At 64.4% G+C, this 115,343-nt stretch carries 94 protein-coding genes, 2 tRNA genes, 1 pseudogene and 2 riboswitches (2 of these 99 only partly in view); of the genes and pseudogenes, 49 read left to right on the top strand and 48 right to left on the bottom strand.

All coding sequences use genetic code 11. The features are described from left to right. Window positions 1-68 carry the end of a taurine dioxygenase gene (tauD, locus tag H9K76_RS18105; RefSeq protein ID WP_187596702.1) on the top strand. It extends 808 nt beyond the left edge of the window, so only the last 68 of its 876 coding nucleotides appear in the window; its start codon lies beyond the left edge, outside the window; its stop codon occupies window positions 66-68. Here tauD and H9K76_RS23510 read toward each other — a convergent pair. Both H9K76_RS23510 and H9K76_RS18095 read right to left on the bottom strand, forming a co-directional pair. Then, window positions 39-659: a helix-turn-helix transcriptional regulator gene (locus H9K76_RS23510; RefSeq protein WP_246475116.1), complete on the bottom strand. Its 621-nt coding sequence runs from the start codon at window positions 657-659 to the stop codon at window positions 39-41. The genes tauD and H9K76_RS23510 overlap by 30 nt on opposite strands. 387 nt (window positions 660-1,046) lie before the next feature. Then, complete coding sequence (locus H9K76_RS18095; RefSeq protein ID WP_187596701.1) at window positions 1,047-1,712, bottom strand: uracil-DNA glycosylase family protein; 666 nt, start codon at window positions 1,710-1,712, stop codon at window positions 1,047-1,049. A gap of 183 nt (window positions 1,713-1,895) precedes the next feature. Between H9K76_RS18095 and H9K76_RS18090 the strand changes: the two genes are divergently transcribed. Beyond that, window positions 1,896-3,395, top strand: coding sequence for a nitronate monooxygenase (locus H9K76_RS18090; RefSeq protein WP_187596700.1), 1,500 nt, complete (start codon window positions 1,896-1,898; stop codon window positions 3,393-3,395). A gap of 24 nt (window positions 3,396-3,419) precedes the next feature. Here H9K76_RS18090 and H9K76_RS18085 read toward each other — a convergent pair whose 3' ends face one another. Beyond that, complete coding sequence (locus tag H9K76_RS18085) at window positions 3,420-4,340, bottom strand: LysR family transcriptional regulator (RefSeq protein ID WP_187596699.1); 921 nt, start codon at window positions 4,338-4,340, stop codon at window positions 3,420-3,422. Window positions 4,341-4,458: 118 nt separating this feature from the next. Here H9K76_RS18085 and H9K76_RS18080 point away from each other — a divergent pair, with 118 nt between their 5' ends. After that, window positions 4,459-5,247 carry an SDR family oxidoreductase gene (locus H9K76_RS18080; protein ID WP_187596698.1) on the top strand — a complete coding sequence of 263 codons (789 nt, stop codon included), beginning with the start codon at window positions 4,459-4,461 and terminating at the stop codon, window positions 5,245-5,247. A 62-nt stretch (window positions 5,248-5,309) separates the two neighbouring features. Here the strand turns inward: H9K76_RS18080 and H9K76_RS18075 are convergent. Further along, a pseudogene (locus H9K76_RS18075) lies at window positions 5,310-6,073 on the bottom strand (YoaK family protein). A 155-nt stretch (window positions 6,074-6,228) separates the two neighbouring features. Then, window positions 6,229-7,959: an IPTL-CTERM sorting domain-containing protein gene (locus H9K76_RS18070; protein WP_187596697.1), complete on the bottom strand. Its 1,731-nt coding sequence runs from the start codon at window positions 7,957-7,959 to the stop codon at window positions 6,229-6,231. A 317-nt stretch (window positions 7,960-8,276) separates the two neighbouring features. Between H9K76_RS18070 and H9K76_RS23505 the strand changes: the two genes are divergently transcribed. Beyond that, on the top strand, window positions 8,277-9,365 hold the full coding sequence (locus H9K76_RS23505) for an IPTL-CTERM sorting domain-containing protein (RefSeq protein ID WP_246475115.1): 1,089 nt from the start codon (window positions 8,277-8,279) through the stop codon (window positions 9,363-9,365). Window positions 9,366-9,482: 117 nt separating this feature from the next. Here the strand turns inward: H9K76_RS23505 and H9K76_RS18060 are convergent, their stop codons facing one another. Then, window positions 9,483-9,827 carry an antibiotic biosynthesis monooxygenase family protein gene (locus H9K76_RS18060; RefSeq protein ID WP_187596696.1) on the bottom strand — a complete coding sequence of 115 codons (345 nt, stop codon included), beginning with the start codon at window positions 9,825-9,827 and terminating at the stop codon, window positions 9,483-9,485. Window positions 9,828-10,077: 250 nt separating this feature from the next. Here H9K76_RS18060 and H9K76_RS18055 point away from each other — a divergent pair, with 250 nt between their 5' ends. Genes H9K76_RS18055 through arsB form a run of 3 tightly spaced genes read left to right on the top strand, consistent with a single transcriptional unit; the run spans window position 10,078 to window position 12,017 of the window. Then, the gene (locus tag H9K76_RS18055) at window positions 10,078-10,401 is read left to right on the top strand and encodes an ArsR/SmtB family transcription factor (protein WP_187596695.1); all 324 of its coding nucleotides are present in this window, start codon (window positions 10,078-10,080) and stop codon (window positions 10,399-10,401) included. Window positions 10,402-10,438: 37 nt separating this feature from the next. After that, the gene (locus H9K76_RS18050) at window positions 10,439-10,945 is read left to right on the top strand and encodes an arsenate reductase ArsC (RefSeq protein ID WP_187596694.1); all 507 of its coding nucleotides are present in this window, start codon (window positions 10,439-10,441) and stop codon (window positions 10,943-10,945) included. Window positions 10,946-10,949: 4 nt separating this feature from the next. Then, window positions 10,950-12,017, top strand: a complete 1,068-nt coding sequence (gene arsB / locus H9K76_RS18045) for an ACR3 family arsenite efflux transporter (protein ID WP_187596693.1) — start codon at window positions 10,950-10,952, stop codon at window positions 12,015-12,017. Between the two features lie 36 nt (window positions 12,018-12,053). Here the strand turns inward: arsB and H9K76_RS18040 are convergent, their stop codons facing one another. Beyond that, on the bottom strand, window positions 12,054-13,445 hold the full coding sequence (locus H9K76_RS18040) for a GH1 family beta-glucosidase (protein ID WP_223196258.1): 1,392 nt from the start codon (window positions 13,443-13,445) through the stop codon (window positions 12,054-12,056). 148 nt (window positions 13,446-13,593) lie between these two features. After that, a complete protein-coding gene (locus H9K76_RS18035; protein WP_187596691.1) occupies window positions 13,594-15,012 on the bottom strand; it encodes a midcut-by-XrtH protein in 1,419 nt (472 codons plus the stop codon). A gap of 259 nt (window positions 15,013-15,271) precedes the next feature. Between H9K76_RS18035 and H9K76_RS18030 the strand changes: the two genes are divergently transcribed. From H9K76_RS18030 to H9K76_RS18020, 3 genes are all read left to right on the top strand, one after another. Next, window positions 15,272-17,371, top strand: a complete 2,100-nt coding sequence (locus H9K76_RS18030) for a DUF7933 domain-containing protein (RefSeq protein WP_187596690.1) — start codon at window positions 15,272-15,274, stop codon at window positions 17,369-17,371. Between the two features lie 26 nt (window positions 17,372-17,397). Beyond that, entirely contained in the window at window positions 17,398-18,219 is an 822-nt protein-coding gene (locus H9K76_RS18025; protein WP_187596689.1) for a hypothetical protein, read from the top strand. 106 nt (window positions 18,220-18,325) lie between these two features. Further along, a complete protein-coding gene (locus tag H9K76_RS18020) occupies window positions 18,326-19,672 on the top strand; it encodes a hypothetical protein (RefSeq protein ID WP_187596688.1) in 1,347 nt (448 codons plus the stop codon). Window positions 19,673-19,720: 48 nt separating this feature from the next. Here the strand turns inward: H9K76_RS18020 and H9K76_RS18015 are convergent, their stop codons facing one another. Next, complete coding sequence (locus H9K76_RS18015) at window positions 19,721-20,008, bottom strand: GNAT family N-acetyltransferase (protein WP_187596687.1); 288 nt, start codon at window positions 20,006-20,008, stop codon at window positions 19,721-19,723. A gap of 249 nt (window positions 20,009-20,257) precedes the next feature. Beyond that, window positions 20,258-20,366: riboswitch (glycine riboswitch) on the top strand. Then, window positions 20,367-20,484, top strand: a riboswitch (glycine riboswitch). A 57-nt stretch (window positions 20,485-20,541) separates the two neighbouring features. Here H9K76_RS18015 and H9K76_RS18010 point away from each other — a divergent pair. The 7 genes from H9K76_RS18010 to H9K76_RS17980 all read left to right on the top strand — a co-directional run bounded on the left by H9K76_RS18010 (window position 20,542) and on the right by H9K76_RS17980 (window position 31,770). After that, window positions 20,542-21,810: a D-amino acid dehydrogenase gene (locus H9K76_RS18010; protein ID WP_187596686.1), complete on the top strand. Its 1,269-nt coding sequence runs from the start codon at window positions 20,542-20,544 to the stop codon at window positions 21,808-21,810. A gap of 104 nt (window positions 21,811-21,914) precedes the next feature. Then, a complete protein-coding gene (locus H9K76_RS18005) occupies window positions 21,915-23,345 on the top strand; it encodes an amino acid permease (protein WP_187596685.1) in 1,431 nt (476 codons plus the stop codon). A gap of 178 nt (window positions 23,346-23,523) precedes the next feature. After that, the gene (locus tag H9K76_RS18000) at window positions 23,524-24,333 is read left to right on the top strand and encodes a HipA family kinase (RefSeq protein ID WP_187596684.1); all 810 of its coding nucleotides are present in this window, start codon (window positions 23,524-23,526) and stop codon (window positions 24,331-24,333) included. Beyond that, complete coding sequence (locus H9K76_RS17995) at window positions 24,320-24,727, top strand: DUF3037 domain-containing protein (RefSeq protein ID WP_187596683.1); 408 nt, start codon at window positions 24,320-24,322, stop codon at window positions 24,725-24,727. Before H9K76_RS18000 ends, H9K76_RS17995 begins: the two co-directional genes overlap by 14 nt. 234 nt (window positions 24,728-24,961) lie before the next feature. After that, the gene (locus H9K76_RS17990; protein ID WP_187596682.1) at window positions 24,962-27,772 is read left to right on the top strand and encodes a putative Ig domain-containing protein; all 2,811 of its coding nucleotides are present in this window, start codon (window positions 24,962-24,964) and stop codon (window positions 27,770-27,772) included. Window positions 27,773-28,020: 248 nt separating this feature from the next. After that, on the top strand, window positions 28,021-29,907 hold the full coding sequence (locus H9K76_RS17985; protein WP_187596681.1) for an IPTL-CTERM sorting domain-containing protein: 1,887 nt from the start codon (window positions 28,021-28,023) through the stop codon (window positions 29,905-29,907). A gap of 357 nt (window positions 29,908-30,264) precedes the next feature. After that, entirely contained in the window at window positions 30,265-31,770 is a 1,506-nt protein-coding gene (locus tag H9K76_RS17980) for an IPTL-CTERM sorting domain-containing protein (protein WP_187596680.1), read from the top strand. A 199-nt stretch (window positions 31,771-31,969) separates the two neighbouring features. On the opposite strand, the gene H9K76_RS17975 is transcribed toward H9K76_RS17980, so the two are convergent. Both H9K76_RS17975 and H9K76_RS17970 read right to left on the bottom strand, forming a co-directional pair. Further along, window positions 31,970-32,662 carry a class I SAM-dependent methyltransferase gene (locus H9K76_RS17975; RefSeq protein WP_187596679.1) on the bottom strand — a complete coding sequence of 231 codons (693 nt, stop codon included), beginning with the start codon at window positions 32,660-32,662 and terminating at the stop codon, window positions 31,970-31,972. Window positions 32,663-32,827: 165 nt separating this feature from the next. Continuing rightward, window positions 32,828-33,421 carry a DUF6630 family protein gene (locus H9K76_RS17970; protein WP_187596678.1) on the bottom strand — a complete coding sequence of 198 codons (594 nt, stop codon included), beginning with the start codon at window positions 33,419-33,421 and terminating at the stop codon, window positions 32,828-32,830. 128 nt (window positions 33,422-33,549) lie between these two features. Between H9K76_RS17970 and H9K76_RS17965 the strand changes: the two genes are divergently transcribed. Next, window positions 33,550-33,639 (top strand) — tRNA-Ser (locus H9K76_RS17965). Window positions 33,640-33,798: 159 nt separating this feature from the next. On the opposite strand, the gene H9K76_RS17960 is transcribed toward H9K76_RS17965, so the two are convergent. Then, the gene (locus H9K76_RS17960; protein WP_187596677.1) at window positions 33,799-34,734 is read right to left on the bottom strand and encodes a LysR family transcriptional regulator; all 936 of its coding nucleotides are present in this window, start codon (window positions 34,732-34,734) and stop codon (window positions 33,799-33,801) included. Between the two features lie 94 nt (window positions 34,735-34,828). Between H9K76_RS17960 and pcp the strand changes: the two genes are divergently transcribed. Beyond that, on the top strand, window positions 34,829-35,476 hold the full coding sequence (pcp, locus tag H9K76_RS17955) for a pyroglutamyl-peptidase I (RefSeq protein ID WP_187596676.1): 648 nt from the start codon (window positions 34,829-34,831) through the stop codon (window positions 35,474-35,476). 84 nt (window positions 35,477-35,560) lie between these two features. Here the strand turns inward: pcp and H9K76_RS17950 are convergent, their stop codons facing one another. Then, window positions 35,561-36,499 (bottom strand): LysR family transcriptional regulator, encoded by a 939-nt coding sequence (locus H9K76_RS17950; RefSeq protein ID WP_187596675.1) that lies wholly within the window; start codon window positions 36,497-36,499, stop codon window positions 35,561-35,563. Between the two features lie 133 nt (window positions 36,500-36,632). On the opposite strand from H9K76_RS17950, the gene H9K76_RS17945 reads away from it, so the two are divergent. The 5 genes from H9K76_RS17945 (at window position 36,633) to H9K76_RS17925 (ending at window position 41,861) form a co-directional block, all read left to right on the top strand. Further along, on the top strand, window positions 36,633-36,848 hold the full coding sequence (locus H9K76_RS17945) for a DUF3311 domain-containing protein (protein WP_187596674.1): 216 nt from the start codon (window positions 36,633-36,635) through the stop codon (window positions 36,846-36,848). A gap of 18 nt (window positions 36,849-36,866) precedes the next feature. Further along, window positions 36,867-38,261: a sodium:solute symporter family protein gene (locus tag H9K76_RS17940; RefSeq protein ID WP_187600715.1), complete on the top strand. Its 1,395-nt coding sequence runs from the start codon at window positions 36,867-36,869 to the stop codon at window positions 38,259-38,261. Window positions 38,262-38,306: 45 nt separating this feature from the next. Further along, a complete protein-coding gene (locus H9K76_RS17935; RefSeq protein ID WP_187596673.1) occupies window positions 38,307-39,977 on the top strand; it encodes an amidohydrolase in 1,671 nt (556 codons plus the stop codon). 17 nt (window positions 39,978-39,994) lie between these two features. After that, a complete protein-coding gene (locus H9K76_RS17930) occupies window positions 39,995-40,981 on the top strand; it encodes a CobW family GTP-binding protein (RefSeq protein WP_246475113.1) in 987 nt (328 codons plus the stop codon). Between the two features lie 184 nt (window positions 40,982-41,165). Then, the gene (locus tag H9K76_RS17925; protein WP_187596672.1) at window positions 41,166-41,861 is read left to right on the top strand and encodes an SDR family NAD(P)-dependent oxidoreductase; all 696 of its coding nucleotides are present in this window, start codon (window positions 41,166-41,168) and stop codon (window positions 41,859-41,861) included. Between the two features lie 172 nt (window positions 41,862-42,033). Here H9K76_RS17925 and H9K76_RS17920 read toward each other — a convergent pair whose 3' ends face one another. Together H9K76_RS17920 and xsc are read right to left on the bottom strand one after the other, a co-directional pair. Next, window positions 42,034-42,990, bottom strand: coding sequence for a bifunctional enoyl-CoA hydratase/phosphate acetyltransferase (locus H9K76_RS17920; RefSeq protein WP_187596671.1), 957 nt, complete (start codon window positions 42,988-42,990; stop codon window positions 42,034-42,036). 263 nt (window positions 42,991-43,253) lie between these two features. Further along, window positions 43,254-45,071, bottom strand: a complete 1,818-nt coding sequence (gene xsc, locus H9K76_RS17915; protein WP_187596670.1) for a sulfoacetaldehyde acetyltransferase — start codon at window positions 45,069-45,071, stop codon at window positions 43,254-43,256. A 143-nt stretch (window positions 45,072-45,214) separates the two neighbouring features. Between xsc and H9K76_RS17910 the strand changes: the two genes are divergently transcribed. From H9K76_RS17910 to H9K76_RS17900, 3 genes are read left to right on the top strand one after another with little or no spacing between them, the layout of a single operon-like run. Next, the gene (locus tag H9K76_RS17910) at window positions 45,215-46,036 is read left to right on the top strand and encodes an IclR family transcriptional regulator (protein ID WP_187596669.1); all 822 of its coding nucleotides are present in this window, start codon (window positions 45,215-45,217) and stop codon (window positions 46,034-46,036) included. After that, window positions 46,029-47,018, top strand: a complete 990-nt coding sequence (locus H9K76_RS17905) for an AAA family ATPase (protein ID WP_187596668.1) — start codon at window positions 46,029-46,031, stop codon at window positions 47,016-47,018. Before H9K76_RS17910 ends, H9K76_RS17905 begins: the two co-directional genes overlap by 8 nt. Continuing rightward, window positions 47,008-48,720, top strand: coding sequence for a cobaltochelatase CobT-related protein (locus H9K76_RS17900; protein ID WP_187596667.1), 1,713 nt, complete (start codon window positions 47,008-47,010; stop codon window positions 48,718-48,720). The genes H9K76_RS17905 and H9K76_RS17900 overlap by 11 nt, the downstream gene beginning before the upstream one ends. A 58-nt stretch (window positions 48,721-48,778) precedes the next feature. Here H9K76_RS17900 and H9K76_RS17895 read toward each other — a convergent pair whose 3' ends face one another. From H9K76_RS17895 to H9K76_RS17870, 6 genes are all read right to left on the bottom strand, one after another. Beyond that, window positions 48,779-50,719: a trypsin-like serine protease gene (locus H9K76_RS17895; protein WP_187596666.1), complete on the bottom strand. Its 1,941-nt coding sequence runs from the start codon at window positions 50,717-50,719 to the stop codon at window positions 48,779-48,781. Window positions 50,720-50,962: 243 nt separating this feature from the next. After that, on the bottom strand, window positions 50,963-51,163 hold the full coding sequence (locus tag H9K76_RS17890; RefSeq protein WP_187596665.1) for a hypothetical protein: 201 nt from the start codon (window positions 51,161-51,163) through the stop codon (window positions 50,963-50,965). Window positions 51,164-51,210: 47 nt separating this feature from the next. Further along, window positions 51,211-52,110: an ABC transporter permease subunit gene (locus tag H9K76_RS17885; RefSeq protein ID WP_187596664.1), complete on the bottom strand. Its 900-nt coding sequence runs from the start codon at window positions 52,108-52,110 to the stop codon at window positions 51,211-51,213. Further along, on the bottom strand, window positions 52,103-52,891 hold the full coding sequence (locus H9K76_RS17880) for a taurine ABC transporter ATP-binding protein (protein ID WP_187596663.1): 789 nt from the start codon (window positions 52,889-52,891) through the stop codon (window positions 52,103-52,105). The genes H9K76_RS17885 and H9K76_RS17880 overlap by 8 nt, the downstream gene beginning before the upstream one ends. Window positions 52,892-52,983: 92 nt before the next feature. Beyond that, a complete protein-coding gene (gene tauA / locus H9K76_RS17875; RefSeq protein ID WP_187596662.1) occupies window positions 52,984-54,000 on the bottom strand; it encodes a taurine ABC transporter substrate-binding protein in 1,017 nt (338 codons plus the stop codon). Between the two features lie 658 nt (window positions 54,001-54,658). Next, window positions 54,659-56,080 carry an NAD(P)/FAD-dependent oxidoreductase gene (locus H9K76_RS17870; RefSeq protein WP_187596661.1) on the bottom strand — a complete coding sequence of 474 codons (1,422 nt, stop codon included), beginning with the start codon at window positions 56,078-56,080 and terminating at the stop codon, window positions 54,659-54,661. A 429-nt stretch (window positions 56,081-56,509) separates the two neighbouring features. On the opposite strand from H9K76_RS17870, the gene H9K76_RS17865 reads away from it, so the two are divergent. Then, window positions 56,510-56,911 (top strand): nuclear transport factor 2 family protein, encoded by a 402-nt coding sequence (locus H9K76_RS17865; protein ID WP_187596660.1) that lies wholly within the window; start codon window positions 56,510-56,512, stop codon window positions 56,909-56,911. Window positions 56,912-57,139: 228 nt separating this feature from the next. Then, complete coding sequence (locus H9K76_RS17860) at window positions 57,140-58,522, top strand: amino acid permease (protein ID WP_425489712.1); 1,383 nt, start codon at window positions 57,140-57,142, stop codon at window positions 58,520-58,522. A 119-nt stretch (window positions 58,523-58,641) separates the two neighbouring features. Here H9K76_RS17860 and H9K76_RS17855 read toward each other — a convergent pair whose 3' ends face one another. Further along, window positions 58,642-59,349, bottom strand: a complete 708-nt coding sequence (locus tag H9K76_RS17855) for a phytanoyl-CoA dioxygenase family protein (protein WP_223196257.1) — start codon at window positions 59,347-59,349, stop codon at window positions 58,642-58,644. Window positions 59,350-59,359: 10 nt separating this feature from the next. Beyond that, a complete protein-coding gene (gene pdxR / locus H9K76_RS17850; RefSeq protein WP_187596658.1) occupies window positions 59,360-60,895 on the bottom strand; it encodes a MocR-like pyridoxine biosynthesis transcription factor PdxR in 1,536 nt (511 codons plus the stop codon). A gap of 357 nt (window positions 60,896-61,252) precedes the next feature. Between pdxR and H9K76_RS17845 the strand changes: the two genes are divergently transcribed. Beyond that, window positions 61,253-61,329 (top strand) — tRNA-Arg (locus H9K76_RS17845). 84 nt (window positions 61,330-61,413) lie between these two features. Here the strand turns inward: H9K76_RS17845 and H9K76_RS17840 are convergent. The 9 genes from H9K76_RS17840 to H9K76_RS17800 form a co-directional block, all read right to left on the bottom strand. Continuing rightward, window positions 61,414-63,747, bottom strand: coding sequence for a CHASE2 domain-containing protein (locus H9K76_RS17840; RefSeq protein ID WP_187596657.1), 2,334 nt, complete (start codon window positions 63,745-63,747; stop codon window positions 61,414-61,416). Between the two features lie 18 nt (window positions 63,748-63,765). Beyond that, window positions 63,766-65,490 carry a FecR family protein gene (locus H9K76_RS17835; RefSeq protein WP_187596656.1) on the bottom strand — a complete coding sequence of 575 codons (1,725 nt, stop codon included), beginning with the start codon at window positions 65,488-65,490 and terminating at the stop codon, window positions 63,766-63,768. A 109-nt stretch (window positions 65,491-65,599) separates the two neighbouring features. Then, entirely contained in the window at window positions 65,600-66,313 is a 714-nt protein-coding gene (locus H9K76_RS17830) for a response regulator transcription factor (protein WP_187596655.1), read from the bottom strand. Between the two features lie 230 nt (window positions 66,314-66,543). After that, window positions 66,544-67,842, bottom strand: a complete 1,299-nt coding sequence (locus H9K76_RS17825) for a tryptophan--tRNA ligase (RefSeq protein ID WP_187596654.1) — start codon at window positions 67,840-67,842, stop codon at window positions 66,544-66,546. Between the two features lie 62 nt (window positions 67,843-67,904). Next, window positions 67,905-68,576, bottom strand: a complete 672-nt coding sequence (locus H9K76_RS17820; protein ID WP_187596653.1) for a site-2 protease family protein — start codon at window positions 68,574-68,576, stop codon at window positions 67,905-67,907. An 82-nt stretch (window positions 68,577-68,658) separates the two neighbouring features. Further along, the gene (locus H9K76_RS17815) at window positions 68,659-69,294 is read right to left on the bottom strand and encodes an L-threonylcarbamoyladenylate synthase (RefSeq protein ID WP_187596652.1); all 636 of its coding nucleotides are present in this window, start codon (window positions 69,292-69,294) and stop codon (window positions 68,659-68,661) included. Between the two features lie 41 nt (window positions 69,295-69,335). Next, window positions 69,336-70,232: a 3',5'-nucleoside bisphosphate phosphatase gene (locus H9K76_RS17810; RefSeq protein ID WP_187596651.1), complete on the bottom strand. Its 897-nt coding sequence runs from the start codon at window positions 70,230-70,232 to the stop codon at window positions 69,336-69,338. A 99-nt stretch (window positions 70,233-70,331) separates the two neighbouring features. Then, window positions 70,332-72,047: a single-stranded-DNA-specific exonuclease RecJ gene (gene recJ, locus H9K76_RS17805; protein WP_187596650.1), complete on the bottom strand. Its 1,716-nt coding sequence runs from the start codon at window positions 72,045-72,047 to the stop codon at window positions 70,332-70,334. Next, entirely contained in the window at window positions 72,044-73,018 is a 975-nt protein-coding gene (locus H9K76_RS17800; protein WP_187596649.1) for a phosphoglycerate mutase, read from the bottom strand. The genes recJ and H9K76_RS17800 overlap by 4 nt, the downstream gene beginning before the upstream one ends. Before the next feature lie 97 nt (window positions 73,019-73,115). Here H9K76_RS17800 and H9K76_RS17795 point away from each other — a divergent pair, with 97 nt between their 5' ends. Both H9K76_RS17795 and lolD read left to right on the top strand, forming a co-directional pair. Further along, window positions 73,116-74,369, top strand: a complete 1,254-nt coding sequence (locus H9K76_RS17795) for a lipoprotein-releasing ABC transporter permease subunit (RefSeq protein WP_187596648.1) — start codon at window positions 73,116-73,118, stop codon at window positions 74,367-74,369. Continuing rightward, the gene (gene lolD, locus H9K76_RS17790) at window positions 74,362-75,054 is read left to right on the top strand and encodes a lipoprotein-releasing ABC transporter ATP-binding protein LolD (protein WP_187596647.1); all 693 of its coding nucleotides are present in this window, start codon (window positions 74,362-74,364) and stop codon (window positions 75,052-75,054) included. Before H9K76_RS17795 ends, lolD begins: the two co-directional genes overlap by 8 nt. Window positions 75,055-75,086: 32 nt before the next feature. Here the strand turns inward: lolD and H9K76_RS17785 are convergent, their stop codons facing one another. From H9K76_RS17785 to H9K76_RS17770, 4 genes are read right to left on the bottom strand one after another with little or no spacing between them, the layout of a single operon-like run. Then, window positions 75,087-76,139 carry a VWA domain-containing protein gene (locus H9K76_RS17785; RefSeq protein ID WP_187596646.1) on the bottom strand — a complete coding sequence of 351 codons (1,053 nt, stop codon included), beginning with the start codon at window positions 76,137-76,139 and terminating at the stop codon, window positions 75,087-75,089. Between the two features lie 23 nt (window positions 76,140-76,162). Continuing rightward, window positions 76,163-77,203 (bottom strand): DUF58 domain-containing protein, encoded by a 1,041-nt coding sequence (locus H9K76_RS17780; protein ID WP_187596645.1) that lies wholly within the window; start codon window positions 77,201-77,203, stop codon window positions 76,163-76,165. After that, window positions 77,196-78,200 (bottom strand): AAA family ATPase, encoded by a 1,005-nt coding sequence (locus H9K76_RS17775; RefSeq protein WP_187596644.1) that lies wholly within the window; start codon window positions 78,198-78,200, stop codon window positions 77,196-77,198. The genes H9K76_RS17780 and H9K76_RS17775 overlap by 8 nt, the downstream gene beginning before the upstream one ends. 25 nt (window positions 78,201-78,225) lie before the next feature. After that, window positions 78,226-79,143, bottom strand: a complete 918-nt coding sequence (locus H9K76_RS17770; RefSeq protein ID WP_187596643.1) for a S1C family serine protease — start codon at window positions 79,141-79,143, stop codon at window positions 78,226-78,228. A 246-nt stretch (window positions 79,144-79,389) separates the two neighbouring features. On the opposite strand from H9K76_RS17770, the gene H9K76_RS17765 reads away from it, so the two are divergent. From H9K76_RS17765 to H9K76_RS17730, 8 genes are all read left to right on the top strand, one after another. Continuing rightward, window positions 79,390-80,274, top strand: coding sequence for a TatD family hydrolase (locus tag H9K76_RS17765; protein WP_187596642.1), 885 nt, complete (start codon window positions 79,390-79,392; stop codon window positions 80,272-80,274). Window positions 80,275-80,308: 34 nt separating this feature from the next. Further along, window positions 80,309-80,842, top strand: coding sequence for a DNA-deoxyinosine glycosylase (locus H9K76_RS17760; protein WP_187600712.1), 534 nt, complete (start codon window positions 80,309-80,311; stop codon window positions 80,840-80,842). Continuing rightward, window positions 80,829-81,629 carry a class I SAM-dependent methyltransferase gene (locus H9K76_RS17755; protein WP_425489711.1) on the top strand — a complete coding sequence of 267 codons (801 nt, stop codon included), beginning with the start codon at window positions 80,829-80,831 and terminating at the stop codon, window positions 81,627-81,629. Before H9K76_RS17760 ends, H9K76_RS17755 begins: the two co-directional genes overlap by 14 nt. Before the next feature lie 43 nt (window positions 81,630-81,672). After that, window positions 81,673-83,496, top strand: a complete 1,824-nt coding sequence (tfpB, locus tag H9K76_RS17750; RefSeq protein WP_187596640.1) for a type IV pilus assembly ATPase TfpB — start codon at window positions 81,673-81,675, stop codon at window positions 83,494-83,496. Window positions 83,497-83,761: 265 nt separating this feature from the next. Beyond that, entirely contained in the window at window positions 83,762-84,250 is a 489-nt protein-coding gene (locus H9K76_RS17745; RefSeq protein WP_187596639.1) for a tripartite tricarboxylate transporter TctB family protein, read from the top strand. Window positions 84,251-84,266: 16 nt separating this feature from the next. Then, the gene (locus H9K76_RS17740; RefSeq protein WP_187596638.1) at window positions 84,267-85,778 is read left to right on the top strand and encodes a tripartite tricarboxylate transporter permease; all 1,512 of its coding nucleotides are present in this window, start codon (window positions 84,267-84,269) and stop codon (window positions 85,776-85,778) included. Window positions 85,779-86,212: 434 nt separating this feature from the next. Further along, complete coding sequence (locus H9K76_RS17735) at window positions 86,213-87,157, top strand: DMT family transporter (RefSeq protein ID WP_187596637.1); 945 nt, start codon at window positions 86,213-86,215, stop codon at window positions 87,155-87,157. A 66-nt stretch (window positions 87,158-87,223) separates the two neighbouring features. Then, the gene (locus H9K76_RS17730; protein ID WP_187596636.1) at window positions 87,224-88,024 is read left to right on the top strand and encodes an SDR family oxidoreductase; all 801 of its coding nucleotides are present in this window, start codon (window positions 87,224-87,226) and stop codon (window positions 88,022-88,024) included. Window positions 88,025-88,113: 89 nt separating this feature from the next. On the opposite strand, the gene H9K76_RS17725 is transcribed toward H9K76_RS17730, so the two are convergent. The 3 genes from H9K76_RS17725 to H9K76_RS17715 all read right to left on the bottom strand — a co-directional run bounded on the left by H9K76_RS17725 (window position 88,114) and on the right by H9K76_RS17715 (window position 90,497). Further along, the gene (locus tag H9K76_RS17725; RefSeq protein WP_187596635.1) at window positions 88,114-88,926 is read right to left on the bottom strand and encodes a BPSS1780 family membrane protein; all 813 of its coding nucleotides are present in this window, start codon (window positions 88,924-88,926) and stop codon (window positions 88,114-88,116) included. 120 nt (window positions 88,927-89,046) lie between these two features. Further along, window positions 89,047-89,997: a homoserine kinase gene (locus H9K76_RS17720; RefSeq protein WP_187596634.1), complete on the bottom strand. Its 951-nt coding sequence runs from the start codon at window positions 89,995-89,997 to the stop codon at window positions 89,047-89,049. 119 nt (window positions 89,998-90,116) lie between these two features. Further along, window positions 90,117-90,497, bottom strand: a complete 381-nt coding sequence (locus tag H9K76_RS17715) for a hypothetical protein (RefSeq protein ID WP_187596633.1) — start codon at window positions 90,495-90,497, stop codon at window positions 90,117-90,119. Window positions 90,498-90,608: 111 nt separating this feature from the next. On the opposite strand from H9K76_RS17715, the gene polA reads away from it, so the two are divergent. After that, on the top strand, window positions 90,609-93,410 hold the full coding sequence (polA, locus tag H9K76_RS17710; RefSeq protein WP_187596632.1) for a DNA polymerase I: 2,802 nt from the start codon (window positions 90,609-90,611) through the stop codon (window positions 93,408-93,410). A 62-nt stretch (window positions 93,411-93,472) separates the two neighbouring features. Here the strand turns inward: polA and H9K76_RS17705 are convergent, their stop codons facing one another. After that, window positions 93,473-94,405: a LysR family transcriptional regulator gene (locus H9K76_RS17705; protein ID WP_187596631.1), complete on the bottom strand. Its 933-nt coding sequence runs from the start codon at window positions 94,403-94,405 to the stop codon at window positions 93,473-93,475. Between the two features lie 93 nt (window positions 94,406-94,498). Between H9K76_RS17705 and H9K76_RS17700 the strand changes: the two genes are divergently transcribed. The 5 genes from H9K76_RS17700 to H9K76_RS17680 all read left to right on the top strand — a co-directional run bounded on the left by H9K76_RS17700 (window position 94,499) and on the right by H9K76_RS17680 (window position 98,983). Beyond that, the gene (locus tag H9K76_RS17700; RefSeq protein ID WP_246475112.1) at window positions 94,499-95,293 is read left to right on the top strand and encodes an SDR family NAD(P)-dependent oxidoreductase; all 795 of its coding nucleotides are present in this window, start codon (window positions 94,499-94,501) and stop codon (window positions 95,291-95,293) included. An 80-nt stretch (window positions 95,294-95,373) separates the two neighbouring features. Then, window positions 95,374-96,354 (top strand): Bug family tripartite tricarboxylate transporter substrate binding protein, encoded by a 981-nt coding sequence (locus H9K76_RS17695; protein ID WP_187596630.1) that lies wholly within the window; start codon window positions 95,374-95,376, stop codon window positions 96,352-96,354. 58 nt (window positions 96,355-96,412) lie between these two features. Further along, a complete protein-coding gene (locus H9K76_RS17690; RefSeq protein WP_187596629.1) occupies window positions 96,413-96,937 on the top strand; it encodes a carboxymuconolactone decarboxylase family protein in 525 nt (174 codons plus the stop codon). Between the two features lie 124 nt (window positions 96,938-97,061). Then, window positions 97,062-97,958 carry a dienelactone hydrolase family protein gene (locus tag H9K76_RS17685; RefSeq protein WP_187596628.1) on the top strand — a complete coding sequence of 299 codons (897 nt, stop codon included), beginning with the start codon at window positions 97,062-97,064 and terminating at the stop codon, window positions 97,956-97,958. Window positions 97,959-98,131: 173 nt separating this feature from the next. Further along, window positions 98,132-98,983, top strand: coding sequence for a ZIP family metal transporter (locus H9K76_RS17680; protein WP_187596627.1), 852 nt, complete (start codon window positions 98,132-98,134; stop codon window positions 98,981-98,983). 288 nt (window positions 98,984-99,271) lie between these two features. On the opposite strand, the gene H9K76_RS17675 is transcribed toward H9K76_RS17680, so the two are convergent. The 5 genes from H9K76_RS17675 to H9K76_RS17655 all read right to left on the bottom strand — a co-directional run bounded on the left by H9K76_RS17675 (window position 99,272) and on the right by H9K76_RS17655 (window position 103,868). Next, entirely contained in the window at window positions 99,272-99,955 is a 684-nt protein-coding gene (locus tag H9K76_RS17675; RefSeq protein WP_187596626.1) for an amino acid ABC transporter permease, read from the bottom strand. Next, on the bottom strand, window positions 99,952-100,707 hold the full coding sequence (locus tag H9K76_RS17670) for an amino acid ABC transporter permease (RefSeq protein WP_187596625.1): 756 nt from the start codon (window positions 100,705-100,707) through the stop codon (window positions 99,952-99,954). The genes H9K76_RS17675 and H9K76_RS17670 overlap by 4 nt, the downstream gene beginning before the upstream one ends. Before the next feature lie 224 nt (window positions 100,708-100,931). Continuing rightward, complete coding sequence (locus H9K76_RS17665; protein ID WP_187596624.1) at window positions 100,932-101,759, bottom strand: ABC transporter substrate-binding protein; 828 nt, start codon at window positions 101,757-101,759, stop codon at window positions 100,932-100,934. A 237-nt stretch (window positions 101,760-101,996) separates the two neighbouring features. Further along, on the bottom strand, window positions 101,997-102,764 hold the full coding sequence (locus tag H9K76_RS17660; RefSeq protein ID WP_187596623.1) for a LytR/AlgR family response regulator transcription factor: 768 nt from the start codon (window positions 102,762-102,764) through the stop codon (window positions 101,997-101,999). A gap of 24 nt (window positions 102,765-102,788) precedes the next feature. After that, complete coding sequence (locus H9K76_RS17655; protein WP_187596622.1) at window positions 102,789-103,868, bottom strand: sensor histidine kinase; 1,080 nt, start codon at window positions 103,866-103,868, stop codon at window positions 102,789-102,791. Window positions 103,869-103,917: 49 nt separating this feature from the next. Here H9K76_RS17655 and argH point away from each other — a divergent pair, with 49 nt between their 5' ends. The 3 genes from argH (at window position 103,918) to H9K76_RS17640 (ending at window position 112,692) form a co-directional block, all read left to right on the top strand. Further along, complete coding sequence (gene argH, locus H9K76_RS17650) at window positions 103,918-105,375, top strand: argininosuccinate lyase (RefSeq protein ID WP_187596621.1); 1,458 nt, start codon at window positions 103,918-103,920, stop codon at window positions 105,373-105,375. A gap of 35 nt (window positions 105,376-105,410) precedes the next feature. Continuing rightward, entirely contained in the window at window positions 105,411-106,400 is a 990-nt protein-coding gene (locus tag H9K76_RS17645; protein ID WP_187596620.1) for a Bug family tripartite tricarboxylate transporter substrate binding protein, read from the top strand. Window positions 106,401-106,692: 292 nt separating this feature from the next. Next, on the top strand, window positions 106,693-112,692 hold the full coding sequence (locus H9K76_RS17640; protein ID WP_187596619.1) for an alpha-2-macroglobulin family protein: 6,000 nt from the start codon (window positions 106,693-106,695) through the stop codon (window positions 112,690-112,692). A 303-nt stretch (window positions 112,693-112,995) separates the two neighbouring features. On the opposite strand, the gene H9K76_RS17635 is transcribed toward H9K76_RS17640, so the two are convergent. The 3 genes in view from H9K76_RS17635 to H9K76_RS17625 are tightly spaced (at most 41 nt apart) and all read right to left on the bottom strand, a layout consistent with a single transcriptional unit that may run on beyond the window. After that, the gene (locus tag H9K76_RS17635; RefSeq protein WP_246475111.1) at window positions 112,996-113,661 is read right to left on the bottom strand and encodes a GntR family transcriptional regulator; all 666 of its coding nucleotides are present in this window, start codon (window positions 113,659-113,661) and stop codon (window positions 112,996-112,998) included. 17 nt (window positions 113,662-113,678) lie between these two features. Further along, entirely contained in the window at window positions 113,679-115,280 is a 1,602-nt protein-coding gene (locus H9K76_RS17630; protein WP_187596618.1) for a gamma-glutamyltransferase family protein, read from the bottom strand. A gap of 41 nt (window positions 115,281-115,321) precedes the next feature. After that, a protein-coding gene (locus H9K76_RS17625; RefSeq protein ID WP_187596617.1) for a Bug family tripartite tricarboxylate transporter substrate binding protein crosses the window boundary here: on the bottom strand, window positions 115,322-115,343 show its 3' portion. 1,022 nt of this gene lie beyond the right edge of the window; only the last 22 of its 1,044 coding nucleotides appear in the window; its start codon lies beyond the right edge, outside the window — the gene reads right to left on this strand; the stop codon is at window positions 115,322-115,324.

Genomic DNA, 115,343 nt, shown 5'->3' with positions numbered 1-115,343 from the left:
TGGGCGACCGGCCGTTCCATCGGGCCGGTAGTGGCCAGTCAGGCGACAGCGGCCGCTTGCACGCGTGACAGGGCGTCCTGCCGGTTGACCGCGCCCAGCTTGCGGTAGATGTTTTCCAGGTGCCGCTTGACGGTGCCCGGACTCACCTCCAGCAGGGCGGCGATCTGCGCGTTGGTGTTGCCGTTGGCAACCCATTGCAGCACCTCACGTTCGCGCGCGCTCAGCACGTCGGCGGCGTCATGGACGGAGAGCGCGCGCTGTGCCGCCGCGCTGCTGCGCTGCTGCAGGCACAGGCGTCGCCATTGCGCCTGCACATGCGGCCCGAGCAGGGTCATCCCCATGCGCTCCGCAGCGGTATACCCGCGCGAGGCGCGCGTGACATTGAGGGTCAGCATGCCTCCGCGGCCCAGGTCGATGTCGAGCGCGAGCCCGTCCTGCTGGTTGACCTGCGAATAAGCCTCGCCATACAGAGAGGTCCGTTCCCATTGGCGGCGCGTCAGCAGATCGGAAATGCTGGTGGCCTGTGCATTGCGCCGGCGGTAGAGCGGGTTGTCGGCAAGATGCCGGTGCACGGCGGCGTGGACTTCCGTGGAGATCGCGCGCGCCGGATCGTAAGCGGTGTATTCGCGGATCTCCGCAATCCCGGAGAAATCCGCCACCCGGATGTCCCCGGCACCACCAGCCGCAAGGCGTGCAGCAGGTGGGACCCCAGCGCATGCAGGCTGGATGCCCCGTGCACCGTGAGGATGGCCTGGTTGAGCTGTTGCAGATGGCGCGTGGACAGAGTCATGTCGGTGGTAGCCGCTGGCTGGAAAAGGCTGTCGTGAACCGATGCCTGCACGATGTGCCGTCGGCACATTTCCACGACTTCCGCGAAACGTTAACCTTGATCAAGTGATCACACGGTTCGTAATGTAACGCGCACGCCGTGGAAATGGCATGGCAATGGCATGGGCATGCAGGGAATTTCACGGTCCGGTTTACCGTCGACGACAAGAGGGGGTGGGAGGGGCGCCTGCCTGGCATCTGCAGGGCGTCGTCGCGGTTCAGGCGGGTGCATGGAGCAATCCATGCACCGCCCGCCGCAACTCCGCCAGCAGCTCGGCCTCGAACCATGGGTTGCGATTCAGCCATCCGCTGTTGCGCCAGGAGGGATGGGGCAGCACGATGCAGCGCGGCACGAGGGCCGGGTTGTCGTGGATCTCGCGCCAGTGCATGACGGTGTCGTTGACGCCCAGCCGCGCGAGCTCCGGGGGTGCCTGCATGCGCTTCAGGTGCCAGCGCTGCGCGTAGCCGCCCACGAGCAGCAGCAGTTGCAGATCGGGCAGTTCGGCCATCAGCCTGGTCTGCCAGGTGCGCGCGCATTCGGGGCGTGGCGGGAGGTCGCCACCATGCGCATCGAAGCCGGGAAAGCAGAAGCCCATCGGCAGGATGGCAATGCGGCTCGCGTCATAGAACGTGGGCTCGTCGATGCCCATCCATTGCCGCAGGCGAACACCCGAAGGGTCGGAGAACGGAATGCCGCTCTCGTGCGCGCGGATGCCCGGTGCCTGGCCTGCGATGCAGATGCGCGCCGTGCGCGAGACCTGGAGCACCGGGCGCGGTTCGTGGTCCAGCGGGCGCCCCTTGTCGGGGTGCTCGACGCAGATCCTGCACTGGCGTATGGCGGCCGCGAGCGGGTGATCTGCAGGCGACGCGGGGGCTGTGGTCATGGTGTGGTGTTTCTGGAGGCAAGGACGAACAGGGAGTGATTCTGCGCCGGACACGGCCCCGGCCTACCCATCTCACCTCGGAGCGTGTTGGCGATTCCGGGGCATGGCGGCGGCATGGGTTTGCATCTTCCCCTCCTGCGGTCCATGATCGATGGTTCCTCAGCACAGCAAAGAAAACAGCCCATGATTCAGTCCGCAGACGATGCATCCGATATGGCCTCCACATTTCCGCATACACCGCTGTGCGATCTGCTGGGGTGCGAGCACCCGCTGATTCTTGCGGGCATGGGAGGCGTGGCGCGCTCGGAACTGGTGGCCGCCGTCACGCTGGCGGGTGGGTTCGGTTTTCTCGGCATGGTGCGCGAGCCGCTGGCGCTCATCGAGGCGGAAGTGCGCAAGGTGCGCGAGCGCGTGGGAGGCCGGCGATGGGGTGTCAACCTCATTCCCGCAGGCACGGAACCGGGCCTGCTGCAGCAGCAACTGCAGTTGTGCATCGATCTGGAGGTGCCTGTGGTCGGGCTGTTCTGGGATGTGCGCCGCGACGTGATCGCGCGGCTTCGCGACGCTGGCGCCACGGTTGTCCATCAGGTGGGCAGCATGGCGCAGGCGCTCGAGGCTCAGGAGGCCGGCGCCCACGCGCTCATCGTGCAGGGCGTGGAGGCGGGCGGGCATGTGTACGGCCGCCAGCCTCTCGGAAAGATACTGGCCGACGTGCTGGCCGTGGTGGACATTCCCGTGGCGGCGGCAGGCGGAATCGCCACCGGCGAGGCGGTGGCCCGATGGCTCTCGCAGGGCGCGCAGGCTGCCATGCTCGGCACCGCGCTGCTGGCCACCCGGGAGTCGTTCGCACACGCGTATCACAAGCAGCGCATCGTCGAGGCGCGCGCGCAGGACACGGTGCTGACCGAGGACTTCCATGTCAACTGGCCGTCACATGCGGCGGTCCGCGTGTTGAGGAACAGCGTGACGCAGGGCGAGCATGGTGATCCGCACACGCAGGGCGCGCGCAAGGTGATCGGAGAAGAGGAAGGCCGCCCCATCCACCTGTTCAGCACGGACTCGCCGCTGCGCTCCATGACCGGCGATTTCGAGGCCATGGCGTTGTATGCGGGGCTGGGCGTGGAACATATCGACAGCATTCCCACGGCGGCGGAGCGCATCGGGGACCTCATGCGGCAGGCCCGGGCCGAGTGGCGCAGGCTGCATGCGCCGCGGGTCGAGATGAGCTCGCCCGTCTGCTATGCGCCCGAATTCGAGCGTGCGCGCAATGCCGAGCTGATAGCGCGGCTCAACGAGCTGCTCGAGGCCGAGCGCGCCGGAGTTCGCGTGACGGTGCAGACACTGGCGGATATTCCCGCGCAGGATGCCGCCACGCGCGCGCTGGTTGAATCCGTGCACCACGACGAGGTGGAGTGGTGCGTGATGCTGTTGCATGCGATCCGCGATCTCGATGGAAAGTCGAGCACCCGCACGGGCGAGTTTTTCGAGAAGGCCATGGCGATTGCGGATGTGCGCGAGCGCCTCGCCTTCCTGAACCGGGGGCAGGGCTGGGTTGCGAAGAAGCTGAGGGAGTTGCTGCCCATGGCGGACGATCCTGTGCTTGCCAGCAACCTGACACGCATGCTGGATTCGCATGTGGAGAACCTGGACAGGGTGAACGCGTGGATGGCGTCGCGCGCCTGAGCCGTGGTGCTGGAGCGAGCGTTCTCAGCTCCCCATTGCGTCGTCCAGCGCCCCGGCCTGCCGCAGCAGCACTTCGATCCAGTCGATGAACACCCGCACCCTGGCAGACAGGTGAGCGCGGTGCGGGTACAGCACATGCACGTCCATGGGTGCGGGCCGATAGGCCGGCATCACCTCCGCCAGCTCGCCTGCCTGCAGATGCGCCTGCACGTCGTAGCGTGGAATCTGGATCAGGCCCAGGCCCGCGAGTGCGCAGGCGATGTAGCTCTCCGCATTGTTGACGCCCACGGCACCGCCCAGCATGCAGGTGCGTTCACTGCCATCCTCCATCCATTCCCAGGACGCCGCGCGGCCCGTGGTCGGTGAGTTGTAGTGCACCGCCTGGTGCCGTCCCAGGTCATCGGGGCCATGGGGAACGCCATGCCGGGCCAGGTAATCGGGGCTTGCGCAGTTGATCAGGGGCATGGAGCCGAGCCGCCGGGCGATCAGGCTGCTGTCGGGCAGCGGTCCCACGCGCAACGCGCAGTCGACCTGCTCCAGCACCAGATCGACCGCGCGGTCGCTGGAGCCCAGGTCGATCCGGAGAGCGGGATGGCGCGCCAGCAGACCGGGCAGGGCCGGCGCGATCACGATGCGTGCGATGCGGCTCGGAACATCGATGCGCAGGCGTCCCGCAATCGCCTGGGGCGGGGTGCGAAAGCGCTGCTCAAGCTCGAGCATGTCGTCGACCAGCGGGCTGGCCCGCTCGACCAGTGCCTGGCCGTCGGGAGTCAGGCTCACCTTGCGGGTGGTCCGGTGCAGCAGGCGGGCACCCAGGCGCGCCTCCAGCTGCTGCACGGCCAGCGAGACGGTGGGCCGGGGCATGGACAGCTGGTCCGCGGCCTGCGAGAAGCTGCCCGTGGCCGCCACGCGCAGGAAGATCCGAAGCAGATCGACACGATCCATGGTGAGTTATTGGTAATGAATTCTGAATAGATATGCAATAAATTCTATATTTATCTTTGTTTTCTGATTAATTACGCTAAGCAACTTCATTCATTTGTTCAATGAACAGGAGTTGTCCATGTCTTCCACTTCGCCCTCCAGGCACAGCATCCAAGGCAAGACCGTATTGATCGCAGGCGGCGCCAAGAACCTGGGTGGCCTGCTGGCCACCGACCTCGCGCGCCACGGCGCGAAGGCCGTTGCCATTCACTACAACAGTGCGGCCAGCAAGGCCGAGGCCGACAAGACCGTGGCTGCCGTGCAGCAACTGGGCGCGCAGGCCGTGGCCCTGCAGGGCGACCTGACCACGGCCGTCGCCATGGAAAAGATGTTCGCGGATGCCGTGGCCGCGGTGGGCCGTCCCGACATTGCCATCAATACCGTCGGCAAGGTGCTGAAGAAGCCGATGGGCGAGATCAGCGAAGCCGAATTCGACGAGATGGACGCCGTCAACAACAAGGCCGCCTTCTTCTTCCTGAAGGAAGCGGGCAGGCATGTGAACGACGGCGGCAAGGTTTGCACGCTGGTCACGTCGCTGCTGGGCGCGTTCACGCCGTTCTATTCGTCCTATGCGGGCACCAAGGCACCGGTCGAGCACTACACGCGTGCGGCGGCCAAGGAACTGGGCGTGCGCGGCATCTCGGTCACCGCCGTCGGCCCCGGCCCCATGGACACGCCCTTCTTCTACGGCCAGGAAAGCGCCGACGCGCAGGCCTATCACAAGAGCGCCGCGGCACTCTCTTCCTTCAGCCAGACCGGGCTCACCGACATCGAGGATGTGGTTCCCTTCATTCGCCACCTGGTGAGCGACGGCTGGTGGGTCACCGGCCAGACCATCCTGATCAACGGCGGCTACACGACCAAGTAAGCCTGGAGACCACCGCACGACCTTGCGGACAGGCGTGATGGCGAGCCCAGGGCCTGCGCGCCCTACCTGCCGCTCCACTTCAACATGCCCTTGAGCTGGGCCGCATCGCGCCACAGGGGCGGCACCGACAGCATCAGCAGCAGCGCGGCGAGCGGGACGACGCAGATGAAGCCGAAGTACTTGAAACCGAGTGCCCCCGCAACGCCGCCCAGCACGAACATGCCGAGCAGGCCTGCCGAGAGCCGGAGACGCCGCCAGTTGTGCTGAACCGGCGGCTCGTCGGGGCGTGCGGCGCGGGCCAGGAAGAGCATCTTGCCAAGCTCCATGCCCAGGTCGGTGATGTTGCCGGTCATGTGGGTCGTGCGCGTGCTGCCTCCCGACGTCTTGGAGCCGACGGCATTCTGCAGTCCCATCATGAAGGACAGCAAGAGCACCGTCAGCGGCACCGCGAAAGGCGTGTTCCAGGTGAGCGTGGCCGCGCCCACGAGCCCGAAGGGCAGCATCATCAAGGCCTCCAGCATCAGCGGCATGGCATAGACGCTGTGAAGCCGGTGCTGGCGTGCCCAGTTCACCAGGATGGAGCATGCGGCCGCGCCAACCGTGAAGGCGATGATGGCGCCGCATGCATTGAGCAGCAGCTTCCCGTTTCCGAGCACCGCTCCGTCCGCCAGTTGCGACGCGAATCCGGTCATGTGCGAGGTGTACATGCGCAGCACGAGAAATCCCCCGCGTTGACGGCGCCGGCATTGAAGGCGAGGAACAGGCCCAGCGCCATGTTGGTGGAGGGGGCTCGATGCCGGTCGGTGAGATGGCGGATCCTGCGCATGTCTGGAAGTCGTGTTGGGTCAGGTCAGATCGTTGGTGATGAACCTGCCCAGTATCGGCTATTGGGCATTCTTGGCCCGTATCGACATGCCGCAACGCATTCCAGGATGGGGGCTGGCGGCAAGCTTGAGGACCCCGCCAGCGCTCCCTCGCCGATCATCGACCCACATGCGGACGGCGCAAGCCGGCGGCGGCCAACCCCGCCAGGAGGGCGGACAGCAGCATCAGCGCCCATTGACCCAAGGTCGGCACGGGCGTGGGCGTTCCGGCAGGGAAGGGTGTTGGCGTCGGTGCGTTGGCAACGGCGAATGATTGTGTGACCTGCTCGGCAGCCAGATAGGTGCTGTCGCCCGGCTGGTCGGCCGCCAGGACACAGGTCCCTGCCCCCACAAACGTCACCACGCGGCCCTGGACGGTGCAGACCTGAGGGGTGGTACTGGTCAGGGTGACTGGCAGACCCGAGTCGGCGTTGGCGCCCGCTTGATAGGCAGCTCCGCCCACCGCGGCGGCCGTGGGGGCCTGGCTGGTGAAGGTGATGGTCTGCGGCAGCAGCTTCTTTGTCGCGAGCCACACCTCCCCCGGTACCGAGACGTCGATCTGCGCGGTCAGGCCTTGCGCCCGCATCTCGCGGATGTCCAGGCTTGCGCCGTTGGTCAAAGCTCCGGTGTAGCTGAAGATCCTGTATGCGCCCGGGGCCATGCCCGGCAGCGCCTTCACCTGGAGGGTGCCGTTCATCTGGAGATCACCATTGACCACGACCAGATCACCGGCCGTCACGGCGGCGCCGGCGGTGGGTTCCGCGGCCGTGGGAGCGCCCAGTTCGAACTGCGCGACGGAGGTGGCCTGCAGGTCGGCAGAACCCTGCACGGTCAGCGTGCCCACGCTGTTGGGGACCAGTGAATTGCCCGGTGCCAGCGTACCCGCGCCTTGCACGGTGACTGCACTCACCCAACCGCTTCCGCTCAGGGTAGCGCCGCGCTCGACCGTGGTGCTGGCCGAGCTCGCATTGCTGCCGTTGACTACGAGCGCGCCTTCCTTGACAACGGTCGGCCCGGTGTAGTCGATACCATAGATGACCGTGGTGCCGGAGGAGGTCTTCTGGTACTCCCCGGCCCCCACGAAGCGCGCATTACCGGCAAACCCGGTATGGGTTCCCAATGATTGAACGGTGCCTGCAGCGGGATCGAAGCGCACCACGCTGCCGCTGCTGTTTTCAAAACGCCCCAGGATGACTCCATGGTCGTCGGTGGCCTGCACAACCAGAGTACCGGGCGAAGAGCCCGCAGCACCGTTGACGAAGTGATATGGATCGATTGATCCGGCATACAGGACTCCGCCGGGTGACAGGATGAACGTGCCGTTGTTGTCGATGCGAACCCATTCCATCGAATAGCCGAGATGTCGGGCTTCAAGATGGCCCATGTTGGTCATGGTGCCCGTGTTGACGGCACGACGTCCGGCTGTGGATGCGGATCCCAATAACACACTACTGCCGGGGGTGTTGATGAACGCACCGGTGTTATCCATCACGAGCGCGCTGTCGTCTATGCCTCCGAGCGAGTAGGCGACTTCGAACCTCCCGTTGTTGGTCAGCACGCCATGGTTGGTGGCAGTGACATACGTTCTGTGGACGCCGTCTGTCGCAATGTTCTCCGTGCCGCCGCTGTTGATGGTTGCTGCACCGTTGAACTCCGCCACGACAGCGCCTGCCGCCTGCGTTCCATCTCCCACGTTGAGGACGCCGTCGACCGTGCTCGCATCGTTGTAAGAACTGCTGGAGGTCAGGGTTTGGGTGGAGTTGGCAGGAACGCTCAGTGACTGTCCCCATACCGCAGCGCCAGCGGAGAGCCCCAGCGCGCACAGGCTGATGTGCAGCGGGCGGCCCATGGCCGGGCGCGGCCGGATGCCGGCGCGGAGGAGGGACAGGAGAGGTGATTTGTTTTTCATAGTCTAACTATATTAATTTATTGTCATTGTTTTCATTTGACTAATGTTGTGAGAGTGATACAGCCATAGCTTGCGATGGGCGTCCAGGGATTCGGTATGCAGGCAGGTTTTTTCCTTTCGGTTTCTGATTCCCTGTGAGATTGAAAATAATCATTAACATAAAACTTTGTTAGTGTTTTCCCTCCATTGATTAATTAATCAAGTGCTTATGCTTTTGTTTCAATAGTTTTGATAAATTGAAATGAAAAGGTGATGAAATGAGAGGAATCTGGAACACATCCCCGGCACGCCTGGGGTTGCCGGGCATCGTGGCAGGCGTACTGGGCTCGCTGATGGCCTCAAGCGCCTGTGCGACGACCTATCTCTATGTGGGGCAGCCGTATACCTCGGTGGGTTACTACGACGGCACAGCGACACCCGTGAGCGGGCCTGCACCAGCCCCCTATGGTCCCGCCATGCGGGTGACCGGAAGTTTCACGACGAATGCGCGCCTGCCGGCCAACCTGGGGACGCTCAAGAACATCGGCCCCACGGGGCTGAACCTGATGAATGGCTGGAAGTTCAATGACGGCCTGCTGAGCTACGCGGACGGCAATAGCGCCCTTGTGCCGACGATATCGGGGGGCGATCCGGCGCTCGGCGAAACCAGCGGGGCTTCCGTCAGCACCGACAGTCTCGGAAACATCGTCGACTACATGTTCTGGCCCTGGGCGCCCAAGCCGCCTCATGCCGTGGGACAGAAGATGGATTCGCTCTTCCTTCTTGGCTCCCAGGGGCAGGCGGGAGAGGGCATTACGAATCAGATCCCTTGCACCCAGGTGGTCGCTGCCATGGGTGATTTCTGTGGCAATGCATCGGCGGCACCGGGTACGCAGGTGACCGCATTTTTCCTGAACGTGAACCCCGGTAAGTGGTCCAATTTCGATCCGCTGCCGGACAGCGGCCAGTCCATTGCGGGCACCGCATCCGCGGCGATCGGCAATGTGGCGGCCAACGATGGCGTCAATGGGGTTCCCGGTACCGTCGGTTCGGGCGGCAATGCGGTGGTGTCCCCTGTGGGTAATTGGCCCAATGGTATCTCGCTTGACTCGGCAACCGGTGCGGTGATGGTTGCCGCCTCCGTGCCTGCGGGTTCGTACTCGATGGCCTATCAGCTTTGCGACAGCCAGTCTCCACTGGCCTGTGTGGAGGTGGGTGCGCAGGTCGTCGTCAAGCCCGGAACGCCTCCTGGCCCGGGCGGCGCGACACCGGTGCCGACGCTGGGGGAGTGGGGGGGCATTGCGCTGTCTTCCCTGCTTGCCCTGCTGGGAGGGGCGCGCCTGCGCAGGCGCGGAGTCAATACCTGATGCGCACGGAGGCCAGGCTTCGCCCGGTCTCTCCGTTGAACAAGGCGCTGATAGGGTCGCCGCCAGGACCTGGCACGACGGCTGCGTAGTCGGCAGGTGGTGATGCCCAGGGGCGGTTCACCCGTGAATGCGTCGGCTGTCATCCGGTGCTTGCTCGCGCTCCGTGAGGCCATAGTCCCGCATCACGGCGGCGATGCGCAGACGGTAGTCGCGAAAGACGCCACTTCGCCCCGCACCCTGTGCAGCGCGGTGCTCCTCTGTGTTTCTCCATTGCGCCACGGCCGCTTCGTCGCGCCAGAAGGACAGCGACAGCAGCTTGGACGGATCGCTCAGGCTTTGGAACCGTTCGATGGAGATGAAGCCGTCGATGTGGTCCAGCCGGGGCCGAAGAGCTGCTGCGATATCCAGGTAAGTCTGCGTATGGCCGGATTGCGGCGTCACTTCGAAGATCACGGCGATCATGGCGTTGTCTCCTGTTCATGGTGGTTTGTATGAAAGACCGGCAGCGGCTGCTGGTCATGGCGCGGCTGGGCCCACGCAGCCCGCCTTCACAGGTGGGATTTTGCGCTTCAAGATGACCGTACAAAGCCTCCAGGCTGCCGTCAATCCCTCCTCCCACTGCTATGCAGTGCTGCGACGGCAGCCGCCATTTCGGTACTTGCGCAACACGGATTTTGATCTTATATTTCAATAAACGTTGAAATATTGAAGCATGCAAGAAACACAAGTCATCCGTTCCCTGGCGGCACTTGCCCAGGAGGCTCGCTTGAGAGCCTTTCGTGCGCTGGTGGTGGCAGGATCCGAAGGCCTGACGCCCGGCGCCTTGTCGGAGCAATTGGGCATTGCGGCCAATACCTTGTCGTTTCACCTCAAGGAACTGACCCATGCGGAACTGATCACGCAGGAGCGCCAGGGCCGCAACCTGGTCTATCGCGCGTCGTTCGACGCCATGAATTCGCTGCTGGGCTATCTCACCGAAAACTGCTGCCAGGGCGCGCCCTGCAGCCCCGCCTCTTCCATCTCCTGTAGTTGCTGAGCGCGTGCGCGGTGCAACTCCTTCACGCTCACCCCCTATGACCGACACCTCACAAACACTGAACGTGCTGTTCCTGTGCACCCACAATTCGGCACGCAGCATCCTGGCCGAGGCCCTGCTCAATCACATGGGGCAAGGCCGCTTCAGGGCCTATTCCGCGGGCAGCAGCCCGCGCGGCAACCAGCAACCCAACCCGTTGGGCCTGGAGGTATTGCAGCATGCAGGCGTGCCGATCGACGGCCTGCGCAGCAAGAGCTGGGATGAGTTTGCGGGCCCGCAAGCGCCGCGCATGGATCTGGTGATTACCGTGTGCGACAACGCCAAGGGCGAGATGTGCCCCATCTGGCCGGGCCATCCGGTCACGGCCCATTGGGGGTATGCCGATCCATCGGAAGGTGATGCGCCGCAGGACGTGAAGCTCGAAGCCTTCCGGCAGACCATGCTCCAGATGCGCCGCCGCCTGGCGTTGCTGGTGAACCTGCCCGCGGACAAGCTCCGTCCGTCCGTCCTGCAAAGCACCGCACGCGAACTCTCCATACCCTGACGCCATGACCGCCACCTGCAATGCCGCCTTGCCAGACACTGGCAGTTCTTCCATGAGCCTTTTCGAGCGCTATCTCACGGTCTGGGTGTTCCTGTGCATCATCGCGGGTATTGCCTTGGGCCATTGGTTCCCCAGCCTGTTCCAGGCCGTCGGTGCCATGGAGATCGCACAGGTCAATCTACCGGTGGGCCTGCTGATCTGGGTGATGATCATCCCCATGCTGATCAAGGTGGACTTTGGTGCGCTCGGCGAGGTGCGCCAGCACATGAAGGGCATCGGCATCACGCTGTTCGTGAACTGGCTGGTGAAGCCGTTCTCCATGGCCCTCTTGGGCTGGCTGTTCATTCGCCAGTGGTTCGCTCCCTGGTTGCCGGCCGAGCAGATCGACAGCTACATCGCGGGGCTGATTCTCCTGGCGGCTGCGCCCTGCACGGCCATGGTGTTTGTCTGGAGCCGTCTCACGGGTGGAGACCCCTTGTTCACGCTCTCGCAGGTGGCGCTCAACGACGCCATCATGATCGTGGCGTTCGCGCCGCTGGTCGGCCTGCTGTTGGGCCTGTCGGCCATCACGGTGCCATGGGCGACGCTGCTGGTGTCGGTGCTGCTCTACATCGTGGTGCCGGTGATATTGGCGCAGTGGCTGCGCCGCAGATGGTTGGCCAGAGGCCCCGCAGCCTTTGACCGGGCACTTGCGATGATCGGCCCCTGGTCCATGGTGGCGTTGCTGGCGACCCTGGTTCTGCTGTTTGCCTTTCAGGGCCATGCCATCCTTGAACAGCCGCTCGTGATCGCGCTGCTGGCTGTCCCGATCCTGATCCAGGTGTTCTTCAATTCGGCCCTTGCCTACTGGCTCAACCGCGCGGTGGGCGAGAAACATAGCGTGGCCTGCCCGTCGGCGCTGATCGGTGCTTCCAATTTCTTCGAGCTGGCGGTGGCCGCCGCCATCAGCCTGTTCGGCCTGCAGTCCGGAGCCGCATTGGCAACCGTTGTGGGCGTCTTGATCGAAGTCCCGGTCATGCTGCTGGTAGTGCGGGTGGTGAATCGAACGCGGGGCTGGTACGAGCAGCAGTGACTGCTGCTGGCGGCAGTCCCGCCAGGGTATCGCGGCTTACGCCACGCCATTCATCTCTGCTGCCCTGCGGTACCAATCGGCGCTCAGCTTGGGCGTGCGCCTTTGCGTTGCGAAGTCGACGTGTACCAGCCCGAAGCGAACCCCGTACCCTCCCGTCCATTCCAGGTTGTCGAAAGCGCTCCAGGCAAAGTTGCCTCGGACTGGCGCGCCTTCGGCGATGGCACGGTGCAGGTTGGTCATGACTGCGCGCAGGTACATGAGCCGATCGGTGTCGAGGACTCTGCCCTCCGGTGTCATGGCATCGTCGGCCGCGCAGCCATTCTCGGTGACATAGATTGCCTTGGGCTTCCAGATGGAGTTGACCAGCCTGGGCCCCCAGTACATGACCTCGGGGGAGAAACTGTGCCAGCGCGATCCCATGCGGGGATGCGACAGCGAGGTGGGAATTTCCCGGAAGCCTGACGCGTTGTCGGCCGCCTCGACGTAGTTCTTGGGAACGTAGATATTCACGCCGACGAAGTCGAGCGGGCTGCCGATGGCACGCATGTCCTCATCGGTGAAGCGGGGCGCGTCCGGACCCGCCTTGGCCAGGTAGGCATCGTCGTACCGGCCCGTGAGCATGACGTCCAGAAACCGGTCGTTGTAGGTTCTTGTCGCGCGCTCCGCCGCGCGCACGTTGGCAGGCGTGTCGCTGACGGGCACCGCCGCGAACAATACATCCGCGGGTCCGATCTGCAGATTCCCGGGCCCGGCTGCACGCATGGCCTGCACGCTCAGGCCATGGGCCAGGACAGCGTGGTGGGCTACCTGGTTGAGATCGCGCGTGGAGAGCTTGAGGCCCGGTGCAAGCTCGATGCGCTGCTCTCGTCCCTGCACGACGATGGACGTGCCCTGATGGCCCATGTCCACGAAGTTCTGCAGTTCATTGAGCGTGAAGAAATGCTTGACCCGATCCCCCAGGCGAACGGCCACGGCCGCGGCATAGTCGGCAAAGGCTCTGGCGGTATCGCGCGACTGCCACCCGCCCTTGTCCTGGAGGGCTTGCGGCAGATCCCAGTGGTAGAGCGTGACGAACGGCTCGATGCCTGCTTCGAGCTGGGCGTCGACAAGGCGCGAGTAGAAGTCCATTCCCGCCTCATTCACCTTGCCTGTGCCGTTCGGGAAGATGCGAGGCCAGGAGATCGAAAAGCGGTAGGCATTCGCACCCAGCCCGCGAATGGTCTGGATGTCTTCCCGGTAGCGGTGGTAGTGGTCGATGGCGACATCACCCGTGTCTCCGTTGGCCATCTTGCCTGGCGTGTGGGCGTAGACATCCCAGATGGATGGGCCCTTTCCGTCCGCGTTGGCTGCGCCCTCTATCTGGTAGGCGGCTGTGGCTACGCCCCAACGAAAGCCTTTGGGAAACGACAGGGCATGGGTGTTCTGCATGGCGGCGCTTGCTGCTTGCCCGGGCGCGGGAGTGGGAGTCTGTGATCTGGCAGCTTCAGCCACGCCGGCTCCGGCCATCAAGGCAAACTGACGTCTATCCAGGATCATGCCGTTCCTTTTTGCTTGCTTTGTTTGAAATCGCTCGAGCTCAGGGCTGGGGCAGCAACTGAATGCGTGGGCGCGGGATTGGCCGTGCAAACAAGGATGCCGACGCTGCTGCAGGGAGGCGGAGCGCGCTGGTTTCCACCGTGCAGGCGGCGCTGCAGCCATCGCCCGGGGACGTATTGCCATCATCGCATTGTTCGCCAGCGTCGAGGATTCCGTTACCGCAGACCGGCACGCCGACGACGGGATGCACGGTCACGGTGACCTTGGCGGTGGCGGATAGCGTGCCGTCGCTCACTGTGTAGTCAAAGCTGTCATTGCCGGTATAACCGGCGTTCGGGGTATAGATCAGTTGGTCCGTGCCGTTCATGACGACGCTGCCACTCTGGCCCTGCGTGTGGTTCGCGATGTGCAGCGCGTCGTTGTCCGGATCGGTGTCGTTGCCCAGCACCGCGATACTCACGGCGGTGCTCTCGTCCGTGGGCATCGCGTCATTCATGGCCACGGGAGCGCGGTTGACTTGGATGGTCAGCACGGCCACCGCGCCGGTGTGCGTGGCGTAGGTGATGGCCGTGCTGGCGGCTGGAAATGGTGTCGCTGCATGAAACTGGTAGTCGCCATTGGCTTGCAGCGACATCTCGCCCAGGCTGGCGATGGTCGCACTCTGGCCGGCCGGGTAGCGTGCACCGCCAAACACATAGCTTGCCACGAGCAGAGGGCCGTCGGCGTCTGCATCATTGGTGAGCACATTGCCGGTGGCGGTCGTGCCTTCATTGATGGTGGCGGCATCCGCAGCCAGCTCCGAAGGAAAAGCCCCTTGCAGCTCCGCAGCCGTGGCCATGCACAGGGCGGCGGTATCGACCCAGCAGGCCTGGCCCGCGGCAAGCTCGCGGCCTACGGCGCAAGGCGTGCTGGAGGGCGTTGCCACGGAGGTGGCCGGCGAGCTCGGTATGCCAGCGGGGAAACAGACCGACCATGTGGGCATGGTGATGTCCTTGATGCGCATCGGCAGTGCGGTCGCATTGGTGAATTCCACGGGCACGAACCCAGTGATCACGCCCTCCGTCTCCACTGGTTGCACGGGGATGCCTAGCGTTTCTCCGCCGGGCTGGGTGAATTGCCGTTCAACCCATTGCAGTTGCGCGAGGACGGCATTGCCCCAGAACACGGTGCCCACCAACGCGAGCGCGCATCCACCGAGCGCAATCTGCCGTAGCGTGCCCATCGACACGTTCATGCGTTTGAGCAGCCACACCGCTCCCGCGCACAGTGCCAGCGTCAGGAGCCACCACGTCAGCGGCTGGCCGAATGGCACGGGAGTCGCCGCCATGGGCAGGGTGGTGATAGGCGATGTGGTGATGGTCTGGGCCTGCGAGGCACCTGTCCAGAGGGACGCTGCAGCCAACGTGACAGGCAGCCTGTCCCGCGAAAACCGGGCGGAAAATGAACGAACCAGTGACATCGATATTCCTTGGTTGGATGGGATGCCGGTGTCGTGAAGCCGGGCAGGGCGTGCCTGTGCAAGCAAATTACAGGCAGATCTATTTGGAAACAATTGGTAGTGTATAGGGGCGTTGCGGATGCGCGCGGTAGCGGCAGTGGCAGGATGAGCTGCGCTGGCTTGCGACGTTATGATTCCCAAAGAGCAAGATGACCGTTCAAGGAGCGCAACGCTCGATGGACGCATGGTCTGCGATGACATGCCCTGCCAGGAGAAACGCATGCCGATTCATACCTTTGCCCGCATGGTGGGCGTGTACCAGCCAACGAAGCAGCGCCGTCGGGTGGGAATGGGCTTGATTGCAGCGGCCTTGCTGGCGGCATCGGCCGCTGTGCAGAGCGCGCCCGCCGTCTTCCCGGTCAGAACGGTGCCAGTGACCCTCGATGGTGTTCCGCTGGGCACAAAGACCCCCGGCAGCGGGTTGCGCAATACCGTGGTGCGCGCCTCGGATGGTCTCTACCACATGTGGCTTTTCGGCGGCGCCAACGTCGGCCTCAGCCAGGTGGTCCATGCCACCTCCACGGACGGCATCGCCTTCGTGAGACAAGGCACGGTGCAGCCGCCGGCCAATTACTGGAACCTGGCGTGTGGGGTGAGCAGCGTGCCTGCCACAGAACCCATCGCCACCTTCGTGCGGGTGTCGCAGGTGGACGGCCAATGGCTGATGGCCGTCTGGCACCAGCAACAGGCCGGGCAGAACTGGTTCAGCTACAACACCAGCCTCTGGCGTATCGGCACCGATCCGAACAATTTGTCGGTGACTCCGATCGGGCCGCTGCCTTCCACGTTGTGCGGAACCAGCACGGCGCCGGGCCGCTTCCATGTGGGTGTTTTCGGCATGGAGGACTCCTTCATCTACCTGCGGCATGTGCCGCAGGCGGGCGCCTTGCCGGGGGCCCGTGGCGGGAATCTGGGGCGCTATGGAGTCAACCTGACTGCCTCTCCCGTGACGACGACCCCCCGTCCGGCAGCCGACACCGGCACCCCCAAGCAAACGCTGGAGGCGGACCTCTTTGCCGGCACCGGGTTCGCGGAAACCACGCCACTGCCGGCGGGGACCACCCGCGCCTTGGTGAACAACGCAGGCCGCACGTTGCGCAGGGGAGGCGTGCTGGGCACCTACTACAACTTTGCGGACTACAACACCACGGCGGCCATGGAGAAGGACCTGTGGTACGTGGAGTCCTCCGATGGGGGCGCCAGCTGGGCTGCACCGGTACGCATCTATGGACCCCAGGGCAGCAATGTTCTGGTCAACGGCCTGCCCAACAATGGCAATTTCAGTGCTCCGGAGGTGACTTCGGACGGGCGCAGCTACTTCACGACGCGCGATGCCTGCAACAACAACGTCATGGTCACGGCACCGAATGCCGGTGTGGATCCGGGCATGGGCATCAGCATGCAATTCAGTCCTTCGAGCGTGGTTGCGGGGCAGACCACGCAATGGTCCATTACGTTGCAAGGGCCGCAGGGCTGCGACCCCACAGCGGCCATACCGGTGGTCACCGATCTGGCCTATGCCCACCCGCTGCCGTCCAGCCTGCAACTCACGGGCACGGTGGTGAGCAACAGCTGTGCAGGCACGTTGGCCGCGCCTGCAGGCGGCTCGCTGAGCCTGTCGGGCGTGGCATTGGCCGCGGGGCAGAGTTGCACTACGGTCGTGGAGGTCCGGGGTGTCGAGCCCGGCAGTTACAGCGAACGCATTGCGGCAGCGGCGTTAACGAACGCGCAGAATCTGACACCGGCGCGGGATGCCGAGGCCACGCTGGCCGTGTCGGCGGCTCCCGTGGTGGTGCCGCAGGTCTCGGTCGCCAAGAGCCGGTCCGGCGGCACGCTGGCCGCGGGCGATACGGCCATCTATACGGTGACGGTGGCCAACACAGGCGAGGCGCCCGCCGGCGGCACAGTGCTCCATGATGCAGTGCCCGCAGGCATTGAAACCTGGGACTGGACATGCACGGCCTCGGGCGGTGCAGTGTGCCCTGCCGCCAGCGGTGCCGTGGCCCTGAGCGAGCCTATTGCGGACTTTCCTGCGGGCTCACAACTGGCGTACACGGTGACGGCCAAGCTGTCAGCGTCGGCCAGCGGCACCCTTACCAACGTGGCGGTGGTGACGCCGCCCACGGGAGGAAGCTGCGCAAGTGCATGCGAGGCGCAGGTGAGTGACATGATTGCCCATCGGGGAGATGCTGCGCCCGTTCCCGCATTGGCGCAGTGGGCGCTGATGCTGCTCTCCATTGCGCTGGCGGGAGTCGCTGCAGCGGGTTGGCGTCGTGTCGCATGCATTGATGATTCCCCTAAGCAAGGCAAGGGCCGGTGAGAAACACTGAAGCAGAAGCACACACCATGAAAACAGGACTCTTCTCTCCATCGGGGCGCGACACCGATGAGCAGCCTTATCGCCGCGGCAACTTCGATTTCGCCTGCGAGTGGATGGAAGGCGTCACAAATCTTGACGAGCTGCTGGCGCATCTGGATGCATTGGGGGCCACCGACCCCGGCCATCGCTACCTGAGCACGCTGGACGATATCAACCAGTGCAGCTACACCTGCGGCCACGCCGGGCAGGATGAGCGTCTGTATCTGGACCCTCCGGACGAACTGAACTGGGATGCACCCGAGCAGGTGGCAGCGTGGAAGCTGGCGGGCCTGCAACATGTGGTGCAGCAGTTGTCCAACCCCGACGTGGCACAGGGCTGGGCCGATGTATGCGGCACGCTGGCTGTCTGTGGCGAAGATGTGCAGGCGCTGGTGGCCATCAATCGGGCACCCGATCAGTTGCTGGACGATGTCGTCTATGTCCAGCGACTGCCTGTCGCCACCGATGACCTGATGATCGCAGGCCAGCCCAATGGCTACTTCAGCGTCGACTGGGACACGTTCCAGAACCACGCCATCATCCGCCACCTGGCCACACACCATGGTTATCGTTTCTTTGCGATGGGGGCATCATGCATGGGCTTCGTGCGTCCGGCCCCACCTTCCGCCAACCAGGCCGGCAGCCTGGTGGCCGCATTGCGTGAACTCTATGGTCAAGGCCAGGGCAGTGACGTGCTGGAGCACGAGGGCTGGGCGGAGTTGGCGCAGCTGCTGTCAACGAGGCGCACTCTGGTACTGGGCTATACCGAAGGGTTTGCCGAGAGCATGGGGTTGGATGGTGATGAATGAGCCTTGCGGCAAAGGAACAGGATCATGTTGAGGGCTTTGAATCGTCCCGATGGACTGTCCTGTAAGCAAGTTCATGACGATGGATGGAAACGAGGGAAAGAAGCGCATGAGCTCGAACGGTATGGATGTATTTTTATCGCAGTTTCGATCGGCGCGTTCGTCCCCGTCTCCTGAGCACGCCAGTGTCAAGGTGCAGGACTGGTTTTTCTGGGTAGAGCAAGCAAAGGAAGCCGATCTGCAACGCGCCCTTTCCTGTGCCATGGCGCAGCGTCTGTCACCGCAAATCTGGTTTGAACTGGCCCTGGCGAAGCTGCCGGATGCGGCATGGGGTGAGTTGGTGAATGAGGCACTTCCTGAGGCGCTTGCCGCCCTGCGCGATGGCGCTTCGCTGGACAAGGCGCTCCCGCTGCATGAAACCCTTTTGATGCAGGCAAGCTGGCAGCAGCCGCAAACGTTGCGTCCCCACGTTCTCGACCTGGTGAGTCCGGTGCTGGATGGTTCGCTGCAATTGCATTGGCGAGTCTGGCAGGAGCTGGATGAGGGGACTGCGGATGCGGTTCGCAGGCTGCTCGATGAGTGCTTCGAGAAGAGTCATCACAACGCCTGCATGGTCGGCATGGCCATCCTGCTTTCGCTGGGCGATGCCGTATCGCTGAAGCAAGCAAGTCAACTGCTTGCGCGATGGGAGACTGAAGATCGGGTCTACAAGGGTTGCCAGCTGCATGAATTTGAAGCGCCGCAGCCGCATCTGCATTCCACGGCGCCGTTGCACATGGTGTTCCCGGCAGGCTATGAACTTAAGGAAGATTGGGTTCCCAGGCATTGGCATCCTACTGCGCGGGGTGTGCCGCAGGGACCATCATGGCCCGTGGGCGGCGAGGGACGAGGGCAATGCGGCTGTTGTGGTGGTCCGCTGTGCCATCTGCTCAGTCTTCCGGAGTCATTGGTATTCAACAGTTCCAATGGGCTGAACCGTACGGTGAAGACAGATGAATGGATGAGCAAGGCGCAACCGGCTGTCAGCCTGTCCTTGTGCATGTCCTGCCTTGAGAGCGGTGCGGGTGAACTGCACTACGGGCATGATGCCGGAGGGGGCGCAACCTGCCTTCATCCCAATACGGTATCGGAGCCGGAAATACCGGACTACGTTGTCGACGGCCCGTTGCTTCCAGGTACCATGCGGCTGGCCCGAACCGCCGAGCGATGGTCGGCCCAGCCCTGGGAAGTGGGACAGTATCTGTATCGCGTCGGAGGGGCGCCGACCTGGGTGCAATCGCCCTGGTATCCGGTGTGCCGCCACTGTGGCGATGCAATGCACTTCGTGTTGCAGCTTGATTCCGGTTTACCTGAGGCCCGTCGCAAGGTGGAGCGTCTGTGGGGCAGTGGCGGACTGCTTTACGCATTTGCGTGCACGCCCTGCAGGCGCAGTGCATTCCTGATTCAGCATACCTAGGGAGTTTTGCAGAGGCTCCCTACGGACCCACGGTACGATTCAGTTTGATCAGACCAGCACGTCGCGTATCGACGCATCCTTGCCGAACTGCGCCTTGGCAAAGGGACACAGCGGCAGCACCTTGGTGCCGCTCGAGCGGGCCCAGGCGACCAGTGCGTCGAGCAGTTGGCGGCCTACGCCTTCGCCACGCAGCGACTCGTCGACATCGGTGTGGTCGATGATGATCATGGAGGCATTCGTGCGGCTGTATGTCATCTCGGCAATACGTTGGCCGAGCTTTTCGACATAGAACGCGCCTTTGGAATCTTCTTCCTGATGGTGGATCGGGTATGGCATGGTCAGACTTCGGGATAAGGTCGTTGGGTGTTGGTCCGGATTCGGGACGTTATGTCGTCTCCGAGTCATGGTCAAGTCTCGTTGATTGTTCAGTGGCCTTGCGACAATGGGGACTTAGGGCTTGAAGTGTTTGTGGTCCTGGTGGATGTTTGCAGCGCAAGGGAGAACGGGCTCACTGACACAGCCCTGTAGAAACCCGTATATCCAAGACGTGGCGATGTCCCTATAGTCGCCCTTCAGGCTTTCAGCCCAGTGATGTCGAGAGAGACTGCAGCGCACGATCTACGTATGTGCCGCATGCAGCGCCGAAGGAGCAACCGCCCCGGAAACTCTCAGGCAAAAGGATCGGCATCACTTGTTTCACCACTCTGAAGAATGTCCGGCGCCATCGTCCGCCAGGCATACCGAAGGAGCAAGCGAGTACCGCTTCGTGCGATACCTCGTGAATCTCTCAGGTCCAGAACAGAGGGGGCGTCCGATGCGCATGGTGCGCACGGGCTCCATCCCTTTGACGTATCTGGAGCTGGATCATCATGAAGACAATCGCCGTTATCGGAGGCGGCATCACGGGCGTGACCACGGCCTATGCCCTGGCCAGGCGCGGGTTTTCCGTCACCTTGTTCGAGAAGCAGCGCTACGCCGCCATGGAGACATCGTTTGCCAACGGCGGACAACTCTCGGCATCGAACGCCGAGGTATGGACCCATTGGTCCACCATCCTCAAGGGCCTCAAGTGGATGCTCAAGAGCGATGCACCGCTGTTGCTCAACCCCAAGCCGAGCTGGCACAAGCTCACGTGGTTTGTCGAGTTTCTCTCGGCCATTCCGCACTACCAGAAGAACACCGTGGAGACGGCCAGGCTGGCCATTGCAGCGCGTGAGCACCTCTTTTCCTGGGCTGAACAGGAAGGCATCGGTTTCGACCTGAAGAAAGAGGGCATTCTTCATATCTACCGCGACCAGGCGGGCTTCGAGCATGCCGGCAAGGTCTCGAAGCTGCTGGCTCAGGGCGGACTGGAGCGGCGTGCAGTGACCCCGCAGGAAATGCGGTCCATCGAGCCGACCCTGTCCGGCACCTTCTATGGCGGTTACTTCACGGAGAGTGATTCGACCGGCGACATCCACAAGTTCACCAGCGGCCTGGCTGCCGCGTGTGATCGCCTGGGCGTGAGCTGCCTGTACGGGCAGGAGATTCTTTCCGTGGCAAGCAACGGCAGGCAGGCCAGCGTGACCGTGCGCCATGGAAAGGAAACCGCCACGACCTCTTTCGACGGCATCGTGGTATGCGCCGGTACGGCGAGCCGCGAGCTGGCCGCCAGTCTGGGCGACCATGTCAATATCTATCCGGTCAAGGGCTACTCGATCACGGTCAACTTGCTCGACGAAACCAGCCGGGCATCCGCGCCGGTCGTGAGCCTCCTGGACGACGAGACCAAGCTAGTCACCAGCCGCCTGGGCGATGATCGCTTCCGCGTGGCCGGCACGGCCGAGTTCAACGGCTACAACAAGGACATCCGTGCCGACCGCATCCGCCCGCTCATCGATTGGGTGCAGGCCTGCTTTCCGGGCGTCAGCACCCGCAGCGTCGTGCCCTGGGCCGGCCTGCGTCCCATGATGCCGGACATGCTGCCGCGCGTTGGGCGGGGCAGCAAGCCCTGCGTCTTCTACAACACCGGCCACGGCCACCTGGGCTGGACCCTGTCTGCAGTCACCGCAGACATGATCGGCGACATCGTCCAGCAGTCCATGGGCGGCACCACCGCGAGGCCGCGGCCCGCACCCCTCGCGCACGCCAGCGCATAAGTTCAGGGTACTGGCTTTTTCCATCATCAACCGATCGCGGCAGCCATTGCGCCCCGTGCGGGGTGACTGTTGCCGCGTGCATCACAAAAACGGAGACAACCAACATGGATCGCACAGACTGCACGGCAGCCGGAGGGCTGCCTCACACCCAAGGAGAACTTGAGCGCGGGCTCAAGGACAGGCATATCCAGCTGATTGCCCTCGGGGGCGCCATCGGCGTGGGCCTGTTCCTTGGTTCCGCCAAGGCCATTCACAAGGCGGGGCCGCTGCTGCTGGTCAGCTATGCCATCGCCGGACTGGCCATCTTCTTCATCATGCGTGCCTTGGGCGAGTTGCTGGTGCACCGCCCTGTGGCGGGCTCCTTTGCCACGTATGCCGAGACCTATGTGAGCCCCTGGGCGGGCTTTGTCACTGGCTGGACCTACTGGTTCACCTGGGTGGTCACGGGCATGGCGGAACTGACGGCCATCGGCATCTATGCTCACTACTGGTTTCCCGCGATACCGCAATGGGTTCCGGCACTTGCCACGCTGGCCGTGCTGCTGGGAGTGAACCTTATCGCAGTCAAGGTCTTCGGTGAGCTGGAGTTCTGGTTCGCCCTGATCAAGGTCGTCACCATCGTCGCGACCCTGGTGCTGGGAGTGGCCATCATCATGACCGGCTGGGGGCCTCTGGGTCAGACCGCCAGTTTCTCCAACCTCTGGTCGCATGGCGGCTTTGCGCCCATGGGCATGGTCGGCGTGGTGTTCACCTTGCAGATAGCCTGCTTTGCCTACACCGGTGTCGAGCTGATCGGCGTCACTGCCGGGGAGGCCGAGGCACCCGAGAAAGTGCTGCCCCGCGCCACCAACAGCATCGTCTATCGCATCCTTATCTTCTACGTCGGCGCCCTGATCGTCATCATGTCGCTGGTGCCATGGAATGAACTCAGCCCGGACATGAGTCCCTTCGTCCATGTCTTCGAGAAGCTGGGTGTTCCCGCTGCGGCCGGCATCATCAATTTCGTGGTCATCACGGCGGCCGCGTCGTCATGCAACAGCGGCATTTTCAGCACGGGGCGCATGCTCTACACGCTGGCCCAGTTCAAGCAGGCGCCGGCGCGTCTCGGCAGAGTCAACTCACGCCATGTACCGGCTGCCGGCATCGTGCTCTCGGCTGCGTTCATGCTGGTGGGTGTGGTGCTCAACTACCTGGTGCCGGAGGAGGCGTTCATCTACGTGACCAGCATTGCCACCATTGGTGCGGTATGGACCTGGGGCATCATCGTCTATGCCCATCTGCGCTACCGCCGTGCCGTCCGGCAAGGCCAAGCCGCAGCCGTCTCGTACCGCATGCCCGGAGCGCCGTTCACGAACTGGTTTGTGCTGGCGTTTCTGCTGGTGGTCCTGGGGTGCCTCGCGCTGGACGCGAGCACCCGCATCGCGTTGTATGTGGCCCCCATCTGGTTCGGGCTTCTGACAGTGGGCTACCGCATGTACGCAGCCCGGACGGCCTCCGGCCCGCACCTGGCCCGGCAAAAGCAGCGACTCGCCTGACAGAGCCCCCTTTGGCGCTGTTGGCCGGCAGGGCCATCGAGCCGCTTTCATAATGCGAGGCATTGAGTGCGCCCTGCGGCTTTCGGAGGTGCTCCGGAACAGGCAAGGGCGTACGGCTATGGCAGCAAAGGGAATCAACATGTCGATATTCGAGATCCCGCGTCAACCTCCAGCGCCCATGACCGACTTGAGCACCAATGCACTACGCACCGTGGTGGTTGAGCGTTATGTGACGCCGTTACGCGAAGGCGGCTCCATGCCCGCCATCGTGGAGGCGGACGATTGGGGCATGTACGTGCTCAAGTTTCGTGGGGCAGGCCAGGGTGTGCGGGCTTTGATGGCGGAGTTGATCTCCGGCGGCATTGCACGCGCATTGGAATTGCCCGTTCCGGAGCTGGTTCTGGCAAGCCTGTCCGCCCGGTTGGCGCAGACCGAGCCGGATCCGGAAATTCAGGATCTGATCCGCGCCAGCGAAGGCGTGAACGTGGGGTTGGACTACCTGCCTGGCTCGGTGAACTTCGACCCTGCAGTGGACAGCGTGAGCGAGGAGTTTGCCTCGCGCACCGTGTGGTTCGATACGCTGGTCAGCAATGTCGACAGAACGGCACGCAACACCAACATGCTGATGTGGATGCGAGCCCCCTGGCTGATTGACCATGGCGCTACCTTGACATTTCACCATGCATGGGACGGGCATGTCGCGGATCCCGGCAAGCCTTTTGCCCCCAGCCTGGAACATGTGCTGCTGCACCGTGCAACGCAGCTGGCCCGGGTCGATGCGGGCATGGCTTCACGCCTGACATTGCCCGTGCTGACGGCCATCCTGCAGACCGTACCGGACTGCTTTCTGCAACAGGCCGCGCAGGACCTGCAGAGCGCGGCGCTGGCCGATCCCGAGGCGCATCGCGCCGCCTATGTGAATTATTTTCTGGCCCGGTTGAATGATCGCAGCCGCTGGTTGCAAGGAGTCATCAATGGACGGGTATGACCTGTACGACTACGCCATCGTGCGCGTGGTGCCGCGCGTGGAGCGAGAGGAGTTTGTGAACGCGGGCGTCATCCTCTCCTGCCAGAAGTCCGGCTACCTGCAGGCTGCCATCGCGCTTCCCGAGGCGCGCCTGCTGGCGCTCGATCCTGACGTGGACCTGGACATGATTCACCGCCATCTCGGGAGCATCGTGGCGATTTGCGCGGGGCACCCCGCCGGCGGCCCGATCGCGCAGTTGCCGATGCGCGCACGCTTTCATTGGCTGACCGCCAAGCGCAGCAGCGTGATTCAAATGTCGCCTGTCCATACAGGCTTGAGTACCCACACCGACGATGCACTGAAGCGCATCATGGCGCGCATGGTCCTGCCCCTGGCTCCGAACGTGCCGGTGTAGCCCGGGCCCGGCATCGCCGCTCGGGATGCTGGCTCGCAGGGAGCCTATGGCTTGCGCTGGCGTGAGTCCCGTGGCGATGCTGCAGTCGCGGCGGAAATTCACCAATTTACGGGATGGGCAGGCCAACTGTTAACGGGTGTAATGCCGGGTGGCGAGTTGTGCGTCGGTTTCACGTTTGGCCGGGCGGCTCGTCATCTTGAAAATTTCTCCTCTATATGGCGCAGGAGGATCGGCATGGACTCCATGAAAACAACCCCTCCAGACGGCGCGGACACCGTGCGCCGTATCGTGCATTGGCTGGCGATGATGGCCGGCGTGGTCCTGTTGCAGGCGTGCGGCAACGCCGTCAAGCCGTCGTGGATCGAGACCCCCCTGGTGGCGGATGCCTATCGCACCGCTTCCAACTCCAACTCCCACTACGCTCCGCGCGAATCCCGGTTGCTGGTGAATCGCGACGCCAGCACGCAGCTCAAGTTCAGCTACGCGACGTTGCCCGGCGGCTCCATGTTCAAGTTGCTGGTCGACAGTACCAAGAATGAGGCCAGCGTGACGCCGGAAAGCTATACCTTGAACAGCAGCAAGGTGGCCAGCGCGCGCCTGGTGCTGTATGTGGACAAAGTGACGACGCCCGGCTACCTGAAGATTGCCAGCGCCCACAAGGTGGGTGCAGACTGCTTTGCGCGCGAGGATGAGGAGCCCGCCGGCTGTGACCAGGTGGTGCAAAACACAGCTGGAGGAGGCGCTTCCGGTGGGGCCGCTACCGACGCAGACCATCCTGCGGAGCCCCTTTGCATCACCGAGCGAGGCTTCTACAGCTTCGATGTCACCTCACTGGTCAAGGACCGAATGGACAAGAACGTCGAATCGATGTTCACCGTGAGCGCTATTCCTGGTGCCTGTCCCGGCGCTGCCACACCTGCATCTACACCGACACCTGATGCCGAGTACAGCAGTTTTGAGTTTGCAAGCAAGGAGCAGGAGGTGGGTGCGGCACATGTGATGCACCAACCGCAGTTGCTGATTTCGCTCACCGACGCGGCGGGATATACCCAGCGCGCCACCAGCACCACCAGCGTGCGCCAATCTTCCACCGATCCGGCGGTCGCCTCGCAAAATTTCAGTCAGGACGAAAACCTGTCGATGAGCGGAGCCCCAGGAAATCGGGCCTATGCGCTCGTTGACGGCTCAACGCTGAACCTGGGTGGAGATTCTTTGCGCAATTCGCTCATCTTTGCGGGCCCCGTGAAGGGCAAGCAGTCGCTCATTCTTTTCGTGAACACGCCGGTACAGGACGCTTCAGGCATCTCGCCAGAGGTCAGCTTTTTCCACCGAGCCTCGATCGATCAGACCAACCCGGTGCGTTCCTGGAACGACGGCTGGAGTGAGCCGCCGCCGCAGGATCGGATGGCCGTCCTTGCACTGGACCGTGATGTGCCCAACCAGCAGCTATTGCTCGACACCAGCAAGCCCTATCTGGACAGTCTGGCGAATGCCTTTGTCCGCGATGCCAGTGCGCCGAACATTGCCTACGCGGGGACCACCAACCTGCAGCAGCCGCTGTCGATGGACAGCGACAACAACACGCGCACCGCGCATGGGCCACGACTTGTCACCGTCCTCGTGGACGAGTCGGAACCGGAGCAGTCATTGTTCAGCGTCCAGGCGATGTTTGACCAGCACGACAGCCGCTATTCTCTGAGCTACGACGTCTCCGTCTCGTCGGTGCGCGCACGCCTCGGGCAACTCTTCGTACGCCAGGACGCCCCCACGCTCAAGATCAGTCCATGGGCACGCTGGAAGAAAATATCCCGACCCTACATCACGCCCATCAACATCATTGTGCCCACGGCGGGTGCCAGCGCGGTGATGGCGACGGATCCCAATCCGGCGGATCAAGACCCTCCAGATTCAAAGGAGTCCATGGGCTATCAACTCAAAAATGCGCGAGCCAACCGCAGCGTGGGTCGCTATCAGGGCATTGTCAGCATGCCGGGCCACAACCTGCGCACCGTCATCGAGTTTGAAAACCTGCCCTTGCCCGTTCCCATGCTCAGCGGGCCTGCCACGGTGGACACGCCGCCTGGCAGTACGGTCCTCACGATGGAGGCCAATGCACCCGTGCCGTTGCGGCTGAATGTGGTGGATCCTGTGGGCGAGCACATCGATGACACCACCCAATGGCTCATCACCAGCAGCCATCCCGCCGACACGATGCCCGGCGTCATCCGGCAAACCGATGGCAGCGTGGCCTTCGCCGCCACGTTCTCGGGGCTGGGCACCCGCACGCTCACGGTGACCAGTCAAGGCGACAGCAGCATCACCGCCACGCTGGATGTCACCGTCAACCAGGGCACGCTGGCCGGTCAGATCATCACCTTCACCACCTCGCCACCGGCAGAGGCTGTGGTGGGCGGACGCTACACCGTGGCGGCCAAGGGCGGGGCATCGGGCAACCCGGTTGTTTTCACGGTGGAGGGGACTTGCACCATGGCGGACAACGTGGTGAATTTCGTGGGTGCGGGAACCTGCACCATCAACGCCGATCAGGCGGGCAATGCGAGCTACGCCCCTGCCGCGCGGGTGCAGCAGACATTCACCATCGTGCTTCCCCGTTTGGCGATCACAACAACCAGCCTCGGCAGCCTTGAGGTGGGCAAGGCTTACCGACTGGCGCTGACCGCATCGGGCGGCGTGCCGCCTTATACATGGACGGCAACGGACGGCGGTAAGCCCTTGCCTGCGGGGCTGAGCCTGTCGGCGGATGGTGTGCTCAGCGGCACACCGTCCACCGCAGGGGACTACACCAGCCTGGTGACCGTGACCGACAGCAGTGCAGCACCGCAGGTCGCCACCCAGCGCGTGGGTGTCACGCAGGCCAAGGCTGCGGCCGTTACCGTCTCGCAGGTTTTCAGCGGCACGGTGGCAGCTGTCGGTGCGGTGACCGTGACGCCTGTCCCCACATTGAGGCAGTGGGCGCTGGCGTTGCTGTCGATGGTCTTGGCGGGATGCGCTGCAGTGGGGGTACGCCGCGTCCGGGGGCGCTGATCGGGGCCGCATGTGTTCAGCCGAATCCGGTGCCTCCTGGGCATGCACAGACAGTTCTCTGCCTTCAGGTACGAACTGTTCGGCGCATGGTTCCAGGCGAGGTAGGAATAAGCTAGTTCCGCGTTGGCTGAAATTTCAAAAAATGAAATGGGGAGATTGACTCAATGTGCCGCACCTTACTTTTTAAGGCAAGAATGGCGTGCGAGATAGCCAAGGCCCGGTCATGGTCTCGCGCGTTGCGCTTTTGCTTGAGCGCACTTATTGCCGCATTGACTTTCATGTTGCAAACCGCGGCGGCAGGAGCGCTGTCTCATGTCAGCGTTGTACCAGACGATGCCGCGCCAGGTGCCGCCACCAATTACACGTTCACCTACACACTCGAACAAGATGTCAATGCGGATGAAGCCTTGTTCTATGTGAACTTTCCCCCGGGGTTTGATGTGGCGACGGGGGCATGTGACAGGATTGCCAGCATCACACTGAACCCTGTCCCCATGGGCGGAACGGCCATCTGCCGTGGTTCCTATGGAAGTGGCAATACGGTTGGGTTTGCTGTGAATACCAGCATCGGCGGAGGCGTTTCAGTCTCCGGTGGCACGGAAGTGGAAGTGGTGGTGAGCGGTGTTACCAACCCGCTTGTTTCTCAGAACTACGAGTTTGGGCAGGCAAGTGGCACGGCCATAATGACCACTCAAATGATGGATCCGATGTTTCCGATGGTCATGGAAAAAGACATCGCACCAGTCCAAACCGTCTTCATCGGCAACGCGACAGTGAATGGTGCGTGTGGAACGGCTTCAGGCGGCGTGTTTGCAAGTGCTCCCACGGGGCAGCTTTGTAGTGCGGGTGTTGCTTCGGTGATCAACACCTCGGCAAGTACCTATGGCTGGACCTGCAGCGGGACGGGGGGCGGTAGCACTGCAAGCTGCTCTGCAACTGTGGGGTATCCGTTGATTTTGAGCGTCTCACCCATTTCCACGGGAGCAGTGACATGCTCGCAGAACCCGGTTCCGTTTGGGGGAAGCGCCACGTGCACGGCCACTTCTGTTTCAGGCTATTCGTTTTCCCATTGGTCTGGTGATTGCGCCGGTGTCGGCAACACATGCCAGCTCGACAACGTTTCTTCAGCAAAAAATCCTCAAGCCAATTTCGTCGCATTTGCGCTCACAGACAATCTGGCGGCGGGAACTTATGGTGCGACATACAACCAATCACTGGCCACCCTGACCAGCGGAGGCCAGGGCGCCATCAGCTACAGTCTTGAAAGTCCGGTGCCTGGTGTTTCGTTAAGTCATTCAGGCGTGGTGACAACCCTTCCCAGTCTGGCTGCTGGCACTTATGCCATCAACGTTCAGGCAACGGATGCGAACGGCGGGACCACCACAATCACCCCGTTGTCGCTTTCTATTGCACCTGCTCCATTGACCATCGCTGCGACGAACGTGAGTATCCCCGAAGGCTCACCCATTCCAGCGCTGACGGGTACTTACAGTGGCTTCGTCAATGGCGAGACGACAGCATTCTTGATGGCGCAGCCAGTGTTCACCACAGCGGCGACTTCTTCATCACCTGCAGGAACCTATTCCATTGTGGCCAGTGGCGCAGTCAGCAACAACTACGCCATTACGCATGTAGCAGGGGTGTTGACGATCACGGCGCCGGAGTTGCTTATCGCGACGACCAGCCTCGGCAGCCTCCAGGCGGGCAAGGCCTACAACCTGGCGTTGACTGCATCGGGTGGCGTGCCCCCGTACACATGGACGGCAACGGACCCCGGCAAGCCACTGCCTGCGGGGCTGGGCCTGTCGACGGACGGCGTGCTCAGTGGCACACCGACCACCGCGGGGAACTACACCAGCCTGGTGACCGTGACTGACAGCAGTGCCGTGCCGCAGACGGTGGCGCTGGTCAAAGCCTCGGGTGCTCCCGTCTCGCAGGTGTTCAGCGGTACGGTGGCAACGGCCGGCGCGATGGCAGTGACGCCCGTGCCCACACTGGGGCAGTGGGCGCTGATCTTGCTGTCAATGGCCTTGGCCGGTTTTGCCAGAAGAGACCTGCGCCGCGTTCTGACGAAGGGACGGAGCACGCTATCCGCGAAATTACCCAATTCACGGTATTGTCAAACAGATTGTTAATGTGTGTAATGTTTGGTGTCTGAATATACCGCCGGTGGCGTCAATGTGCCAGGGCTAGCGTACCGGACGATCTGGCATGTAACTGTTTGACGATGCCGGGAGGAAGAACCGATGGGAGATACATCAGTGCACGGCATCCGTGAACCCCAACTTTTAGTCCCGTTCTTGAGCCATGGCGCCAGCCATAGGCAGGTGGGGGGCCAGACCTGGATAGGCAGGTTGCGCCGAGCATTGGCGTTGCTGACTTTGGTACTCGTCGTACCGGCGGCTTTGGCCACTCCTCGGCTCTCAGTCAATCCCCATCCGGTGGAAGTAGGGCATCCGGCGGCCAAGCCCGCCAGGGCTGTGGCGGGGCCGTTGGGCACACTGTCCAGCCCGGATCCGATGTGGTCGTTGACACAAAGCGGTTCGTTGGAGATCCAGACCGCCAATTCAATCTCGTGCAACTCGGAAGGGAAGCACACCGACAACAGCTATTACCGCCGGTTTGATCTGAGCGGCAGCATTGGAATGGCTCGTGTGGCGGTGAGCAGCGTGGACATAGGCATCGAGCAGGCGAGCGGTGGCCCGCAACCCGTTGTCGTCAGGCTGTATTCCATTCCCAACGAGGCCAGCTTGAATGTGGCCAACCTTGGCACACCGATTGGCATGGCCGAAGTCTCCGTTGCGAACCAAAGCAAGACCATCTTGAGCGTCCCCATCACTGCCGTGCTTGATGGCAACAGCCACGATCTAGTGGTCGAGGTATTTACACCCAACGGGCAGGCAGCGGGCTACAAGTTCTTCATCGGCTCCAACAACACGGCTCCTATCAACCCTGCAGGTGCCCCGTCCTATATCCGTGCGCCTAATTGCGGTGTCGTGGACATTGTCACTGTCGGGAGTCTCGGCTTCCCGAACATGCATGTCGTCATGGTCGTCCATGGAATGACCAGTCTGTCGGTCGGAGGGCAGGTGAGCGGCTTGACAGGCAGTGGGTTGCAATTGCAATTGCAAACAGCAGAGAATGAGAGCCTCGATATCACGGGCAACGGCCCCTACGAGTTTCTCTCCAGCCTGGAATGGGGCGGCAGCTATAGCGTAGCCATTGCCCGGCAGCCGGTTGGGCAGGTCTGTGAAGTGAGCAACCCTGCCGGCAGTGATATGCAGGCGAATGTCGGCAATGTGGATGTACGGTGTATGGGTCTGCAATCGATTGTGTTTACTTCGGAGGTGCCTACCGATGCGCGCACGGGCGGTAGTTATACGGTGGGGGCCACAGGAGGTGGCTCCGACAATGAGGTTACCTTTGCCGTAGATGCCGCCAGCGCGAGCCATTGCTCCATCTCGGGCCATTTAGTGAGCTTTACCAGTACAGGGACCTGCACCGTCCATGCCGATCAGGCAGGCAATGCCAGTTACATCGCTGCCCCGCGGGTGCAGCAGACGTTTTTCATTGCGCCTCCAGATCTTGCGGTGACCACGACGGATCTTGGCACCTTGCAGGCAGGCAAGCACTACAGCCTGACACTGGCCGCGTCAGGTGGCATTCCGCCCTACACATGGGCAGCGACGGACAGCAGCCAGCCGCTGCCTGCGGGGCTGAGCCTGTCGGCGGACGGCGTGCTCAGCGGCACGCCGACCAATGCGGGGGACTACACCAGCCTGGTGACCGTGACCGACAGCAGTGCAGTGCCGCAGACGGTGGCGCTGGTCAAAGCTTCGGGTGCTCCCGTCTCGCAGGTTTTCAGCGGTACGGTGGCAACAGCCGGCGCGATGGCAGTGACGCCCGTGCCCACATTGGGGCAATGGGCGCTGGTCTTGCTGTCGATGATCTTGGCTGGATTCGCCGCAGTGGGGGGGCGCCGCGTCAGGGAGAGCTGACCGGCCACAGGGGTTCGATCGAATTCATCGAAATCTGTGCTTCTGCGTTCTCGTTGATAAGAATTCATGAAAGACGGTCCCATGTGGACCGTTTTCCATTTCTACCTTCCAACATGTCTGTTTTACCCGCATTCTTGATCGCATAGCCATCTGCGAGCTGTCACTGCTTATCGGCCTTGGGTACGAAATACGGCTGGGCCTACGCTAAAAGCCCGTAGCCGAGTTGCATCTTGCGTCTGCGTGCAGGATCGTTGTTCACGGTATAGCGACCAAAGTAGCGGTCTCCCCACGTCTTGTCTGTGACGAGGTCGAAGGCGCAATCCTTCGCCATGTCGCGAATGCAGGCAGCGTTGGGAGACCAGAAGTTGGTGATGTCGCCAGCCAGGGTGTCCTGCTCGTAATAACGGGCGAGCGCAATGTGCTGGGGCAGTTCGTTCGCAGCATTGCTTTCGATGTACATCGCTCCATGGCGCAGCGAGCGGACGATTGCAAGGGCCTTCATCATGTCAGGCAGGTGGTATAGCACACCGAGAAAGAGTACATGGTCGAAGGTTCCGAGTTTCGATGCATCCAGGTCGAAAATGTTCGCGCAGTGGTACTCGAACGAGCGGCCCGTGATCCGCTCCATGGCACCGAACCCGTGGGCATCCTTGGCCCGGTAGTCGACGGCCACGACATGGGCTCCGAGCTTCTGGGCGGCCAGCGAAAAGAATCCATCGGAAGGGCCGATGTCCAACACGCGCTGACCTGTCAGATCAGCGGGAAACCCGATCTCGTCCAGCAGGAACCCAGGGTCGTAGGAACCGGGAGTGATGACTTCCGGATAGATCTCGAAGCGGTGATGCCAATGGGTGACGGAAGCGACCAATTGCCGGGCGGCTTCGAAATTCATCTGATCCTCTTTTCCTGAGTCTTCGGTTCTTTAGGTGCGAAGCCACGATGCTGGATTCTGACTTCGCGGCTCATCAGGCTCAGGAAATGAATTTGCACTTCTGCGCAAACTTAGTCAATGGGGCCAGGCACTTCTCAAGTCTGTGGGCGGTTTGACGTTGTTGTTCTAAAGTGCAATCAACTTCCGTCCCACGCGTTTTGCCAGTTCCTCAAGAGGCTCCGTGTCCTCCTGCGCCAACAGGCTCAGCGGGTAGCTGTCGCTGTCGATATCGAATGTGACCAGCGCAACGCCCTGTGAGCGGAGATGGGCCCCGGCCTCCGTCAACGCATCATGACCCATGGCTTTGCTGCCTGCGAGTGCATCCAGCGAAATCTCACGTTGCCGCGAGAATTGAAGTTGCTGAAGACCCCAGATCAGCTCCCCCATGTCCAGCTTCCAATCCATTTCATGGACCTGCTCCCGGCGCTGCAAGCCATCGACCAGCGCCAACCAGGGAGATACAGCGTCTGGACTTTCGATGCCCCGCTGGGCAAGATCATCGGCAAAGCGGCTGAAGTAGTGCTCAGGCTCGTTGAGCGCCTGTTCCACTTCGCTCCATAGCGCGTCCGCATCATCCGGAACCAGCGCCCTCCCGGCAGCCGTGCATAAGGCCCGCCAATGCTCGCCATTCGCCAGCGACACATCGGGAGAAGGTGACTGTGGACCCGTGGCGGCAGGGGTGCTGCTGATCAGTTTCCGAAGCCATGTGAACATGCTCATGTGAAAGTCATCCTCAACTTTGTATGCGCGTGCCGCGGCACGTCTCGACAGAACGGTGCTGTACGGGAAAATATCCAAGTTTGCCAAAACACCAAAAATTCAATGCTATAATCTCAGCTTCGAGTCGCGGAGAGGTGGCAGAGTGGTCGAATGTACCTGACTCGAAATCAGGCGTAGCAGCAATGCTACCGTGGGTTCGAATCCCACCCTCTCCGCCAATGATTGCATGTAAATCATTGAATTCAAACGAAGAAGCTACCTGAAAGGGTGGCTTTTTTGCTTTCTGGCCGCAGCTAGCCCATCGTCAGGCTTTTGCTTACAGAGCCGATGTCCATCCTCTGTATTTGGCACTCGGCGGATGACCCCATGACGGCAGCTCAAGCCCGCCGAAGGCCTTCCGATGCTTCGCGCAGGCAATCCCGGAGCCAGATCGCCGCGGCTTCGTTGCGGGTGCGCGGGCTGTAGACCATGTCCACATCGAAGCGCAGGGGGCCCAGCTCCTTCGGCAGCGGCCAGATGCCCAGCTGCTCCATCGGGAACTGCCTTGCGACCTTTTCGGCCATGGTGGCGACGAGGTCGGTGCCGCGCACCGCAAAGGGCAGCGCCACCACATGCGCGAAGGTGGCGGCCACGCGTCGGCGCAGGCCCGTGCCCAATCCGTCGAGCCGGGAATCGACGACGCCTCTGCGGGAGCCGTCATTGCTGGGAACGAAGAGCGCGTGCGGCAGTTCCAGGTAACGCTTGAGCGTCATGCGCTTGCCAGCGAGCCGTGGGTTGGAGCGATCGGCGATGCAGACAAATTCTTCGCTGAACAGCAATTCCTGCAGCATGCGCTTGGGCGGTTGGAGGTGGCCGCCGATGGCGACATCGACCTCGCCATCGTCGAGCTGGTGGTAGATGGCGCCGCGCTCCAGCGCCACCACGCGCAGATCGACGCCGGGTGCCTGTCGGCGCATGAGGGCCAGCAAGTGCGGCACGAGAACGATGTCGGCATAGTCGCTGGCGGCGATGGTCATGCATCGGTCGCCGGCCGTCGCCGGGTCGAATGGCACGCCGAGCGTCAGCGCATGGCGCACCTGCTCCAGCACCTGTGTGACGAGCGGTGCGAGGTCGCGCGCGAGCTCCGTGGGCTGCATGCCGCCCACGCTGCGCACGAACAGCTCATCGCCGAACAGCGAACGCAGGCGCGAAAGTGCGTTGCTCACGGACGGTTGCGCACGATGCAGGCGCTGCGCCGCGGCCGTGACGTTGCGTGTGGCGTGGAGCGCGTCGAAGACGACGAGCAGGTTCAGGTCGACGGCAGACAGATTCATTTCATGAATTCCATGAATACACATTATCCATTTCCCGGATGATGGTTCGCATGCCTACCATGCAGCGCTTCATCGCGAAAATTTCCAGTCCACCATGCAGAACATCCTGGTCACCGGCATCGAGCCCTTCGAGGGCGAAACCATCAATCCCTCGTGGGAGGCCGCCAGGCGGGTCCATGGTGAGCGCATCGGCGATGCCTCGCTCGTGGCGCGCCAGCTGCCCTGCGTGATCGGAGCGGTGCGGCAGGCACTCATCGAGGCCATCGAGGAGACGCAGCCACAAGTGGTGCTCTGCCTGGGGCAGGCCAGCGGGCGGCCCGATATCTCCATCGAACGCGTCGCCATCAATATGGTGGATGCGCGCATTCCCGACAACGCGGGCAACCAGCCCATCGACGAGCCGGTGATTGCCGGCGGTCCTGCCGCGTATTTCTCCACGCTGCCCATCAAGGCGATGCTGCGCGCGTTGCGCACCGCAGGCATCCCGGCGTCGGTTTCGCAGACGGCGGGAACCTACAACTGCAACGCCATCTTCTACGTTCTCGCGCACTACATTGCCACCGAGCGCCCGGACCTGCGCGGCGGCTTCATCCACGTGCCCTACCTGCCGCAGATTGCCGCGCGGCATCCCGGTGCGCCGAGTCTTTCCCTGGAGATGCAGGCCGAAGCCATCCGCGTGATGGCAAGCACGGCGCTCGCTTTTCCCGAGGACATCAAGATGGGAGCCGGGGCGGTGTATTGAACAACCTATTTCCCCTATTCCGCAAGATGACCATGGCCCCTGCTGCACGGGTGAGGCGTGCGGCCGTATCCACAGGGTGACTGTTCATTGCGGCCTGCTCGCCGGGCCCGGCGGCTCCTCCTGCATTTCACGCCAGCGTGTGCGGGTGAACGCGTACAGCAGCTGGAGTGCGGGCGAGAGCGTTCTGCCCGTGATGCGCGCGATGCCGTAGTGGCCATAGCGCCCCGGATCGACCGGCAGCGCCACCTCCACCATCTCGCCGCGCGCTCTTTCTTCCTTGGTGAGGGCGAGGATGCCGAACAGCAACGTGTCGCTGGCCAGGGTGACCTTGCGCAGGGTCTCCAGGTCGTTGCAGTGCAGGGTGAAGAGTTTGTCCTGCTCTGCCTCGGGGCCCCACAGGTCGACCAGGCGGCGGGTGATGGCCGTGCTGAGGGTTGTCGTCGCCAGGGGATATTGGCGCAGCGTATCGAAGTCGATGCGCCGGTTCTTCAATATCGGGTGGCCCGCGCGGCAGACCATGCCGGCCTCCAGGTCGCCGAGCGGCTCGATGTCCACGCCGCCCGCGCTGCGCAGGATGTAGCCGTCGCCGACGATGGCGTCGATGTCTTCGGCGTTCAGGCTCTCCAGCAGGGCCGTGGTTGATGTCATCTCCGTGCGTACCTTGATGCGAGGGTGGCGCTGTGCCATGTGGATCAGGAACGGGGTGAGCAGCAGCGCTGCGGGCCCTGGTGCAAAGCCCACGTTGAGCTGTCCTTCTTCCGCGCCGCGCAGCAGTTCCATGTCTCGCTGCAGCTGCGTCATCTCGAGTCGCATGCGCCGCGCGCGCTCCGCCACCAGCTCGCCGAAGACCGTCAGGCGCGCACGCCGTGCGCCGCGGTCGAAGAGCTGCACCTTCAGTTCATCTTCCAGCGCGCGGATGCTCCGGCTGAGCGCAGGCTGCGTGAGATGCACCGCGCGGGCGGCATCGGAGAAGGTGCCGTGCTCGACGATGGCGAGCAGATGCCTCAGTTTCTGTGAATCCATGAGTTTGCCTCATGCTTTCTTCCAAAAAATTGCATTTGAATTATATGAACGAAGTTTCTACCATTGATTTCAAAGGCGGCGCGAGGCTCGAAACGCGTGACCGCATGTATTTCAAAGCGACAGGAGACAAGCAATGCTCAAGGTTCTGATCGGGCTCGGGATACCGTACATGGCGGTGATCGGGCTGCTTCCGTGGGTGGCGTCGGTGGACATGTTCGTCCTTGGCGTTCCATTCATCTACATGTGGATCTTCATCTGGTTCGTGCTGACTTCGGCCTGCATGTACCTGTGCTGGATTCTTTTCGATCGCGACGGGCCGGACGCAGATGCGGCCGCCGAGCAGCATTGAGACAGGGAGAAGGACATGATGGCATCGATCGTTTTCGTGGGCTTCATCCTCTACTCGCTGTACCTGGCCATCCGCTCGCGCAAGGGCGGTGGCGAATCACAGAGCGTGCATGACTTCTTCGTGGCGTCGCGCCAGTTCGGCGCGTGGCTGGTGTTCTTCCTGGCGGCCGGCGAGGTCTACAGCATCGGCACGATGGTGGGCTTTCCGGGCGGCATCTATGCCAAGGGGCCGACGTACGGGGTCTGGTTCCTCGGCTACATCCTGCTGGCCTATCCGTTGGGATATTTCCTCGGGCCGAAGATCTGGGAGGCCGGTGCGCGCCACAACGCGATCACGCTGCCCGACCTGTTCAAGGGCCACTACCGCAGCCGCGCCCTGGAGCTGATCGTCGCAGGCTCGGCCATCCTGTTCCTCCTGCCGTGGGGGCAGTTGCAATTCACGGGACTGGTCGCCGCACTCAAGGGCCTGGGCTGGAACTTCACGCCGCTGCACCTGGTGCTGATCTCGGCGGCGCTGGCCTTCACCTATATCGCCATCTCTGGCGTTCGCGCCACCTCGTACATCGCCATCCTCAAGGACGTGGTGATGCTGGTGGCGATCATCGTCACGGGCACCGCGGTGGCCATGCACGCCGGCGTGGCCGACGTGTTCCTGGCGGCAAGCGCCAAGGTGAGCAACCACATGAACACGACCGAGCTGCGCTTCTCGATGAGCACCATCTTCTTCCAGGCGATGGGCTTCTACATGATGCCGTTCGCGATCCAGAACTTCTTCACGGCCAAGAGCGCCAACACCATCCGCCGCACGCAGATCGTGATGCCGCTGTACATGCTGATGTATCCGTTCCTGGTGCTGGCCTCGTACTATGCGATCAGCCAGAACCTGCAGCTCGCCTCGCCCAACGAAGCCTTCTTCGCGGCGGCGATCCGCCTGCTCCCGGGGTGGCTGCTGGGACTCGTGGCCGCCGGTGCGGCGCTGTCGGGCCTGCTCGTCCTGGCCGGCATCTGCCTTGCCATCGGGCCGATCGTCACGCGCAACCTGATCCCGTCGATGCCCGAGCAGAAGCAGAAGTTCGCATCCAAGATCGTGATCGTGGGCTACCTGCTGCTGTCGATCGTGATGACACTGTTCACGCCGAACCTGATGCTCACGCTGATCAACACGGCGTACTACGGCGTCACGCAGTTCTTCCCGGGGGTGGTGGTGATCCTGTTCCGCCTGGGCGTACGACCCGCGGCCGTGGCGCTGGGCATCCTGGTGGGCCAGGTGTCGGCGATCACCATGTACCTGGTGCAGCCGGACTTTGGCGGGTTCAACCTGGGCCTCATCAGCCTGGCCGCGAATCTGCTGGTGATGCTGGGTGTCCACCTGCTGATGCCGCGTCCGGTGGCTCGCGTGGAAGTCGCGCGCTGAACGGGATCAACGGCAAGCACAACGGTAACCGCAATGACAATGGAAATGACAGCAGTCGACAACCACCCCGGGGCACAGGCAAAGGTGCAGGTGTTCACCGCACGCAGGGTTCTCACGATGAACCCCGCACAACCCGACGCCACGCATGTGGCGGTGCAGAACGGGAGGATCCTGGCCGTGGGCGGCGCGGCCGACATGGCGGCATGGCCCGATGCCGTGCAGGTGGACTCCCTGCGCGACAAGGTGCTGATGCCCGGGCTCATCGAGGCGCACTGCCACCTGATGGAGGGCGCGATGTGGGACGCGGTCTACCTGGGCTATTTCGACCGGCGCGATCCCGACGGGCGCCTGTGGACGGGCCTGCGCACGCTCGACGCCGTGCTGGCGCGCCTGAAGGAGGCGCAGGACAGGCTCGCGGATCCGGACGCGCCGCTGCTGGGCTGGGGGTTCGACCCGATCCTGTTCGGCACGGAGCGCCTGTCGGTCAACGAGCTCGATACGGTCTCGGCCACGCGGCCCATCGTCATCATGCATGCGAGCGTGCACCTGATGAACGTGAACTCCGCCATGCTGGTTCTCGCAGGCATCGACGAGGACACCGATATCGACGGCGTGCACAAGGACGCGGATGGTCAGCCCACGGGAGAGCTGCAGGAGTTCGCCGCCATGTTCCCGGTGCAGAAGCTGCTGGGCCAGTCCATGTCGCTCGCAGCGGCGGAGCAGAGCCAGGCCATCTGGAAATTCGGCCGCGTGGCGCAGCTCGCGGGCGTGACGACCGCCACCGACCTGGTGAGCGATCTTTCGGAGAAGGGTCTTGCAACCCTGCACGAGGTCACTGCCGACGCCGACTACCCGATGCGCGTCGTTCCTGCCTTTGCGCCGCAGCGCAATCCGCAGGGTGGTGCCGCCCGCGTGCTCGAGGCCGCTGCAGCGCAGACCGACAAGCTGCGCTTCGGCCCGGTGAAGTTCATCGTCGATGGATCGATCCAGGGCTTCACGGCGCGGTTGCGCTCGCCCGGATACGCCGGTGGGCAGCCGAACGGGCTGTGGCTGATTCCTCCGTCGCAGTTGCTGGAACTGTTCACGCCGTTTCATGCGGCGGGTTTGCAGCTGCATATCCATACCAATGGGGATGAGGCCACCGAGGTGGTGCTCGATGTGATCGAGCAGATGCTTCAGGCGCACCCGCGTGAAGACCATCGCCACACGCTGCAGCATTGCCAGCTGGCCGATCGCGCGCAGCTCGAGCGCGCGGCCAGGCTGGGCATGTGCATCAACTTCTTCTCCAACCACCTGTATTACTGGGGCGATGCGCATGTCGCGCAGACCGTGGGGTTGTCCTGGGCGCAGCGCATGAATCCGGCGAAGACGGCGCGTGACTTGGGGCTCACGTTCTCGCTGCACTCCGACGCCCCGATCACGCCGCTCAACCCGCTGTTCACCGCATGGTGCGCGGCGCATCGGGCCACCGCATCGGGCAGGATCCTCGGCGAGGCGGAGCGCCTCAGCGTGGCGGATGCGCTCGAGGCCGTCACCATGGGCGCCGCCAGGACGCTGAAGCTGGAGCGACTGATCGGAAGCATCGAGGCAGGCAAGCTGGCGGACTTCGCCGTGCTCGAGGATGACCCCTCCGCCGTGCCCGCAGAATCCCTCAAGGACGTACGCGTGTGGGGCACGGTGCTGGGCGGCAAGGTGTTCCCGGCGCCGCAGCCGTGATGGAACCCGTCCCGGTCATGCAGTCCGCGCGTACGCCGATTCCGATGGTCGTGGTGGGCGGGTACCTGGGGGCGGGAAAGACGACGCTGCTCAACCGCCTGCTGGGCAATGCCGCCGGCCTGCGCATCGCGGTGCTGGTCAACGACTTCGGCGAAATCAACATCGATGCGGCGTTGATCCGAACGCGCAGCGACGATGTGATCCAGCTCGAGAATGGCTGCGTGTGCTGCTCGATCGGCGACAGGCTGGTGCAGGCGCTGGCGGAGGTGTCCGACCGCGAGGAGCGTCCCGATCTGCTCGTGATCGAGGCGAGCGGCGTGTCCGACCCGATGCGCATCGCGCAGGTGGGAATGCTCGATGCCGCGTTCCGCCTGAATGCGGTGGTGGTGGCGGTCGACGTGCCGCAGCTGCAGGCCCACCTGGAGCACCCGCTGGTCGGTGACATGGTGCGCCAGCAGATCGGTGCGGCCACCGCGCTGGTGCTCACCAAGTGCGATCTGGCACAGGCGCCGGACGTGCAGCACGCGCTGCAGGCATTGCGCGGCCTTGCACCGCGCGCGGCGGTGTTTCGTGCGCTGCAGGGTGCGATCCCGATGTCGGTGTTTCTCGACGAGGCCGATCATTCCGGCCGGTCAGCGCCGGCATGGTTGCGCGGCCCGCGCGGGAGCGGCCGCTGGCAGAGCATGGCCGGTGGCGCACCGCTGCACGAGGCGATCGGAAGCTTCTCATTTCGCTCAGCGACGGGCTTTCACAAGCAGCGGCTCAAGCAGGTGCTGCGCAACATGCCCGGCGGGCTGCTGCGGGCCAAGGGCATCGTGCATGTGCAAGGGGAGGCGGATGCGCAGGAGTTCCATGTGGTCGGCGGCCGCGTGCGGGTGGCGCGCATGCCTGCGGTGACGCTGAGCGCGCCGGACCAGGAGTCGGTGCTGGTGTTCATCGGCTGCATGAGTCCGGACGATCGCGCGCAGATCACGCGGCAGCTGGAGTCGGCACTGGCAGCCTGATGCCGATGCCTGTGTGACTGGGGCTCCGGCGGGTCTTCATCGCCCGCTGCGCAGTGTGGAAAATCTCGATGGACTGGCGGGAAACTGGTGCGATGATTCCGGCATCGTCATCGCTGCCCGCCGCATGTCGTTCTCGACGTCGGGGCAGCTCTTCATCAGTACACACGCGAAAGGTCCTCTTTTCATGGCAAGCGACATCAAGACCGCCATCGTCACCGGCGCAGGCGGATCCCTCGGCTACGCAACCGTGCACCAGCTTCTCGAACAGGGCTTCCAGGTGGCCGTGCTCGAACGCAACATGGAGCACCTGCGCCTGCGCTTTGGAGATGCGACCAACGCCAGGCTGCTGCCCGTGGCGGCGGACGTCACCGATCTGGCCAACTGCCAGAACGCGGTCGATCAGGTGCGCCAGCGCTGGGGGCGCATCGATGCGCTGTGCAACATCGCGGGTGGGTTCAGCATGGGCTCTTCGGTTGCCGAGAACGCCGTCCAGCAATACGAGCACCTGATGGCGCTGAACGCGGCTGCCGTGTTCAAGATGGTGCACTGCGTGGCGCCGGTCATGCTGGCGCAGGGCGCGGGCAGCATCGTGAACATCGGGGCGCAGTCGGCATTGTCCGGGGCGGCGAACATGGCGGCCTATTGTGCTTCCAAGAGCGCGGTGATCCGGATGACGGAGTCGTTCTCGGCGGAGTTCAAGAAGTCCGATGTACGGGTCAACTCCATTCTGCCGAGCATCATCGATACGCCGCAGAATCGCAAGGACATGCCGGATGCGGATTTCTCGCAGTGGACTTCGCCGGAGAAGATTGCGCAGGTGATCGGGTTCTTGGTTTCCGATGCTTCGGCGGCGGTTACGGGGGCGGGGATCGCTGTTTGATTTGCCTGTCTGTTGGGGCGGGTTCGGATTCTGCTTCTGCTTCTGGTTCCGCCCTCAAACAAGCAAGCAAACCTTGCCAACAAAAAAAATGCCGGAGCACCTCGCAGCACTCCGGCAACTACAAGACCCTTGCAGCGTCGACTTCGAAAGCAACTTGAGATTCTGACGACGATCAGCTTGCCAGCACAGCCAGTGCGCAGGAGGCGATGCGTGCCTCGACGGAGTCCGAGCGGCTCGTCAGGACGATCGGCACGCGCATGCCCAGTACCAGGCCGGCACATTCCGCATCGGCCATGTAGACCAGCTGCTTGTAGATCATGTTGCCCGCTTCGAGGCTGGGGACCAGCAGCACATCGGGGCGGCCGGCGACTTCGGAGGCGATGCCCTTGTTCTGGGCGGAGCGCAGCGAGATCGCGTTGTCGTACGCGAGAGGGCCGTCGACGATACCGCCGGTGATCTGGCCGCGGTCGGCCATCTTGGCGAGGGCGGCTGCGTCGATCGTGCCGGGAATCGCGGGGTTCACGGTCTCCACGGCGGAGAGCACCGCCACGCGGGGCGTTTCGATGCCGATGGCCTTGGCGAGTTCGATGGCGTTCTGGGCGATGTCGCGCTTGGCCATCAGGTCGGGGAAGATGTTCACCACGCAGTCGGTCATGAGCAGCGGACGCTCCATGCCGGGCATGTCCATCACGAAGACGTGGCTGGCGCGGCGGCCGCCGCGCAGGCCGGCTTCCTTGGCAACCGCGGCGCCCAGCAGTTCGTCGCTGTGCAGGCTGCCCTTCATGAGCGCCCTGGCAGCGCCGTCCCTGCAGAGGGCTGCGGCAGCAGCAGCGGCCGTGCGGGCGTCGTCCGCGGTGTGGTGGATTTCGGCACGGGAGAGATCGAGGCCTGCCTGTGCGGCTGCTGCTTCGATGCGTTCCTTCGGGCCGACGAGCAATGGCTTGATGAGGCCGGCGTCGGCGGCCTGCATGGCGGCCTGCAGGCTGCCCGCGTCACAGGGATAGGCGACGGCGACCGGAATGGCTCCCTTGGCACGCGCCTGCTCGAGCAGGGCATTCAGATGGGGGCGCTGTGGTGGCTGCTTGGTGGTGTTGTCCACAGCGACGGAAATATGGGGATTGGATGCCATGGCGCGTGTCTCCGGTGCTTGTGTCTTGTGAGAGCTTTCTGATGGGGGCGGGCGGGATGAAGGTCGTTTTCATCGCCGCCGTCATCCTCACCTCAGCCTTCTCCACCTGAACGGAAACAGGAAAGGAGAGGGCTGGGGTGAGGACACATTCCAGCGGGCCGGAATGTGATCCGAAGGGGCAGAGCTGCGCGCGCGGCACAGGGCCTGCCCCGTGGCGCTGGCGGTGTCCTCCCAAGGGGAGGGCGCGCAGCGCCTCGAGGGGATTACACGTAATCCTTGTACTTCTCCAGGAAGCGCACGGGCTTGGCGAGGGCGTCGCGGCGGAACGGGTCGCCCAGTTCGCGTGTGCACATGATTTCGATGACGCAGGTCTTGCCTTCGTTCATCTGCATGTCGATGGCCTTCTTGAGGGCCGGGCCCACGTCTTCCAGCTTGTCGACGACGATGCCTTCGGCGCCCATGGCCTTGGCGATCTCGGAGAAGCTTTCGCTTTCGAGTTCGCCGGCAACGAAGCGGCGGTTGTAGAAGTCCACCTGGTTCTTCTTTTCCGCGCCCCATTGGCGGTTGTGGAACACCACGGCGGTCACGGGGATGTCGTGGCGCACTGCGGTCATGATTTCCATCATCGACATGCCCCATGCGCCGTCACCGGCGTAGGCGATGGCGGGACGGTCCATGGCTGCGCACTTGGCACCGATGATGGTGGGCAGTGCGTAGCCGCAGTTGCCGAACGACATCGGAGCGAAGAACGAACGTGGCTCGTCAAAACGCAGGTAGCTGTTGGCGACGGAGTTGATGTTGCCGATGTCGGTGGAGACCATGACGCGGGCAGGCATCGCCTTTTCCAGTTCGCGCAGAACCTGGCGTGGGTGCAGGTATTCGCCGCCGGTCGGAGTCTTCTCCTTCTTGGCTTCCTCGATCATGTCCAGGCTGTACGGATCGCGCTCGTGCGTCCACTCGTCGAGTTCCTTCTCCCAGGCGGCCTTCTCGGTGGCCACGGTGTCAGCGCGTGCGGCCTTGGTGGCATCGCATGCGAGCGTGACGTTGGACAGGCGCTTGACCAGCTCTTCGGCAACGGCCTTGGCGTCGCCGTTGATGCCCACGGAGATCTTCTTGACCAGGCCCAGGTTGGTGTGATCGGCTTCGACCTGGATGATCTTGGCCGTCTTGGGCCAGTAGTCCATGCCGTGTTGCGGAAGCGTGCCGAATGGGCCCATGCGGGAGCCCAGTGCGATCACCACGTCGGCTTGCGCGATCAGCTTCATGGCGGCCTTGGAGCCCTGGTAGCCCAGAGGGCCTGCCCACAGCGGGTGCTTGGCGGGGAATGCGTCGTTGCGCAGGTAGCCTGTGGCCACGGGCGCGCCCAGGCGTTCGGCCAGGGCCTGTGCGGCAGGAACCGCGTCGCCCATCACCACGCCGCCGCCGGCCAGGATGACCGGGAACTTGGCGGTCTTCAGCAGTTCGACGGCAGCATTCAGGCTGGTCTCGCCGCCATGGCCGCGGTCAACGCGCATGGGCTTCGGAATTTCGCACTCGATCTCGCCGTAGAAATAGTCGCGCGGGATGTTCAGCTGTGTAGGGCCCATTTCGGACATCGCGCGGTCGAAGCAGCGGCCGGTGAATTCAGCCATGCGCTTGGGGTTCACGACGTGGCCCTGGTACTTGGTGAATTCCTGGAACATCGGCAGCTGGTTGGCCTCCTGGAAGCCGCCCAGGCCCATGCCCATGGTGCCGGTTTCTGGCGTCACGATCACGACGGGGCTGTGGGCCCAGAAGGCGGCGGCGATGCCGGTCACGCAGTTGGAGATGCCGGGGCCGTTCTGGCCGATCACCAGGCCGTGGCGGCCGGAGACGCGGGCGTAGCCATCGGCCATGTGGGCCGCGCCTTGCTCGTGCACCACGGGGATCAGGCGGATGCCTGCCGGTGCGAAGATGTCCATGGCATCCATGAAGGCCGAGCCCATGATGCCGAACATTTCGGTCACGCCGTTGGCAACGCAGGTTTCCACGAATGCCTCGGAAGGGGTCATCTTGGTGACGCCTTCAACGACCTTACGATTGTCGACTTTAGCTTTAGTCATCTTTGTCTCCTAGCGAGAGATGGAAAAACGAAACTTTTAGTTCCGAAAAAAGAAATCACGGACGCAAGTCTACGAGAACTTTTTGTGATTTGGCAAGAAATTTCTTTTTTCGGAATAAATTGACTCAAAAAACGGAACTCAATATGATCGATGACGTTATGAAGAACACCGACAACAGCACGACCAAACTGGATGGGGACACGCCCAACCTGCGTCTGTTTGCGCTTCTTGAAGTCATTGCGCAGAAGGACGCGCCTTTTACGCTGCAATCCATCGTGGAGGAAACGGGGCTGCCCAAGCCCTCCATGCACCGCATGCTCACGCAGCTGGAGAGCGCAGGCATCCTGCAGCGCGAGGGCAACGGGCGCCACTACGCCACGGGCCGGCGCCTGATGCGCATGGCGGAGAACGTGCTGCTCAACAACACCACGCATGGCGCGCGCCATGCCGTGCTTTCCCATCTGGTGAACGACCTGGGCGAGAGCTGCAACATCACCGCGTTCTCGGGCGGCGAAGTGCTCTATCTGGATCGCGTCGAGACGCCCGCGCCCCTGCGCTTTTACCTGCAGCCGGGCTCGCGCGTGCCGGCGCACTGCTCGGCCACCGGCAAGCTGTTCCTGAGCCAGATGGCGCCCGCGCAGCGCCGTCGCCTGCTGTCGGCCGCGCCGCTGCAGGGCTTCACCAACAACTCGTTGACCACCTTCGAGGCCGTGGACGCCGAGCTCGACGCGGTGCGCGAGCAGGGCTATGCGTTCGATAACGAGGAATTCCTGCCGGGCCTGCTGTGCCTGGGCGTGCTGGTGCCCTCGCGCAGCGGCAATTCCAACATGGGCCTTGCGGTGCAGGCGCCCATCATGCGTTTCTCGAAAGAGAAGGCGCTGTCCTATCTTCCCAAGTTGCAGGCCGCAGCGGAAGCGATCGCCTGCATCAACGACGATGTTCCGCCCGGAGCAGATGATGACTGACCTGACCCTGTTGCAGCCCACCACCACCATCAGCGTGCGCGAGGTGTTCGGCATCGACACCGACATGCGCGTGCCGGCGTTCGCCGAGCGCAACGAGCATGTGCCGGTCGTCGATGCGGCCTACCGCTTCAACCCGCAGGTGACGCTTGCGATCCTTGCAGGCTTCGCGCACAACCGCCGCGTGGTGATCCAGGGGCTGCACGGGACGGGCAAGTCCACCCATATCGAGCAGGTCGCCGCGCGCCTGAACTGGCCGTGCGTGCGTGTGAATCTCGACGGCCACATCAGCCGCCTCGACCTGGTGGGCAAGGACGTCATCACGCTGCAGGAGGGCAAGCAGGTCACGCAGTTCCAGGAGGGCATCCTGCCGTGGTCGCTGCAGCGGCCGGTGGCCATCGTGTTCGACGAATACGATGCGGGCCGACCCGACGTGATGTTCGTGATCCAGCGTGTGCTCGAGCGCGAAGGCAGCTTCACGCTGCTCGACCAGAAGCGCGTGATCCAGCCGCATGCGCACTTCCGCCTTTTCGCCACGATGAACACGCTGGGCCAGGGCAATCTCTCGGGGCTCTACCACGGCACGCAGATGCTCAACCACGCGCAGCTCGACCGCTGGAACCTGGTGACCACGCTGAACTACCTGGCGCCCTCCGAGGAGGCGGCGATCGTCGTGGCACGCGTGCCGGAACTGAACACGCCGCAGGGCCGGCACCAGATCGACGCGATGGTGGCGCTTGCCAATCTCACCCGCAAGGGGTTTGCCGTGGGCGACCTGTCGATCCTAATGTCGCCGCGCACCGTGATCACCTGGGCCGAGAACACGCAGATCTTCCATGACGTGAAGCTGGCGTTCGAACTCTCGTTCCTCAACAAGTGCGAGCCTGCCGAGCGCACCATCGTCGCCGAGTATTTCCAGCGCTGCTTCGCTCAGGAACTGAACGTGCGCGCGGAAGATCCGGCACTGCACGTACATGTCGGCTGACACAGGCAACGCTTCGGCGAGACCGGCCCCCACCCTGGCCGAGATGGAGGCCTGGGGCGGGGCCATGCTGCGCGCCATCACGGGCGATGCATCGCTGCAGTGGAGCGGCCAGACGCTGTATGCCGGCACCATGCCACAGGCGCTGCCTGCGGCGCACCACACCAACGTTCCCGCGGAGCTGGCAGACCAGCGTGGCATGCTCGACAGCGTGGGGCTGAGGCTGTGCTCGAGCGACGCCAGCCTGCACCGCGCGCACCTGCCCGCCGATCCGGTCGAGCGGCTGGTGTTCGAGCTGCTCGAACAGCTGCGGGTCGAGAGCCTGGTGCCGCAGGCGTGGCCCGGCGCGCGCGAGAACATGCGCCAGCGCTTTCTGCAATGGGCGCAGGCTTTCGGCGATTCCGGACTGACCGAAAGCAGCCTGGGCATCCTGCTGTTCGCCGTGGCATTGACGGCATGGAGTCGCCTGACCGATCAGGAGATGCCCGACCGGATGTCCGACGCGATCGAATCCACGCGCATGGCCATGTCGCCGCACCTCGGCCGCTTCTGGGTGCAACTGCGCCGCACGCGCGAAGACCAGTCCGCTTTCATTGAGCCCGCGCTGGCCGTGGCGCGCTGGGTGGGCGAGGCGGTTCGCGCCGCGCAGGAAGATGCGCCGCGCGGCAACGGCAATCCCAAGCGCCGCAGCAGCTTTGCGCTGCCGCTGCATTTCGAATCGCAGAACCTGGACGAACTGCCCGTGGCGCAGACCGGCGACAGCCGCGCATGGGCCAGCTCGTCGCAGACCTACCGCGTCTTCTCGCGCCAGTACGATCGCGAGGAGCAGGCCACCGAGCTCATCCGAGCATCGCAGCTTGCGGAGTTCCGTGCCAGCATGGACGACGAGATCGCGCGCTCCGGGCTGCACGTGGGGCGGCTTGCACGGCACTTCCAGATGCGCCTTGCCAAGCACCAGCGCGATGGCTGGAACTTCGGCCTGGAGGAGGGCCACCTCGACGCAGGGCGGCTCACGCAGCTGGTGAGCGACCCGCAGCAGCGCGCGATCTTCAAGGACGAGGCCGACAGGCCCGTCAACGAGACGGCGGTGACCTTCCTGCTGGACTGCTCGGGATCGATGAAGGGGCATTCCCGGCACATGTCCATCCTGGTCGACGTGTTGGGGCGGGCCCTCGACATGGCGGGTGCCAGTGTCGAGGTGCTGGGCTTTTCGACCGGTGCCTGGAACGGCGGCCGCGTGCGCCGCGAATGGCAGCGTGCGGGCCAGCCGCAGTTTCCCGGTCGCTTGAACGAGCGCCTGCACATCGTCTTCAAGGACGGGGGCAAGCGCTGGCGCCATGGCCGCGCCGGCATTGCCGCTTTGCGCAAGGCCGACCTGTTTCGCGAAGGCATCGATGGCGAGGGGGTGGAGTGGGCGTGCCAGCGCCTGCTTGGGAGGTCCGCGAAGCGGCGCATCCTGATGGTGATCTCCGACGGCTGCCCGATGGATACCGCGACGCATCAGGTGAACGACGAGCACTATCTCGACCAGCATTTGCGGCAGGTGCTGGCAGCGCGGGAGCGGGCCGGAGATGTGAAGGTGTGCGCGCTGGGGGTGGGGCTGGATCTTGGCGTTTTCTACCGCCAGCGGCTGGCTGTCGATCTGCAGCAGAACCTGGATGAGGGGTTGCTGCTGGCGGTGGCGGATCTGCTGTGCAAGAGGTGATGCGGCGGCGCGAGCGCGACGCTGCTCCGCCCAGCTTCCTCTCCCCGGGCACGTCAGCTCATGGCTGCGGCCAGACGTGGAAGCTCACGCCGTCCAGTTGGTAGCCGCCACGGGCGATGATGGCGTCGCGCTCCGTTGTGCTCGATGTGTACAGGTGGGTGTTCTTCCCCGCGCTGTAGAAGCGGTATTCGGCCACCGCGCCGTTGTCGGCGTTGACGGGCGAGTACCAGCCGATGCCGTCGTACTGGTAGGTGCCTGCCAGGTTCAGCAGCAGGTCGCGCTCTGCGGTCTTGTCGGTGTAGAAATGGGCGCCGGATGCCGTGTTGTAGAAGCGGAAGACCGGGGTCAGGCCCGCGCCGGCCGCAGCGCTCGCATAGAACGCGGTGTTTTCATACTGGTACTCGGACTTCAGGCTGATCAGGTAGTCGCGTTCTTCGGCACTCGCGGTATAGAAGCGGGCGCCGGTCAGCGGGTTGTAGAAGCTGTAGACCGCTGCGCGCGCGTAGGTGCCCTGGGTGGTGCTTGCGGACGAGGAAGAGCCAGCATAGATCCATCGCTTGATCAGGGGGAAGATGCGGTCGAAGCGCGAGTAGTTGTTGATGCCGCCCTGGTTGCTGCAGTTGGCGTTGCTGGTGGAGAGAACACCGGTCAGCAGGCCGTTGACGAAATAGCCGGAGCCACTCGAGCCGCCCTGAGCCGCGCCGCTGGACCACTCCACACGGTAGAAGTTTTCCGTCATGTCGTCGGTGTACTGGCAGTTGTATGCGCCCACCTCGGGCGTGCAGGCGGCCGTGCCGACGATCCTGCCGATGCTGATCTTCTGCAGGTCGCCCGCGGGATGGTGGATGCCCGCACCGGAGGTGCCGGCGGTCTGTGCGGTGGCGTCCCAGCCTGCGAACATGGCGCCGGCCGGTGGGGTGTCGTTCAGCCTGAGGAGCGTGACATCGGGCACCTGTGCGCTGAACAGCAGCGTGGCGCCGTTCGTCAGTGCCTTGCTGTCGGCCGAGAGGGTGCGGGCGCCGCAGGTGGGTGAGCGGTAGAACCAGAAGGTCTGCAGCGTCGAGGCCACGGCCTGCGAGGAGATGCAGTGGTTGGCGGTCAGGAAGAAGGGCGTGCCGCTGCCGGTCTTGTCATTGAGCAGGGTGCCGGTGCAGAGATAGGCGCCGTCGTCACGGACGAACAGCATGCGGGCCACGGCGTCGCGCTGTGCGCTGTAGCGGTCGTAGCAGGTGGAGTCCTGCATGCAGTCGCCGGAATTGCCGATCTTGAGTTGTACGTCGTCTTCCTGCGCGACACGCACGGTGAGGTTGTCGAACAGGTGGACGATCCTGGGCACGGCAATGCGAAGGCCGTCGGCCGAAGTGCCCGGGGGCAGCTCGATTTCCAGGGTGACTTCCTCGCCATCGAAGCCCGGCGTCCACCATGTGCGACCGGCATCGGTGCGGTCGCCTGCCTTCAGGTTGTTCTCGATGATCTGGTTCACGCGCTGGCCGGAAATCTCGAACGCCTCGCCGCGGTAGCCGGCCTGGTAGACGCGCAGCAGGGCGCTTGCGGGCAGGGCCTCGATCAGCACGCCCAGGCGCATGCCGAAGGCTTCTTCGGATGCGAAGGTGAGCGCGGACACCAGGCCCCCGCGTGAAGAGGTCTGCCAGCGGAGCAGCGCATTCGTGCCCTGCACGGTGGCTGAGGTGGTGCTGGTGCGGGTGGCGCCGATCTTCACGACGTTGCCGGCCGCCTCCGATGCACTCTTGGTGCCGGTCCATGCGCCGAGATCCACCCGGGCCGCCGCCACGGTGGCTGCGGCAGCGCTGCGCTTCATGGGCACGAACTCCTCGGCGGTAGACAGGGGCTGCATGCGTTCGGGCACACGCGCCGCAGTGTTGTCGGCCGCTGCGTGGGCGGGGTTGGAAGCCATCCATCCGGCTGCGGCAACGACCAGCGACAGCGCGGTGATGCGGGAGAAGGAGGTGACACTGTTTTTCTTGAAAATGCTAACCATATCGATCATCTGATAGCTAATGCCTTGGATGAATCGAATCGTAGCAATCAATAGCTGTTATTAATTAATAATGTTGACGCAATTATTTTTTGTTAACGCTTTGGGTTGAATGTAATGAAAACTTCAATAGTTTTTTTATTGCTACGGTATGAGTAGCTGCCCGATATTTATCTGCAAGAGTGCAGGAACGATTGGAATGATTCGTTGGTTGATCGAGAGCTGGGAGTATGTCGTCCAAAGGTGTCACGGCCGATGTTTTTCTGGCTGATCCAATTCATAACGTCTATCGATAATCGGGGCGAGAATCTGCTTTCGTTTGTCAATGAAATCATTTTCTGACGACATGAATGGAGGCGGGCGAGCAACAAAAAAGGGCGACCCTTTCGAGTCGCCCCAAGCAGGCAATGCCGGATTGCTGTGATGCAGGCGGGTTGCAGCCGCCATCCGGCAGAGTGTCCCGCCCTTTGGCCGGGCGGGAATTCCGGTGGTGGTTACATGCGTCCCTTCCACGGTACCAGGCGCTTTTCGATCCAGCGCATGAAGAGGTCGAAGATGTACGCCACCACGCCGATCACGATGATGCCCATGATCACGATGTCGGTGCGCAGGAAGTTCGACGCATTCAGCACCATCTGGCCCAGACCCACGTTCGCCGCCACCATTTCGGCGGCCACCAGCGTGGTCCAGCCGAAGCCGATGGCGATGCGCATGCCGACCAGGATGTCCGGCAGGGCTGCGGGAATGATCACGTAGCGGATCACCTGCCAGTAGCTGGCTCCCATGGAGTACGCTGCGTTGATCTGCTCCTGGGCTGCGCTGCGCATGCCCGATCGGGCGGCAAGCGCCAGCGGCGCAAAGCAGCTCAGGAAGATCAGCAGGATCTTGGGCGTTTCGTCGATGCCGAACCAGATGATGATCAGCGGCAGGTAGGCCAGGGGAGGCAGGGGACGGTAGAACTCGATCGGTGGATCGAAGACCCCACGCGCGACACGCGACATGCCCATGGCAATGCCCAGGGGAACGGCCACGATGAACGCCAGCCAGAAGGCCACCGTCACGCGCAGCAGGCTGGCCGAGAAGTGCTGCCACAGCGGCTTGTCGTTGGCCTGGCCGGTCAGGTACTCGTAGAACTGCTGAAACACTGCCTGGGGACTTGGCAGGAACAGTGGTTTCACCCAGCCCAGGTTGGTGGCGGCAAACCACAGCGCCAGCAACACGATCACGGTGGCGATGCTGATGCCGACGCTCGAGCCTTCACCCGGCGTCTTGAAGCGGCTGGTCTTCACCGGACCCTGGGGGGGTGTCGATTGCGGTGATTTGGGAAGGCTCTTGCGCACGATCGTGCTCGGCGCGGAGGTGGAGATATCGTTCATGGGTAGGGCCTCAGACATTGGCGGGCTCCCGGTGGTGAATCAGGCTCAGAACCTCTTCACGCAGCTTGATGAAGTCGGGACGGGATTTCACGGCGCGCGCATCGCCCGTGCGCAGGAACTCGTGGCAGAAAGGCATGTCGTCGTAGACGTGCGAGATGCGCCCGGGGCTCGGGCTCATCACGATGAGGCGGCTGGCCAGGAACAGCGCTTCCTCCACCGAGTGGGTGATGAAGAACACCATCTTGTTGGTGGCCTTCCAGACCTTGAGCAGGATTTCCTGCACCTGCTCGCGCGTGAACGCATCGAGTGCGCCCATGGGTTCGTCCATGAGCAGGAGCGCCGGGTCGTTGGCCAGCGCGCGCGCAATGCCCACGCGCTGCTGCATGCCGCCCGAGAGCTCATAGACCGCGCGCTTCGTGTAGTTCTGCAGGCCCACGAGGCCGAGCTTCTCTTCGGCGATCTGCGTGCGCGTCTTCAGGTCGACGCCGCGCATGCGCAGGCCGAGCGCCACGTTGTCCACCACGTTCAGCCATGGCATCAGGGCATGTTTCTGAAACACCACGCCCTGGTTCGCTCCGGGGCCGTCGATGGGTTTGCCGTCGAGCAGGATCTCGCCGCTCGATGGTGCCAGGAAGCCTGCCATGCAGTTGAGTAAAGTGGTCTTGCCGCAGCCTGATGCACCGAGCGCCACCACGAAGTCTCCATCGTGCATGGTCAAGTTGACGGGGGCCAGGGCTTGCAAATGTCCGCCCTTGACTTCGTAATTGACAGTCAGGTCGCGTATATCCAGAGTAGGCATGACACCGCCCTCCAAGAAGAAATGAAGTGATCCAAGAACTGCGGGGCGGCCGTTGGAGGACGCACCCCGCAGAAGTTCGCGATGCCGGCGGCTTACTTGCCGAGTGCCTTCTTCACATACGCGTCGGTCACGAACGCGGAGTAATCGGGCTTGACCTCCTGAATGCGGCCCTGCGATTTCAGGAAGGTGGCCGTGTTGGCCATGGCCTTGGCCGCGCCGCCACCCAGCCACTGGGCGTTGAGCTGGTCCTGGGCGCTGGGGAACTGGTAGAGCGACATGGCCGCCGGCACGTCCTTGGGGTCGGCCTTGCACCACTTGGCGATGGCCTTGACCTCGGCCGACTCGGGGGTCCACTTCGCGAGGTTGTCCCGCACCTGCGCGCTCGCACGGTTCAGTGCCTTCACGAAGGCGACCATGAACTCCGGGTTCTCCTGTGCGAACTTGGAGGTGACCACCACGCCTTCGAAGGTCGGGAAGCCCATCTGCGCGATGGAGCCGGAGGTCGCGAGGACCTTGCCCTTTTGCTTGACCTTGGCGAGCACGGGGTCCCACACGAACGTGCCGTCGATGTCGCCGCGCTCCCATGCGGCGGCGATTTCCGGTGGACGCATGTTCATGATGTTGACCTTGCGCGCGTCCACACCTTCCTTGCCCAGTGCGGCGATCAGCTGGTAGTGCGCGGTGGACACGAAGGGCACGCCGATGCGCTTGCCTTCCATGCTCTTGAAGCTGGTGACGCCGCTGCCGTCGCGCGCCACCAGCGCCTCGGCGCTGGCGATGTCGGCGGAGATCCAGAACAGCTTGATGTCCTGGCCCTGGCTGGCCGCCGCGGTGAGCGGGCTGGAGCCCAGTTCGCCCATCTGCACATCGCCCGATGCCATGGCGCGGATCACGTCGCCGCCGCCCGAGAACATGCGCCAGTTGATCTTGTAGCCGGTTTCCTTCTCGACCTCACCGGACTCCATGATCAGGCGCAGCGGAACCAGCATGTCCTGGTTCGCGAACGTCACTGTCTTTTGCTGCGCGGCCGCGATGCCCGATACACCCGAGAGTGCGAGCGCTGCTGCCGCGATGCCTGCTTTCAGCACAAACCGTTTTTGCATTGTCATTTTCATTGTCTCCATTGCTTTAAAACGAAATCGGTTGAACTTCAAAACCAGAAAAACACTTTGTTGTTGCTGACACTCCAGATGTATTGCCTGCCGACTCCTTCTCCGGTCCGAACCGATTCCGAGCTCGCTCCACGTTGAAGGCCTGCAAGGCAGTCTGCGCGGTGGGGCGTCCTTTGAAAGTCCACGCTTCATCGGTGAAAGAGGGCTTTCGAAGCGGATCGTAGTGAGCAACGGGATGGAGCCAGTAGAACCAGCCGAGGTCTATCGTTAGGTCCAGTGGCATGGGAACCTGCGGGACGTGCGAAAAATGTGCTTTGCATCCGGTCGATGCATATAAGGTTTGAATAGCGCGATTCGTTGCCTGGCATGGCTTTGCGCGGTGTTGCCTGCGCGGTGCCGGGTAAGTGCGTGCGGGCGTTGGTGTGGGTGTAGGTGCTTTCACTGATCTGTGCCGTAGAGTGGATAAGGACGCTCTTTTCAGGCATCGAAAATGCCGATCAAGCTCCTGGTGCACAGCAGGATGCATGCCAGAAAAGTTTGGCAAGTGGTTGAAAATAAAAAGAAAAAAAGAGATCCTTCCTTGCGGAATGGATCTCTGTAAGCGCAGCCGGAGCTGCGTTTTGGGGGTTCTGCGGCGCCTTGCGGCGTCAGGGCATCAGCCCTGTTCGTCCTGGGCGTGATACCAGTGGTAGAGGAAGCGTTGGCCCATGCGTCGGAATGGTGCAAAGGCTTCGGAGCGCACCGTGTTGAACACGTTGGGATACTCGAGCTCGGAGTTGTAGATCGGGAGCTCGAAGGCCTTCAGGTGCTTGCCAGCGATGCGTTGCGCCATGCGGCGCCCGGCATGTGCCGAGAACGATACGCCGTTGCCGCCGTAGCCGACCGCGTAGAAGATGGTTTCCTTCGGATCGGGTTGTGTGATGCGCGGCATCATGTCGTGGCTCACATCCACCCAGCCCCACCAGGAATAGTCGATCTTGATGCCCTTGAGTGCCGGGAACTTGAGGTGCAGACCGTCGACCAGCTTGGCCATGTGCACGGGATTGGGCGCATCGGCACCGGTGATGGAGCTGCGGCTGCCGATCTGCACGCGGTTGTCGGGCAGGCGGCGGTAGTAGAAGCGCAGCGTGCGCGTGTCGGTGATCACCTGCGTGGTCTTGAAATTGGTGGCCGCTAGCTCTTCCTGCGTGAGAGGGCGCGTGACCAGCGAGTTCGACAGGATCGGCATGATCTTGTTGCGCAGGCGCGAGTGCAGCTTGTTGCTGGTGTAGCCGCCGGTGGCGAAGCCCACCGACCGGGCCTTGACCGTGCCGCCCGGCGTGCGCAGGTAGTGCACGCCATTGCGGGTCTCCACATCCAGGACGGGGCTGGCGGGATGGATCTTCACACCCAGCTCGCGGGCCTTGCGCATGTAGGCGAAGGCCAGCTTGAGCGGGTGCACGCCGATGCCGTCGGGCTCGTGCATGGCACCAAAGCTGTCGGCGTCGTTCACCCAGTCGCGCTGGACCTCTTCCTTGCTCAGCATCTTCGCGTCGTAGCCGAACACGTCGCGCATGAGCTTGGTCTCGCTGCGCAGGAAATCCATCTTCTTCTCGCGGTGGGCGATATAGAGGTGGCCGCCGGGCTGCGGTTCGCATTCAGGGAACTCGGCCACCAGGTCCTTGAAGGTCTGGAAGCCTTCGCGGATCTCGGCATCGAGCTTGAGCGCGGTTTCCTTGCCGTAGCGCTCGATCCAGCCGGAGCGGTACAGGCGTCCGCTGGCGTTCTGCCCCTGGCCGCCGTTGCGGCTGGTGCAGCCCCAGGCGGTCTGGTTGGCTTCGAGCACGATGGCCTTGATGCCATGCTCACGTGCAAGGTGCAGCGCGGTGGACAGGCCGGTGAAGCCCGAGCCGACGATCACCACGTCGGCTTCGATGTCGCCTGCGATGGGGCCGTCATCCTCCGGAGGGAGGCCTGCGGTGCCGACCCAGTAGGTGGGTGCATAGCCGGTGCCGCGGCCGGGGGTCGCATCGACCAGCGGGTCGTATTGCGGGTCGTAGGGGCGCATGTAGCTGGGGCGAACGTCCTCTGCCTTCATCGTGTTGTCTCCTTCATGTGCACCCGCTGCGGGCGGGCGCTGCATCCAATCCATCTGAATGAAATCCTGGGGTCCTGCCTGGCCCTGTGGGGTGACGGATGTCGCCTCTGCATGCCTTGTGCCGGACTGTGGACTGCAGCATAGCCAGAGGGGGCTTGGGGTGGTTAGCGCCAGCGGGGGGCTTTTCATAAGTCCAGTTGTTTTTCTGTTTGCTGGGCGTGTTGGTGGTTTCCCTAGGGGTTCAGGATGCTTCTTTTGGGGTGGACAACCAATCAACGAGACAAGGACTCGCTGGACTTAACGATAGGTCAGCGCTGGTTCTACGAATCTGATGCCAGCGTGCCTAACATCCATCCCCATCGTTTCGTTTGCCGCGCGTCAAATTTCAAGCGTGGCAATGTGTATGTTTTGAAGGACAAGGAGACACTCATGAGCACCAGCTCCAACCAGCCCGATGCGCAATTTCTGGCACGTTTTGCGGATGCCTGGAACCGCCACGACATCGACGCGCTGATGAGCTTCATGGCTGATGGCTGTGAATTCCACGCGGTGGCAGGCCCGGATGAACTGGGCAAGAGCTTTGTGGGCCTCGAGCAGGTTCGCGAAGGCTTCCAGGCGGCCTGGGGTGCGTTTCCCGATGCGGCCTGGGTGGATGGCGATCACTGGGTGCACGGCGACCGCGGTGTGTCCGAGAGCACATTCAAGGGAACGGCCGCCGACGGCTCGCGCGTTGAGGCGCGCATGGTCGATGTGTTCACCTTCAAGGACGGCAAGATCCTGGTGAAGAACGCCTTCCGCAAGAACCGCCCGGCTCTCGCCAAGGCTGCCTGAGTCTCGCACTCGGGTCCAGGCACCGCACGGACAGTGCGGTGCACACGCTCAACGGATCAACCGGACGCAGATTCCGGGACCGGCCCGCCTTAACCCAGGACGACATGTTGTTCGTCCCTCGGTCGACGGCGCAGGCGGAGCCGTGCCTTTCGCAAAACAAGGAGACAATTCGTGATCGGATCCCAACCTTCCTCTTCGGGCCTCTCGACCGGCCTGAAAGAGCGTCACATGACCATGATTGCGCTGGGTGGCGTGATCGGTGCCGGTCTTTTCATCGGCAGTGGTGTCGTCATCAAGCAGGCGGGCCCTGCCGCCGTCATTTCCTTCCTGATCACCGGCCTGCTGGTCGTGCTGGTGATGCGCATGTTGGGCGAGCTGGCCTGCGCCATGCCCGGCGGAGGCTCGTTCTACGAATACTCCCGCGAGGCGTTTGCCGATCGTCCCGGCCTCTCCAAGCTGGCTGGTTTCCTCACCGGCTGGATGTACTGGTACTTCTGGGTGATCGTGGTGGCGCTCGAGGCCGTGGCCGGCGCCGATCTGCTGCGCTACTGGATGCCCAACGTGGACGGCTGGATCATCTCGCTGGTGCTGCTGGTGATGCTCACGCTGACCAACCTGGTGTCGGTGAAATCGTTCGGCGAGTTCGAGTTCTGGTTTTCGTCCATCAAGGTCGCGGCGATCGTTGTGTTCCTGTTCATCGCTGGCGTGCATGTGCTGGGCTGGACACCGGACGCGCATGGCCTGCAGGTGGCCAATCTCACGCAGCATGGCGGCTTCGCGCCCAACGGCTGGGTTCCCGTGCTGACGGGCGCGGTAGCCGCCACCGGTTTCTACTTTGGCGCAGAGATCGTGACGATTGCCGCGGCTGAAACGGCCGAGCCGCAGAAGGCCGTCGCCAAGGCCACCAATTCGGTGATCACGCGCGTGCTGGTGTTCTATGTGGGCTCGGTGCTGCTGGTCGCCTGCCTGGTGCCATGGAACAGCAAGGAGATCGCTACTCCCTACGTGAGCGCCCTGAATGCCATGGGCGTGCCTGCCGCCGCGCAGATCATGAATGCGATCGTGCTGACGGCCGTGCTGTCCGCACTGAACTCCGGCCTGTATGCCTCATCGCGCATGCTGTTCGCGCTGACCCGGCGCGGCGATGCTCCCAAGGCCCTGGCCAAGGTCAGCAAGAATGGCGTGCCGGTGCGCGCGATCCTGGTAGCCACGCTGTTCGGCTATGGTGCCATCGTGATGTCCTATGTGTCGCCCGATACGGTGTTCGCATTCCTCGTGAACTCGTACGGCACTGTCGCGATCTTCGTGTACATCCTGATCGCCGTGTCGCAGCTGCGCCTGCGCAAGCGCCTGGAGCGCGAGGCGCCGCAGCTGCTGAAGGTGCGCATGTGGTGCTTCCCTTACCTCACCTACCTTGCGATCGGCGGCATGCTCGCCATCGTGATTGCGATGGGATTCATTCCAGAGCAGCGCACCCCGCTGATGCTGGGTGTGGTGAGCCTGGGGATCCTGCTGGTGGCGTACTTTGTTCGCCATCTGGTGAATGGGGGCAAGGGCGTGGAAGCGCACCCGCCTACCTCATTCAAGAAGGTCAAGCTCAAGAAGAGTTGATCGACCGCGTTGGATAAAACGGCCAGTGCTGGACTGCACTGGCCGTTTTTCATGGTGCATGAAGATTCCAGCGTGGTGCGTGCGGATCCGGTCGCTGCTCGAATCCTTTTCTTCCCGGCTCAGTGGGTCGGCTGTGTTGTTGGCAGCAGTTTTCCGGCCTCGCTGAAACGGTCATCCGTGCGCATGCGCACGTTTCGCAGATGCGCGGAACGCGTCATCATGGGATGCAGGGGCGCGGCGAAATAGCCTGTCATCAGTGATCGACGGCGTGCCCCGCTTTTGTTGAGGCTTCCTGCATGCACCAGATCGACGTCGAACACGAGGATGTCGCCCGCATGGCCCGTGAGCTGGATGGTGTGTGATTCGTCGTTCGGATTGAATGGTGCGTCGTCCGGTGACGGCCGGTGCGTTCCGGGAACCAGTCGCGTGGCACCGTTGTCGGGGCCATAGTCGTCGAAATAGATGATGGCGCAGACCGAGTCGCCCGGCCTTTGAGTGGACATGTCGCGATGCAGCCGTTGGTGGCCGTAGCCCGGCTTGGGTTCCCGGCCTTCGACCTGCCCATGAAAGAAGGACTCGCCGATGAGTTCGCCCACGACCTCCAGCAGGGCGGGCAGACGGCATACTGCCTGGATCGTGTCGTTCAGGTCCAGCAGCGAGTAGCGGATGCTTGTCTCACGCGGTACGGGCCATTCGTGCAGGGGAATGACGCCTGCGTCGAAGGTGTCGCGCAGTTCGTTCAGCCACTCATGGGGGATGACCTGGCGCATCAGCACGTAGCCATCGCGGTGCAGTTGATCACGTTGCTCGTCGCTCATCGTTGTCATGGCATTGACGTCACAGCTTGCGCATGGCTTCGGCCAGGGCCTGCACGCCGTGCGCGATCTTGTTCGTGGGAATGGACTGGTAGCCCATGCGGATGAAGTTGCCTGGCGCTTGCGGGGACTGGAAGAAGATGTCGCCGGGCTCGAACAGCACGCCGTGTTCGGCGGCCACCTCGGCCAGCATGCGCGCCGGCACATGGTCGGGGAGCTGGACCCAGCATGATCCGCCGCCGCGCACCGGCGTGATCCTGCACTCCGGAAGGTGCTCCGCCATGGCCGCGACGAGTTCCGCGTGGCGCTCCTTCTGCGCGGCGCCCAGCTTGCGCAGTTGCGACTCGTAGTGGCCGAGCGAGATGAACATCGCCAGGGTGCGCTGGATGAACGTGGACGGATGGCGGATCATCAGCCGGCGCAGGGCGCGCAGCTCATGCAGCAGCTCGGGGGCGGCGACGATGTAGCCCACGCGCAGCCCAGGCGCCATGCTCTTGGAGAGGCTGCCCACGTAGATCACGCGGTTGCTGCGGTCGAGGCTCTTGAGCGCGGGAATGGGCTGGTCATCGAAGCTGCTTTCGCTTTCGTAGTCGTCCTCGATCAGGATGAAGTCCTCCTCCTGTGCCATGTTCAGCAGCGCGTGCCGGCGTTCGAGCGGCATGGTCACGCCGGTCGGGCATTGGTGGCTGGGCGTGACGTACAGGTAGTCGAGATCGCGCAGCGCACCCGACAGTGGCAGTCCATCGCCGTCGACCGCAAGAAACTTCAGGTTGGATGTGCGGCTTGCAAAGATGTTCCGGGCATCGGGGTAGCCCGGGTCTTCCATGCCGACGTGGGAGTCGTCGCGCAGCAGCAGGTCCCCCACCATGTAGAGCGCGTGCTGGGCGCCGACGGTGATGATGATTTCCTCGGGCGACGCCCACACGCCGCGCCGAGGCAGGATCTTGGTCTGGATCTGGTGGATCAGGCTGTCGTCGTCGCGCGTGATCAGGTCGGGGGCCCACTGGTGGATGTCGAGCACGCTGAGCGCCTTGATGCAGCATTCGCGCCACGCCGCGGTCGGGAACAGGTCCTTGTCGAACTGCCCGTAGAGAAACGGAAATGGAAAGCTCTGCCAGTCTTCCTTCTTGACGATGCTGCGCTGCTGACTGGGACGCAGCCACAGTCGCTGGCCCCAGTCGGTGGGGTGGACCGCGCCGTGCTCCAGGTCGGCGTCGGATCCGAGATGGTTGGGCTGCAGCTTGCGGCCCTGCAGCACGTCGGGATGGATGAAGTGGCCCTTGCGCTGCCGGCTGAGCAGGAAGGACTCTTCCGTGAGCTGCTGGTAGGCCAGCACGACGGTGATGCGGCCCACGCCCAGATGGCGGGCCAGTTCGCGGCTGGAGGGGATCGGGTCGCCCGGCGTCAGCACGCCGGTCAGTATGGCGCTGACCATCATCTCGCGGATCTGGCCCTGCAGGCTCAGGCCGGGCTTGGCGCTGCGGTGGAACAACTGCTCCCACATGGCACCGGAAGGCGCTGCCATGGTCTGCTGCGGGGGGGTACGGGCGTCCGTCATCTTCTCTTGTCTTGCACTCACACTGGTTGGCTGCGCGGTCAGGCTCGCAGTCCTTGTCTTCCTTGGGGGCGGTGGCCGCATTGGGGCAACCGCAGCCGGGCCGTGCTTCTGAAGCACTCACTGCATAAGCGGCGATTCTCGATGGTAGGCCCATCGGCATGACAGTCGGCTTTTTTTCGCGATGCCATCATCGTTCTTTTCGAGGAATGTTGGCAAGGGCCGCGGTTATGGGCGGATGCGCCTTGCGGACATCACCCCACACGGCCCGCTGCATGCGCTCTTTTGCAGATTTTCTAAAAAAGATGGCGTTTTTCTTTGGAGGCTCAAAAACCTGTATATAATTCGATGCTTCAGCAAGCGGCTGTAGCTCAGCTGGATAGAGTACTTGGCTACGAACCAAGGGGTCGTGGGTTCGATTCCTGCCAGCCGCACCAAACTTCAAGCCCCAGGACAGAAATGTTCTGGGGCTTTTGGTTTTTCAGGATCGGTTTTTCAGGGCCTGCCTGCGGCCCGCTGCTTCAGTGGCCCTCGGGAATGGCGCGAGGAATATGCAGCCGGAACTCGGTGCCCTGTCCGGGCTCGCTCACCACATCGATATGCCCTGCATGGCGTTCGATCACGGTGCGCACGAGCGCGAGCCCCAGGCCGATGCCCTGGACTCCGGGAAGGGTGTTCTCATGCAGGCGGCGGAAGGGCTGGAACAGCGACGCGCGCTTGTCGGGCGGGATGCCGGGGCCTTCGTCGCGGATGCTGATGATCCAGTCGCTTTCCTCTGCAAGCAGGCTGCAGTGGATCACTGACTGGGCGGGGCTGAACTTCAGTGCATTGCTCATCACGTTGCCGATGGCGCGGCTGAGCATGCTGCGGTCGCCCCAGCATGGCGCGGCATCGGGCTTGGCGTCGATGCGCACCTGGATGCGGTTGTCCTGCGCGGGCGCCCAGGCATCATCCACGCTTTGTTCCAGCAGCGCGGCCAGATCGAAGGTGGCGAGGCTGTAGGTCTGCGACTGTGCGCTGGCGAGCCGCACGAAGCCTTCGGCCATCGACAGCGAGGACTGCGCGTAGCGCTCGATGCGCGGCAGCAGTTCGCTCATCGGCACCTGGTCGGGGTACTCGCGGTGCATCTCCAGCAGCGTGATGATGGACGCGTTCGGCGAGCGGATGTCGTGCGAGATGAAGTTCAGCGCCTCGTCGCGCTGCTTCTGCGCGCGGCGCATGTCGGTCAGGTCCACCATGGTGATGAGCCAGCCCGCATTCGAGTTGGCCGCGAACGGCTTGCACAGCAGCAGGAAATAGCGGCCCTTGTCATCGCGGCACTCCTGCTGGCCGGGCACCTCGGACCACCGGTACGGGTTGAGTGGAAGCAGCGGCGTTGCGGACTCGATGTGCACGAAGTCGCCCAGCAACTCGGCCAGCGCATGCCCTGTGGGGTCGTCGGTGGTGTCCTCCACCATGCGAGCCGCGGCGGCATTGGCGAGTGTGATGACGCCCATGCTGTCGCAGACGAAGGTCGGCGAGGGAAGCTGGCGCAGGCTGTCGCTGACGAAGTGATGGAGCTCGCGCAGCTGCTGCGTGGCCTGCTCGACCGCGTGGATGCGGCGCTCCAGAAAGTCGCTGGGCAGGATGCGGTGGCTGCGTGCAGGCGCGGGCGCGGGCAGCTTCACGCCATCCTGGGTCAGGTCGTGCATCTCCTGGCGCAGGAACATCGCGGCGGCGGAGAGGCGTCGCCAGCTCCAGAGCGGATAGCACAGCAGCACACCCATCATGCCCGAGGCCGGGGAGAGCTGCCAGCCGGTGGCGAGCGTGGTCACGGCACCCGTGAGCAGCATGGCGACGAACATGAGCCCGCAGGCGAGCAGTGCCGTGAAGGGGCCGAGCAGCAGCACGGCCATGAGCGCCGCGGCCACGGGCAGCAGGTTGAACACCAGGTTCCACGACAGCGGGGCGGGGGTGATGCGGATGTCGTCGACAAGCGCGTTGAGCACGTGGGCCACCAGCTCCACGCCGGGAATCCGGTCGGACTCGGGAGCGACCGGCGCTGCGAACATGTCGCCCAGTCCAGTGGCCGTCGCGCCGACGAGCACGAGCTTGCCGCGGAAGGCATCCGGCGGCACGCGTTTCATGAGCACGTCGATGTAGGAATAGGTGGTGAAGGCAGGTGCGCGCGGCGCTCCCGCGGCAAACGGAATTACGCGCAGCGTGTCACGCGTCCATTCGCCGCCGCCCGGTGGCAGTTGCGTGCCGCGGCAGCCGGGCTGCGGATTGCCCGCGGCGCACAGCATGGCGATCGCGAAATGCGGAAGCGGCGAGCCAGCCGGACCTTCGAAGAGATGAAGCCTGCGCACCACGCCGTCGGAGTCCACCTGCACATGCACATGGCCAAGCTGCGATGCCGCCTGGCGCACCAGGTCGAGCGGTGCGTCGATGGCTGCCTGCGGTGCCTCGCTGCGTCGCGTGACGGGAAGCACGACATGGCCGCTGCGCGCCACGGCCTGCGCCAGCACGATGTCGTCGCCGGGATAGTCGGCATCCTCCTCGATGAACAGCACGTCCATGCCCACGGCCTGCGGCGACTGCTCCGAGATCACGTCGATCAGTTGGGCATGCAGCGCGCGTCGCCAGGGCCAGCGTCCGATCGCATTGATGCTGCGGTCGTCGATGGCGACCATCACGATGTCGGGGTTGGCACGGGGCGCGAACAGCCGCCCGCCTGCGTCGTGAATGAGATGGTCCACGCGCTGCAGCGCACCGGTCACGCATGCCCAGGTGACCAGGCACAGCAAGGCGACCGTGAGCAGCGACCACTCGCGCCGCTGCCACTGGGCCCGGCTGTTGGCACGAAAGAGCGTCATGCGCTGGCGCTGCCGGGATCAGGGACGCCTGAGCGGCTTGCCGTCCGACGAGGTGAGAGGCAGGCCATAGCCGCTTTGCACTTCGGCCGCAGCGCGCACCTGCCGCGCGGCGGAGAAGGGGCTCTCCAGTCCCGTTGCCGAGTCATGGGTCTGGATGCGTACGAAATACTCGCCGGGCTCCAGCGCGGTGGAATTCCACTGCGGCTTGTCGAGTCGCTCGTCGATCACGGGCTGGGCGAAGTCCTCGGTCCGCGCTACCTGGATACGGTAGGTCTGGCCGGGTTCGCCCGGCCATTGCAGGTGAATGCCCGGCATGTCGCTGCTGGACTGCAGGGCGGATGCATCCAGCGCCGAGGGGCTGTTGGCCAGCTTGAACGCCTGCGGAATCGAGAAGGGGCCCTGGTCGGGCGAGCCGTCTGCGAGCGTGCGGATGCTGGCCGCGCGCCACTGGTAGCTGCCTGGATCGAGCGCGGTCAACGGCAGGTCGCACTCGCCGGTGCGCACTTCGTCGAGCAGGGGCTTGGCGAAGCCATCGACCGTGGCGGCGACCTGGATGCGGTAGCTTTGCGCACCACTCACGCGAGTGCACAGCAACTGCCCCGAGGTACGCGAGGTGGTTGCCCCGGGGGCGGGCTGCTGGTACAGCGGAGGAGGTGGCTGGGTCTTCACCCTGATCTTGCGGAGCGCGGGCATGCCGGGCAGTTCCTGGGCGTCGATGGCGCGCGCGGCCACGTAGTACTCGCCGTCCTCGATACCTTTCAAGCGTACTTGAGAGGATTTGAATGTACCGCTGCGCAGCACCTGCGACAGGGTCTCGTCTCGGGCCACCTGCACGAAGTAGGCGTCGGCCTGGGGAATGGGCGGCAGCTCGAAGCTCAGGAAATTCGCATCCTCGAGTGTGGCGGGAATCTGGTTCAGGTCGGGGGAGGGCAGCAGCACCCGGGTATCGCCCAGCTCGCCATCGCTGCTCACCGCGATGCCGTGGCCTTCGGTGACGAGGGCTCCAGCAGGGCTGCGGCGCGGCTTTCCTGCTGCAGCGGAAGCGTCGCCGGCGCGCACCGCGACCGTGCCGTGCGTGACCGAGGTGACTGCCTTGCCGCTGCCGGTCACGGCGATCTCAAAGCTGGTGCCGCGCACGCTGGTGGTGGCCTGGGGCGTGCGAACCTCGAAGCCGCGCGTTGGATCGGGCTCGGTGCCGACCGTGGAGTTCACGCTGCCGCGCTGCATCTCCAGCACCGACTGCAGGCTGCCGCTGCGGCCCTTGCGGCGCAGCTGCTTGAGCTGCACGTCGGACTCGGCCTGGATGCGGATGATCGTGCCGTCGGCGAGCTTGACGGTGACGAACGAATCGGGCGCCACCTTGATCGCTGCGCCTTCCTGCAGCTTCTGGCCGGCCTGCAGCGGAGTCGCCTCCTGGCTGCCGCGCGATGGAGTCACCGTGGCCTGGCCCTGCACGAAGCTCACCTCGGCCGCCTGCTCGGGCATGAATTTCACGGGAATCCGCAGCGTGGAACCGGGCTGCAGGCGCCGGGGATCGGGAACCTGGTTGAACTTCTGCAACTGCTGCCACAGATGCACGTCGCCGTAGAACTGCGCGGCGAGACGTTCCAGCGTATCGCCCTGGATCACCCTGTGGTTGATGAATGCGGTGGAATCCGCGTGGGCAGGCAATGGCACCGCCAGGGCCGAAGCCAGAGCGAATGCGAAGAGATGCGGCGACGAACGGCGCAGCGGATGGGCCACAGTACTTCCTCCCAGGCGAACGTGTGATAACCGGCCGCTGCCATTATTTCGCAGTCGGCCCGCCAATCCTACAGAGCGTTGGGTTCCTTTGGGGGAAGCAGCCTCCGGATTACGTAGGAATCAGAGTGTCTTCGCTCTTGGGTTTGACAGCCTCGAAACGATAACCCATTCCGTATACGGCTGTCACGATAAAGCCATTGTCCGGCCGGAGGTCGAGCTGGCTGCGAAGGCGGGAGATATGGGTGTCGAGCGAACGCGAGATCACATCGCTGGTCTGTCCCCAGATGATTTCGCGCAGATGGTCGCGCGAGAGCAGCCGGCCCATGTTCTGGAACAGGAACAGCGCCAGGTCGTACTCGCGGTTCTTGAGCTCGACGGGCTTGCCATCCATCTCGAGCGTGCGCGTCTCGTGCAGGAAACGGTAGCGGCCGAACTCCAGCACTTCATTGACAGCCGCCGGGTAGGCGCGGCGCAGCAGCGCGCCGACGCGCGCAGTCAATTCGCCGACACGCACCGGCTTGACCATGAAGTCATCGGCGCCGCAGTCGAGGCCTTCCACGATGTCGCGCTCTTCCTGGCGACTCGTGACGAACAGAATGGGCAGGTCAAGCCCCACGTGCTTGCGTACCCAGCGGACAACCTCGGGTCCGGAGGTGTCCGGCAGGTGCCAGTCGACCAGGAGCAGATCGAACGTATCGCGGCGCATGTCCTTCATGAGGGCCGCGCCCGTCTGATACGTATGGCACGAGTGCCCCATGTCCGTTATGGCACGCTTGAACAGCTCCAGCTGGAGGGCATCATCATCCAAAGCCACAATGCGCATGGAAATCCTTGCAGGCAATTCATTGGGGAAAAAGGTGGCATGAGTATAGGAAGCCGATTGCGTCAGTGCGCAATCGTGTGATCCGGTTAACACTTGTTAACTGCACTCTACCGCCCCTTCGACCAGTGCTTGATTGAATGGGGTTGTGGGCCTCAAGTTTCAATGAAAAAAGAGCACCTGTCAGTCATCACGGTGCTCTTTCTTGTGCAAGACGAAGTCGGAAAAGCGAATCAGGCAGCAGCGTCCAGCAGGGCCTGGAGTGCGTTCTCCACATCCCCGGGCCCGATGCCCGGGACAGGCACCAGGTGCGGTGCGATGGCCGCCAATGCGGCGGAGCCCTGCTTCTGCAGTTGCGCGATGGCCTGGCCCGCATCCTTGGGGGCTGTGAACCCCGTGCTTTGCAGCAGCAGCCTGCCGTCGGCGGCCACCAGCTTGAAGTAGAACTTGCCGTCGGCTTCCCGATACTGCTTGAAGCTCGGGAGCGCGGCCTTGGTTTCCTTCGCGGCCTTGCGTACGGCCGGGGCACTCAGGCGACGCAGGCCCACGGCATTGCGCAGGTCCTTGAGGAAGGTGGCGGCATGTGCCTTGGCGCGCTCCTCGCCGATCGCCAGCGCGGCCTCGACCTTCTCGGGGTTCGCCATCAGGTCGTCATAGGTGGCGCGCATCGGCGTGACCTCGCGGTCGATGCATTCATACAGCATCTGCTTGGCGTCACCCCATGCAATGCCTTCGGCGTAGGCCTTGCGCATGGCCTCGGTCTCCTCGGGCAGGGCGAATGCCTGGTACATCTGGAACAGCGCGGAGCCTTCGACCTCCTTGGGCTCTCCTGGCATGCGCGAGTCGGTGACGATGCTGCCGACCAGCTTCTTGAGCTGATCGCGCGGGGTGAACAGCGGAATCGTGTTGTCGTAGCTCTTGCTCATCTTGCGGCCGTCCAGGCCGGCGAGCGTGGCAACGCTTTCCTCGATGACCGCTTCCGGCAGCGTGAAGTGTTCCCCATAGAGATGGTTGAAGCTCGATGCGATGTCGCGCGCCATCTCGATGTGCTGAATCTGGTCGCGGCCGACCGGAACCTTCTGGGCATTGAAGATCAGGATGTCGGCGGCCATCAGAACCGGGTACATGAACAGGCCGGCGGTCACGCCGTCATCGGTTTCGCGGCCTGCTTCGACGTTCTTGTCGACCGATGCCTTGTACGCGTGGGCACGATTAAGCAGGCCCTTGCCGGTCACGCAGGTGAGCAGCCAGGTGAGTTCGGGAATCTCGGGCAGGGCGGACTGGCGGTAGAACGTGACATGTTCCGGGTTGAGGCCCGCGGCCAGCCAGGTGGCGGCAATCTCCAGCGTGGAGCGGTGCACACGCTCGGGATCTTGTGCCTTGATGAGCGCATGATAGTCGGAGAGGAAATAGTAGCTTTCCACTCCCGGTGCCTTGCTGGCGCGGATGGCCGGGCGGATCATGCCCGCGTAGTTGCCCAGGTGCGGGGTGCCGGAAGGAGTGATGCCAGAGAGAAAGCGGGTTGCAGACATGGAAAGAATCAGAAGAATGGATGAGGGTTCTTTGGGGGCGCGCTGGTGGCCCAGACGTTTGTTCAGCCGAGCAGCAGGGCGCGCAAGGGGATCATCAGCACGTTGATGATGCTGTAGCCGACCGACATCAGCGGCTGAAGCCACAGCGTGCTGACCACGCCCATGAGGACGAGGCCCATCACGATGAAGAAGCCGTAGGGCTCGAGCCGCGTCAGCCAGTGCGCCTGCTTCCAGGGCAACAGGCCGGTGAGCACGCGGCCACCATCCAGCGGTGGCAGCGGAAACAGGTTGAAGGCCCACATCACGAGGTTCACCGACACGCCGGCCTTGGCCATGGCCAGGAAGAAGCGCTCGTTCACGCCAAAGCCCAGCAGCAGGAGCAGCAGCACGGCCCAGAGAATCGCCATGATGAAGTTGACCATGGGGCCGGCGAGCGCCACCCAGATCATGTCGCGCTTGGGATTGCGCAGGTTCGAGAAGTTCACGGGAACCGGCTTGGCGTAGCCGAAGAGGAAGGCCCCCGAGGTGGAGAAGTACAGCAGCAGCGGCATCAGGATGGTGCCGATGGGGTCGATGTGCTTGATGGGGTTGAGCGTGATCCGGCCCATCATGAGCGCGGTGTTGTCGCCGAAATGGCGGGCTACATAGCCGTGCGCGGCCTCGTGCACCGTGATGGCGAAGAGCACCGGGAGGGCGTAGATGAGAATGGATTGGATGAGATTGGAGGCGTCCACGGGGGTATTGTCTCAGACTGGCGGGGTGGGGGCAGTCCCGGCCTCCGCCCTAAAATTTCAGCACACAAGAGACCAGAAAAGCTCACAACCCCAGCGCTGCAAGAGACCCACGCCCTTCGCGTACCACGATGGCTTCGCCGCCGTTTTCCATGGGAGTGAGGTCCACCACGGTGGTAGGCTGGTGGGGGCAGGGGCCTGCATCGACCACGCCGTCGATCAGCTTCTCGAAGCGGTCGCGGATCTCCTGGGGATCGTTCAGGGGTTCGGTCTCGCCCGGCGGGATGAAGGTCGACGCGATCAGGGGAGCGCCCAGCATTTCCAGCAGCAGCTGCGTGCCCTTGCGGTCGGGGACGCGCAGGCCGATGGTCTTGCGCTGGGGATGGCTCACGCGGCGCGGCACCTCCTTGGTGGCGTCCAGGATGAAGGTGTAGGGCCCCGGCGTCGCCTGCTTGAGCAGGCGGTATTGGCGGTTGTCCACGCGCGCGTAGCTCGAGAGTTCCGACAGGTCGCGGCAGAGCAGGGCCAGGTGGTGCTTTTCGTCGATCTGGCGGATGCGGCGCAGGCGCTCCACGGCCTTGGTGTCGTCGAGCTGGCAGACCAGCGCGTAGCTGGAGTCGGTGGGGATGGCCATCACGCCACCACCCTGCAGGATGGCGACCGCCTGCTTCACGAGGCGCGGCTGTGGGTTGTCGGGGTGGACTTCGAAGTACTGTGCCATGGCGTATCCGTCAATCTTTCTGTGCTCTGCGCACGAGGTCTTCAGGTGAGGGCAGCGCGGCGCTGGATGCGGTGCGCGAGCAGGTCCCAGACGGGTGTGAGGCGTTCGGGCAGCGGCGGAAGCTGGCCCAGGTCGGTGTGGGACTCCTCGGGGCTGTGGAAGTCGCTGCCGCGCGAGGCGGCAAGGCCGAATTCCAGGGCCATGTCGGCATAGGTGCCATATTCGGCGGGGGTGTGGCTGCCCGTCACCACTTCGACGCCCTCGCCGCCGTGCTTCTTGAATTCGGAGAACAGCGCGAACTCCTCGTTGGCCGTGAAGCGGTAGCGGGCCGGGTGGGCGATCACGGCCATGCCGCCTGCCTCGCGGATCCAGCGCACGGCGTTGCCCAGGGTCGCCCACTGGTGCGGCACGAAGCCCGGATGGCCTTCGGTAAGAAAGCGGCGGAAGACTTCCGAGGTGTCACGGCAGGCGCCGATCTCCACCAGGTAACGGGCGAAGTGCGTGCGTGAAATGAGCTCGGGGTTGCCCACGTACTTGAGCGCCCCTTCGTAGGCTCCGGGAATGCCCGCTTCCTCCAGCTGCCTTGATATTTCCTGCGCCCTGGCACCGCGCCCGCCGCGGGTGAGCGACAGGCCGCGAGCGAGCTGCTCATCGTCGGGGTCGAAACCAAGGCCGACGATGTGTACCGTGTTGTCGGCAAAGGTGACGGAGATTTCGGTGCCGGTCAGATAGTCCATGCCGTTGGCATGGGCAGCCGCGCGTGCGCGGTGCTGGCCACCGATTTCGTCATGGTCCGTCAGCGCCCACAGCTGAACCCCGTTGGCGCTGGCCCGCTCGGCGAGCACTTCGGGCGTGAGGGTGCCGTCGGACACGACGGAGTGGCAGTGCAGGTCGGCGTTGAGCTGGGAGGAGGAGGGTGTGGGAGTGGTAGTAGACACGGAACCATTTTATGGGTGCATCGGCTTGCATGCACCATCCTCGTTGTCCCTTGCCCGTGATCGGCCGCTTAAATTGCAAGCAGACGTTTGCCGGCCGGGTCAGCCCTCGAACCCCTCGACCAGGAACTGCACCTTGCGTTCGCCGCGCCATTCGTTCACGTCCAGCCGGAAGGCAAGCACCGCCCGGGCGGGCAGCGGATCGGTGTGGCCGAACCAGATGGCATCGATCGGCTGGCCCTGGTGCAGGAGCTTGATCGACAGGTGGTTCTTCGCCTCGCCGACCAGCCGCTGGCTCACGATCGTGACCTCCTCGCTGAACGTGGGAGGAGCGAAGCCCTGGCCCCAGACCTCGCGATGCAGCACGTCGACCAGTTCGGCGCGGCAGTATTCGGCGGCCAGGGGGCCGTCGGTTTCCAGCTTGCGGGTGAGCGTGGACGCGTCGAGCCACTCCTGCGCGACCTGCGCGAAGGCCTGCTCGAACACATCGAAGAATTCCTCGGCCACCGTGCAGCCGGCGGCCATGGCGTGTCCGCCGAACTTCAGCAGCACTCCCGGATGGCGCTTGGCCACCAGATCGAGCGCATCACGCAGGTGAAAGCCGGGGATCGATCGGCCCGAGCCCTTGAGCTCGTGCTCCTTGCCCGGCGCGCTGCTGGCGGCGAACACGAAGGTCGGCCGATGCAGCTTGTCTTTGAGGCGCGATGCGACGATGCCGACCACGCCTTCGTGGAAGTCGGGGTCGAATACGCTGACCGCTGGCGGCGGTTCCTCGCTTTCGTCGAACAGCGTCTCGGCCATCAGCATGGCCTGCTCGCGCATGCCGCCCTCGAGTTCGCGGCGCTCGCGGTTGATCGCGTCGAGTTGGCCGGCCAGTTCGGCGGCACGGCCCGGATCATCGGTGAGCAGGCATTCGATGCCCAGCGTCATGTCGGCAAGGCGGCCCGCGGCATTGATGCGGGGCCCGAGGCCGAAGCCGAAGTCGAAGGTGGTGGCCTCCTCGGGCTTGCGGCCTGTCACCTTGAACAGGGCCGCCACGCCGGCGGGCATGTGCCCGCCGCGAATGCGCTTGAGTCCCTGGGCCACGAGCCGCCGGTTGTTGCTGTCGAGCCTGACCACGTCGGCCACGGTGCCCAGTGCGACCAGCGGCAGCAGGGGCTCGAGGCGTGGCTGGGTGGCCTTGTCGAAGATGCCGCGCTCGCGCAGCTCGGTGCGCAGCGCCATCAGCACGTAGAACATCACGCCTACGCCGGCGGCGGATTTGCTCTCGAAGCCGCACCCCGGCTGGTTGGGGTTGACGATGGCATCGGCCTCCGGAAGCTGCGGCCCTGGCAGGTGATGATCGGTCACCAGCACCGACAGGCCCAGTGCCTTGGCCGTGGCGACGCCCTCGACGCTGGCGATGCCGTTGTCGACGGTGATGAGCAGGTCGGCCTGGCGCTCGTGCACGCGCCGCGCGATCGGCGGCGTGAGGCCGTAGCCGTCGACCACGCGGTCGGGCACCAGATAGTCCACATGCCTCGCTCCCAGCATGCGCAGGCCCCGCACGCCGACAGCGCAGGCGGTGGCGCCGTCGCAGTCGTAGTCGGCGACGATGACCATGCGCCTGTCTGCCGTGATGGCATCGGCCAGCAGCACTGCGGCCTCCTGCACGCCGCGCAGACCACCCGGGGGCAGCAGCCGCCCGAGCGCATCGTCGAGCTCATCGCACGAACTGACGCCGCGCGCCGCATACAGCCGCGCGAGCAGCGGGTGCACCCCGGCCTGTTCCAGCGCCCATACGGCGCGCGGCGGAATGTCTCGGGCAATGATTTTCATAGTTGCTTCTGGAGGTCCTGCAGGCGTGGCGCCCTGCTGAAGAGGCGCTTGAGACGTTGGCCGAAGCCGGCAGGCACGCTCTGCCATTGCTGGGCGTTGTGCTCGCCACAGAGCGTGAGCGTCGCCTTGCCGCCGGCTGCCACGTGTTTCTCGAGATCGGCGACGGCACCGGCGTCCAGGGCGCGCCAGGCGTCGGCCCAGCCGCGCCAGTCCTCGCGCAGCGCGGCATCGCGCAGCGTGGTGGGGACTTGCGGCTTCACGCCGGGCAGCGGTGGGGGCGAGGGCAGGCGGCCCGCGCCATGCAGCCAGAAGGTGTTGACGGGCGGCAGGTTCGCCTCGGCGCGTGCATCGTTGATGGGGTGCGTGTACAGCAGCATCTGCATCTCGGTCTGCAGGCGGTGGATGCGGCGCGTGTGCTCGGCATTCTCGGCCAGCGGCATCCAGGCGCGCACGTCGCGTTGCACGACGCGATCGAGCGAGGCCGTGGCAACGCCTTCGAAGACGTCGCCGCGCGCGATCCAGCGGGCCGGATCGTTCTCGTCCATGTAGAGCTCGATGCCATCCTCGGCAAACCAGGGTGCCAGGATCGACAGGAACTCATGCGAGGAGTCGGCCGTCAGGCGCAGCAGGGAAGGATCGACCATGGTCACGTGGTCGGTGCTCACATGCCATTGGCAGGGCGTGATGTAGGCCCACGCGGTGGCGTCCGAGCCCCGGGCTCCCACCTCGACGAGCCGCCAGGCGGCCCAGGGGGTGATGCCGCCATGCGAGACCGGCAGGCCCAGCGCCGTGGCAAGCGCGCGTTCGTGGGGCGGGGTGAAGTCGGTCTCCTCGCCGGTGTCGGTACTGGCGAGGGACATGCGGGAGAGCAGGCGATCAAGGTGCGGCAGGGACAGCTCGCGCAGCACCTGCTGGCAGCCCTCGGAGGGGCTGCCGGCGAAGGGAATGAGTAAATGGGGGGCGTCCGACATGGGTCTATTGTCCGGGATGCCACAATCCATACGCAGAAGCGGGCCAGATTGAGGCAATTGCTCACAATTTATCGGCTCGCGTCATGATTTCAACACCATGCAAATTCCATACGAACTGGCCGTGGGCTGGCGTTACACCCGGGCTGGCCGGGCCACGCGCCGCAATGGCTTCATCAATTTCATCTCGGGCGTGTCGATGCTGGGCATTGCACTGGGCGTGGCCGCACTCATCATCGTGCTGAGCGTGATGAACGGCTTCCAGAAGGAAGTGCGCGACCGCATGCTGAGCGTGGTCTCGCACATCGAGATCTTCGCGCCGCAGGGCGCGGCGCTGCCCGACATGCCGCTCACGCTGCGCGAGGCGCGCGCCAATCCCAACGTGATCGGCGCGGCGCCCTTCGTGTCGGCGCAGGCGCTGCTCGGGCGCGGGGACGAGGTCAAGGGTGCGCTCGTGCGCGGCATCGACCCGGCTCTCGAGGGCGAGGTCACCGACCTGGCAGGCGATCAGGTCAAGGGGCTGAGCGCCCTGGTGCCAGGCGAGTTCAATGTGATCCTGGGCAGCGAGCTGGCGCGCACCATGGGGGTGTTTCCCGGTGACCTCGTCACGCTGATCGCGCCGTCGGGCCAGGTCACTCCGGCGGGCATAGTGCCCCGCATCAAGCAGATGAAGGTGGTCGGCATGTTCAATTCGGGCCACTACGAATACGACTCCGCGCTGGTGTTCATGCACCACGCGGACGCCGAGCGGATCTTCCGCCTCGAAGGCCCGACCGGCATCCGCCTGAAGATCAAGGACCTGCACCAGGCGCCGGAGGTGGCGCTGCAGCTCGCGCACTCGCTGTCGGGCAACCTGCTGATCCGCGACTGGACGCAGCAGAACAAGACCTGGTTCGCCGCCGTGCAGATGGAGAAGCGGATGATGTTCATCATTCTCACGCTGATCGTCGCGGTGGCCGCCTTCAACCTGGTGTCCACGCTGGTGATGACGGTGACCGACAAGCGCGCGGACATCGCGATCCTGCGCACGCTGGGCGCCAGCCCGCGCAGCATCATGGGCATCTTCGTGGTGCAGGGGGCGATGGTGGGCGTGATCGGCACGTTCGCCGGGCTGCTGCTGGGCCTGCTGATCGCGTTCAACATCGACGTGATCGTGCCGGCCATCGAGCAGCTGCTGCACACCACCTTCCTGCCCAAGGACATCTACCTGATCAGCAAGATGCCGAGCGACCCGCAAAGCAGCGACATCACGCCGATCGTCGTGATCTCCCTGATCCTGGCCTTCGCGGCCACCCTGTATCCGAGCTGGCGCGCCAGCCGTGTGAACCCGGCCGAGGCGCTGCGCTATGAGTGACGTGAACAGCAACAACAAGCAGGTGGTGCTGCGTGCACGGGGCCTGACCAAGCGATTCGAAGAGGGGCGCCTCGACGTGACCGTGCTGCACGGCGTCGATCTCGACGTCTATGCCGGCGAGACGCTTGCCATCGTCGGCGCATCGGGCTCGGGCAAGAGCACGCTGCTGCACCTGCTGGGGGGGCTGGACGCGCCCACCACGGGCAAGGTGGAGCTCAAGGGCAAGGACCTCGGCAGGCTCTCGGCGCAGCAGCAGGGGCAGTTGCGCAACGAGCACCTGGGCTTCATCTACCAGTTCCACCACCTGCTGCCCGAGTTCAGCGCGCGCGACAACGTCGCCATGCCGCTGCGCATCCGCCGTCTCGACAAGCGTGAATGCCTGCTGCGGGCTGACGCCATGCTCACGTCCGTGGGGCTGGCGCAGCGTCTGCAGCACCGCCCGGCCGAACTCTCGGGCGGCGAGCGCCAGCGCGTGGCGATTGCGCGCGCGCTGGTCACCACTCCGGCGTGCGTGCTGGCCGACGAGCCCACCGGCAACCTGGACAGGCAGACCGCCGACAGCGTGTTCGGCCTGATGCTGCAGCTGGCGCGCGACCGCGGCACCGCGTTCGTGATGGTGACGCACGACGAAACCCTGGCCGCGCGCTGCGACCGCGTGCTGCGCCTGACGGCCGGCCATCTTTAAGAGCCTGCTGGCGACAGGCAACAGCGGCGGCGCTACATCAGCCGGCCGTACCACCACATGGACAGGGCCGCCGCGAGGATGACGAGCGCGGCACCGGCCAGGGCGAAGAGCGCGGAGATCTCGGTCTCGCGCTTCTCCATGCTCAGGCGGGACTGAAGCGTTTCATAGACCTTCAGCAGGTCCTGGGCCGTGGCCGCGTGAAAGTACTGGGCGTTGGTCATCTTGGCCACCGTCTGCAGCGTCTCTTCGTCGAGCTTCACGCGCATCGACCAGCCCTCGAACTCGATGACCGTGCCCTCCGGCGTTCCCACGCCGACCGTGTACACGCGCACGCCACGGTCCGCCGCCCATTGCGCGGCCATCAGCGGATCGACTCCCGCGTTGCGCTGGCCGTCCGAGAGCATGACGATGGCCGCGGTATTGAACGAGCCCGGGGGTACTGCGGATCGCGTCACCTGCTGGCCTGTCGATTCCATGAGCATCACGTCCTCCACGCTGCGCGCATGCAGGCCGTCTCGTCCCGAGAGTGCGACCAGGTCGATGCCGCTGCCCGGAAAGATCGCAGCGAGGGACATCAGAATGCCGTTGCCCGTGGCCGTGCCGCGCTGCAGCTGGAACGAGTCGATGGCCGCATTCAGGTCCTCGTGGTTCACGGTCGGCAACTGGGCGATCTGGGCCGTTCCCGCGAATGCCACGACGGCCACGCGCACGCTGCGCGGCAGTGCGGCAATGAATGCCTTGGCCGCATTCTGCGCGGCTGCGAGGCGCGTGGGCTCGACGTCGTTCGCGCGCATGCTGCCGGAGACATCGATGGCCAGCACGATGGTCTGTTGCTGCGCGGGCAGCCGCACCACGGCCACCGGCCGGGCGGCCGCCAGCAGCAGCGCCGCGATGCCCAGCAGAAGGAGAAGGGGCGGGACATGGCGGCGCAGGCGCAGCCCGGTTCCCATGGCCTGGCGGGCCAGCGCCAGCGCGGGGTACTGAATGGCCGTGCTGCGCCTGCGGCGCATGCCCAGCCAGTACAGCAGCGCAAGCAGCGGTAGCAGCAGCAGGCTCCAGAGCAGCGAGGGCCAGAGGAATGCCATGGTGGATCCAGTGCTTATGGCAACTATTGCAAGCTTGCCTGGCTTGGCAGTCTTGCTGAAGAGAAGGAGGAGGGTTCGGTCACCTGCGGGGCTCCGTGCGGCTGGTGGCGCCAGCGCAGGCCGCGAAGCGCCATGAAGCGCAGCAGGGCTTCGAGCAGGTCGTCGTCGGTCGACAGTTCCAGCGTGTCGACGCCCGCCCGCGCGAGATGGGCGCGCAGTTGCTCCTCGCGCTCTGCGGCAAGGCGGGCATACCTGCGGCGAAAGCCCGCGTTGCGCGTGTCCACGTGCAGGCGCTCGCCGGTCTCGGGGTCGCGCATCCAGACCAGCCCCACGTCGGGCAGCGAGAGCTCCAGCGGATCGAGCAATCGCACGGCCGCCACATCGTGGCGCTGCGCGAGCAGGGCAAGGGGGCGTTCCCAGCCGGGATCGCTCATGAAATCCGAGATCAGGAAGACGGCGCTGCGCCGGCGCAGCACGCCCTGCGTGGCCTGCACCAGATGATGCAGCTGCGTGGTGCCGGTGGGCTGGCGGTCACGCGTGCCGCCAGGGGAGCCCGGGGACCGGAGTGCGTGAAGCAGCTGCAGCACATGCGCGCGGCTGCCGCGTGCCGGAATGATCCGCTGGCGTGGACCACGTTCCGGACCGCTTTCAGGATGGCCTTCGTGGAGGATCGCGCCGACCCGGTTGCCGCGCCGCGTGAGCAGCCGCGACAGCGTGCCGACAAACGCAACGAGCTGGTCGCGCTTGCTGCGACCCGGGGGGCCGAAGTCCACCGACGGGCTCAGGTCGAGCGCGAACCATGCCGTCATCTCGCGGTCTTCGGTGAAGACGCGCACATGGGGCGTAGCCAGCCGAGCAGTGACGTTCCAGTCGATGTGGCGCACGTCATCGTGCGGCTGGTACTCGCGCAGGTCCGTCAGGTCGATTCCCGTGCCGCGCAGCAGCGTGCGATAGTCGCCGTGGAGCAGGCCGTCGAGCCTGCGCAGCACGCGCCATTCGAGCTGGTGCAGAAGCCGCTCCGCCGAGGGTGGATGCGTGCTCGGGTACGTGGTGGCGTCAGGCACGGCGCGCCTCCTTGCCGGCGGGGTCCTGCACGCGCGCAGGGGCCGGCAGCCGCAACAGGATCTGATCGATCAACGCATCCACCTGCTGCTCATCGGCCAGGGCCTCATACGACAGTGTGATGCGGTGGCGCAGGACGTCGTGCGCAAGCTCCTTCAGGTCCTCCAGCAGCACATAGCTGCGCCCGCGCATCAGCGCGAGCGCTTGCGCTCCCTCGGCCAGCGCGATGGTGGCGCGGGGACTGGCGCCGCAGGCCACGGAGCCTGCAAGATCCTTGAGGCCGTAGACCCCGGGGTTGCGCGTGGCCGCAACCACGCGGACGGCATATTGCAGCAGCGAAGGATCGACATAGACCTCGCGCGCCGCGCGCTGCAACTCGGCGAGCTGTGCGGTGTCCGCCACGGCCTGCACCTGCACGGCGGGCGCCAGGGCACGCTCGGCGATCACGAACTCCTCCTCCTCGCTGGGGTAGCCGATCACCACCTTCATCATGAAGCGGTCCACCTGCGCCTCGGGAAGCTGGTAGGTGCCTTCGGTCTCGATCGGATTCTGTGTCGCCATCACCAGGAACGGGTGCGGCACCCGATGGGATTCGCCGGCGATCGTCACCTGGCGCTCCTGCATCACTTCGAGCAGGGCGCTCTGCACCTTGGCGGGTGCGCGGTTGATCTCGTCGGCCAGCAGGAGATGGGTGAAGACCGGGCCGAGCGTGGTGCTGAATTCGCCCGTGCGCTGGTTGTACATGCGCGTGCCCACGAGGTCGGCGGGCACCAGGTCGGGGGTGAACTGGATGCGCCGGAACTGCCCGGCGATGGTGTTCGCCAGGGTCTTCACCGTCAGTGTCTTGGCAAGACCCGGGACGCCCTCCACCAGCAGGTGGCCACCTGCCAGCATGGCCACCATCACGCGTTCGAGGAAATGGTCCTGCCCCACGACCACGCGCTTGATCTCGTAGAGGATCCGTTCCATCAGAACGGCGGTGGGTGGCGTGTTCTCCATGGGGTTCTCCTGGCCTGGCTCCGTGTCAGAAAGGTGGTGATCCCACGGCCTTGGCGGCGTTCTCGATGGGCACGGCAAAGCCGATGCCGAGCGACGTGCGCGCGGCGGTGGGATTGAGGATGGCAGTGACGATGCCCACGACCTCGCCGTCCATCGTGACGAGGGGCCCGCCCGAATTGCCGGGATTGGCGGCGGCATCGAACTGGATCAGGTTGCGGAGCACCTGCCGGCCCTCGGGCGACTGGAATTCGCGCTTGAGCCCAGAGATCACACCCGAAGAAACCGAGGGGCCGATCCCGAAGGGAAAGCCGACCGCAATCACCTGGTCGCCCGCCTGCAGCCCTTCGGTGGTCCGCATGGCCGCCGGCCGGAGATCCTTGGGCACCCTGCCGGCCTGCAGCACCGCGAGATCGTTCTCGGGCTGCATGTTGACCACGCTGGCGTCGGAGATGGTTCCGTCCGCGAACTGCACCTCGATGCGCCGCGAGCCCTGGACCACATGCAGATTGGTCAGGATCACCCCCTTGCCGACCACCACCACGCCGGTGCCTTCGCCCCGTTCGATCTCTGTGCCGCGCCGCGTGCGCACATAGCTGGTGACATGCACCACCGAGGGCGCGATCTTTGCGGCCGCGCGGGCCTGCTGCGAGGGCAGGGTGTGGGTCTGCAGCGTATGCAGGACGGCTTCGTCGATGTCCTTCTGCGTGAGCTGCTGCGGGGGAGGTTGCCGCAGTTCGACAAGCCAGTAGCCGAGCATGCCCGTGTTCATTGCCAGCACCAGTATCAACGCCACCCAGGCGGGGTGCATGCGCCGTGGCGGGTGGGTTGGAGGGGTGTCCTGCTCTGCCGCGTCCGGTGCGGCGGGAACGGGAGATGCCATGTCCTCGGCGAGGGCGGGGACAGGGTCGCGGCGAGAACTGCTGTAACGTGCGATCCGTGGCATGGGACACCTTCGCCGAAGGCAGGGCCCGCGCAGATATTGCGCTGCAACATGCCTCTTCGGAAAATCTGTTGAAGGACCGAGGTCACAGTAGCACGGAATGAGGGCGGACGCACGCACAACGGGCTTTCGTCTTACAGGCGTGCGCATGCAGTTGCATGCGGTCACAACAGCGGGCGACTGCCCGACACATCCACCGAATCTCGTTCGTGGGTTTTTCCCGGGCCGGAACTGGGGCATCATGGCTGCATGCAAGTTGCAAGTACCGCTTCCGGCGCTTCGTGGATAGACACCCACTGCCATCTCGATGAATTCGTGGCCCATGGCGGCCAGGACTATGCCGATCGCATGCGCGCCGCCTCGCGCAGCGCAGGCGTCGGACACTGCGTGATTCCCGCCGTGGAGCGCGGCAACTGGGCTGCCTGCCGCGAGATGGCCCATCGCTGGGGCGACAGCTATGGCCTGGGCATCCATCCGCTCTACACCCCGCGTGTGCAGGAGGGCGATCTCGCAGCGCTGTCCGCGGCGCTCGAGCAGGCCGCATCGGAGCGCGACGAGCGACTGGTGGCGATAGGGGAGATCGGCCTCGACTATTTCGTGAAGGGGCTCGATCCCGCCCGGCAGGAACAGATCTACCGTGACCAGCTGCAACTGGCCAGGCGCTTCGACCTGCCCGTGATCCTGCATGTACGGCGATCCGCCGACCGGCTGCTCAAGCATCTGCACGAGGTGCCTGTGCAGGGCGGTATCGCGCATGCGTTCAACGGCAGCCTGCAGCAGGCTCGGGCCTTCATCGACATGGGTTTCAAGCTGGGGTTCGGCGGTGCGCTTACCTTTGAGCGGGCGCTGCAATTGCGCAGGCTCGCGGAGGAACTGCCGCTGGAGGCCCTGGTGGTGGAGACCGATTCACCCGACATTCCGCCGCATTGGCTGTACGTGACCGCCGAGCAGCGCGAAGCCGGCGTGCCGCAGGCGCGCAACACCCCGGCCGAACTGCCGCGCATCGGCGCCGAGCTGGCACGGCTGCGCGGCATGGCCGCAGACGATCTGGCGCGCGCCAGCAGTGCCAACGCAGCCAGGGCCTTGCCGCGCCTGGCCGCGCTGCTGGAGGGGGAGGGTGCGGCGCATGGCTGAGCGGGGCGAAGACGACAAGGAAAAGGACATGGCAATGGAAGGGCGCGGCACCACGCTGGTCGGCCTGTCGCCGGTGGTGAGCGCACGGACGAAGGTGCTCGTGCTGGGCAGCTTTCCGGGCGTGGCATCGCTGCGCGCGGCCCAGTACTACGGGCATCCGCAGAATCATTTCTGGCGTATCCTGGCTGCGCTCTGGCCCGACGATCCCCTGCCTGCGCGGGAGGACTACGCGGCGCGCTGCCAGTGGGCGATCGATCATCAGCTGGGTATCTGGGACGTCTACCAGGCCTGCGAGCGCGAGGGCAGCCTTGACGCCAACATCCGCAACGCGCAGGTCAACGACTTCGCGGCGCTCGCGCGGCGACTGCCCCTGCTGGCCGCCATCGCCCACAATGGAGGGGAGAGCTTCCGGCATGCGAAGGCGGTACGGGCCAGCCTGGGTTTACCTGGGGATGACAGAATCGCATCCCTGCGATTGCCGTCGACCAGCCCGGCCAACGCGTCGTGGAGTTTCGAGAAAAAACTGGATGCCTGGCGCGCAGCGCTGGCTCCCTATGGATTGGTGTGAAGCCTTGAGCAAGAAAAAACAACTGCAGAACGCGGCGGAACTGCCCGAAGTCAGCGTGTCCGACGATGGCGACGTGCGCTATCTGCACCTGGGAACGCCCTGGATACAGGGCTCGATGAAGGTTGACGAGCCGTTCGATATCGAACTTGAATATGTTCAGCGCATGATGGCATGGCTGCTGTTCGTCGATCCGGCGGGCGTAGGCAAGCGGCATGCGATGCAACTGGGCCTCGGTGCCGGCGCCATCACCAAGTTCTGCCACAAGAAGCTGCGTACGCGGACCACGGCGATCGAGCTCAATCCCCAGGTAATCAGCATCTGCCGCGCGTGGTTCAAGCTGCCACAGGATGGCCCGCGCCTGCGGGTGGTGCTCGGCGATGCGGCCGTCGAGATCCGCAACCCGGAGTGGCTCGGAACGGTGGATGCCCTGGCGGTCGATCTCTACGACCACCAGGCGGCGGCACCCGTGCTGGACAGCGCCGAGTTCTATGCCGACTGCCGCCAGCTGCTGACGGATGACGGCTGTCTCACCGTCAACCTGTTCGGGCGCATGTCGAGCTATGAGAGCAGCCTGCAGAAGCTCGCCGATGTCTTCGGCGAGGACGCACTGTGGGCCTTCAAGCCCACGCGCGAAGGCAATACCATCGTGCTGGCGCAGCGCACGCCCACCGCACCCAAGCGTGCCGAGCTGATGGAGCGGGCAGAACAGGTGCAGGCGCGCTGGGATCTGCCAGCGACGAAGTGGCTGCGCGTGTTCAGCCGCGTGCAGCCCGCCGCGAAGGCGTGAGCTTCCCCGTGCAGGGAATGCCAGGAAACACAGCAGGGACCCCATGAACACCACCGCCCACGTGCCGCCCAGACCCATAACCGCATCGCCGACCCCCAGTGCTCCGCGCCGCAAGGCGCATCATGGCCCGCTCGACTGGCGCACGGTCGTGGAATGGCTGCGCACCGAGGGCGTGATCGATGCCGAGGCCGCGGATCGCACGATCGAGCGCTGCTCCCGCGCGGAGAGCGTGCAGCATCCGCTGGTCCGCCTGGGCAACGTGGGCATGGTGCGAGCAAGCGACGGCAAGCCGCTGGATGTGGACCTGCTCACGGAGTATGTGGCGCAGCACAGCGGCCTGCCGTTTCTGCGCATCGACCCGCTGAAGGTCGACGTGGGGCGCGTGGCGGACGCGATGAGCGCTTCCTACGCCGAGCGCCACAAGGTGCTGCCGGTGCAGGTATCGCCCACGGAGATCGTCGTGGCCACGGCCGAACCCTTCATGAGCGATTGGGTGGCCGAGGTGGAGCGGCAGTCACGCCGCACGGTCCGGCGCGTGATGGCCAATCCGCTTGAGATCAAGCGCTACACGGCCGAGTTCTTCGCACTGGCCAAGTCGGTATGGGCCGCGCAGAAGGCGGGCGGCAATTCGGCGGGAGGCAGTTTCGAGCAGCTGGTGGAGCTCGGCAAGGCCAACAAGCAGCTGGATGCCAACGACCAGGGGGTCGTGCGCGTGGTGGACTGGTTGTGGCAATACGCCTTTGACCAGCGGGCGAGCGACATCCATCTGGAGCCACGCCGCGAGCAGGGCGTGATCCGCTTTCGCATCGACGGCGTGCTGCACGTGGTCTACCAGATGCCGATGAGCGTGCTCAACGCCATGGTCGCACGCGTGAAGCTGCTGGGCCGCATGGACGTGGTCGAGAAGCGCCGTCCGCAGGATGGCCGGATCAAGACCCGCAACCCTGGCGGCGACGAGGTCGAAATGCGCCTGTCGACGCTACCCACGGCATTCGGCGAAAAGATGGTGATGCGCATCTTCGATCCCGACAACACGGTCAAGGACCTGGGCGCGCTCGGCTTTCCTCCCCACGATGCGGCGCGCTGGGAAACGCTGGTGCAGCGCCCTCACGGCATCATCCTGGTGACCGGGCCGACGGGCTCGGGCAAGACGACGACGCTGTACTCGACGCTCAAGCGCATCGCCACCGAGGAGGTGAACGTGAGCACGGTCGAGGATCCGATCGAAATGATCGAGGCTTCGTTCAACCAGACGCAGGTGCAGCCGCAGCTCGATTTCAATTTCGCGGAAGGCCTGCGCGCCCTCATGCGGCAGGACCCGGACGTGATCATGGTCGGGGAAATCCGCGACCTGGAAACCGCCGACATGGCGGTGCAGGCGGCGCTCACGGGCCATCTGGTCTTCTCCACGCTGCATACCAACGACGCACCGAGCGCGGTCTCGCGCCTGATGGAACTGGGCGTGGCGCCCTACCTGATCAACGCCACCATGCTCGGGGTGCTTGCGCAGCGGTTGGTGCGCACCCTGTGCAAGCAGTGCAAGCAACCCGATGAGGCCGCGTCGCCGGAGGTGCTGGCCGACCTGATCAAGCCATGGAAGTTCAACGGCGAATACAGGGCCTACAAGCCGGTGGGCTGCATCGAGTGCCGCATGACGGGGTTCCGCGGACGCATGGGGCTCTATGAGCTGCTGACCTTCAGCGAGGATATGCGCAACCTGGTCACGCAGTCGCCTTCGATGGACAACCTGCGGCGTCAGGGGGTGAAGGATGGGATGCGGCCGTTGCGGCTGGCGGGGGCGATGCGGGCGGCCGAAGGGCTGACCACGCTGGATGAGGTGATTGCGGCTACTCCGCCGTTGGAGTGATTCGTTCTTTGGCTAGGTGTTTGTGTTTGTATGTGTGGTGATTTTTTAGGGCAGTCCCGGCCTCCGCCTTCAAAACAACCCACACCATCAGAAAAAACCATCCCGCCCCGAGGCTTCAGCGTATGCAGGCCGCCGCCTGCACGCCCGCAACCCGCTTGTCTCTTAGGGAAAACTTGTATCCGCTTGTAGGTGGAATCCACATCGATTCGGGCTGACTCGCACCTGACAATCCGCCGGTCGTTATCCTTTTCCAGGAGACTTGTTTGTGAAAATAAAGAGTCAGAAAGATTTCTTTTCGGGCCTGATGTTCCTGCTCGTAGGCGGCGGGTTCGCGTGGGGCGCAACTACGTACAGCGTGGGCTCGGGTGCCCGCATGGGGCCGGGTTACTTCCCGCTGCTGCTGGGCATCATCCTGGCGGTGATCGGTGCCGTCATCATGTTCAAGGCCACCGTGGTCGAGACCGAAGGCGGTGACAAGATCGGCAAGTGGGCGTGGAAGCAGATTGTCTTCATCATCGGCGCCAACCTGCTGTTCGGCGTCTTGCTGGCTGGCCTGCCGTCATTCGGCATTCCTGCCATGGGCCTGATCATCGCCATCTACGGCCTGACCTTCGTGGCCAGCCTGGCGGGCAGCACCTTCAACTTCAAGGAAGTGTTCATCCTCGCCACCGTGCTTGCCGCCGGCAGCTACATTGCCTTCGTGTGGGCACTGGCCCTGCAATTCCCTGTGTGGCCCAGCTTCATTGCAGGTTGATCGGAGACTCTAGACCATGGATCTGATACAGAATTTGTCGACGGGTTTCGGCGTCGCGTTCACCTTCCAAAACCTGATTTACTGCTTCATCGGCTGTCTGCTCGGCACGCTGATCGGCGTGCTGCCAGGCGTGGGCCCCGTGGCCACCATCGCCATGCTGCTGCCTGCAACCTATGCGCTGCCTCCGGTGGCTGCGCTGATCATGCTGGCCGGTATCTACTACGGCGCACAGTACGGTGGTTCGACCACCGCCATCCTGGTGAACCTGCCGGGCGAATCGTCCTCCGTGGTGACCGTGATCGACGGTTACCAGATGGCCCGAAAAGGGCGAGCGGGGCCGGCGCTTGCGGCGGCCGGCATCGGTTCGTTCTTCGCGGGCTGCGTGGGTACGCTGATCCTGGCGGCCTTTGCTCCTCCGCTGACGGAAGTGGCCTTCAAGTTCGGCCCCGCCGAATACTTCTCGCTGATGGTGCTGGGCCTGATCGGTGCCGTGGTGCTGGCCTCGGGTTCGCTGCTCAAGGCCGTGGGCATGATCGTGCTGGGCCTTCTGCTGGGTCTGGTCGGTACCGACGTGAACTCCGGCGTCGCGCGTTATTCGTTCGACATTCCTGAACTGACCGACGGCATCAACTTCGTCGTGATCGCGATGGGTGTGTTCGGCTACGGCGAAATCATTGCCAACCTGTCCAAGTCCGATGACGAACGCGAAGTCTTCACCGCCAAGGTGCAGGGCCTGTTCCCCACCAAGGAAGACTTCAAGCGCATGTTCCCCGCGATGATCCGCGGTACGGCCCTGGGTTCCGCCCTGGGTATCCTGCCCGGTGGCGGCGCGCTGCTGTCCGCATTTGCTGCGTACACCATCGAGAAGAAGACCAAGCTCAAGCCCGGTGAAGTTCCTTTCGGCCAGGGCAACATCCGTGGCGTGGCGGCTCCCGAGTCGGCCAATAACGCTGGTTCGCAGACTTCGTTCATCCCGCTGCTGACGCTCGGTATTCCTCCCAACGCCGTGATGGCGCTGATGGTGGGTGCGATGACCATCCACAACATCCAGCCTGGTCCCCAGGTGATGACGAGCAACCCCGAACTGTTCTGGGGCCTGATCGCCTCGATGTGGATCGGCAATGCGATGCTGGTGATCCTGAACCTGCCGCTGATCGGCATGTGGATCAAGCTGCTGACCGTGCCTTACCGCTGGCTGTTCCCGTCCATCGTGCTGTTCTGTGCGATCGGTGTGTACTCCACCAACAACAACACCTTCGACGTGTGGCTGGTCGGCGTCTTCGGCTTCATCGGCTACCTGTTCTACAAGCTGGGCGTGGAACCTGCTCCCCTGCTGCTGGGCTTCATCCTGGGCCCGATGATGGAGGAAAACCTGCGCCGTGCACTGCTGCTCTCGCGCGGCGACTGGAGCGTGTTCGTGACGCGTCCGATCTCCGCCGGCCTGCTGACTGCGGCCCTGCTGCTGCTCGTGATCGTGCTGCTGCCTGCGGTGAGCAAGAAACGCGAAGAGGCGTTTGTCGAAGACTGATATCGGGTTGATCACGCAAACCCGGCCCGGCGCATCATGAGCGGGCCTCTTGAAACGGCACCTTCGGGTGCCGTTTTTTATCGCCGGGCCGCCCCAAGATAAAAAACGCCCCTCCTGGAGGGGCAGCGGCCACACGCAGTGGGCAAGCGTGGGGAGCCATTTTTATCGCCGGGCCGCCCCAAGATAAAAACGCCCCTCTCGGAGGGGCAGCGGCCACACGCAGTGGGCAAGCGTGGGGAGCCATGTCTTATGTCTTATGTCTTATGGTTCATTGGCGATGGCTGCCGTTCCGGTATGCACGCGCGGGCCCGTCAGGGAGCCTTCATAATCGGTCATTCCCTGCTCAGGCATGGCTGAACGCACTCCCGCAATGGTGCTGACAGTGCTCGCGGTGCCGGCCGGGCCGCGGCGCAGCCCGCAGGAATCTTCATTCAGTGTCTTCTTCTCCGTCTTCCCCCACCTCCTCACCCATCCACGCGCCCGTGCAGCCGAAAGGCGTGGCGCTGGGCCTCACGCTGGGCATCGTCGGCGCGATTGCATTCAGCGGCAAGGCCATCATCGTCAAGCTCGCATACCGGCACGGCGTGGACGCGGTCACGCTGATCATGTACCGCATGCTGTTTGCACTGCCGTTCTTCGTGCTGATGGCCTGGTGGGCGAGCAGGGGCAAGCCACCGCTCACGCGTCGCGACTGGCTCGGCGTGATCGGCCTCGGGGTGAGCGGTTACTACCTTGCGAGCTTTCTGGACTTTGCAGGGCTGGCCTACATCACGGCAGGGCTCGAGCGGCTGATCCTGTACCTCACGCCGACCATCGTGGTGGCGCTGGGCTGGTTCCTCTATCGCCGCCGCATCAACAGGGTGCAGGCGCTGGGCATGGCGGTGAGCTACATCGGCGTGCTGGGCGTCTTCGGGCAGGAAGCCACGCAGCAGGGCAGCGGCGTGGTCTGGGGGGTGTTCCTGGTGTTTCTCTCCGCCATCAGCTATGCGGTCTACCTGGTCTACAGCGGCGAAATGGTGCGCAGGCTGGGCTCGCTTCGGCTGGTGGGGCTGGCGACCTCGGTGGCCTGCATCTGCTGCATGCTGCAATTCGTGGTGCTGCGGCCCGTGTCGAGCGCGCTGGCGGTGGCTCCGCAGGTGATCTGGCTGTCGGTGCTGAACGCCGTGCTGTGCACCGTCGTCCCCGTGCTGCTGGTGATGATGGCGATCGAGCGCATCGGCTCCGCGCTGGTGGCGCAGACGGGCCTGATCGGGCCGCTGTCCACCGTGCTCATGGGCATCTGGCTGCTGGATGAGCCTTTCACCGCGGGCATCGCAATCGGCACGGCGCTCGTGATTGCCGGGATATTTGTCTTCACGCGGGCCGCTTCGCGTGCTTGACGCTACGATGGCCTGCCGCTGGCGTATATGGCCGTGTGCTGACGTTGAATCAACAAGGAGATCTCCATGGATTTGGGAATTGCCGGGCGCTGGGCGCTGGTATCGGGTGCGAGCAAGGGGCTGGGTTTCGGCTGCGCGCAGGCGTTGGTGCAGGAGGGTGTGAACGTCGTGATCGTGGCGCGCACCGCATCGGCCATCGAGGCGGCTGCCGTGCAGTTGCGCGACCGTGCGGCACGGGGTGCCCAGGTGATCGTGGTGGCTGCGGACATCACCACCGAACAGGGCCGCGAGGCGGCGTTCGGCGCCGCTGGCGGGCCGGGGCGCGATGTGGACATCATGGTCACCAACGCGGGCGGCCCGCCACCGGGCGACTTCCGCAACTGGGACCGCGATGCATGGATCAAGGCCGTCGATGCCAACATGCTCACCCCCATCGAGATGATCAAGGCCACCGTCGACGGCATGGCCTCGCGCGGCTTCGGGCGCATCGTCAACATCACGTCGAGCGCAGTGAAGGCGCCCATTGACATCCTGGGCCTGTCCAACGGCGCGCGCAGCGGCTTGACCGGCTTCGTGGCCGGCCTGGCGCGCAGCCCGATCGCGGCCAAGGGCGTGACCATCAACAACCTGCTGCCGGGCAAGTTTGACACGGATCGACTGGCCGGAACCTTTGCTGCGACGGCCCAGAAGCTCGGCAAATCGAGCGACGAGGTGCGCGCCACGCAGGCCGCGCAGATACCCGCGAGGCGCTTCGGCACGCCCGAGGAGTTCGGTGCGATCTGCGCCTTCCTGTGCAGCGCGCAGGCGGGGTATCTCACGGGCCAGAACATCCTGGCCGACGGTGGTGTCTACCAGGGCACGTTCTGACTCATCAGCCGGTGAGCCGAAAGAGAAAAGCGCCGTGACCCTTCGGGGTACGGCGCTTTCCTTTTGGCGTCTTGAGTGCAAGCAGGTGCTTACTCAAGTACCTCCGGATGGTGCTCCTGCTGGCGCTGCGGAGGTTCGAAGTTGTCTCGGAAGGTGAACACGATCGACGTGAAGAACATGGTGGCAAGCACCAGTGCGGTGGCAATCATGAGTGCCGCGACCACCGAGCTGCCGAGGCCTGCCACGGACAGCAGCGTGACGATGAGGCTCACCACCACGCCCGCGCCCAGGAACACGCCGAACCAGACGATGCTGTAGAGGCTGAACGCGCCGATGTTCCTGATGCATGCCACGATGCTGAAGAACAAGGCCTTGACCGGCGGGACGTTGTGCCAGTGCACGAGCCCCGGAGCATGCCAGAACAGCATGGACAGCGGCACGTACAGCGCCATGACGATCCAGGTCGCACCCATGAAGCCGCCGCTTTGCGCCATGTCTTGTGTGATGGGTTCGGCACCGAAGTACACGCTCGCAAACTGGCCGCCATCCACCAGCGATGCAATGCCGATGATCAGCAGGAACAGCACCGCATAGATTGCGCCGAGTGCGGCCAGGGCCGACAGGCGCTGGCGCCCGGTGCGCAACGCGTTGAGGATGAGGGCGGGCGTGGGAATGCGGCCCAGGCTGGTTTCGGCGGCCGCCTCCATCATGATCAGCGTGGCGGCGGGCAGCAGTGCCAGCGCGATCACGGGGCCGAGCAGCGGGACGACCGACAGCAGCGACATGGCGGCCGTCGTCGTGAAGAACAGCAGGGTGAGTGCCAGTGGCTGGCGCCAGAAAACCTGGATGCCCTGGCGAACCCAATCAACGCCAGTGCGTGCCGGAACAATATGCAGCTTCATGGGGAAAGAGGAGGTAAGCGTGCCGAAGATCGCGCCGGATCGCGGCACGCTGGCGGGACAACCGGCACTGTACCCCAGACGCCAGAAACCGAGGCGATCCAGGGCATTGCCGCGTTGGCGTCATGGATGAAGTGGATGCGCGATGCGCCCCTGAAGCACGCGCTCGAAGTGCGTGGGGTCGTGCGGCTTGAGCATCGACGCCTCGCGTGGAAGGTAGAAGTCCCACAGGCGCGAAATCCAGAAGCGGAGCGCCCCGGCGCGCAGCATGGCGGGCAGCAGCGTGCGCTCCGCGGTGGTCAGCGGCCGCACGGCCTGGTAGGCATCGAGCATGGCGCTCGCACGCACGGCGTCGTGCACGCCGGTGGGCAGGTCGATGCACCAGTCGTTCAGGCAGACCGACAGGTCGAACAGCCAGGTGTCCACCCCGGCAAAGTAGAAGTCGAAGAAGCCGGTGAGCTCCTCGCCGTCGAACATCACGTTGTCGCGGAAGAGGTCGGCATGCACGGGGCCGCGCGGCAGCGCCGTGTATTCGGACGAGGCCGCGACGTGGTTCTGGTAGGCCAGCTCCGATGCGAGCAATGCCCTCTGTTCCTCGCCGATATGGGGCAGCACGACGGGCACGGTCTCGTTCCACCAGTCGAGCCCTCGCAGATTGGGCTGCATGCGGTCGTAGTCGCGGCCCGCGAGGTGCATGCGCGCGAGCATCGTGCCCACGGCGGCGCAGTGCACGGCCTCGGGCGCCAGCTGGCTCTTGCCGCGCAGCTTGTTGACAACGGCGGCAGGCTTGCCCGCCACGGTGTGGAGGATGTCGCCGCTCTTGTCGGCCGCCGGGTCGGGCACGGGGATGCCGCCGTGCGCCAGGTGCTTCATCAGGTGCAGGTAGAACGGCAGCTGCTGCGCGGTCAGGCGCTCGAACAGCGTGAGGACGTACTCGCCTTCGCTGGACGTGAGGAAGTAGTTGGTGTTCTCGATGCCGCCCTCGATGCCGCGCAACTCCGTCAATGTGCCCAGTTGCAAACGGCGCAGCAGGTCGCGCGCCTCTTTGTTGGAGACTTCGGTGAAGACGGCCATGGGTCAGCTAGCTCGATGAAACAGTGAGTGAAAGATGAAAGCGGTTGAGGAACGGCGCAGGTGCGCATGGATCCCCACGAACCTGCGGCAATGCAGGGACGCCTGGCTCCGGCAAGCGTTCAGAAGGTGCCGAGCTTCCAGACGCGCGGTGCGGTCATGGTCTCTGCACCGCTGCGGCTCGGGCCGCCATCGCGTGTGCCATTGTTCGGGATGACCTCGTACTCGGGAATGCCACCGCCTGCCGACTTGGGCTTGACCTTGATGCTCTGGGTCTGGCCGCCCACGCGAAGCTCGTCGACGCGGCTGCCCCCGTCTTCCACGGTCAGGCGTTCGATGCGCTGGTTGTGGCGGTCTTCCCCGGAATGCTCCTGTCTTGGGAGCGTTGCCGAAGAGTCGGGCATGGTCTGGGCGGGAGCCTGCGCAGGATTCTGGGCAAAGGCCGGGCCGCTGGACACCAGGGTCAGCAGCAGGGCGGAGAGGAGGGAAGTTGCGGCGCGCATGCCTTGATTGTAGAGCGGGTGGTCATGGCGTTGTCATTTCCCCGGAAGTTGGCTGCCTTGCCGGGGCGTGCAGGCCCTGCGGCCCACCCGCTGTCACGGCACAATGGCGGGATGAGCAATTCCAAGACCCTGGTGCTGGTGGACGGCTCCAGCTACCTCTACCGCGCCTTCCATGCCATGCCCGATCTGCGTGCCGTTCCGGGCGATCCGGCGAGCGCGGCCACGGGCGCGATCCGCGGCATGATCAACATGATGCAGGCGCTGCGCAAGGACGTGACGGCAGACTACGCGGTCTGCGTGTTCGACGCGAGCGGCCCGACGTTCCGTGACGCGCTGTACACCGACTACAAGGCACAGCGCGCGCCCATGCCCGACGACCTGCGCTCGCAGATCGAGCCGATCCACGAGGTGGTGAAGATGCTCGGCTGGAAGGTGCTCGCGGTGCCGGGTGTCGAGGCCGACGACGTGATCGCCACGCTGGCGCGCTTGGCGTCGGAGCAGGGCATCGACGTGGTGGTCTCCAGTGGCGACAAGGATCTTTCGCAACTGGTGAACGAGCGCATCACCATCATCGACACGATGAACGGCAAGAAGCGCGACGTGGCGGGCGTGACGGCCGAGTTCGGCGTGCCGCCCGCGCTGATGATCGACTACCAGGCCCTGGTGGGCGATGCCGTGGACAACGTACCCGGCGTGGCCAAGGTGGGACCCAAGACCGCATCGAAGTGGCTGCTGGAGCATGGTTCGCTCGACCAGTTGATCGCGAATGCCGGGGACATCAAGGGTGTCGCGGGCCAGAACCTGCGCGATGCGATTGCCTCGGGCCAGCTCGCACTCAGCCGCCAGCTGGTCACCATGAAGACCGATTGCGAGCTTGGCGAATATGTCGTCGGGCTGCCTGCGCTCGAGTCGATCACTCTGGCAGAGCCCGATGGCGCAGCATTGCTGCCGTTCTACGAGAAATTCGGCTTCAAGGGGCTGGCACGCACGCTTGGCAGTGCCGTGGCCCAGCCGGCGGCAGCTGCCCCCACCGCAGCCGGTGGACAGGAGGACCTCTTCGGTGCCGAGGATGCGATCACCACCGAGATCGCGGTGCTGGCCCAGCATCGCGACGTGGTCTATGAAACGTTGCTGACCGAGGCGGAGCTCGATCGCTGGATCGCAAAGATCGACGCGGCGGAGCTCACGGCCATCGATACCGAAACCACCTCGCTGGACGAACAGCTGGCGCGCATCGTCGGCATCAGCTTCAGCGTGGACGTGGGCAGCGCCGCCTACGTTCCCGTGGCGCACGATGGCCCGGATGCGCCCGAGCAGCTTCCGGTCGAGCTCGTGCTCGCCAAGCTCAAGCCCTGGCTCGAGGATGAGTCCAGGAAGAAGCTGGGCCAGCACATCAAGTACGACCGCCACGTGTTCGCGAACCACGGCATCGACGTGCGCGGCTACCAGCACGACACCATGCTGGAGAGCTATGTGCTCGAGGTGCACAAGCCGCATGGGCTGTCGAGCCTGGCCGATCGCCACACCGGCCGCAGCGGCATCACCTATGAGGACCTGTGCGGCAAGGGTGCCAAGCAGATCCCGTTCTCCCAGGTGCCGGTGGAGAAGGCGGCGGCCTATTCATGCGAGGACTCCGACCAGACGCTGGACGTGCACCGCGTGCTGTGGCCGCAGCTCGAGGCAAGCGACAGGCTGCGCGGCATCTACGAACTGGAAATGCAGACCAGCGAAGTGCTGTTCCGCATCGAGCGCAATGGCGTGCTGATCGATGCGGCGGAGCTGGCACGGCAGAGCAACGACCTGGGTCAGCGCATCGTGCAGCTCGAGAACGAGGCCTACGAGATCGCGGGCCAGCCGTTCAACCTGTCGAGCCCCAAGCAGCTCGGCGAGATCTTCTTCGACAAGCTCGGCATGCCGGTGGTGAAGAAGACGGCGACGGGCGCACGCTCCACCGATGAGGAGGTGCTGGAAAAGCTCGCGGAGGACTATCCGCTGCCCGCGAAGCTCCTGGAGCATCGTTCGCTCTCCAAGCTCAAGGGCACCTACACGGACAAGCTGGCGCTGCTGGCCGATCCCGGCAACGGCCGTGTGCACACGCACTACGCGCAGGCAGTGGCGGTGACGGGGCGCCTGTCGAGCAACGATCCCAATCTGCAGAACATCCCCGTGCGTACGGCGGAAGGCCGCCGCGTGCGCGAGGCCTTCATCGCGCCCGAGGGCCGCGTGATCGCGAGTGCCGACTACAGCCAGATCGAGCTGCGCATCATGGCCCACATCAGCGGCGATGAATCGCTGCTCAGGGCCTTCCACGATGGCATCGACGTGCACCGTGCCACGGCGTCCGAGGTGTTCGGCGTGCCGGTGGACCAGGTCTCTAGCGAGCAGCGCCGTTATGCCAAGGTGATCAACTTCGGGCTGATCTACGGCATGAGCAGCTTCGGCCTGGCGAAGAACCTGGGCATCGAGACCAAGGCCGCTGCGGCCTACATCGACCGGTACTTCCAGCGCTATCCGGGCGTGAAGCAGTACATGGACGAGACCAAGCTGCAGGCCAAGTCGCAAGGCTATGTGGAGACCGTGTTCGGCAGGCGGCTGTATCTGCCCGAAATCAACTCGCCGAACGGCCCGCGCCGCAGCGGTGCGGAGCGCGCGGCCATCAACGCCCCCATGCAGGGCACGGCGGCCGACCTCATCAAGATGGCCATGGTGGCGGTGCAGAAGGAGCTGGATGCCAGGAAGCCCGATGTACTGATGATCATGCAGGTGCACGATGAACTGGTGTTCGAGTTGCCGCAGAGCGAGATCGAGTGGGTGCGCACCGAAGTGCCGCGCATGATGGCCGATATCGCCGAGCTGAAGGTGCCCCTGCTGGCGGAGGTGGGCTTCGGACCGAATTGGGAGAAAGCACACTAGGGATGGGACGCTCTGCCCGAGTCCGCGCCGGCATGCATCGAGGGGATGCGTGCAGAGCTTCCCTAGCTGTGTGCAGGCAGCAGCCAATGGGTGTGCGCTTCCATGAGTTCGCTGGCGACCTGGCGAATCTCTCGCATCGCGGCCTCCGCGATCGATGAGGCCGAGCCCTGGCGGCGGCTGACCACGCCCACTGACCGCAGCGGTCCGTCGGCGATGGCCGAGATCTTCATGCCCCCGAGATGCACCATGGGCATCATGCCCAGGTAGGGCAGCACCGCGACGCCGAGCCCCTGCTTCAGGAAGCCGGCGATCGTGCCCACCTGGTCGAGCTGCATCTTCGGGCGGAATTCCACGCCACGCTGCAGCAGCGCGGCGCTGATGTAGCGCATGGCGGTGCTCGCGTCCGTCATGCTGATCACCGGCAGCTTCAGCAGGTCCTCGAGCATGACCTCGTCGGCGACACGCCGGCGCCAGGCGCCGCAGGACAGCAGCACGAACCGGTCGCGCAGTACCTCCTCATACCTGAGTTCGGGATGCGATGGCGCGACGGATGCCAGCGCGAAATCCACCTGGTAGTTCATCACACGCTCGATGCACGCGTTGTTGGTGCAATCGTGGATCGTGATGCGCGGCGCCTTGTGCCTAGCCTCCAGGCGCGCGCAGACCTGCGGCAGCATCACGTTGGCGAGCGACGGCAGCGAGGCGATGCGTAGTTGCTGGGCCTCGCGTTCGGCGGCGTTGCGCATGTGCCTGAGGCCCGCATCGTATTCCCCGACCACGGTCCGCGCGAGGGCCGCCAGCTGCCGGCCGCTTTCCGTAAGCTGTACGCTGCGCGTTGTGCGCTCGAACAGCGTGACGGCCAGCGACTCCTCCAGGTCCCGGATCGCCTTGCTCAGCGAGGGCTGGGTGATGAACAGCTGCTCGGCGGTCTTGCTGAAGTTGAGCGACTCGGCGAGCGCGAGGAACATGCGCAGCTGGCGTGGGGAAATATTCATGCCTTCATTCTATAAATGGATAGATAGAAAGAATTTCAAAAATAAATGAGCCTTGCCTAGGATGCAGCCACCAACCCGATACAAGGAGAGAAGGTGCTGGATCTCAAAGGCAAGGTGGCATTGGTCATGGGCTGTGGCGCGGTGGCCGACGGCTGGGGCAACGGGCGCGCCACGGCGGTTCTGATGGCGCGGCAGGGCGCGCAGGTGTTCGGCACCGATCTGGTGCTCTCGAACGCGGAGCAGACCCGGCAGCTCATCGAGCAGGAAGGCGGCACGGCCCATGTGCTGGCCTGCGACGCCACGCGTGCGGACGATGTGCACAGGACGGTGCAGGCCTGCATCGAGCGCTTCGGCCGCATCGATATCCTGGTCAACAACGTGGGCCTGTCGCAGCCCGGAGGCCCGGTCGACATGGACGAGGCGGTGTGGGACGCGCAGATGCAGGTGAATCTCAAGAGCGCGTTCCTGAGCTGCAAGCATGTGATCCCCCATATGCGGGCGCAGGGAGGCGGCGCGATCGTGAACGTGGCATCGGTGGCGGGGCTGCGCTATATCGGCAAGCCGCAGGTGGCCTACGCGGCGGCGAAGGCAGGCCTGCTGCACTTCACGCACACATCGGCCGTGATCCATGCGCCCGAGGGCATCCGGATGAACTGCGTGGTGCCGGGGCTGATGCATACGCCCCTGCTCGAAGGCCTGGCCGCGAAGTACGCCAAGGGCGATACCGAGGGCTTCATCAACACGCGCAACAACCAGGTGCCGATGAAGCACATGGGTACGGGCTGGGACACCGCGCATGCCGTGCTGTTTCTCGCCGCGGACGAGAGCCGCTATGTCACCGGCACCGAGATCGTGGTCGACGGCGGCCTGGTCGCGGCGACGCGCTGAGGCCGGATGTCCTGCGCGGTGTGAAGGGACGAGCCCTTCCTAGCCATCACAACGAGACTTTCGACAAGGAGACTTCCGACATGAACACCCAACCCGTTCGCCGCCGCGTCTGGCTTGCCTGCGCGGGCGCTGTGCTGGCCTGCCTTGGCGCGCCCGCCGCGTGGTCGCAGACCTATCCCGCCCAGCCGATCCGCCTGATCGTGCCGTTCGCCCCCGGCGGCGCGGTGGACCAGACGGCGCGCATCATCGGCGCCACGCTGGGCGAGAAGCTGGGGCAGTCGATCGTCATCGAGAACAAGCCCGGTGCCAGCGGCTCGCTGGGTGCCGGGGATCTTCACCGCTCCAGGCCGGACGGCTACACGCTGATGCTGGCACTCGACTCGCAGGCTGTGAACCACCACACCGTGAAGAACCTGCCGTTCGACACCTTCAAGGACTTCGACTACCTGAGCCTGCTGGTCACCACGCCGCAGGTGCTGGTTACGCGCAATGAACTGCCCGTGAAGAGTTTCGACGAACTGGTGGCCTACCTGAAAGCCCACCCCAAGAGCTCGTACGGCTCGGCGGGAACGGCATCGGCCGGACATGTGAACAGCGCGCAGCTCTCGCTGGCCAAGGGCCTGAAGACCGAGCATGTGCCGTACAAGGGCGCCGCGCCGCTGCTCACCGACCTGCTGGGCGGCCACATCGACTATGCGTTCGCAGGGTTGTCGGTGATGCTTCCGCAGATCAAGGCGGGCAAGCTGCGCGCCCTGGCGGTGAGCTCGCCCAGGCGCTCGGCCCTGCTGCCGGACGTTCCTGCAATGAACGAGCTGGTTCCCGGATTCGAATTCCCGACCTGGATCGGCCTGGTCGCGCCACCCGGATTGCCGCCGCAGGTGCGGAGCCGGATCCTCAAGGCGACGCAGGAAACGATGCACGACCCACTGGTGGAAAAGAAGTTTGCCGAGAACGCGTTCGACGTGGTGAGCGGCACGCCGGAGGAGTTTTCGGCACGGGTCCGCAAGGATTCGGATGTGATGGCCGACCTGGTCAAGCGCAAGATCGTCACGAGCGACTGAAACCCTATCCCTCTTCTTCGGCGCACGCCGATCACTCATTGCAAGGAATCTCGCAACCATGGCCCGTATCCCCTATGCCGACGCGCAGAGCCCGGCGGTCAAGCCGCTCGCGGACCGCATCATCGCCGAGCGCGGCAGCATCCTGCATCTCTACCAGATGCTGCTCAACAGTCCGCCGGTGGCCGAGGGCTGGCTGAACTACCTGACGGCCATCCGCCAGAAATCGTCGCTGGGCGGCGCGATCCGCGAGATGGTGATCATGCGCGTGGCGCTGCTCAATCATGCGCCCTACGAGGCCGAGCAGCATGCGCCGATCGCGCTGCGGGAGGGCATGACGCAGGCCCAACTGGACGCACTGGGCGAATGGCAGGCGGGCACGCAGTTCGATGCCCGCGAGCGCGCCGTGCTCGCCTACACCGATGCGATGACACGCGACATCCAGGTTCCCGATGCGGTGTTCTCCGCGGTGTCCGCGCATTTCGATGCGCAGCAACTGGTGGAGCTCACGGCCACGGTGGCGGCCTACAACATGGTGTCCCGCTTCCTCGAGGCGCTGCAGATCCATTCGCACGACGCGCGCTGAGCAGCGCCCGGCGGAGCGGACGGCTTTCGGAAACCGCCGCGGATCCCGGGGCGAGGCGTGCCTGCCGCACGCGCATGCCTGTAGACTGTCCGGTCACCCCGTACTCACCCTCAGGAGACAGACCATGAAGCATGACGACATGAAGCGCGATCTCGACTCGCTGCTGCCAGGCCAGACATCGGAAGCGGGCGCCTCGCGCCGCACGGCGCTGAAGGTGGCGCTGGGCGTGGGCTATGCGGCCTCCGTGCTGCCGGTCTGTGCGCAGACGGCCATCAAGACACCGGCGGACGGGCTCACGGTGGGCGATGTGCATTTCGATGTGAATGGCTTTCAGGTCAACGCCTACCGCGCCGCGCCTGAGGGCAAGAAGAACCTGCCCGTGGTCCTGGTGATCTCCGAAATCTTCGGAGTGCACGACTACATCGCGGACACCTGCCGCCGCCTGGCCAAGGAAGGCTACATGGCGATCGCGCCGGACCTGTTCGCGCGGCAGGGCGATCCGATGTCGTATGGCGAGATGTCCAAGCTGATGAGCGAGGTGATCTCCAAGGTGCCCGATGCGCAGGTCATGGCCGATCTCGACGCGACCGTGAAATGGGCGGGTGCGAACGGCGGCGACGTTGCCAGGCTGGGCATCACCGGCTTCTGCTGGGGCGGGCGCATCACCTGGCTGTATTCGGCCCATGGGCCGGTGAAGGCGGGCGTGGCGTGGTATGGCCGGCTGGTGGGGCAGCCAAGCGACCTGACGCCCAAGCACCCGGTCGACATTGCCCCGATTCTCAAGGCGCCGGTGCTGGGGCTGTACGGTGAAAAAGATTCCGGCATCCCTCTTGACACGATTGATAAGATGAAAGATGCCCTTCGACAGGGCTCTGCCGCAGCCAAGAAATCCGAGTTCGTGCTCTATCCGGACGCGCCGCATGCATTTCACGCAGACTATCGCCCGAGCTTCCGCAAGGAGGCCGCCGAGGATGGTTGGAAACGCATGCTGGCCTGGTTCAGGACGCACGGCGTGAATTGATTGCAAGCAAGGATTTGCCAAAAGAGCGACAATCTGTCACGTTCTTTTGGCGTCTTCGTTCAGAGGATCCTTGCTCAGCCAGTTCTTCGCAGCCAGGCAGGAAGACGCAAAGCCCTTCGGGGCTTTTTTTGTTGAACCATCAACCTGCGGGCTTGGTTGCCTGCCTGAATGCGATGTTATTACTGGAAATCATTGGAGCCACGCTGGCGGCTGGCATCGGAAGCGTATGGATTGCGGCATTGCTGATGCGCCTGGGGCTGGGCAACGGCAACCGCGTCGGCACGCAGCATCTGCTGAGCCTGGCGGCGGGAGCGCTGCTGGCGACCGCCTTCATGCACCTGTTGCCCGAAGCGTTCGAGAGCCAGGTGGAGGCGCATGATCTGTTCGCCGTGCTGCTGGTGGGGCTGGTATTTTTCTTTCTGCTCGACAAGGCCGAACTCTGGCATCACGGGCACGAGCATGGCCATGCCCATGGACACGGGGATCATGGTCATCATCATCATGACGCGCATGGCCATGATCACGGTCATGTGCACCAGCATGAACACTCCGCCGGTTCCCAGCGCAAGAGCGGTGGCTGGTCCATCGTCACGGGTGACAGCGTGCATTGCTTTGGCGATGGCGTGCTGATCGCCTCGGCGTTCCTGGCGGACGTGCGCCTGGGCGTGGTGGCCGCGGTGTCGGTGCTGGCCCACGAGGTGCCGCACCATATCGGCGATCTGGTGGTGATGAATTCCAGCAGCTCCAACCGCCGGGCGGCGCTCATGAAGGTGTCGCTGGCCGGGGCCGTCACCGCGCTGGGGGGACTGGCGGGATATTTCCTGCTCAGCCATCTGCACGGTGCGCTCACCTATCTGCTGGTGATTGCGTCGAGCAGCTTCATCTATGTGGCCCTGGCCGATCTGATTCCGCAACTCCAGAAGCAGCTCTCCGCGCGCGAGACGGTGGCGCAGATTGCGTGGCTGGTGGCGGGCATCGTCATCGTGACCGTGGTGAGCGGACTGGCTCACGGGCACAGCCATTGATGGCTGGGTAAGTTCCGTTTTGGTTCTTCCCGGAAGACCGGGTCTCATGGGTTGCGTGACGAATGGACGGGCGGCGCTTGAGGCGAGAGTCTTCGTATGGAGGTGCTGATATGGCCCCTCATACTTTGTTGCAAAGGCTTGCCGTACCAAAGTACTGTCTGCGCCTTTGCGTCGCGTCTGAGGGGCCATCTCAGCATTGTTGTGAACAGTTCAAGGCGGGCGCGCGCTGCTCAGGCGGTCATTCAGAACACCTCATTGGCTTGGCCCACCAAACTGGCGCGTAGCGCCTCAGGGGGTGCTTCTTTTTTCTACTCTCCAGGCCAGTAGGTTGAGTATTGAGCACAGCAACCAGTAGATCGCACCGCTGAAGAGAAACACTTCGGCGGGATGCACCATGAGGCGTGCATTCACCTGCGATGAGAGAAACGAGAGCTCGCCCACGCCGACGATGTAGGCCAGCGAGCTGTCCTTGATCAGTGTGACCCACTGGTTCACGAACGAAGGCAGCATCACGGCCAGCGCCTGGGGCAGGACGAGTTCGCGCAGCACCTGCCAGCGCGTCATGCCGAGCGCGAGGCCGGCGCTCCATTGGCCCTGGGGAATCGCGCGGATACCGGCCGCCACGCCGTGCGCCAGATAGGCGCCGCTCACGAGCGACAGGGCGCACACCACGGAGAACGTGCCCGGAACATCCAGCCCGAACAGCACCGGCAGCAGGAAGTAGATCCAGAAGATCAGCATCAGCACCGGAATGGCGCGCAGAAAGCTCAAGCCGCTGCGCAGCAGCCCGGTGGGCCAGCCACGGCCAGGCAGCATGACGAGCGCGATGCCGAGCGCGAGGCCCAGTACGGCGGACAGCACGCCCGAGATGGCGCTGAGCATCAACGTGAGCAAGGCACCGCCCGGGGGGCCGTCGGGAAAGGTGCCCAGGAGCAGGTAGCTCCAGTCGTCGGCAAGGGCTGCGAAGTTCATGCGCGGGCCACCTCGGCTGCAGACGGCCCCCAGCGGCGGCGCTGGTCGATCACACGGCTCAGGTGGTCGAGCGCAAAAATCAGCACGATGTAGAGCAGCGTGGTGATGCCATAGACCTGAAACGACTGGAAGGTCTCCGCCTCGGCCTGGCGTGCGCGGTAGGACAGTTCGACCAGGCCGATGGTCATGCCGAGCGAGGTGTTCTTGACGATGTTCATGTACTGCCCGAACAGCGGCGAGACTATTTTTGCAAGCCCCTGCGGCAGCACGATGTAGCGCAGTGCCTGCCAGCGCGTCATGCCCAGCGACTGCGCCGCCCGGGTCTGGCTCTCGGACACGCTGTTGAGCGCCGCGCGGATTTCCTCGCCCACGTAGGCGGTGGAGTAGAAGATCAGGCCGACGATGGCCGAGATGAATTCGAAGGAAGGCCAGGCCAGCAGCTCCATGCCTCCCGCCGCCGAGCCGCCGTGCGGGCCGTTGAGCCACTGCATCCAGCCTGGCGGCAGCAGTGCGGGCACGCCGAAGTACCAGAAGAAGAGCTGAATGAGCAGGGGCGTGTTGCGGAAGGCCGAGAGGTAGGTGACGGCGGCGGCGCGCACGGCCGTGATGGGGGTGGTGCGGGCGATGGCGAAGAGGGTGCCAAGGAGGGTGGAGGCAGTGATGACAAGCAGGGATGCGCCGATCGTCACAGCCCACCCGCTCAGCAGCCATCCCCAATACTTGCCAGCCAACAGGTCGTTGAAGGGGGACATGGAGGGCGTCACGAAGCCTTGGCGGCTTCGATGGGTGGGTCGTTTGGAGGCGCCAATACAGCCCCTCAGGCGTTGTTGCGAAGCCTTGCCGTACGAAAGTACTGTCTGCGGCTTCGACGCCTGGCCTGAGGGGCTGTCTTGGCGTTGTGGGGGTTGGGGGAGTGCTCGCTGGGCTTCGGGGGCCCGCTGTGGGGGACCAATACCCCCATGACCCTACCCTCGTGTCACGCTGCCTTGTCGCCGATCTTGAAATTGCGTGTCAGCGGCGTGGCGCTTTGGGGGCCGAACCAGGCGTCGTAGATCTTGCCGGCGTGGCCGTTGGCTTCGAGTTCCTGGAGGGTGGTGTTGACCCAGTCGGTCAGGGCGGTTTCGCCCTTGGGGATGCCTACGCCGATGTAGTCGTTGGAGATGGTGAAGGCGGGAACTTCCCACTTGGCGCGTTCTTCGGGGTTCTTGATGGTGGCGAGCAGACCGACGAGCTTGGGGCCGTCCTGTGAGATGGCCTGGACGTTGCCGTTGCGCAGGGCGGTGAAGGCGAACGGCGTGTCGTCATAGGCCACGAGCTTGGCCTGCGGGTATTTTTCGCGCAGCGTGATTTCGTTGGTCGTGCCCTTGTCCACGCCGATGCGCAGGCTGTTCAGCTGTTCCGCCGAGGTCAGCGTGCCCTTGGGGGCGATGAACTGGGTGCCGGACGAGAAATACGGCACGCTGAAATTCACCTGCTTGGCGCGTTCGTCGGTGATGGTGAAGTTGGCCAGCACCAGATCCACCTTGTTCGAGAGCAGCAGCGGCACGCGGTTGGCCGGGTTGGTCGGGACGAGCTGCAGTTTCACGCCCAGGCGCTTGGCAAACTCCTGGGCGTAGTCCACGTCCAAGCCCACCAGCTTGCGTGTCTTGGGGTCGGCAAAGCCGAATGGCGGGTTGGCGTCAAATGCCGCCACGCGCAGCACACCGGCTTTCTTGATGTCTTGCAGGCGGTCGGCCCAGGCGGTGCTGGTGGCCAGAACGGCGGCGGCGGCAACGGCGAGCGGAGCCCACTTCTTGAAATTCATGTACCTATCTCCCTGGAAAAAATGACGGGGAGATGCAAGGAGAGCCATCGACGAACAACACGGGCCAAAGATCCGGGTTAACGTTGTTGTGATGGGTTTGCATCTTTGATAGGTGCAAATCATAATTTTTGGTTCTAAAAACAATAAATGATATTTTTCGTATTTGATATACGAAAAAGAATTTAATGTTCGAACATGTGTCCGCGCAGGCCTGCCTGCAGGCACTCGGTCCCTGGCTCAGGTGCGCGAGGCCGGATCGGTGAATTGCAGCAGCGATTCGCGCACCGAGGCGACCTGTCGGCGCGAGACGGGCAGCAACTCCGCCAGGCCATGCAGGCGTACGGCCCAGCCTTCGCCTTCCTCCGGGTCGAAATGCTTTTCGAGCGCACGCAGTGCGCGGCGCGCCACCAGCATGCTGCGATGCACGCGGATGACGTGGTCGGCATGGCGGGACTCGAGTTCGAGCAGCGAGCCGTCCAGGATGTAGCTGCGCGAGAAGGTGCGCAAGGTCACATATTTCTGCTCTGCCTTGAGATAAAGCACCTCGGCCATCGGAATGCGCACCGTGCGGCCGCGCTCCTGGATCACGAGGGCTGGCTCATTCCCGGCCGGAACCGGTGGCTGCGCCGCAGCGCGCGGAAGGCGCTGCACCTTGGCGATGGCCTGCTGCAGCCGGGCAAGGCGCACGGGCTTGGTGAGATAGTCGGCGGCATCGAGCTCGAAGGCGCTGACGGCATGATCGACGTGAGCGGTCACAAACACGATGGCCGGCGGATGGGCGAGTTGCTGGATGGTCTGCGCGAGCGCGAGGCCATCCTGGCCGGGCATGTGGATGTCGAGCAGCACGAGGTCGATATCGGCTCCCGCGCGCTCCTGCAGCAGCGCGAGTGCCTCCGCGGCGTTGGCGGCTTCCCGGACGCTGCCGCACTCGGTGCCGGCATCCTTCAGCAGCGCGCGCAGCCGATTGCGGGCCAGGGCCTCATCGTCGACGATCAGAATGTGCATTCCGCAGGAATTCCCTCAAGGATGTTAATTGGATGGCGCGGCGGCGATGGGCAGCGAGATCCTGACCCGGTACAGGCCATTCTGCACACCGGCGCTGAAGTCGCAGTCCACGTCGTGCAGCAGGCGCAGCCGGTCCCGCACGTTGGCCAGCGCAATGCCGTGGCCGCGCGTGGCCCGTGCCTCGCCCGAAGCATTCTCGGCGAGGGTGTTGGTGATCTGCAAGACCACGCGGCGGCTGCGCAACTCGGTGCTGATGCGCAGCTTGCCTCCGTTGGCGCTGGGCTCGATGCCATGCTTGACCGCATTCTCCACCAGGGGCTGTAGCAGCAGTGGCGGCAGTCGGGCATGGCTGGCGCGCGTGTCGAGTTGCCACTGCACGCGCATGCGGTCACCGAAGCGCACCTGCTCGATATCGAGATAGCGCTGGGCGAGCAGGATCTCTTCCTCCAGCGTCGATGAGGCGCCTTGCTCCGTCAGTGCATGGCGGAACAGGTCGCTCAGGTCCTCCAGGAGCGCCTCGGCCTTCGCGGGTTCCTCGCGCACCAGCGCCACGGCGCTGTTCAGCGTATTGAACAGGAAGTGCGGGCGGATGCGGGCCTGCAGTTCGGTCAGGCGCGCCGTGGTGGCCGCGGGCGTGCTGCCGCGCGCTCGCATCTGCAGCGCCGCCACCAGGCCCAGCGCCAGCAGGCCGCCGGTCACGCCGCTGGCAAGAAACGGCCAGGGCCCGTCGCTCGGGAGCACCCAGGCCAGCAGGCCGCTGGCGGCCGTGCCCGCGATGATTCCCAGCAGCGTTCCGCACAGGTACTGCGCAACGGTGGGCAGCTCGTGCAGGCGTTGCTTGAGGCTGCAGGCGCAGAGCAGCCAGCCCAGCGTGGCCGGAAGCGCGCCCGCGGTGACGAGCGAGAGGCGCTGAAGCCAGTCCGAAGGCGAGCTGGCGTGGTACATGACGCCGGCGGCCAGCACGGCTTCCACGAACAGGACGGCACGCAGCACCACGCCGACATGGCAGGCATCGAACACCTGCATCCGTTCCTCGCGGAAGGGGCGTTCTGGCGCTTTTGGGCTGAAGGCGGGCAGGGTCGATAAAATTTCGGTCTCTCGCATTGCGGCATCCGGCTTTCTCGGGTGTCGGAACAACAGGATTATTGCCCTCATGTCCACAACTCCCACATCGCAACCCTCCAAGGATCAGCTCGCCACCAAGGCGGAGGCCTGGTCGGCACTGTTCTCCGAACCCATGAGCGACCTGGTCAAGCGCTATACATCGAGCGTGTTCTTCGACAAGCGCATGTGGCAGGCGGACATCCAGGGTTCTCTGGCACATGCGGAAATGCTGGCGGCGCAGGGCATCATCAGCCAGGACGATTTTGCCTCCATCCAGAAGGGCATGGCGCAGATCACGAAGGAAATCGAATCCGGCGAATTCGAGTGGAAGCTCGACCTGGAGGACGTCCACCTCAACATCGAGGCCCGCCTCACCCAGCTCGTGGGCGATGCAGGCAAGCGCCTGCACACCGGCCGCAGCCGCAACGACCAGGTGGCCACCGACGTGCGCCTGTGGCTGCGCGGCGAGATCGACCTGATCGAAGGCCTGCTCAAGGAACTGCAGCTCTCGCTCGTCGAAGTGGCGGAGACCAACGTGGAAGTGATCCTGCCGGGCTTCACCCACCTGCAGGTCGCGCAGCCCGTAAGCTTTGCGCACCATCTGCTGGCCTATGTGGAAATGTTCGGCCGCGACGCCGACCGCATGCTCGACGTGCGCAAGCGCGTGAACGTGCTGCCGCTGGGATCCGCCGCGCTGGCGGGCACGACCTATCCGCTCGACCGCGAGCGCGTCGCGAAGTCGCTCGGCATGGAAGGCGTGTCGCAGAACAGCCTGGATGGCGTGAGCGACCGCGACTTTGCGATCGAGTTCACCGCTGCTGCCAGCCTGTGCATGGTGCATGTGAGCCGCCTGTCGGAGGAGCTCATCATCTGGATGAGCCAGAACTTCGGCTTCATCCGCATTGCCGATCGCTTCACGACGGGCTCCTCGATCATGCCGCAGAAGAAGAACCCCGACGTTCCCGAACTTGCCCGTGGCAAGACCGGCCGCGTCGTCGGCCACCTGATGGGACTGATCACGCTGATGAAGGGCCAGCCGCTGGCCTACAACAAGGACAACCAGGAAGACAAGGAGCCGCTGTTCGACACCGTGGATACCTTGAAGGACACGCTGCGCATCTTCGCCGAGATGATCGGCGGGCAGCTGAATCCTGCCACCGGCAAGAAGGAAGGCGGCATCACCGTCAACGCCGACAACATGCGTGCCGCGGCTCTCAAGGGCTACGCCACCGCGACCGACCTGGCCGACTACCTGGTGAAGAAGGGCCTGCCGTTCCGCGATGCGCATGAAACCGTGGCCCACGCGGTGAAGCTTGCGCAGAACAAGGGTGTGGACCTGGCCGAACTGCCGCTGGCCGAGCTGCAGGCGTTCAATCCCGGCATCGGTCAGGACGTGTTCGAGGCGCTGAGCCTGGAAGGTTCGCTCAACGCGCGCAACACGCTCGGCGGCACGGCACCCGCGCAGGTGCGCAAGCAGATCGCGCGCCATCGCGCCCGTCTGGCCTGAGAGCGCAAACACGCACCGAACAACCGGGAGGCCCCATGAGCCATGTGCGTCGCCAGATCCTGAAGTCGCTTCTTGCCGCATCCGCGGCCGCCCATGCGCCGTGGGGGCTTGCACAGCCCCATGCCGCGGGCGGCAGGTCCATCCGCCTGCTCGTGGGTTTTCCGCCCGGCGGCGGCACCGATGCGATTGCACGGCTGCTCGCGGAAAAGCTCAAGGACGAACTGGGTGAGGCGGTGATCGTGGACAACCGCCCGGGCGCGGGCGGGCAGATCGCGGCGCAGGTGCTCAAGGGCTCGCCGGCGGACGGCGGAACCCTGTTTCTCACGCACGACCACACCATCTCCATCCTGCCGCAGGTGGTGAGGAAGCCGGGCTTCGACCCGGACCATGATTTCGTTCCGGCGGGTGGTTTCGCGACCTTCGTGAACTGCCTCGCGGTGTCGGCTGCCGCGCCTGTCAGGACGTTCGCGGAGTATGTCGACTGGGTGCGCCACAAGGGCCATGGCAAGAGCGCGGTGGGCATTCCCGCGCCGGCATCGACGCCCGAGTTCCTGGTGCAGCTGATCGGCCGGCGATTCGACCTGGATCTGCTGGCCGCGCCCTATCGCGGCAGCGCGCCCATGATCGCCGACATGCTGGGCCAGCAGATCCCGGCGGGCATCGGTTCGGTGCAGGATTTCCTGGAGAACCACAAGGCAGGCAAGCTGCGGGTACTGGCCGTGCTGGGCGGCAAGCGGCAGGCGCTGCTGCCCGATGTGCCGACGTTCGGCGAACTGGGACTCAAGGGCTTTGAGGACACGCCGTACTACGGCATCTATGCCCCTCGCGGAACTCCCGAAGCCGTCATCTCGCGGTTTTCACATGCGCTTGCCAAGGTGGTGGGAATGCCGGAGGTGAAGACGCAATTGACGGGCCTGGGACTGGAGGTGGAGTTCATGACTCCCGCCCAATTGAGTGCCCGCGAGCGGGCGTACTCCGCCGTCTGGAAAAAGATCATTCGGGAAAGCGGCTTCGTTCCCCAGTGAGATGCTGGCGGCGGCGAGCCTCGGGTTCCGCTGCCCGCGCCGGCCGCGATGATTCCGGCCCCGCTCCTTGGGCTCGGAGCTCCCCGATTTCATTTGATCGCATGCCAATGTTTGTTTTTGAAACAATTGTGTTCAAAAACATGCGGCTGTGTGCCAGGGGCCGGGCCGGCGCAACGGGATAGGGCATGATCATGTCCATTGCACAATGTTGCGCTACGCTTCGTGCCATTCGAGCCTGATGCGTCGGTCCTGGGAGGGTCCCCTGCAGGCTCGGGCATACCGAGAATCATCCATGACACAAAACAGTCTTCGCCCACGCGGCGTTCTTGTGGCCCTGGCGCTGGTGGCAGCGGCGGGGGCCGCGCAGGCGTTGAGTATTTCGAGCTTTTCACCGCAGGGCGAAGTGGCCCGCGTGAAGCAGGTGGTTGCCAAATTCGACGTGGCCGCAGTGCGGTTCGGGGATCCCAAGGCAGCAGCGCCGCTCACCGTCTCGTGCGACAACGTGGACGCGGGCAAGGGCTCCGGGCGCTGGACCGGTGACCGCGAATGGGTGTTCGACTTCGCGGACGACCTGCCGCCCGGCGTGCGCTGCTCCGCCAGCGTGGTCTCGGCTTTCAAGTCGCCCACCGATGCGGAAATCTCGGGGCAGAAGAAGTTCCAGTTCAACACTGGTGGCCCCTATGTGCGCTACATCGAGCCAAGCACCTACACGACCATCGACGAGGAGCAGTTCTTCGTGCTTCCGCTGAACGGTCCGGCGACGCTGGAATCGGTGCGCAAGAACATCTGGTGCGTCGCGGGCGATGTCGGCGAGCGCATTCCGGTCAAGCTCATCGAGGGCAAGCAGCGCGAGGCGCTCCTGAAGGGCCGTGGCCTGGAGAGGCAGGCCGCCCGTGATCCGCTGTCCTTTGTCACGCTGGCATGCAACCGGCGGCTGTCTCCCGGCACGACGATGCAGATCGTCTTCGGCAAGGGGGTTGCCACGCCAAGCGGCGTCGCCAACTCGAACGAGAAGCGCTTTTCCTATACCGTGCGTGCGCCTTTCAAGGCCGAGTTCACCTGCGAGCGCGAGAGCGCGCAGTCGGGCTGTCTGCCCATCCGTGCGATGTCGCTCACATTCAATGCACCGGTCGCGCGCAAGAACGCCGAGGGCATCCGGCTGAAGTCTTCGGCGGGATCGGTCAAGCCCGGCCTGAGCAGCGAGTCGGACGACGCCGATGCGGTGGTCACGAGCGTGCAGTTCCCGCCGCCATTCACCGCTGGCGGCAAGTACACGATCGAACTGCCCAAGGACTTCCAGGACGCCTCGGGGCGAACATTGAGCAATGCCGCCAGTTTCCCGCTGGCGGTGGGTGTGGGGCAGATGCCGCCGCTGGCCAAGTTCGCGGCGTCACCGTTCGGTATCGTCGAGCGCTTTGCCGAAGGGCCGGGCGGGCCGGCGCTGCTGCCCGTCACGCTGCGCAATGTGGAGCAGTCGCTCGCCGTGAGCGGGCTCGACGCCGCTTCCGCCGCACAGATCGCCAAGGACCAGCCCGCAAAGGTCAGCACCGTCAAGGCGGGCAACGACGCGGAAATCATCCGCTGGTATCGCAAGGTGCAGCGCTACAACGAATGGTCCGTGGGACGCAGCATGGCCCGCCAGGACGTGAAGGGGCCACTGCCGCCCAAGCTCAATCCCGATGATGACAGCAGGGATGACCCGATCCAGACGCGCAGCCTCTCGCTGCTCAGGGGTCAGAACGGCGTGAAGACGCTGGACGTGCCCAAGTCGTCGGGCGATCCGCGACCGTTCGAGGTGGTGGGCATTCCGCTTGCTCCCGGCTTCCATGTGGTGGAGATCGCGTCGCCCATGCTGGGCAAGGCGTTGCTCAGCGAGTCGCTCGGCGAGCAGCGCACGATGTACGTGCGCACCTCGGCGCTGGTGACCAACCTGGCGGTGCACTTCAAGCTCGGCCGCGAGAATTCCCAGGCATGGGTGACGACGCTCGACAAGGGGCAGGTGGTTCCGGGCGCCGTCGTGCGCGTCTCCACCTGCGATGGCAGCGAAGTCCAGCGCGCGACGACCAACGAGAAGGGCATCGCCGTTTTCGACCAGGTCTCGTCCGAGCCGATGGAGTGCCATGGCGACGACGAATGGTCGCGGGCGTACTTTGTCAGCGTGCGCGCCAAGGGTGCGGATGGCGTGGAAGACATGGCCTTCACCTGGAGCGACTGGCAGCGCGGCATCGAGCCGTGGCGTTTCAACGTTCCCACCAGCCAGCAGTCCGAGCCCGACGCGGTGGCACACACGGTGTTCGACCGCACGCTGCTGCGTGCCGGCGAGACCGTGTCGATGAAGCATTACCTGCGCACGCAGACCATGACCGGCTTCGACCTGCCTGACGAGCGCCCCAACCAGCTGGTGATCACGCACACGGGCAGCGGACAGCAGTTCACGCAGGACCTCGTCTGGCGCGAGACCGCCTCGGGCGGCCTGAGCGCGGAAAACAGCTTCCACATTCCACCGGCGGCCAAGCTGGGTGTGTACAGCGTTTCGCTCAACAGCAAGAGCAACGAGGGCCGGTCGATGTCGTTCGACTCCGGCAGCTTCCGCGTCGAGGAGTTCCGCCTTCCCGTGTTCGAGGGCCGCGTGACGCCTGCGGAAAAGAAGCCGCTCGTGCGCGTGCGCTCGGTGCCTGTCGATGTGCAGATCAACTACATCTCCGGCGGCCCGGCGGCTCGCCTGCCGGTGCGCGTGTCGGCCATGGTGCGCGGCAAGTCGCTGTCGTTCCCGGACTTCGACGCGTTCAGCTTCCAGCCTCCGCGCCAGCGCGGCGCGAACGCCGGCGGCAACAGCGACAACGAGGAGCCCGCGTCGTCCGACGACATCCGCATCATCGAGGACAAGCTGCCGCTCACGCTCAATGCCACCGGCGCGGGCCGCGTCACCATCGGTGACGTACCGCAGTCGCGCTATGCACAGCAGATGGTGCTGGAGGCCACTTATTCCGATCCGAACGGAGAGGTGCAGACGCTGCGCAGCTCCCAGTCGCTGTGGCCCGCCGCGGTGATTGCCGGCATCAAGACCGAGGGTTGGGTGTCGGCCGCCAGCAAGATGCGCTTCCAGGCACTGGCCCTGTCGCTGGATGGCAAGGTGCAGGCCGATGTACCCGTCGATGTGCAGGCGATCGCACGCATCACCACCACCAGCCGCAAGCGCATGGTGGGTGGTTTCTACAGCTACGACAACAAGACCGAGACCAAGGACCTGGGCACTGTCTGCTCGGGCAAGACCGACAGCCGCGGCCTGCTCCTGTGCGAGGCGAAGATGGCCGAGGCCGGCGAGATCGAGCTGATTGCCAAGGCCCGCGACAAGGAAGGCAATGAATCGCTTGCCGCGTCGACCGTTTGGGTCACGCGGCAGGGCGAACTGTGGTTCGGTGGCGAAGACCACGATCGCATCGACGTGCTGCCCGAGAAGAAGAACTACCAGCCCGGCGAGACGGCGCAGTTGCAGGTGCGCATGCCGTTCCGCTTTGCGACCGCACTGGTGACGGTGGAGCGCGAGGGCATCCTGAGCTCCGAGGTGGTGCAACTGAACGGGCAGGACCCGACCGTGCACCTGAAGATCCAGGAGAACTGGGGCCCCAACGTCTACGTGAGCGTGTTCGTGCTGCGCGGACGGCTGCGCGAGGTGCCGTGGTACAGCTTCTTCACCTGGGGCTTCAAGTCGCCTCGTGAATGGTGGACGGCATTCTGGTACGAAGGCAAGGAATATGTCGCGCCGACCGCGATGGTCGATCTCTCCAAGCCCGCCTACCGGTTCGGCATGACCGAGCTGCGCGTGGGCACCAAGGGCCATCAGATCGACGTGAAGGTCACCTCCGACAAGGAAAGCTACGCGGTGCGCGGCAAGGCGCAGATCACCGTCCAGGCCACGCTCCCCGACGGCAAGCCGGCAGCGGGTGCGGAAATCGCGCTGGCGGCCGTCGACCAGGCCCTGCTCGAACTCATGCCCAACAACAGCTGGAACCTGCTCGAGGCCATGCTGCAGCGCCGCTCGTGGGGCGTCGAGACATCGACCGCTCAGATGGAGATCATCGGCCGCAGGCACTACGGCAAGAAGGCCGTTCCGGCCGGCGGTGGCGGCGGCAGCGCGCAGGCGCGCGAACTGCTGGAGACGCTGCTCCTGTGGAAGCCTTCGGTCCGGCTGGATGACAAGGGCCAGGCGAAGATCGAGGTGCCGCTCAACGATGCGCTGACCACGTTCAAGATCGTGGCGATCGCGGACGCCGGCGTCGGCATGTTCGGCACCGGCAGCACCAGCATCCGCGCCACGCAGGACCTGCAGATCATCAGCGGCCTGCCGCCGCTGGTGCGCGAGGACGACCAGTTCCGCGCGCAGATCACGCTGCGCAACACCACGAAGAACGCGATGAAGGTGGAGGTCAGCCCGCGCGCCGCGCTGCTCTCGCTGGACAAGCAGACCGTGGAGATTCCCGCGGGCGACTCACGCGAGGTGTCCTGGAACGTGACCGCTCCCGCACAGCTGGCGCAGACGCGCGCGCAGGCCCTGATGTGGGAGATCGAGGCGCGTGATCTTACCGGCGGCGCGCGTGATGCGCTCAAGGTGACGCAGCGCCTGATTCCGGCGATTCCGCTGACCGTGCAGCAGGGCACGCTGGTGCAGGTGGACGGTGCCGTCAGCATGAGCGTCGCGCCCCCGGCGGATGCGGTCCCGGGCCGTGGCGGCCTCAAGCTCGCGATGCAGCCCAAGCTGGCCGAAGGCCTGCCGGCGGTGCGCGACTGGTGGATCAACTACCCGTTCATCTGCCTGGAGCAGAAGACCAGCAAGGCCGTGGGCCTGCGCGATGGCGCGATGTGGCAGGTGGTGATGTCGCAACTGCCGACCTATCTGGACAACGACGGGTTGGCGATGTACTTCCCGCCGCGCGCGGGCGACCGCAGCCTGGGCAGCGACACGCTGTCGGCGTATCTGCTGTCGGCCGCGAACGAGGTGTCCGGGCTGCATCCCGAGTTCACGCTGCCGCAGGAGGCGCAGGCCTCGATGATCAACGGCCTGATCGCGTTTGTGGAGGGACGCATCCAGCGCAACTTCTGGAGCCCGCGCAAGGATCTGGACATGCGCAAGATCACCGCCGTCGAAGCGCTCTCGCGCTACGGCAAGGCCACGCCGCGCATGCTCACGAGCATCCAGATCGCCCCCAACCAGTGGCCCACGCATGCGGTGATCGACTGGTTCATGGTGCTGAGGCGCATGAAGGACATTCCCGAGCGCGATCAGAAACTGGCGGAGGCCACGCAGATCCTGCGCGCGCGCCTGTCGTTCCAGGGCACCAAGGTGCTCTTCAGCACCGAGCGTGATGACTACTGGTGGTGGCTGATGCAGAACGGCGATGTGAACATGGCCCGCCTGCTGATCGCCGTGATGAACGACCCCGCGTGGAAGGACGACATCGGCCGCATCGCCAACGGCTTCATCGCGCGCCAGCAGAACGGTGCGTGGCACACCACGTCGGCCAATTTCTGGGGCGGCCTGGCGCTCGAGAAGTTCAGCGCGGTGCATGAGTCCGTCCCAGTGGCGGGCTTCACCAAGGCGAGCCTCGGCTCCAGCACGGCGCTCGTCGACTGGAGCAAGGTCGAGCGCGTGAAGACCAGCGACGCCGCAGGCGCACCGCACCAGACCACCTGGTTCGGCGCACCCGCATCACCCGGCAACCTGAAGAACAACACGATGTTCCTGCCGTGGGGCTCCTCGCCGGAAAGCCTGAATGTCACGCAGGTCGGCACGGGCAAGCCCTGGCTCACGGTGCAGTCCGTTGCAGCGGTCCGCCTGAAGGAGCCCTTTGCGGCCGGCTACTCGATCAAGAGGACCGTGACGCCGGTCGAGCAGGCCGACAAGTCGCTGCCCGCCAACACCTACTCGCGCGGCGACGTGCTGCGCGTGAAGCTGGAGGTGAATGCCAGCGCCGACATGACCTGGGTGGCGATCACCGATCCGGTGCCGACCGGCGCGACGATCCTGGGCAGCGGGCTGGGCCGCGACTCCGAGATCGCCACGCAGGGCGAGAAGCGGGAGGGCTGGGCCTGGCCAGCGTTCGAGGAGCGCAGCTTCGAGTCCTTCCGCAGCTACTACCAGTACATCCCCAAGGGGACGATCAGCATGGAGTACACGGTGCGGCTGAACAATGCCGGCCAGTTCTCCCTGCCGCCGAGCCGCGTGGAGGCGCTCTATGCGCCCGAGATGTTTGGGGAGTTTCCGAACGCGAGCCTCAAGGTGGTGAGCAAGTAAGTCCCGCCATGCATAAAAGCCGGCTTCATCGCATTCGATGAAGCCGGTTTCTTTCTTTGCGGAATACCGGGTCCTTTGGGTCGCGTGACGAATGGACGTTTAGCGCTTGCGGTGAGAGTCTTCGTTTGGGGGTGCTGATATGGCCCCTCATACTTTGTTGCAAAGGCTTGCCGTACCAAAGTACTGTCTTCGCCTTTGCGTCGCGTCTGAGGGGCCATCTCAGCATTGGGGTGGGCAGTTCAAGGCGGGCGCGCGCTGCTCAGGTTGTTGTTTGGAAAGCCTTGTGGGCCTGGTACGGGCCTGTCAACCGTCTGCTGCTTCTCGCATTCCCATGAGAATCGATGCCGCGTCGTGTGCGCGATGCACATGCGCGCGCATCTGTCGGTAGGCGCTTGCTGCGTCGTAGGCCAGCAGTGCATCGACGATGCCGCAGTGTTCCTCGTACGAGGCGGCCACGCGCGCGATCTGCATGAACTGGTTGCGCCGGTAGGCGTTGGCGCGTTTCTGCAGGTTCCGGGTCACCTCGATGAGCTCGGGATTGTGGGAGCCCTGGAGGATCACGTCGTGGAGCAGGTTGTTGAGCTGGTGGTAGCGCACCACGTCGCGGGCCTGCATGGCGGCGAAGCCCTCCGCATGCACCTCGCGCAGTTGTGCGCGCTGCGCCTCTGTCATGCGCATCGCGGCATAGCGGGCGCAGGCGGCCTCGAGATCGCCGATGGATTCGAACAGGTGCGTGAGGCGTTCGTCCGTGATGAGGGCCACCGTTGCGCTGCGGTTGGGGCGCAGCTCGATCAGGCCCAGAATGGCAAGCTGGCGCAGCGCCTCGCGGACCGGTGTGCGCGAGACGCCCAGCCTGTCGGCCAGCATCGCCTCCTCGAGGCGCGTGCCGGGCGGGAAGTGCCCAAGCACGATCTCGTCGGCAATGCGCTGGCATACGTCGTTGGACATGCGTCCGCGAGGTGTCGTCATGGTCTTGCGGGACGAGTTCAGTATCCAACCGCCTGTCCGTCCCGGCGGTGGTCGGAGCCCGCCGCATAGACCGCGTCGGCGGTTCCGCTGATCGTCTCGTCAAGCCGCGCGACCAGTTGGGCGCTGCCGAACTCGAGATTGCCGGGCGGCATGATCCGGGGCGCATGGCCCATGCGTTGCAGGCCTTCCACCACCGAGGGCGGTACCGTGGGTTCGAGGATCAGTTGGCCCGCGTCGTCGATGCGCCAGCGCGGCGCGTCCGATGCCGCCTGCGGATTCCAGCCTTCGGCCACGCAGCGCATCACCATCTGCAGATGCCCCTGGGGCTGCATGTTGCCGCCCATCACGCCGAACGCCATCAGCGGCTTGCCGCCGCGCGTGAGGAACGCCGGAATGATGCTGTGCAGCGGTCGCTTGCCGCCTGCCACCTGGTTGACGTGGCCCGGCGTGGTCACGAACCCGACGGCGCGGTTGTGCAAGGCGATGCCCGTGCCTGGAACCACCACGCCGGAACCGAAGCCCTTGTAGTTGGACTGGATGAACGAGATCATCCGTCCCTGTGCGTCAGCGGCGGCCAGGTAGACCGTGCCCCCGGAAGGGGGCTGGCCTGGTCCGTAGCTGCCGGCCCGCTCGGGATCGATGAGGCGTGCGCGTTCCTTCAGGTAGACGGGGTCGAGCAGATGCTCGAGTTTCACGCGCATGTGGTCGGCGTCGCCCAGGTGCATGTGGGCGTCGGCGAAGGCGAGGCGCATGGCCTCGATCTCGAGGTGCATGCGCTGAGCGGAGCCCGGCGCGGTGGCGTCGTACGGCAGGTGATTCATCACGCCGATCGCGATGAGTGCCGCCATGCCGATGCCGTTGGGCGGGATCTCGTGCACCTCGTGGCCGCGAAAGCCGACGGAGACGGGTTGCACCCATTCGGCACGGTGTGCTGCGAGATCGGCCTCGGTGAGCGCGGCACCGCACTCCCTGGCAAAGGCCGCGATCTTCCGCGCGAGCGGCCCGCGGTAAAAGCTCTCGCCGCGCGTGGCGGCAATCTCGGCCAGCGTGTCGGCCTGCGCGCCGAACCGCCATATCTCGCCGGTGCGCGGTGCGCGCCCCTGGGGTATGAACTCGGAGAAGCCCGGCTGCACGTGCAGTTCCTGCGCTGCCTGCTCCCACTGGTGGGAAATCACGGGGCTCACGGGGAAGCCGTCGCGCGCGTGGCGGATCGCATCGCGGAACAGGTCTTCGAAGGGCAACTGGCCGAAGCGCTCGGAAAGCGCATGCCAGGCCGCCACGCCGCCGGGCACGGTCACGCTGTCCCAGCCGCGCAGGGGCATGGTGCGCATGCCCGTGAATCGCTCGGGCGTCCATGCGGCGGGAGCGCGGCCCGATGCGTTCAGGCCGTGCAGGCCGTTGCCGTCCCATACCAGCGCAAAGGCATCGCCGCCGATGCCGTTCATGGTGGGTTCGACCACGGTCAGTGTGATGGCGGCTGCAAGCGCCGCATCCACCGCGTTGCCGCCGCGTGCGAAGGCCTGTGCTCCGGCCTGCGCGGCAAGTGGCTGAGATGTGGAGACCACGTTGCGTGCAAGCACGGGTTGGCGTCCGGAGGGGAAGGGGAGATTCCAGTTCATGTGTTCAGAGTGGTCCGGGTTGTTCCAATGCGCCGAGGCGTTCACAGCGTGATGTTGGCAGAT

Source organism: Diaphorobacter ruginosibacter (genome assembly GCF_014395975.1).
Lineage (GTDB): Bacteria > Pseudomonadota > Gammaproteobacteria > Burkholderiales > Burkholderiaceae_C > Diaphorobacter_A > Diaphorobacter_A ruginosibacter.
This window is presented reverse-complemented; position numbering and strand designations above follow the sequence as displayed.

Excerpts from the sequence above, each read along its gene's own strand:
- H9K76_RS17635 (WP_246475111.1), bottom strand. The coding sequence starts at position 113,661 with ATGACGACACCTCGCGGACGCATGTCCAACGACGTATGCCAGCGCATT.
- H9K76_RS18095 (WP_187596701.1), bottom strand. The coding sequence starts at position 1,712 with ATGACCACAGCCCCCGCGTCGCCTGCAGATCACCCGCTCGCGGCCGCC.
- H9K76_RS17840 (WP_187596657.1), bottom strand. The coding sequence starts at position 63,747 with ATGACGCTCTTTCGTGCCAACAGCCGGGCCCAGTGGCAGCGGCGCGAG.
- H9K76_RS18015 (WP_187596687.1), bottom strand. The coding sequence starts at position 20,008 with ATGCCATACCCGATCCACCATCAGGAAGAAGATTCCAAAGGCGCGTTC.
- H9K76_RS18055 (WP_187596695.1), top strand. The coding sequence starts at position 10,078 with ATGCAAGAAACACAAGTCATCCGTTCCCTGGCGGCACTTGCCCAGGAG.
- H9K76_RS17885 (WP_187596664.1), bottom strand. The coding sequence starts at position 52,110 with ATGTCTGAGGCCCTACCCATGAACGATATCTCCACCTCCGCGCCGAGC.
- H9K76_RS17680 (WP_187596627.1), top strand. The coding sequence starts at position 98,132 with ATGTTATTACTGGAAATCATTGGAGCCACGCTGGCGGCTGGCATCGGA.
- argH (WP_187596621.1), top strand. The coding sequence starts at position 103,918 with ATGTCCACAACTCCCACATCGCAACCCTCCAAGGATCAGCTCGCCACC.
- H9K76_RS18010 (WP_187596686.1), top strand. The coding sequence starts at position 20,542 with ATGAAGACAATCGCCGTTATCGGAGGCGGCATCACGGGCGTGACCACG.
- H9K76_RS23505 (WP_246475115.1), top strand. The coding sequence starts at position 8,277 with ATGAGAGGAATCTGGAACACATCCCCGGCACGCCTGGGGTTGCCGGGC.
- H9K76_RS17670 (WP_187596625.1), bottom strand. The coding sequence starts at position 100,707 with ATGTCCCCCTTCAACGACCTGTTGGCTGGCAAGTATTGGGGATGGCTG.
- H9K76_RS17690 (WP_187596629.1), top strand. The coding sequence starts at position 96,413 with ATGGCCCGTATCCCCTATGCCGACGCGCAGAGCCCGGCGGTCAAGCCG.
- H9K76_RS17815 (WP_187596652.1), bottom strand. The coding sequence starts at position 69,294 with ATGGCACAGTACTTCGAAGTCCACCCCGACAACCCACAGCCGCGCCTC.
- H9K76_RS17785 (WP_187596646.1), bottom strand. The coding sequence starts at position 76,139 with ATGGCATTCCTCTGGCCCTCGCTGCTCTGGAGCCTGCTGCTGCTACCG.
- H9K76_RS17830 (WP_187596655.1), bottom strand. The coding sequence starts at position 66,313 with ATGCGCATTGTGGCTTTGGATGATGATGCCCTCCAGCTGGAGCTGTTC.
- H9K76_RS17945 (WP_187596674.1), top strand. The coding sequence starts at position 36,633 with ATGCTCAAGGTTCTGATCGGGCTCGGGATACCGTACATGGCGGTGATC.
- H9K76_RS17640 (WP_187596619.1), top strand. The coding sequence starts at position 106,693 with ATGACACAAAACAGTCTTCGCCCACGCGGCGTTCTTGTGGCCCTGGCG.
- H9K76_RS17800 (WP_187596649.1), bottom strand. The coding sequence starts at position 73,018 with ATGTCGGACGCCCCCCATTTACTCATTCCCTTCGCCGGCAGCCCCTCC.
- H9K76_RS18085 (WP_187596699.1), bottom strand. The coding sequence starts at position 4,340 with ATGGATCGTGTCGATCTGCTTCGGATCTTCCTGCGCGTGGCGGCCACG.
- H9K76_RS17990 (WP_187596682.1), top strand. The coding sequence starts at position 24,962 with ATGGACTCCATGAAAACAACCCCTCCAGACGGCGCGGACACCGTGCGC.
- pcp (WP_187596676.1), top strand. The coding sequence starts at position 34,829 with ATGCAGAACATCCTGGTCACCGGCATCGAGCCCTTCGAGGGCGAAACC.
- H9K76_RS18070 (WP_187596697.1), bottom strand. The coding sequence starts at position 7,959 with ATGGGCCGCCCGCTGCACATCAGCCTGTGCGCGCTGGGGCTCTCCGCT.
- H9K76_RS18020 (WP_187596688.1), top strand. The coding sequence starts at position 18,326 with ATGAGCTCGAACGGTATGGATGTATTTTTATCGCAGTTTCGATCGGCG.
- H9K76_RS17970 (WP_187596678.1), bottom strand. The coding sequence starts at position 33,421 with ATGAGCATGTTCACATGGCTTCGGAAACTGATCAGCAGCACCCCTGCC.
- H9K76_RS17775 (WP_187596644.1), bottom strand. The coding sequence starts at position 78,200 with ATGGAGAACACGCCACCCACCGCCGTTCTGATGGAACGGATCCTCTAC.
- H9K76_RS18025 (WP_187596689.1), top strand. The coding sequence starts at position 17,398 with ATGAAAACAGGACTCTTCTCTCCATCGGGGCGCGACACCGATGAGCAG.
- H9K76_RS17900 (WP_187596667.1), top strand. The coding sequence starts at position 47,008 with ATGTCGGCTGACACAGGCAACGCTTCGGCGAGACCGGCCCCCACCCTG.
- H9K76_RS17960 (WP_187596677.1), bottom strand. The coding sequence starts at position 34,734 with ATGAATCTGTCTGCCGTCGACCTGAACCTGCTCGTCGTCTTCGACGCG.
- H9K76_RS18050 (WP_187596694.1), top strand. The coding sequence starts at position 10,439 with ATGACCGACACCTCACAAACACTGAACGTGCTGTTCCTGTGCACCCAC.
- H9K76_RS17925 (WP_187596672.1), top strand. The coding sequence starts at position 41,166 with ATGGCAAGCGACATCAAGACCGCCATCGTCACCGGCGCAGGCGGATCC.
- xsc (WP_187596670.1), bottom strand. The coding sequence starts at position 45,071 with ATGACTAAAGCTAAAGTCGACAATCGTAAGGTCGTTGAAGGCGTCACC.
- H9K76_RS17930 (WP_246475113.1), top strand. The coding sequence starts at position 39,995 with ATGCAGTCCGCGCGTACGCCGATTCCGATGGTCGTGGTGGGCGGGTAC.
- H9K76_RS18040 (WP_223196258.1), bottom strand. The coding sequence starts at position 13,445 with ATGCAGAACACCCATGCCCTGTCGTTTCCCAAAGGCTTTCGTTGGGGC.
- tfpB (WP_187596640.1), top strand. The coding sequence starts at position 81,673 with ATGAACACCACCGCCCACGTGCCGCCCAGACCCATAACCGCATCGCCG.
- H9K76_RS18090 (WP_187596700.1), top strand. The coding sequence starts at position 1,896 with ATGATTCAGTCCGCAGACGATGCATCCGATATGGCCTCCACATTTCCG.
- recJ (WP_187596650.1), bottom strand. The coding sequence starts at position 72,047 with ATGAAAATCATTGCCCGAGACATTCCGCCGCGCGCCGTATGGGCGCTG.
- H9K76_RS17630 (WP_187596618.1), bottom strand. The coding sequence starts at position 115,280 with ATGAACTGGAATCTCCCCTTCCCCTCCGGACGCCAACCCGTGCTTGCA.
- H9K76_RS17720 (WP_187596634.1), bottom strand. The coding sequence starts at position 89,997 with ATGGCCGTCTTCACCGAAGTCTCCAACAAAGAGGCGCGCGACCTGCTG.
- H9K76_RS18060 (WP_187596696.1), bottom strand. The coding sequence starts at position 9,827 with ATGATCGCCGTGATCTTCGAAGTGACGCCGCAATCCGGCCATACGCAG.
- H9K76_RS17730 (WP_187596636.1), top strand. The coding sequence starts at position 87,224 with ATGGATTTGGGAATTGCCGGGCGCTGGGCGCTGGTATCGGGTGCGAGC.
- H9K76_RS17975 (WP_187596679.1), bottom strand. The coding sequence starts at position 32,662 with ATGAATTTCGAAGCCGCCCGGCAATTGGTCGCTTCCGTCACCCATTGG.
- H9K76_RS17935 (WP_187596673.1), top strand. The coding sequence starts at position 38,307 with ATGACAGCAGTCGACAACCACCCCGGGGCACAGGCAAAGGTGCAGGTG.
- H9K76_RS17665 (WP_187596624.1), bottom strand. The coding sequence starts at position 101,759 with ATGAATTTCAAGAAGTGGGCTCCGCTCGCCGTTGCCGCCGCCGCCGTT.
- H9K76_RS17865 (WP_187596660.1), top strand. The coding sequence starts at position 56,510 with ATGAGCACCAGCTCCAACCAGCCCGATGCGCAATTTCTGGCACGTTTT.
- H9K76_RS17880 (WP_187596663.1), bottom strand. The coding sequence starts at position 52,891 with ATGCCTACTCTGGATATACGCGACCTGACTGTCAATTACGAAGTCAAG.
- H9K76_RS18005 (WP_187596685.1), top strand. The coding sequence starts at position 21,915 with ATGGATCGCACAGACTGCACGGCAGCCGGAGGGCTGCCTCACACCCAA.
- H9K76_RS17905 (WP_187596668.1), top strand. The coding sequence starts at position 46,029 with ATGACTGACCTGACCCTGTTGCAGCCCACCACCACCATCAGCGTGCGC.
- arsB (WP_187596693.1), top strand. The coding sequence starts at position 10,950 with ATGACCGCCACCTGCAATGCCGCCTTGCCAGACACTGGCAGTTCTTCC.
- H9K76_RS17950 (WP_187596675.1), bottom strand. The coding sequence starts at position 36,499 with ATGGATTCACAGAAACTGAGGCATCTGCTCGCCATCGTCGAGCACGGC.
- H9K76_RS17740 (WP_187596638.1), top strand. The coding sequence starts at position 84,267 with ATGGATCTGATACAGAATTTGTCGACGGGTTTCGGCGTCGCGTTCACC.
- H9K76_RS17825 (WP_187596654.1), bottom strand. The coding sequence starts at position 67,842 with ATGTCTGCAACCCGCTTTCTCTCTGGCATCACTCCTTCCGGCACCCCG.
- H9K76_RS18035 (WP_187596691.1), bottom strand. The coding sequence starts at position 15,012 with ATGTCACTGGTTCGTTCATTTTCCGCCCGGTTTTCGCGGGACAGGCTG.
- H9K76_RS17770 (WP_187596643.1), bottom strand. The coding sequence starts at position 79,143 with ATGCCACGGATCGCACGTTACAGCAGTTCTCGCCGCGACCCTGTCCCC.
- H9K76_RS17855 (WP_223196257.1), bottom strand. The coding sequence starts at position 59,349 with ATGACAACGATGAGCGACGAGCAACGTGATCAACTGCACCGCGATGGC.
- H9K76_RS17645 (WP_187596620.1), top strand. The coding sequence starts at position 105,411 with ATGAGCCATGTGCGTCGCCAGATCCTGAAGTCGCTTCTTGCCGCATCC.
- pdxR (WP_187596658.1), bottom strand. The coding sequence starts at position 60,895 with ATGACGGACGCCCGTACCCCCCCGCAGCAGACCATGGCAGCGCCTTCC.
- H9K76_RS17660 (WP_187596623.1), bottom strand. The coding sequence starts at position 102,764 with ATGCACATTCTGATCGTCGACGATGAGGCCCTGGCCCGCAATCGGCTG.
- H9K76_RS17870 (WP_187596661.1), bottom strand. The coding sequence starts at position 56,080 with ATGAAGGCAGAGGACGTTCGCCCCAGCTACATGCGCCCCTACGACCCG.
- H9K76_RS17940 (WP_187600715.1), top strand. The coding sequence starts at position 36,867 with ATGGCATCGATCGTTTTCGTGGGCTTCATCCTCTACTCGCTGTACCTG.
- H9K76_RS17795 (WP_187596648.1), top strand. The coding sequence starts at position 73,116 with ATGCAAATTCCATACGAACTGGCCGTGGGCTGGCGTTACACCCGGGCT.
- H9K76_RS17705 (WP_187596631.1), bottom strand. The coding sequence starts at position 94,405 with ATGAATATTTCCCCACGCCAGCTGCGCATGTTCCTCGCGCTCGCCGAG.
- H9K76_RS17695 (WP_187596630.1), top strand. The coding sequence starts at position 95,374 with ATGAACACCCAACCCGTTCGCCGCCGCGTCTGGCTTGCCTGCGCGGGC.
- H9K76_RS18080 (WP_187596698.1), top strand. The coding sequence starts at position 4,459 with ATGTCTTCCACTTCGCCCTCCAGGCACAGCATCCAAGGCAAGACCGTA.
- H9K76_RS17995 (WP_187596683.1), top strand. The coding sequence starts at position 24,320 with ATGGACGGGTATGACCTGTACGACTACGCCATCGTGCGCGTGGTGCCG.
- H9K76_RS17920 (WP_187596671.1), bottom strand. The coding sequence starts at position 42,990 with ATGGCATCCAATCCCCATATTTCCGTCGCTGTGGACAACACCACCAAG.
- H9K76_RS17860 (WP_425489712.1), top strand. The coding sequence starts at position 57,140 with ATGACCATGATTGCGCTGGGTGGCGTGATCGGTGCCGGTCTTTTCATC.
- H9K76_RS18030 (WP_187596690.1), top strand. The coding sequence starts at position 15,272 with ATGCCGATTCATACCTTTGCCCGCATGGTGGGCGTGTACCAGCCAACG.
- H9K76_RS17675 (WP_187596626.1), bottom strand. The coding sequence starts at position 99,955 with ATGAACTTCGCAGCCCTTGCCGACGACTGGAGCTACCTGCTCCTGGGC.
- H9K76_RS17760 (WP_187600712.1), top strand. The coding sequence starts at position 80,309 with ATGGAAGGGCGCGGCACCACGCTGGTCGGCCTGTCGCCGGTGGTGAGC.
- H9K76_RS17715 (WP_187596633.1), bottom strand. The coding sequence starts at position 90,497 with ATGCGCGCCGCAACTTCCCTCCTCTCCGCCCTGCTGCTGACCCTGGTG.
- H9K76_RS17685 (WP_187596628.1), top strand. The coding sequence starts at position 97,062 with ATGAAGCATGACGACATGAAGCGCGATCTCGACTCGCTGCTGCCAGGC.
- polA (WP_187596632.1), top strand. The coding sequence starts at position 90,609 with ATGAGCAATTCCAAGACCCTGGTGCTGGTGGACGGCTCCAGCTACCTC.
- H9K76_RS17755 (WP_425489711.1), top strand. The coding sequence starts at position 80,829 with ATGGATTGGTGTGAAGCCTTGAGCAAGAAAAAACAACTGCAGAACGCG.
- H9K76_RS17725 (WP_187596635.1), bottom strand. The coding sequence starts at position 88,926 with ATGAAGCTGCATATTGTTCCGGCACGCACTGGCGTTGATTGGGTTCGC.
- tauA (WP_187596662.1), bottom strand. The coding sequence starts at position 54,000 with ATGACAATGCAAAAACGGTTTGTGCTGAAAGCAGGCATCGCGGCAGCA.
- H9K76_RS18000 (WP_187596684.1), top strand. The coding sequence starts at position 23,524 with ATGACCGACTTGAGCACCAATGCACTACGCACCGTGGTGGTTGAGCGT.
- H9K76_RS17910 (WP_187596669.1), top strand. The coding sequence starts at position 45,215 with ATGATCGATGACGTTATGAAGAACACCGACAACAGCACGACCAAACTG.
- H9K76_RS17895 (WP_187596666.1), bottom strand. The coding sequence starts at position 50,719 with ATGGTTAGCATTTTCAAGAAAAACAGTGTCACCTCCTTCTCCCGCATC.
- H9K76_RS17655 (WP_187596622.1), bottom strand. The coding sequence starts at position 103,868 with ATGCGAGAGACCGAAATTTTATCGACCCTGCCCGCCTTCAGCCCAAAA.
- H9K76_RS17765 (WP_187596642.1), top strand. The coding sequence starts at position 79,390 with ATGCAAGTTGCAAGTACCGCTTCCGGCGCTTCGTGGATAGACACCCAC.
- lolD (WP_187596647.1), top strand. The coding sequence starts at position 74,362 with ATGAGTGACGTGAACAGCAACAACAAGCAGGTGGTGCTGCGTGCACGG.
- H9K76_RS17890 (WP_187596665.1), bottom strand. The coding sequence starts at position 51,163 with ATGGCGGCTGCAACCCGCCTGCATCACAGCAATCCGGCATTGCCTGCT.